83 protein-coding genes, 1 tRNA gene and 3 pseudogenes (1 of these 87 only partly in view) are annotated in these 84,535 nt (G+C 64.0%); 40 read left to right on the forward strand and 47 right to left on the reverse strand.

From position 1 onward, the window contains the following. A protein-coding gene (gene greB / locus MRBLMA1_RS16255) for a transcription elongation factor GreB (RefSeq protein ID WP_363738077.1) crosses the window boundary here: on the reverse strand, positions 1-67 show its beginning. It extends 419 nt beyond the left edge of the window; only the first 67 of its 486 coding nucleotides appear in the window; it begins with the start codon at positions 65-67; its stop codon lies off the left edge, out of view. Positions 68-129: 62 nt separating this feature from the next. Continuing rightward, a complete protein-coding gene (locus tag MRBLMA1_RS16260; protein ID WP_363738241.1) occupies positions 130-2,166 on the reverse strand; it encodes a lytic transglycosylase domain-containing protein in 2,037 nt (678 codons plus the stop codon). A gap of 169 nt (positions 2,167-2,335) precedes the next feature. Here MRBLMA1_RS16260 and dapA point away from each other — a divergent pair, with 169 nt between their 5' ends. The 9 genes from dapA to MRBLMA1_RS16305 all read left to right on the forward strand — a co-directional run bounded on the left by dapA (position 2,336) and on the right by MRBLMA1_RS16305 (position 10,454). Continuing rightward, on the forward strand, positions 2,336-3,214 hold the full coding sequence (gene dapA, locus MRBLMA1_RS16265; protein WP_363738079.1) for a 4-hydroxy-tetrahydrodipicolinate synthase: 879 nt from the start codon (positions 2,336-2,338) through the stop codon (positions 3,212-3,214). A 43-nt stretch (positions 3,215-3,257) separates the two neighbouring features. Further along, positions 3,258-3,740 (forward strand): SsrA-binding protein SmpB, encoded by a 483-nt coding sequence (smpB, locus tag MRBLMA1_RS16270; protein ID WP_007683053.1) that lies wholly within the window; start codon positions 3,258-3,260, stop codon positions 3,738-3,740. Further along, positions 3,740-4,333, forward strand: a complete 594-nt coding sequence (locus MRBLMA1_RS16275; protein WP_133653931.1) for a DUF2062 domain-containing protein — start codon at positions 3,740-3,742, stop codon at positions 4,331-4,333. The genes smpB and MRBLMA1_RS16275 overlap by 1 nt, the downstream gene beginning before the upstream one ends. Positions 4,334-4,381: 48 nt before the next feature. Next, complete coding sequence (locus tag MRBLMA1_RS16280; RefSeq protein ID WP_363738081.1) at positions 4,382-6,808, forward strand: hybrid sensor histidine kinase/response regulator; 2,427 nt, start codon at positions 4,382-4,384, stop codon at positions 6,806-6,808. A 91-nt stretch (positions 6,809-6,899) separates the two neighbouring features. Continuing rightward, the gene (locus MRBLMA1_RS16285; protein ID WP_363738083.1) at positions 6,900-7,259 is read left to right on the forward strand and encodes a response regulator; all 360 of its coding nucleotides are present in this window, start codon (positions 6,900-6,902) and stop codon (positions 7,257-7,259) included. Positions 7,260-7,358: 99 nt separating this feature from the next. Next, positions 7,359-8,432 carry a recombinase RecA gene (gene recA, locus MRBLMA1_RS16290; RefSeq protein WP_363738085.1) on the forward strand — a complete coding sequence of 358 codons (1,074 nt, stop codon included), beginning with the start codon at positions 7,359-7,361 and terminating at the stop codon, positions 8,430-8,432. Positions 8,433-8,863: 431 nt separating this feature from the next. Continuing rightward, positions 8,864-9,286: a DUF350 domain-containing protein gene (locus MRBLMA1_RS16295; RefSeq protein ID WP_133653927.1), complete on the forward strand. Its 423-nt coding sequence runs from the start codon at positions 8,864-8,866 to the stop codon at positions 9,284-9,286. 3 nt (positions 9,287-9,289) lie between these two features. Then, on the forward strand, positions 9,290-10,147 hold the full coding sequence (locus MRBLMA1_RS16300) for a S1 family peptidase (RefSeq protein WP_363738086.1): 858 nt from the start codon (positions 9,290-9,292) through the stop codon (positions 10,145-10,147). Between the two features lie 31 nt (positions 10,148-10,178). Continuing rightward, on the forward strand, positions 10,179-10,454 hold the full coding sequence (locus MRBLMA1_RS16305) for a DUF3297 family protein (protein WP_133653925.1): 276 nt from the start codon (positions 10,179-10,181) through the stop codon (positions 10,452-10,454). 85 nt (positions 10,455-10,539) lie between these two features. On the opposite strand, the gene MRBLMA1_RS16310 is transcribed toward MRBLMA1_RS16305, so the two are convergent. The 4 genes from MRBLMA1_RS16310 to MRBLMA1_RS16325 all read right to left on the reverse strand — a co-directional run bounded on the left by MRBLMA1_RS16310 (position 10,540) and on the right by MRBLMA1_RS16325 (position 13,630). Then, positions 10,540-11,226: a CHAP domain-containing protein gene (locus MRBLMA1_RS16310; protein WP_363738088.1), complete on the reverse strand. Its 687-nt coding sequence runs from the start codon at positions 11,224-11,226 to the stop codon at positions 10,540-10,542. Positions 11,227-11,300: 74 nt separating this feature from the next. Beyond that, positions 11,301-11,831, reverse strand: coding sequence for a CHAP domain-containing protein (locus MRBLMA1_RS16315; protein ID WP_363738090.1), 531 nt, complete (start codon positions 11,829-11,831; stop codon positions 11,301-11,303). Between the two features lie 105 nt (positions 11,832-11,936). Then, the gene (gene recF, locus MRBLMA1_RS16320; RefSeq protein WP_363738092.1) at positions 11,937-13,004 is read right to left on the reverse strand and encodes a DNA replication/repair protein RecF; all 1,068 of its coding nucleotides are present in this window, start codon (positions 13,002-13,004) and stop codon (positions 11,937-11,939) included. Positions 13,005-13,087: 83 nt separating this feature from the next. Further along, positions 13,088-13,630 (reverse strand): hypothetical protein, encoded by a 543-nt coding sequence (locus MRBLMA1_RS16325; RefSeq protein ID WP_363738094.1) that lies wholly within the window; start codon positions 13,628-13,630, stop codon positions 13,088-13,090. 202 nt (positions 13,631-13,832) lie between these two features. On the opposite strand from MRBLMA1_RS16325, the gene MRBLMA1_RS16330 reads away from it, so the two are divergent. Continuing rightward, complete coding sequence (locus MRBLMA1_RS16330; RefSeq protein ID WP_363738096.1) at positions 13,833-14,369, forward strand: peroxiredoxin; 537 nt, start codon at positions 13,833-13,835, stop codon at positions 14,367-14,369. Positions 14,370-14,391: 22 nt separating this feature from the next. Here the strand turns inward: MRBLMA1_RS16330 and MRBLMA1_RS16335 are convergent, their stop codons facing one another. The 6 genes from MRBLMA1_RS16335 to pyrE all read right to left on the reverse strand — a co-directional run bounded on the left by MRBLMA1_RS16335 (position 14,392) and on the right by pyrE (position 19,270). After that, entirely contained in the window at positions 14,392-15,291 is a 900-nt protein-coding gene (locus MRBLMA1_RS16335) for a dienelactone hydrolase family protein (protein ID WP_363738098.1), read from the reverse strand. A 233-nt stretch (positions 15,292-15,524) separates the two neighbouring features. Beyond that, entirely contained in the window at positions 15,525-16,607 is a 1,083-nt protein-coding gene (locus MRBLMA1_RS16340; RefSeq protein ID WP_208108099.1) for an AI-2E family transporter, read from the reverse strand. 21 nt (positions 16,608-16,628) lie between these two features. Continuing rightward, positions 16,629-17,519 (reverse strand): signal peptidase I, encoded by an 891-nt coding sequence (gene lepB, locus MRBLMA1_RS16345; RefSeq protein ID WP_363738100.1) that lies wholly within the window; start codon positions 17,517-17,519, stop codon positions 16,629-16,631. Between the two features lie 31 nt (positions 17,520-17,550). After that, positions 17,551-17,952, reverse strand: a complete 402-nt coding sequence (gene acpS, locus MRBLMA1_RS16350; protein ID WP_363738102.1) for a holo-ACP synthase — start codon at positions 17,950-17,952, stop codon at positions 17,551-17,553. Further along, positions 17,949-18,686 carry a pyridoxine 5'-phosphate synthase gene (locus MRBLMA1_RS16355; RefSeq protein ID WP_363738104.1) on the reverse strand — a complete coding sequence of 246 codons (738 nt, stop codon included), beginning with the start codon at positions 18,684-18,686 and terminating at the stop codon, positions 17,949-17,951. Before MRBLMA1_RS16355 ends, acpS begins: the two co-directional genes overlap by 4 nt. Before the next feature lie 2 nt (positions 18,687-18,688). Beyond that, the gene (pyrE, locus tag MRBLMA1_RS16360; RefSeq protein ID WP_363738243.1) at positions 18,689-19,270 is read right to left on the reverse strand and encodes an orotate phosphoribosyltransferase; all 582 of its coding nucleotides are present in this window, start codon (positions 19,268-19,270) and stop codon (positions 18,689-18,691) included. 288 nt (positions 19,271-19,558) lie between these two features. Here pyrE and coxB point away from each other — a divergent pair, with 288 nt between their 5' ends. From coxB to MRBLMA1_RS16410, 10 genes are all read left to right on the forward strand, one after another. Next, positions 19,559-20,572: a cytochrome c oxidase subunit II gene (gene coxB / locus MRBLMA1_RS16365; RefSeq protein WP_363738106.1), complete on the forward strand. Its 1,014-nt coding sequence runs from the start codon at positions 19,559-19,561 to the stop codon at positions 20,570-20,572. 18 nt (positions 20,573-20,590) lie between these two features. Further along, the gene (gene ctaD, locus MRBLMA1_RS16370) at positions 20,591-22,258 is read left to right on the forward strand and encodes a cytochrome c oxidase subunit I (protein WP_363738108.1); all 1,668 of its coding nucleotides are present in this window, start codon (positions 20,591-20,593) and stop codon (positions 22,256-22,258) included. A 117-nt stretch (positions 22,259-22,375) separates the two neighbouring features. After that, complete coding sequence (locus MRBLMA1_RS16375; protein WP_363738110.1) at positions 22,376-23,296, forward strand: heme o synthase; 921 nt, start codon at positions 22,376-22,378, stop codon at positions 23,294-23,296. Continuing rightward, positions 23,293-23,424 (forward strand): hypothetical protein, encoded by a 132-nt coding sequence (locus MRBLMA1_RS16380; RefSeq protein ID WP_363738112.1) that lies wholly within the window; start codon positions 23,293-23,295, stop codon positions 23,422-23,424. The genes MRBLMA1_RS16375 and MRBLMA1_RS16380 overlap by 4 nt, the downstream gene beginning before the upstream one ends. Further along, positions 23,424-23,999, forward strand: a complete 576-nt coding sequence (locus MRBLMA1_RS16385; protein WP_363738113.1) for a cytochrome c oxidase assembly protein — start codon at positions 23,424-23,426, stop codon at positions 23,997-23,999. The genes MRBLMA1_RS16380 and MRBLMA1_RS16385 overlap by 1 nt, the downstream gene beginning before the upstream one ends. 36 nt (positions 24,000-24,035) lie before the next feature. Then, positions 24,036-24,866 carry a cytochrome c oxidase subunit 3 gene (locus tag MRBLMA1_RS16390; protein ID WP_363738115.1) on the forward strand — a complete coding sequence of 277 codons (831 nt, stop codon included), beginning with the start codon at positions 24,036-24,038 and terminating at the stop codon, positions 24,864-24,866. A gap of 84 nt (positions 24,867-24,950) precedes the next feature. Beyond that, a complete protein-coding gene (locus tag MRBLMA1_RS16395) occupies positions 24,951-25,349 on the forward strand; it encodes a DUF983 domain-containing protein (RefSeq protein ID WP_363738117.1) in 399 nt (132 codons plus the stop codon). Next, positions 25,346-25,972, forward strand: coding sequence for an SURF1 family protein (locus tag MRBLMA1_RS16400; protein WP_133653910.1), 627 nt, complete (start codon positions 25,346-25,348; stop codon positions 25,970-25,972). The genes MRBLMA1_RS16395 and MRBLMA1_RS16400 overlap by 4 nt, the downstream gene beginning before the upstream one ends. A 44-nt stretch (positions 25,973-26,016) precedes the next feature. After that, positions 26,017-27,417, forward strand: a complete 1,401-nt coding sequence (thrC, locus tag MRBLMA1_RS16405; RefSeq protein ID WP_133653909.1) for a threonine synthase — start codon at positions 26,017-26,019, stop codon at positions 27,415-27,417. Between the two features lies 1 nt (position 27,418). Continuing rightward, complete coding sequence (locus MRBLMA1_RS16410) at positions 27,419-28,300, forward strand: class I SAM-dependent methyltransferase (protein ID WP_363738118.1); 882 nt, start codon at positions 27,419-27,421, stop codon at positions 28,298-28,300. Positions 28,301-28,387: 87 nt separating this feature from the next. On the opposite strand, the gene MRBLMA1_RS16415 is transcribed toward MRBLMA1_RS16410, so the two are convergent. From MRBLMA1_RS16415 to MRBLMA1_RS16475, 13 genes are all read right to left on the reverse strand, one after another. Next, positions 28,388-29,005: a MarC family protein gene (locus MRBLMA1_RS16415; RefSeq protein ID WP_363738120.1), complete on the reverse strand. Its 618-nt coding sequence runs from the start codon at positions 29,003-29,005 to the stop codon at positions 28,388-28,390. Continuing rightward, on the reverse strand, positions 29,002-29,676 hold the full coding sequence (locus MRBLMA1_RS16420) for a YybH family protein (RefSeq protein WP_363738121.1): 675 nt from the start codon (positions 29,674-29,676) through the stop codon (positions 29,002-29,004). Before MRBLMA1_RS16420 ends, MRBLMA1_RS16415 begins: the two co-directional genes overlap by 4 nt. Further along, positions 29,673-30,566 (reverse strand): bifunctional methylenetetrahydrofolate dehydrogenase/methenyltetrahydrofolate cyclohydrolase FolD, encoded by an 894-nt coding sequence (gene folD, locus MRBLMA1_RS16425; RefSeq protein ID WP_133653905.1) that lies wholly within the window; start codon positions 30,564-30,566, stop codon positions 29,673-29,675. Before folD ends, MRBLMA1_RS16420 begins: the two co-directional genes overlap by 4 nt. 48 nt (positions 30,567-30,614) lie before the next feature. Further along, positions 30,615-30,950 (reverse strand): DUF167 family protein, encoded by a 336-nt coding sequence (locus MRBLMA1_RS16430; RefSeq protein WP_363738123.1) that lies wholly within the window; start codon positions 30,948-30,950, stop codon positions 30,615-30,617. Further along, positions 30,947-31,237 carry a YggT family protein gene (locus tag MRBLMA1_RS16435; RefSeq protein WP_007688568.1) on the reverse strand — a complete coding sequence of 97 codons (291 nt, stop codon included), beginning with the start codon at positions 31,235-31,237 and terminating at the stop codon, positions 30,947-30,949. Before MRBLMA1_RS16435 ends, MRBLMA1_RS16430 begins: the two co-directional genes overlap by 4 nt. Before the next feature lie 241 nt (positions 31,238-31,478). Beyond that, positions 31,479-32,396 carry an acetylglutamate kinase gene (argB, locus tag MRBLMA1_RS16440; protein WP_363738126.1) on the reverse strand — a complete coding sequence of 306 codons (918 nt, stop codon included), beginning with the start codon at positions 32,394-32,396 and terminating at the stop codon, positions 31,479-31,481. A 25-nt stretch (positions 32,397-32,421) separates the two neighbouring features. Then, positions 32,422-33,093, reverse strand: coding sequence for a queuosine precursor transporter (locus MRBLMA1_RS16445; RefSeq protein WP_133653902.1), 672 nt, complete (start codon positions 33,091-33,093; stop codon positions 32,422-32,424). A gap of 92 nt (positions 33,094-33,185) precedes the next feature. Further along, positions 33,186-33,695: a beta-carotene hydroxylase gene (locus MRBLMA1_RS16450; protein WP_363738128.1), complete on the reverse strand. Its 510-nt coding sequence runs from the start codon at positions 33,693-33,695 to the stop codon at positions 33,186-33,188. Positions 33,696-33,794: 99 nt separating this feature from the next. Next, positions 33,795-34,553: a TorF family putative porin gene (locus MRBLMA1_RS16455; RefSeq protein ID WP_363738130.1), complete on the reverse strand. Its 759-nt coding sequence runs from the start codon at positions 34,551-34,553 to the stop codon at positions 33,795-33,797. A 252-nt stretch (positions 34,554-34,805) separates the two neighbouring features. Further along, positions 34,806-36,065, reverse strand: a complete 1,260-nt coding sequence (locus tag MRBLMA1_RS16460) for a mechanosensitive ion channel family protein (protein WP_363738132.1) — start codon at positions 36,063-36,065, stop codon at positions 34,806-34,808. After that, the gene (metC, locus tag MRBLMA1_RS16465) at positions 36,062-37,285 is read right to left on the reverse strand and encodes a cystathionine beta-lyase (RefSeq protein ID WP_363738245.1); all 1,224 of its coding nucleotides are present in this window, start codon (positions 37,283-37,285) and stop codon (positions 36,062-36,064) included. The genes MRBLMA1_RS16460 and metC overlap by 4 nt, the downstream gene beginning before the upstream one ends. Beyond that, positions 37,282-38,130 (reverse strand): 3-mercaptopyruvate sulfurtransferase, encoded by an 849-nt coding sequence (sseA, locus tag MRBLMA1_RS16470; protein ID WP_363738134.1) that lies wholly within the window; start codon positions 38,128-38,130, stop codon positions 37,282-37,284. The genes metC and sseA overlap by 4 nt, the downstream gene beginning before the upstream one ends. Before the next feature lie 143 nt (positions 38,131-38,273). Continuing rightward, complete coding sequence (locus MRBLMA1_RS16475; protein WP_363738135.1) at positions 38,274-39,557, reverse strand: hypothetical protein; 1,284 nt, start codon at positions 39,555-39,557, stop codon at positions 38,274-38,276. Positions 39,558-39,658: 101 nt separating this feature from the next. On the opposite strand from MRBLMA1_RS16475, the gene queF reads away from it, so the two are divergent. Both queF and MRBLMA1_RS16485 read left to right on the forward strand, forming a co-directional pair. After that, positions 39,659-40,117 (forward strand): preQ(1) synthase, encoded by a 459-nt coding sequence (queF, locus tag MRBLMA1_RS16480; RefSeq protein ID WP_363738136.1) that lies wholly within the window; start codon positions 39,659-39,661, stop codon positions 40,115-40,117. A 207-nt stretch (positions 40,118-40,324) separates the two neighbouring features. Beyond that, positions 40,325-43,000 (forward strand): M1 family metallopeptidase, encoded by a 2,676-nt coding sequence (locus MRBLMA1_RS16485; RefSeq protein ID WP_363738138.1) that lies wholly within the window; start codon positions 40,325-40,327, stop codon positions 42,998-43,000. 41 nt (positions 43,001-43,041) lie between these two features. Here the strand turns inward: MRBLMA1_RS16485 and MRBLMA1_RS16490 are convergent, their stop codons facing one another. Next, the gene (locus MRBLMA1_RS16490) at positions 43,042-44,115 is read right to left on the reverse strand and encodes a phytase (protein WP_363738140.1); all 1,074 of its coding nucleotides are present in this window, start codon (positions 44,113-44,115) and stop codon (positions 43,042-43,044) included. A gap of 179 nt (positions 44,116-44,294) precedes the next feature. Here MRBLMA1_RS16490 and MRBLMA1_RS16495 point away from each other — a divergent pair, with 179 nt between their 5' ends. Further along, the gene (locus MRBLMA1_RS16495) at positions 44,295-47,060 is read left to right on the forward strand and encodes a TonB-dependent receptor (RefSeq protein WP_363738142.1); all 2,766 of its coding nucleotides are present in this window, start codon (positions 44,295-44,297) and stop codon (positions 47,058-47,060) included. A gap of 87 nt (positions 47,061-47,147) precedes the next feature. On the opposite strand, the gene MRBLMA1_RS16500 is transcribed toward MRBLMA1_RS16495, so the two are convergent. The 3 genes from MRBLMA1_RS16500 to hspQ all read right to left on the reverse strand — a co-directional run bounded on the left by MRBLMA1_RS16500 (position 47,148) and on the right by hspQ (position 50,312). Then, positions 47,148-49,091, reverse strand: coding sequence for an OPT family oligopeptide transporter (locus MRBLMA1_RS16500; RefSeq protein WP_414714772.1), 1,944 nt, complete (start codon positions 49,089-49,091; stop codon positions 47,148-47,150). 119 nt (positions 49,092-49,210) lie between these two features. After that, positions 49,211-49,984 carry a GDSL-type esterase/lipase family protein gene (locus MRBLMA1_RS16505; RefSeq protein ID WP_363738146.1) on the reverse strand — a complete coding sequence of 258 codons (774 nt, stop codon included), beginning with the start codon at positions 49,982-49,984 and terminating at the stop codon, positions 49,211-49,213. Then, positions 49,941-50,312 (reverse strand): heat shock protein HspQ, encoded by a 372-nt coding sequence (gene hspQ, locus MRBLMA1_RS16510; RefSeq protein ID WP_133653889.1) that lies wholly within the window; start codon positions 50,310-50,312, stop codon positions 49,941-49,943. The genes MRBLMA1_RS16505 and hspQ overlap by 44 nt, the downstream gene beginning before the upstream one ends. Positions 50,313-50,434: 122 nt before the next feature. On the opposite strand from hspQ, the gene MRBLMA1_RS16515 reads away from it, so the two are divergent. Beyond that, a tRNA-Ser gene (locus MRBLMA1_RS16515) sits at positions 50,435-50,524 on the forward strand. A gap of 99 nt (positions 50,525-50,623) precedes the next feature. Further along, positions 50,624-51,811 carry a tyrosine-type recombinase/integrase gene (locus MRBLMA1_RS16520; RefSeq protein ID WP_363738148.1) on the forward strand — a complete coding sequence of 396 codons (1,188 nt, stop codon included), beginning with the start codon at positions 50,624-50,626 and terminating at the stop codon, positions 51,809-51,811. Positions 51,812-51,990: 179 nt separating this feature from the next. Here MRBLMA1_RS16520 and MRBLMA1_RS16525 read toward each other — a convergent pair whose 3' ends face one another. The 6 genes from MRBLMA1_RS16525 to MRBLMA1_RS16550 all read right to left on the reverse strand — a co-directional run bounded on the left by MRBLMA1_RS16525 (position 51,991) and on the right by MRBLMA1_RS16550 (position 58,076). Then, entirely contained in the window at positions 51,991-52,950 is a 960-nt protein-coding gene (locus tag MRBLMA1_RS16525) for an XdhC family protein (protein ID WP_363738149.1), read from the reverse strand. 61 nt (positions 52,951-53,011) lie between these two features. Then, the gene (locus MRBLMA1_RS16530) at positions 53,012-53,821 is read right to left on the reverse strand and encodes an SDR family NAD(P)-dependent oxidoreductase (RefSeq protein WP_363738150.1); all 810 of its coding nucleotides are present in this window, start codon (positions 53,819-53,821) and stop codon (positions 53,012-53,014) included. Next, positions 53,790-54,602: an FAD binding domain-containing protein gene (locus tag MRBLMA1_RS16535; protein WP_363738151.1), complete on the reverse strand. Its 813-nt coding sequence runs from the start codon at positions 54,600-54,602 to the stop codon at positions 53,790-53,792. Before MRBLMA1_RS16535 ends, MRBLMA1_RS16530 begins: the two co-directional genes overlap by 32 nt. Then, positions 54,599-55,072, reverse strand: a complete 474-nt coding sequence (locus MRBLMA1_RS16540) for a (2Fe-2S)-binding protein (RefSeq protein ID WP_363738153.1) — start codon at positions 55,070-55,072, stop codon at positions 54,599-54,601. The genes MRBLMA1_RS16535 and MRBLMA1_RS16540 overlap by 4 nt, the downstream gene beginning before the upstream one ends. 2 nt (positions 55,073-55,074) lie before the next feature. Then, positions 55,075-55,734, reverse strand: a complete 660-nt coding sequence (locus MRBLMA1_RS16545; protein ID WP_363738155.1) for an SRPBCC family protein — start codon at positions 55,732-55,734, stop codon at positions 55,075-55,077. Beyond that, positions 55,731-58,076: a xanthine dehydrogenase family protein molybdopterin-binding subunit gene (locus tag MRBLMA1_RS16550; RefSeq protein ID WP_363738157.1), complete on the reverse strand. Its 2,346-nt coding sequence runs from the start codon at positions 58,074-58,076 to the stop codon at positions 55,731-55,733. The genes MRBLMA1_RS16545 and MRBLMA1_RS16550 overlap by 4 nt, the downstream gene beginning before the upstream one ends. A gap of 74 nt (positions 58,077-58,150) precedes the next feature. On the opposite strand from MRBLMA1_RS16550, the gene MRBLMA1_RS16555 reads away from it, so the two are divergent. Continuing rightward, a complete protein-coding gene (locus MRBLMA1_RS16555; RefSeq protein ID WP_363738159.1) occupies positions 58,151-58,915 on the forward strand; it encodes a TetR/AcrR family transcriptional regulator in 765 nt (254 codons plus the stop codon). 150 nt (positions 58,916-59,065) lie between these two features. Here MRBLMA1_RS16555 and MRBLMA1_RS16560 read toward each other — a convergent pair whose 3' ends face one another. From MRBLMA1_RS16560 to MRBLMA1_RS16610, 11 genes are all read right to left on the reverse strand, one after another. Next, positions 59,066-60,049 (reverse strand): helix-turn-helix domain-containing protein, encoded by a 984-nt coding sequence (locus tag MRBLMA1_RS16560; RefSeq protein ID WP_363738161.1) that lies wholly within the window; start codon positions 60,047-60,049, stop codon positions 59,066-59,068. A gap of 63 nt (positions 60,050-60,112) precedes the next feature. Beyond that, positions 60,113-60,772: an aspartate/glutamate racemase family protein gene (locus tag MRBLMA1_RS16565; RefSeq protein ID WP_363738163.1), complete on the reverse strand. Its 660-nt coding sequence runs from the start codon at positions 60,770-60,772 to the stop codon at positions 60,113-60,115. Further along, positions 60,772-61,902 (reverse strand): FAD-dependent oxidoreductase, encoded by a 1,131-nt coding sequence (locus MRBLMA1_RS16570; RefSeq protein WP_363738165.1) that lies wholly within the window; start codon positions 61,900-61,902, stop codon positions 60,772-60,774. The genes MRBLMA1_RS16565 and MRBLMA1_RS16570 overlap by 1 nt, the downstream gene beginning before the upstream one ends. A 4-nt stretch (positions 61,903-61,906) precedes the next feature. Beyond that, the gene (locus tag MRBLMA1_RS16575) at positions 61,907-62,686 is read right to left on the reverse strand and encodes an alpha/beta fold hydrolase (RefSeq protein WP_363738166.1); all 780 of its coding nucleotides are present in this window, start codon (positions 62,684-62,686) and stop codon (positions 61,907-61,909) included. Further along, complete coding sequence (locus tag MRBLMA1_RS16580) at positions 62,683-63,507, reverse strand: 2,3-dihydroxyphenylpropionate 1,2-dioxygenase (RefSeq protein WP_363738168.1); 825 nt, start codon at positions 63,505-63,507, stop codon at positions 62,683-62,685. Before MRBLMA1_RS16580 ends, MRBLMA1_RS16575 begins: the two co-directional genes overlap by 4 nt. Continuing rightward, a complete protein-coding gene (locus MRBLMA1_RS16585; protein ID WP_363738170.1) occupies positions 63,500-63,808 on the reverse strand; it encodes a hypothetical protein in 309 nt (102 codons plus the stop codon). Before MRBLMA1_RS16585 ends, MRBLMA1_RS16580 begins: the two co-directional genes overlap by 8 nt. Beyond that, positions 63,805-64,950: an alpha/beta hydrolase family protein gene (locus tag MRBLMA1_RS16590; RefSeq protein WP_363738171.1), complete on the reverse strand. Its 1,146-nt coding sequence runs from the start codon at positions 64,948-64,950 to the stop codon at positions 63,805-63,807. Before MRBLMA1_RS16590 ends, MRBLMA1_RS16585 begins: the two co-directional genes overlap by 4 nt. Before the next feature lie 22 nt (positions 64,951-64,972). Beyond that, a complete protein-coding gene (locus tag MRBLMA1_RS16595; protein ID WP_363738173.1) occupies positions 64,973-66,388 on the reverse strand; it encodes an MFS transporter in 1,416 nt (471 codons plus the stop codon). 80 nt (positions 66,389-66,468) lie between these two features. Further along, positions 66,469-68,946, reverse strand: a complete 2,478-nt coding sequence (locus tag MRBLMA1_RS16600; RefSeq protein WP_363738175.1) for a TonB-dependent receptor — start codon at positions 68,944-68,946, stop codon at positions 66,469-66,471. A gap of 593 nt (positions 68,947-69,539) precedes the next feature. Then, positions 69,540-70,154: a hypothetical protein gene (locus MRBLMA1_RS16605; RefSeq protein WP_363738177.1), complete on the reverse strand. Its 615-nt coding sequence runs from the start codon at positions 70,152-70,154 to the stop codon at positions 69,540-69,542. Positions 70,155-70,340: 186 nt separating this feature from the next. After that, positions 70,341-70,613 (reverse strand): metal-sensitive transcriptional regulator, encoded by a 273-nt coding sequence (locus MRBLMA1_RS16610; RefSeq protein ID WP_363738179.1) that lies wholly within the window; start codon positions 70,611-70,613, stop codon positions 70,341-70,343. Between the two features lie 74 nt (positions 70,614-70,687). Between MRBLMA1_RS16610 and MRBLMA1_RS16615 the strand changes: the two genes are divergently transcribed. The 5 genes from MRBLMA1_RS16615 (at position 70,688) to MRBLMA1_RS16635 (ending at position 77,281) form a co-directional block, all read left to right on the forward strand. After that, positions 70,688-72,913, forward strand: a complete 2,226-nt coding sequence (locus tag MRBLMA1_RS16615; protein ID WP_363738180.1) for a copper-transporting P-type ATPase — start codon at positions 70,688-70,690, stop codon at positions 72,911-72,913. 334 nt (positions 72,914-73,247) lie between these two features. Next, positions 73,248-73,631, forward strand: a complete 384-nt coding sequence (locus tag MRBLMA1_RS16620) for a TPM domain-containing protein (RefSeq protein ID WP_363738181.1) — start codon at positions 73,248-73,250, stop codon at positions 73,629-73,631. A 582-nt stretch (positions 73,632-74,213) separates the two neighbouring features. Further along, on the forward strand, positions 74,214-75,974 hold the full coding sequence (locus MRBLMA1_RS16625; protein WP_363738183.1) for a ParB/RepB/Spo0J family partition protein: 1,761 nt from the start codon (positions 74,214-74,216) through the stop codon (positions 75,972-75,974). A gap of 59 nt (positions 75,975-76,033) precedes the next feature. Then, positions 76,034-76,279 carry a sigma-70 region 4 domain-containing protein gene (locus MRBLMA1_RS16630; RefSeq protein WP_363738185.1) on the forward strand — a complete coding sequence of 82 codons (246 nt, stop codon included), beginning with the start codon at positions 76,034-76,036 and terminating at the stop codon, positions 76,277-76,279. A 90-nt stretch (positions 76,280-76,369) separates the two neighbouring features. Beyond that, a complete protein-coding gene (locus MRBLMA1_RS16635; protein ID WP_363738187.1) occupies positions 76,370-77,281 on the forward strand; it encodes a HEPN domain-containing protein in 912 nt (303 codons plus the stop codon). Positions 77,282-77,330: 49 nt separating this feature from the next. Here MRBLMA1_RS16635 and MRBLMA1_RS16640 read toward each other — a convergent pair whose 3' ends face one another. Then, positions 77,331-77,693 (reverse strand): hypothetical protein, encoded by a 363-nt coding sequence (locus MRBLMA1_RS16640; protein WP_363738188.1) that lies wholly within the window; start codon positions 77,691-77,693, stop codon positions 77,331-77,333. A 183-nt stretch (positions 77,694-77,876) separates the two neighbouring features. Between MRBLMA1_RS16640 and MRBLMA1_RS16645 the strand changes: the two are divergent. From MRBLMA1_RS16645 to MRBLMA1_RS16685, 9 genes and pseudogenes are all read left to right on the forward strand, one after another. Continuing rightward, positions 77,877-78,951, forward strand: a pseudogene (locus MRBLMA1_RS16645) (IS110 family transposase). A 517-nt stretch (positions 78,952-79,468) separates the two neighbouring features. Beyond that, positions 79,469-81,529: a relaxase/mobilization nuclease RlxS gene (gene rlxS, locus MRBLMA1_RS16650; RefSeq protein ID WP_363738190.1), complete on the forward strand. Its 2,061-nt coding sequence runs from the start codon at positions 79,469-79,471 to the stop codon at positions 81,527-81,529. Positions 81,530-81,679: 150 nt separating this feature from the next. Then, positions 81,680-82,099, forward strand: coding sequence for a hypothetical protein (locus MRBLMA1_RS16655; protein WP_363738192.1), 420 nt, complete (start codon positions 81,680-81,682; stop codon positions 82,097-82,099). After that, positions 82,096-82,323, forward strand: a complete 228-nt coding sequence (locus MRBLMA1_RS16660) for a helix-turn-helix domain-containing protein (protein ID WP_363738194.1) — start codon at positions 82,096-82,098, stop codon at positions 82,321-82,323. The genes MRBLMA1_RS16655 and MRBLMA1_RS16660 overlap by 4 nt, the downstream gene beginning before the upstream one ends. Positions 82,324-82,518: 195 nt before the next feature. Beyond that, positions 82,519-82,995, forward strand: coding sequence for a hypothetical protein (locus MRBLMA1_RS16665; RefSeq protein WP_363738195.1), 477 nt, complete (start codon positions 82,519-82,521; stop codon positions 82,993-82,995). Positions 82,996-83,075: 80 nt separating this feature from the next. Continuing rightward, a complete protein-coding gene (locus MRBLMA1_RS16670) occupies positions 83,076-83,564 on the forward strand; it encodes a hypothetical protein (RefSeq protein WP_363738197.1) in 489 nt (162 codons plus the stop codon). An 83-nt stretch (positions 83,565-83,647) separates the two neighbouring features. Continuing rightward, the gene (locus tag MRBLMA1_RS16675; RefSeq protein ID WP_363738199.1) at positions 83,648-83,926 is read left to right on the forward strand and encodes a hypothetical protein; all 279 of its coding nucleotides are present in this window, start codon (positions 83,648-83,650) and stop codon (positions 83,924-83,926) included. A 92-nt stretch (positions 83,927-84,018) separates the two neighbouring features. Beyond that, positions 84,019-84,261: pseudogene (locus MRBLMA1_RS16680) on the forward strand (YkvA family protein); the annotation flags it as partial. 54 nt (positions 84,262-84,315) lie between these two features. Continuing rightward, a pseudogene (locus tag MRBLMA1_RS16685) lies at positions 84,316-84,535 on the forward strand (IS3 family transposase); the annotation flags it as partial.

Below are 84,535 nucleotides of genomic sequence, written 5' to 3' on the forward strand. Positions count from 1 at the left end.
GGTCATATTCGGCGCGCAGCTTCGCGAAGCCTTCGGGGGTGATGTAATTGGGGTGAGGGGTGCTCATGATGAACCCTGCCTAGCTTTCCGAACCGCCCTTGTCGAAGCCCCGTGGGTTCCCCAGGGGGTTCAGCCCGGCGTCTGCTTGCCCAGATATCTGGACAGCGGCGTCGTGGTGCCCCGGAAACGGGCGCGCTGCGGGTTCATCGCCTCATAGACGACGGCGTTTTCCAGCACGCGCTGGACATAGTTGCGCGTCTCGAACAGCGGGATCTGCTCGATCCAGCGCAGCATGTCGGCGCCGGGCAGGCGCGGGTCGCCATTGGCCGCGATCCAGCGATTCACATTGCCCGGCCCGGCATTATAGGCCGCCACCGCCAAGGGATAGCTGCCGCCATAATAGTTAAGCATCCGCTGGAAATAGGCGGAGCCGAGCATGATGTTGTAGCTGGGGTCGTTGAGCGAGCTGGCATCATAGCTCATCCCCAGCTTTCCCGCCTGTTCGCGGGCGGTGCCGGGCATGAGCTGCATCAGCCCGCGGGCGCCCGCATGGCTGACGATCTGACGGTCGAACTGGCTTTCCTGGCGGGCGATGGCATGGACCATGGTCCAGTTAAATTGCGCCTCGGACGGGACAGGTACGCGTGGGAAGGCGCTTTCGCCATAGCCGGTGAGGCCGCTCGACACGGCGCGGCGGCCGACCATCACGCCCATGTCCGGCCGACCGATGCTCTGCGCGAGTTCCACCGCCAGATAATGATCTGCATCGCTGTCGGCATTATTGGCGATGGCGCGGGCGAATTTGCTCTGGTCTTCCCAATAGCCCATCTGGCCCAGCGCCTTCACCGCACGGACGACCGAGCGGTTGGCGAAGGCCGCGCGTTCCGCGGCGGAGATCTCGACCGGGCGTTCGACGGTGGCGGGGGCCGGGATCGGCCGGCCCAGCCGTTCGAGCGCGAGCTGCCCGTAAAACTGGTCGGGAAAGGAGCCGGCGCGGGCGAAATAGCTGTTGGCGGTCGCCGCGTCCCCGGCCTGGAGCGCGGCGCGGCCCGCCCAGTAGAAGCCCTTGGATTGCGTCTGCGGCGACTTGGCGGCGGTGGCGTAGCGGCGGAACATCTCCATCGCGTCCAGCGGTCTGCCCAGATTGTAGAAGGCCGTCGATCCCGCAAGCCAGGCCAGGCTGGTATAGTCGTCGCGCTCGCCTATGGGCCGGGTGTTGACGTCGGTGCCGGGCAGATAGGCGTCGTCCAGCTTGCTGGCGATGCCATAGGCGAAGCTCCACTGGCTGTCATTGGCGGCGGCGCGCGCCTGCGTCAGCAGCGCTTCATACCATTTTTCCGGATCGCCCGGACGGAAGGCCAAGGCCGGGCGGTTGGCGAGATACTGGCGACCGGCGACCCAGTTGCCCGTGTTGAGCAGCCATGTCGCCTTGTCAGCGACGAAGCCGGCGTCGGTCGCGCCCACGGCCTCCGCCAACTGCATCTTCATCGCGGCGTCGGGCGCCTTCTGGCGGAAGGCGATCCGCGCCTCATAGACCGGGCGGCGCGCCGGCGAGACATAGGCGAGCCTGCGCTGCGCGCCGATGATGTCGCCCTTCCACAGCAGCGCGTCGGCGCGCAGGTCATGCTCGACCGCGGTCCAGCCCGAACCGAAGAGGGAAAGCAGTCGCGCCTCGTCATCGGGCGAGAGCGTGCCGCCGATCCATGCGTTGCGGGCGGCGACCCGCGCCTCGCCCATGCGACCCTGCTGCATCAGCGCCAGCGCGTAGCGGGCATTGCCGGTCGCGGTGCGCGGCGGGAAGCGGGTGAAGAAGGCGATGACCTGCGCGGGATCGTAGCTGTTGGGATTGATGCCGGTTTCCGCCAGCCGCCGCATCCGGTCCTCGCCCGGCCAGCCCGGATTGGCCATGATGAAGCTCATATAGGTGGAGGAGCCCAGGCCGTCGCTCTGCTGGAGCGCGCGCCACTGGCTGATCGTGCCGGAGATCGAAGGATCGCTCGCCACGCCGATTCGGCTCTGCGCGCGCTGCCAGGGGCTGGGTTCGCTGGAGCTGGGGACCGCCTGAACCACGGCGCCGGGCGGATAGGCCGCATCCGGCGCAGGGGCAGTGGTTTCGGTCTGGGCGCTGGCGCCGGCTGTGAAAAGCAAAAGGGCAATCAGAGGCATACGAACCGTGAGGGCTTCCGAAGCAGTTTCAAGGCAGAAGAGCGACACCCTACTGGACATTATCGCAATTGCATCCTTATCAGGCCCTGAATGACGCGCTATAGCGCGCCCTTCGCGTGTTTCACGCTATTATGCCCCGGAATCCCGGTGAGTTGAAGGAGTTTGTTGCATGTTTTCCGGGTCGATTCCGGCGCTGATCACGCCCTTTCGCAACGGGGCAGTGGACGAGGCGGCTTTCCGCGCCTTCGTCGACTGGCAGATCGAGGAAGGCAGCAGCGCGCTCGTTCCCTGCGGCACCACGGGCGAAAGCGCGACCATGACGGTCGAGGAACATAATCGCGTCATCGCCGTCTGCGTCGACCAGGCGGCGGGCCGCGTGCCGGTGATCGCAGGATGCGGTTCCAACGACACGCGAATCGCGCTGGAGCACATGTTCGCCGCGCAGGCGGCGGGCGCCGATGCGGCGCTGGTGGTCGCGCCCTATTACAACAAGCCCAATCAGGAAGGGGTCTACCAGCATTTCGCCTATCTGGCCGAGCGCTGTTCCCTGCCGATCATCCTCTACAACGTGCCCAGCCGCACGATCACCGACATCGGCGTCCCGGTGATCCACCGCCTGTCGGAGGAATTCCAGACGATCGTCGGCATCAAGGACGCCACCGGGAATCTGGGGCGGGTCAGCGCACAGCGCCTCGCCTGCCGCGCCGATTTCTGCCAGCTTTCCGGCAATGACGAAACGGCCTTGGGTTTCAACGCTATGGGCGGCAAGGGCTGCATTTCGGTCACGGCCAATGTCGCGCCGCGCCTGTGCGCCGAATTCCAGCAGGCAATGGCGAGCGGCGACTGGCATGGCGCCCTCGCGCTCCAGGATCGTCTCTACCCGCTGCATGACGCGCTGTTCAGCGATGCTTCACCCGGCCCCGTCAAATATGCCCTTACGCGCGTTCGGCCCGACATGCCCGGCGACGTCCGCCTGCCGATCACCTGGCCGTCGGAATCGAGCCGGACCGCCGTCGACAGGGCGCTGGAGATCGCGGGACTGGTTTGAGCGCCCTGCGGGCCTATATGATGAAGCGAGTTGATAGAGAATAATGGCCCGTCCCCGTCCCGAAGCCTTCGACAAGAAGAAGATCGTCGCCGAGAACCGGCGCGCCCGTTTCGAATATTTCCTGGAGGATGTGTTCGAGGCGGGCATCGCCCTGCAAGGAACCGAGGTGAAGTCCCTGCGCTTTGGCGAGGGCAATATCGCGGAAAGCTATGCCGAGGTGAAGGGCGAGCAGGTGTGGCTGGTCAACAGCAACATCCCCGAATTCAGCCATGGCAACCGCTTCAACCATGAGCCCAAGCGCCCCCGCAAGCTGCTGCTGCACCAGCGGGAGATCGCCCGCATGCACGGCGCGGTCGAGCGCAAGGGCATGACGCTGGTGCCGCTGTCGATCTATTTCAACAGCCGCGGCAAGGCGAAGGTCGAGCTGGCGCTGGCCAAGGGCAAGAAGACCCATGACAAGCGCGACACGATCAAGGAACGCGACTGGAAGCGCGATCAGCAGCGCATCATGAAGGCGCATCGCTGATGGACAACAGGCTCTCCCGCTGGTGGCACGCCAATGCACCCACCCGCGAATCGCTGGAGAACAACCGCTTTTTGGCCCCGGTGGCGCACCGGGTGCTGGAACCCTCGCTGTGGCGCTTCACGCGGCGTTCGGTGCCGCGCGGCGTGGCACTGGGGCTGCTGGTGGGCATCTTCCTGCTGATCCCCGGCGTGCAGATTGCGGGCGCGGCGCTGCTGGCGCTGCCGTTCCGGGCGAACATCCCGCTGGCGGCGGCGATGACCTTCCTTTCCAATCCGGCGACAACGCCGCTGTTCCTGATGGCGTCCGTCTATATGGGCAACTGGCTGCTCGGGCGGTCGGCGGATGCTTCGGGCTTCATGGCGCTGATCGACCGGCATGCCTCGATCCGCGAATGGTGCGCCTGGCTGTTTTCGGAAGCAGCGCCTGCCATGTTGCTGGGGCTGGCGCTGATTTCGCTGGCCTTTGCGGTGGTCGGCTACTTCCTGGCCGACTGGATCTGGCGCCATCGCATGGGCCGGAAATGGCATGCGCGCAAATTGAGGATTGGCAAGGCACGCGAAAGCAGCGCATTGGAGGAAATCGCTTCGGCCTGACCGGCGGGAGCGGGCAGTCCATTGTGAATGCAGGGGGATAGCCGGGCCGTGTCCGCGCGTGTGATCAGGGATGGAGACGCCTGGGCGGCAGACCGATCGTCGCCCCTTGCCCTGCCGCTGCTCATCCTGATGGCGCTGATGTCAGCCGGGCTGGTCGTCTATGCCGCGGGCAACTGGGCGCTGGGCGCCGGCTTCGGCGCGGCGGTGCTGGCCGGGGCGGCGCTGCTCGGCTGGTATCGTCGGCTTTATCCGCAGGAAGTGGCCATGGGCGAGGCCGTGCCGGACTGGACCGTGGCGCGGGCCGCGGCCGACGCCTCCAACATGGCGATCGCGGTCACCGATCGTGCCGGCCGGCTGGTCTGCGCCAGCGATCTGTTCGGGGAATGGTTTCCCGGTTTTCCGACGCCGCCGCAAATCACCGGCGACAGCAGCCTGTCCGACAGTCTGGGCAACGCCGCCCGCACCGCGTGGCGCGACGGCGAAGCACGGGTCGAGGGCATCGTCCAGGGTGCGTTGCGGCTGGATGCCTTCCTCTGCCGCACCGGCCGTTCGGAGGATTATCTGCTGTGGCGCTTTTCCCCGGTGCGCCAGCCAAGCGCCTTGGATGATGTGCATCGCCTGCTGATCGGAGAGGCCGGGCGGCAATTGGGCGAAGCGGGCATCATGGCGGTGATGATCGGCGGGGAAGGACGCATCCGGGCCGCCAATGGCGCCTTCCTGCTGCGCGCGGCGGGCCGGATCGACGCCAATATCACCGGGCGTGATTTCGCCGCGCACATGCGGGTGGACGACAAGGGGCGGCTGTTCCTGGCGCGGGAGGAATCGGGCGGCATTCCGCTGCGGCTGTTGCAGGTACCGCTGAAGCGCGCCGTCCAGCCGACGGGGGCGCAATCGGGCGCGCAGGATGGGCCCATGCTGCTGTTGCTGATCGATGAGCCGGCGGGCAATGCGGGCGGCACGTCGGCGCTTTCCTATATCGAGACGCTGTTGTCGCTGCTGCCCTTCGGCCTGGCGATGGCGGATCGCGATGGACGCGTGCTGTTCATGAACAAGGCCTTTTCGCGGGCCGCTGGCGTCAAGCCAGAGGAGAAGCCAAGCTATCCCGGCGACCTGGTGGTGCGGGAGGACCAGGCGGCGGTGGCCGATGCCGTTCGACGCTTTGCGGTGGGGCCGCAAATGTCGGGCGACGTCGCCGTGCGCATGCGCAACCAGCCCGACGAGCCGATCGCGCTCAGCCTGGCCGGCGTTCGCGGCCTGGGCGAGGCGGCGGTGCTGCTCTCGCTCAAGGACAACAGCGAGGAGAGCAAGCTCAAGCGGCAGGTGGCGCAGGCGACCAAGATGCAGGCGATCGGCCAGCTGGCGGGCGGCGTGGCGCACGACTTCAACAATATACTGACCGCCATCATCGGCCATTGCGACCTGATGCTGATGCGCCATACGCCCGGCGACAGCGACTATGACGACATCCAGCAGATCAAGTCGAACAGCAATCGCGCCGCGGGGCTGACCCGCCAGTTGCTCGCCTTCTCGCGCCAGCAGACGCTGCGGCCGCAGATATTGCAGTTGCCCGACATCGTCGCCGACGTATCCAACCTGTTGAAGCGGCTGCTGGGCGAGAGCGTCAAGCTGGAGGTCAGCCATGGCCGCAATCTGGGGGCGGTGCGGGCCGATCCCGGCCAGTTGGAGCAGGTGATCGTCAACCTGGCCGTCAATGCCCGCGATGCCATGCCGGACGGCGGCACGCTCAACATCCAGACCTATGGCGTGCCCGCCGCCAAGGTAAGGGAGATGCGGTCGGACATATTGCCGCCGGCCGACTATACGGCGGTACGGGTGTCCGACACGGGGCTGGGCATCCCGCCCGACATTCTTTCCAAGATCTTCGAACCCTTCTTCACCACGAAGGAACTGGGCAAGGGAACGGGGCTTGGCCTTTCCACCGTCTACGGCATCGTCAAACAGTCGGGCGGGTTCATCTTCGCCGAGTCCGAACTGGGGCGCGGGGCGAGCTTCGTCATCTACCTGCCGGTCTATCAGGGCGCCGATGTCGATCAGGCGGCCCAGCCCAAGGCCCCGGCCCGTCGCAGTGAAACCTGGGGCACGGGCACCGTGTTGCTGGTGGAGGACGAGGATATGGTGCGCGCCGTCGCGGAAAGGGCCTTGTCGCGCCAGGGCTATAAGGTGCTGACCGCCAATGACGGCGAACAGGGGCTGGAGGTTCTGGGCGGGGACGAGAAGATCGACCTGCTCATTTCCGACGTCGTGATGCCGAACATGGATGGTCCGTCGATGGTGGCGCGAGCGCGGGCGAGCCATCCCGACCTGCCGGTGCTGTTCATGTCGGGTTATGCCGAGGAACAGTTGCGCAAATCGATCGACATCGCCAATGTGGCTTTCCTGCCAAAACCCTTTTCTGTCAGCCAGTTGGCGGAAGCGGCACGGGATGCATTGGCGATGCGGCCGACGGCGGAGTGAATTTGGACAATGAACTTCTGCGCGGTTTGTCGATTATGCCTGTGGGAAAAGGCCTTTGGGGTTGCGATGGGTAAGATTGGGGACCGCAAGCATGTCTGATGGCAAGACCATCCTGGTCGTCGAGGATGAGGCAATGATCGGGATGATGCTGGAGGATTATCTCGATACGCTCGGCTATCGGCTGCACGCCATCGCCGAATCGGTCGATGACGCCTGCGCCAGGGCGCGCGAGGGCGGCTTTGATGCGGCGCTGCTCGATTGCAACCTGCATGGCGAGAAAAGCTGGCCCGTGGCAGATATATTGGCGCAGAGCGGCATACCCTTCATCTTTGCGACTGGCGGCATGGCCGACGACCTGCCGACGGGCCACGCCGACCGGCCGACTTTGGCCAAACCCTTCACCATCGGGGCGGTGGAACGCGCGCTGAACAAGGCGTTGGGCACCGCTTAAGAAAATTTCGTTCACCCCTTGTTCCATAAGAACAAACAGGATACATGATGGCCACGCGCCATCCGGACCGGCGCGTTCCGCTTGACAGGGGATAGGCCGATGACCGCAATGCTCTCACTCATCGATTCCAAGAAGACAGGGACAATGGACAGACAGAAAGCATTGGAAGCGGCCCTTTCCCAGATCGACCGCGCCTTCGGCAAAGGTTCGGCCATGAAGCTGGGCAGCCGCGAGAAGATCGAGATCGAGGCGATCTCGAGCGGATCGCTGGGACTGGACATCGCGCTCGGCATCGGCGGCCTGCCGCGCGGACGCATTGTCGAGATTTATGGACCCGAAAGCTCGGGCAAGACCACGCTGGCGCTGCACGCCATTGCAGAGGCGCAGAAGACCGGCGGCATCGCGGCCTTTGTCGATGCGGAACATGCGCTTGATCCGGTCTATGCCAGGAAGCTGGGCGTCGATATCGACGAACTGATCGTGTCGCAGCCCGACACGGGCGAGCAGGCGCTGGAGATCGTCGATACGCTGGTGCGTTCGAACGCGATCGACGTGCTGGTGATCGACTCGGTCGCCGCGCTGGTGCCGCGCGCCGAAATCGAGGGCGAGATGGGCGACAGCCATGTCGGCCTGCAGGCCCGCCTGATGAGCCAGGCGCTGCGCAAGCTGACCGGCTCCATCTCCCGCTCGCGCTGTCTGGTGATCTTCATCAACCAGGTCCGCATGAAGATCGGCGTCATGTACGGCAATCCCGAAACGACGACCGGCGGCAATGCGCTCAAATTCTACGCCTCGGTCCGCCTCGACATCCGCCGCACCGGCCAGATCAAGGACCGTGAGGACATTGTCGGCAACGCGACCCGCGTGAAGGTGGTCAAGAACAAGGTTGCGCCGCCCTTCAAGCAGGTCGAATTCGACATCATGTATGGCGAAGGCGTGTCCAAGATCGGCGAACTGCTTGATATTGGCGTGAAGGCCGGTCTGGTCGAGAAATCGGGCGCCTGGTTCTCCTATGACTCGGTCCGTATCGGCCAAGGTCGCGAGAATGCGAAAACCTATCTGAAAGAACATCCCGAAATGGCGGACAAGCTGGAAAAGGCGATCCGCGGCAAGACCGAGGAAGTCGCCGAAGGGATGATGGCCGGACCCGAGGCGGAGGATGATGGCGAATAAGCGCTGACAGGCTTTCCGGCCAGATCAACCGGAAGGCTCCAGCGCGGTTCTGCCCGCCTGCTGCTTCACGCACTGAAAAGGCCCGCTGCGCCACTGGCGCGGTGGGCCTTTTACCGTGGGTCAAATTAGCATGAACCGGGCGCTGTCTGTGGGCGACCTCAATCCGATCCCGGCTATTTGTCGTCCGTCAGAACTGGATGTTGATCGGCTCCGGGCGCGCGCTGTGCTCCTGCGGAGGCAAGAGCGCAGCGCGCGCCCGGAGGAACATGACGACGCTTGAAGTCGGCGCTGTGGAGCGGCCTGTCTCATTCGGCGCCTTTCGCTGGGGGTGGTGTGCGAAGGGGCGGGAATCGCGAGCGCCGTCTACTGTCCGGCCGTTCCAGCCGTCGACCGCAATTGCGCAGCTCCATCGCTTGCGGCATCCTGAAGCAATGACCGATCCCATGCCTGTCATCCAGAGCCTGCTCTCCGGATTGCCGATCTTCCTGCTCCACCTGGCCTCTGCCACCCTGGCCTGGCTGGCGGCGCTGGCACTCTATATGTGGATCACGCCGCATGATGAATTTGCGCTGATCCGGGAGGGCAATGCAGCGGCGGCGATCTCGCTGGGCGGGGCAGCGATCGGACTCGCGGTGCCGCTGGGCTTTTGCCTCGCGGGTTCGGTGAATGTCTGGGACATCATGATCTGGGGGAGCGTCACCCTGATCCTGCAACTCATCGCCTTTCGCATGGTCGATTTCCTGCTGGGCTCGCTACCCACCCGAATCGAGGCGGACGAACGGTCCGCCGCCATCTTCCTTGCCATGATGAAGGTCGCCATAGCCTGCCTTACTGCCGGCGCGGTCGCGGGCTGAGCCATGGCGCGCGGGCGCTTCGGCTGTCTGCCAGGCCTGCTTGGCATCATCCTGGCGCTGCTGTGGATCAGCGAGGTGACCAGGCCTACGCCGCTGCGTGTCGAGGCGTTCGACCCCCGCTCCCCCCGCCGCCCGATGCCGCAATGGAGCGATGAGAGCTTCGTCATCGAGGAACGGGCAGAGGCGCCCGCCGACAGCATGGGCACGACCTTCTCAATCGATCGTTCCGGCGCCTGGCTGACCGCCGAGCATGTCACCCATGGCTGCACCCGCGTCGGCATAGAGCAGGGCGGCTTTGCCCGACCCGTGTCGCGGCTGGTGGAAAGCCGGGAAGCGGACGCCTCGCTGGTGCGCGGCGGCGTTGCGAGCGACCAGGCCCTGCCGCTGTCGGACCGCATGCCGCCGCCTGGATCGGTCGGCTATCATATGGGTTTTCCCGGCGGCCAGCCGACGCTGGTCATATCGGAGCTTATTGGTGCAGCGCGCGCCCGGCGCGGGGTGGGGGAGGAGACGCAGCCGGTGCTCGCCTGGGCCGAACATGCGCGCATCCCCATGGGGGACGGCACCTTGTCCGGCATCAGCGGCGGACCCGTCTTTGCCGAGGACGGGCATGTCGTGGGCGTCAACAGCGCCGCCACGGACCGGCGCGGGCGGATATTGACGACGGCACCCGATGCCATGATGCGGCTGGTCGTCGCCAGCCGGGCGGTGACGGAACGGCCGGTGGCCTACCCCTTCCTGGACGTCGCCGATGCGCACGCCCGCTTCGAATCCTGGTTGGCGCAGGGGGTGATCCGGCGCATCTTCTGCGATGTGGATGATGGGCCGGAGCAGTTGACGGCAGGTAGCCCCAAGGGCTAGGTCGCGCCAAATTCACAGGATCTGGACCATCATGAGCGATACGCCCCCCGACCGCCTTTCCACCAACCCGAAGAGCCCCTTTTTCGACATGGACGTGCTGCAGCGGGGCATCGGCATCCGCTTCAAGGACCGGGTCCGCAATGACGTCGAGGAATATTCCATCTCGGAAGGCTGGATTCGCGTCGCGGCCGGGAAGACGCGCGACCGTCATGGGCAGCCGCTGACGATCAAGCTCTCCGGCCCGGTCGAAGCCTGGTTCGAGAATCCTGCGGAGGACGCCGGGCAAAGCGCGGACAAGGCGGAATAGTCTTTTCGATCGCGGTGGACGAAAGACGCGCTCTCCTGGTTGGGGTGGCGTCTTTCGACGCGAAGGCGCCAGCGATCCCCGCGCCTCAACGCAAGGCCGCGTCCCGTTTCACCTCCGCGATGATGTCGCGCAGCGAGCGGGTCGAGGGCGTCGAATCGGCATAGCGGATGGCGCGCAGGTCAATCGTCAGGCGCGGCTGTCGGGCAACGACCGTCCGCGCCGACGGCGCCTCCGGCTCCGGATCGTCCTTCGCCACGTTCATGCTCGCAAGACGAACGCTGTCGCCCAGTGCGGGGTCGGGCTGGAACTCATGCAATTGCGGCTTGTCGGGATAGATGAAACCGAAGGTCGGGTTGCTGCGCGCGCCCATCTGGTTGGTCGGACTGTGCCAGACGCGCACCGCGCTCCAGTCGCCTGCTTCGGACACGTCGATCGCGAGGACATCTTCTTCGATCGCGCCAGGTACCGACCAGTTGGCGTGCCGGATCAGCACGCGCCGGTCATCCAGGACCCGGCTGACCACTGCGACATGACCCAGCACCATCGGGCCGACGGGACGGAAGGCCAGCACTGCGCCCCTGCGCGGTGAATGGCCGCGTTTATAGTGATTTTCCGCCTGGTCCCACCAGGTCAATGCGTCGCCATGGATCTGAACGCCCGATACGGTGCGCGCATAGGGCACGCATTGCAGCATGGTCGCGCCCGGCGCCGGCGTCGTGATCATCAGGCCGGCCAGCAACAAGGCCGCCCAGCGCGTTTTTCCCAATTTCATGCGACCCCAAAAAAGTCAGAATCGCCCCACCGGCCCTGAAACTAGGCGCTGGCGTTTAGGAAATGGTTAAAATGTCAGAAAGCAGTCTGGGCACCGTCGACGCCGACGGTCGCGCGATCCGCCATGGCGATCTGCACCGGAGCAACGATCGGCTTTTGCGCGTAGATGAAGCCCTTGGCGGCGTTCGGCCGCAGACCCAGATCCCCGATCGGGCCATACCATACGCGCACGTTGGTCCAGTCGTTGTTGGGGGAAACGTCGATAGCGCGGACATTGCGCTCAATGCCGCCGCGATAGGACCAGTTGGCATGGGTCAGCAGCACTTCGCGCTCGTTGATCACCTTGCTGACCATCGCGACATGGCCGACCGGCATCGAACGGCTGGCGGCGAAGGCGAGGACGGCACCGACCCGCGGTTCATGGCCGCGCTCATAGCGGCCCTCGGCCTGGCCCCACCAGCTATTGGCATTGCCGTACAGCGCGATGCCGGAAACCTGGCGGGCGAAAGGAGCGCATTGCAGGACACCCGCGGCGGCCGGGGTCGTGATCAGGGCGCCAAGCACAAGCGTTGCCGCTGCGACAATAGCGCGAAAACCACCGATCATAGAAATGCGACCCCCGACTTCTGGAACGACTGACCCCGTGGAGGCTTTAGGGCAGACGCCGGACTTGTTGGGAAGCGCCCAGCGACGAATCGTTGTTGCGACGCGTCAATCTGCGGAACGAACGACCTGGCCAGCCGTTACGCAAAATCGGCTGGCTTTACCCAACTCATTGAAAAGACTGTCTTCCGTTCCCGTCATCCAGACCTGACCGCCGGGTTCGCGCAGCCGGTCGAACAGCGCAGCCCGTCGCGATGGGTCGAGATGCGCCGCCACTTCGTCGAGCAACAGCACCGGGGGCTGGCCGCGATGCGCCGAGACCAGCGCGGCGTGGGCGAGCAGGATGGAGAGCAGCAGCGCCTTCTGCTCACCGGTCGAACAGAGCGCGGCGGCCTGCGCCTTGGCAGCATGGACAACGGCGAGATCCTGGCGGTGCGGGCCGGACAGGGTGCGGCCGGCGGCGGCATCGCGGCGGCGCTCGCGCGCGAGGCGAAGCCCCAGGGGTTCCTCGCTCGCTTCTTCCTCGATCGCCAGCAGGGGACGGGCGAAGGGCTGGTCGGGCTGGCCCTGCAGCGCAGCCTGAAGGCGGCTGACCAGATCGGCACGGGCAGCGGCCAGGGCGGCGCCATGTTCGTCCATCTGCGTTTCCAGTGCGCTCAGCCAGGAGGGATCGGCGGCGGACAGATCGTTCAGCAGCCGGTTGCGCGCGCGCATCGCCGCCTCATAACGGGCGCTGTGCACGGCATGGGCGGGATGCAGCGCCAGCGTCAGCCGGTCCAGGAAACGCCGCCGCCCGCCGGGGCTGTCCATGAACAGGCGGTCCATGGCGGGCGTCAGCCAGACGATGGAGAGATGATCGGCCAGCGCGTTGGCGGAGGAGGCAACGCCGGCGATCCGCACCTGCCGCCGGTCGGGCGCGGAAGCGAGAACCCCCGTGCCCAGCATCACGCCGTCCACTTCCGCCGCAATGCCGAAGCCTCCAGCCCCGTCCTGCCGGACCATGTCGCGCAGGGCCGCGCCTCGCAAGCCGCGCCCGGGAGCCAGCATCGACACGGCCTCCAATATGTTGGTCTTGCCCGCGCCATTGTCGCCCGTCAGCACGATGAAGCTGTGATCGGGCATGATCAGCGCATCCGCATGGTTGCGGAAATCGCTCAAGGTAAGACGGCCGATCATGGGGTGGCTCTATCCAGTGCGAAGGCTTTGGGAAAGCGCGGAGTAGAGCGCCTCCGGTTCCTGCGACGGCAAGGATCGGGAAATCAGCTACACCGCTTGCGTGTCACAGCCCGGCCCCCGTCGATCACCGTCAATTCGCTGCCGCCCGCTGACGGGCGCAGTTCCAGTTTCCTCTTCCAGCTCTGCCCTTCGCCGGTAAAGGCGGCGTCGATGCGGATGCGCCCGTCCGGGCCGTGCGACACGCCGGTCGCCTTCCCCTCGCTTTCCAGGAAGACGAGGCTGGTGGGCGTGATCGTCAGTTCAAGGTCGGCGGCGCGATCGGCGCAGCTTTCGTCCAGCCCGGTCCAGCGCCCCTGCAGGCTGGCGGGAATGGTCGACCCCACCGTCGCCGGCGACGAGGGAATTTCCGGTGCGGGCTCGGCGGTCTGAATCTCGTTCGCGTCCTGCGGCACCTGCTGGATGTCGTTCATCGCCTCATCGACGATATTGGTGGCCATGCCGGGCTGGTCACCCGGCTTGTTGTTGCACGCCGCAAGGACAAGCAGCGGCAGGAGGATCATTGCGCGCATGGGAAGAAAACCGGCGCTTCGCCAATGGGTTCCGGGCCGCCCGCCTTCCTGCTTCATTCCTGCTGTCCTCCAGTCGAGAGGGGCGTTATGCCACGGCCGGGCCGGGAAGGGAGATGTTTTCTTTCCTCGCGGTGGAAGCGAGCGCACTGGCGGGCTTGCGCGCGTCGAGCGTTGCGGTCATCACCATGGCCGAACGCGATGGTATGTCGGCGTCGCCTGCCCGAGCCTGAGCGAATATGCCTGGAAGAAGAGGAAAGCGATGATGAGAAGCCTGAAGATCGCGCTCGCCCTTGCCGCTGCCGCCGCCGGTTCTCACGGCGCCATGGCCGCGCTGGCCGTCGGGGCCAAGGCGCCCGACTTCACCACCCGCGGCGCGCTCGCGGGCAAGACCTTCACGCTGACGCTGTCGCATCAGTTGAAGCGCGGCCCGGTGGTGCTGTATTTCTTCCCGAAGGCGTTCACGCCCGGCTGTTCCGCCGAAGCGCGGGAATTTGCCGAACATATCGAGGATTTCAGGAAAGCGGGCGCAACCGTCATCGGCATGTCGGGCGATCCGGTGAACGATCTCGTCGCCTTCTCCACGAAGGAATGCGCGGGCAAGTTCGCCGTGGCATCGGCCGGGCCGGCCATCGTGTCGGGCTATGACGTGGCGCTGAAGATGCAGCCGGGCATGACGGACCGTACCTCCTATGTCATTGCGCCGAGTGGCCGCATCGCCTTCGTCCATAGCGAGATGAACTATGCCGGCCATGTGAAGAGCACGCTGGCGGCCGTTCAGGCGATGAAGCAGAAATAGGGCGTTCGCGCCGGCGACGCCCTTATTTTTTCACATATTTGCCGAACCAGTCGAGCGTCGCCTGCCAGGCGGCCTTGGCGGCGGCTTCGTTGTAGCTGGGACGATAGTCGGCCATGAAGCCGTGGTCGGCGCCGGGATAGACGGTGATCGCGTCGGGCGGCGATTTGCCGGCGATCTTCAGCGCGGCCTGCATCTTCTCTACGTCGGCCACCGGAATGCCCTTGTCGAGCGCGCCATATTGGCCGAGCACCGGGGCCTTGAGCTGGCTCACCTGCTCGATGACGCTCAGCGGCTGCAATTCCGTCTTGTCGCTGATCAGCCGGCCATAGAAGGCGACGCCCGCGTCCAGTTCCCTGCTATGGGCGGCGTAGAGCCATACCACGCGCCCGCCCCAGCAGAAGCCCGTCATGCCCCGCCGCCTGCCGTCGCCGCCATGGCTGCCCGCCCAGGCATAGGTGGCGTCGATGTCCTTCAACACCTGCTCGTCGGAAGCCTTGGAAACGATGGTGCCAATCAGTTGCTTGAAGTCCGCGACCTTGGTCGCGTCGCCATGGCGCGCGAACAGGTCGGGCGCGATGGCATAATAGCCCGCCTGGGCGAAGCGGCGGCAAAGATCGCGTATCCACTCGTGCACGCCGAATATCTCATGCACCACGACGATGATCGGTGCGGCCCTGGCGGCGGCAGGCCGCGCGACGAAAGCAGGCATGGCGAAGCCGTCGCTCGCCCTGATCGACACGGCCTCTTCCTTCAATCCTTCGCCGGAAGTCTGGACCGCGCTGCTGGATATGGGACGGCAGGCGGCAGCGAACCCGGCAGCGAATGCCCCGCCCATCAGCAGCTTGCGCCGGTCGAGTCCGGTCGAGCCGATCCAGTTTCTGTCCTCTGGCAAGCGTTGGGGCTGATCCTGTCCGTTGGTCATGCGCATCTCTCCTCAAGCCATTGCGGCAGAGCCTGAGCCTTTTCACATGGAGCGAGAACGCCCTGTCCCCGGATGCCGCATTTTTCCGAGTCGTTGATCCTGGCGCGCCGCGTCAGATCAGGCGCGGCCATGCCCTCCGAATTTTCGTCGTCGCATCGTCAATCGGATGATCGCTGTCCGGTTTTTCGCACGATGCTTGAAGTCCCCTTATAATCCAAGAGCAAAGGGAATGATCATCCCGTGACCGGGACGGCCGCGCTCCTCTCATTCTCCGCTTCCAGCGCCTTCGACCGCTCCTCCAGATAGACCTTGATCATCGCGATGATCGGGTCGGCGAGAAACAGACCCATGATCCCGAACAGCGCGCCGAACAGGATTTGCGCCGCCAGCACGAGCGCGGGAGCCAGATCGGTGGCGCGCTTGGCCACCATCGGTACGATCAGGTAACCGTCGACGATCTGCACGACCAGATAGACGCCGAACGCATATAGCCCGGCATTCACGCCCGCCGAAAAGCCGACCAGCACGATCAGCACGCCGGAGATGATCGACCCGATATTGGGGAGGAAGGCGAACAGTCCGGTCAATATGCCGAGCAGCCCGGCCATCGGCACCCCGCCGGCCCAAAGCAGCAGCCAGGTTCCCACGCCCTCCACCGTCATGCCGATCAGCCGGCCGAACATCAGCCGCCGGAGCGTCCAGCCCATCCGGTCGGCAATGGCGTAGAAGCGACCGCGCCTGTCCATCGGCAGCATCCAGGCGACGCCGCGCTCATAGAGCTTGGGTTCTATCGCGATGAAGATGGCGAGCACCAGCATCATCACCCCGCTGGTGACCGCACCGACCATCGTCCCCACCGCCGCCGTTACCCGTCCGAGCGAACTCATCGCCTGTTGCGCCAGGCTCTTGAAATCCTCCGGCGTGGTGGTGATGCCGAGCTGTTGCAGCCATTGGCCAATGCGGTTGATCTGCGTCTCGACGATGACCCGCATCGCCTGTGCCTGCGCAGCCAGGCTCGATCCCGTCAGGTAGAAGGTATAGATCAGGAAGGCGAGGGCGGCGATCAGCACCAGGGCCAGTCGCCAGCCGCGCCCGATCGGCAGGACCCGGCCCAGCAGCCGGGTACCGCCGTCCATCATCGTGGTCAGGACCAATGCGCCCATGATGAGCATGATCGGCTGCGCGAGCAGCACGAGCAGCGCGATGGCGATGCCGATGGCGAACCAGACCCCCGCGCGCTTGATCTCATGCTGGACCAGCGGGCTGCGCAATTCGCTGGGGCCGGGTTCCTCAATGTGGATTTTCGTCCCGCTCAATCCAGGCCCCCTATGCAAGGCTTATTTCGGTGGAGTAACGCTCGCCGGGCGCAGGCTGTTCCCGGCACGGCCACCGCGCAGGGCATGGAGCCAGCTTAGCGGGTTCCAGGATGAATCGCCGTCGAGCGAGAAGGTGATGAACTCCGCCCGGCCGCCAATGGCTTCCCACGGCACCGGTCCGCCCAGTCCGTTCTCCTCCAGCGGCGCGCGGCTGTCGGCGCTGTTGTCGCGATTGTCGCCCATCAGGAAGACGTGATTCGGGGGGATCCGCACCGGGCCGTACCAGTCGAGCGTGCTTGGGCCCATATCGATGATGACATAGCTCTTGCCGTTGGGCAGCACTTCCTGCCGCACCGGCAGTTCGCACCAGCTTTTGCCGTTCGCATCCGTGACCAGCGCGCCGGGGAATTGCGCGGGCGGGCAGGGGGCGTTGCCGTCAACAGGGATGCGGATGGGCTTCAATACCCTTTGCGGCACCGGCACGCCGTTCAGCACGACCTGTCCGCCCCGCACCTCCAATATGTCGCCAGGCAGGCCGATGACCCGCTTGATATAATCCTCCCGCTTGTCCTGCGGCGAAACGATGACGATATCGCCACGGTCGGGCATGCGGCCGAAGATCCGGCCCTTCAGGAAGGGCAGCGGATGGAAGCTGGGCGAGACGTAGGACCAGCCATAGGGATATTTGCTGACCACCAGCCGGTCGCCCTTCAGCAGCACGGGCATCATCGATTCGCTGGGAATGTAGAAGGGCTTGGCCACGAAACTGTGGAAGGCCAGCACTGCCAGGATCAGCAGGGTGATGCTTTTCGCCTCGTGCCACCAGTTCACGGACGCCTTTTCCGGCTCGGAAACCGGGCCGGGCTGGTCGGATGGGGCAGAATCGTTTTCGGTCATGTCGGCTGCCGTCATGGGAGGATTTCCGGCTGGAGAGATGCGGCGCTTATAATGGCAAGGCTTCGATAATCACAAAGGCTTGTGCCCATGGATGATCGTCGGTGAGCGTCAGGTGAACGACGGGCCGATGCCCGGCCGGCACCAGCGATTCGAGCCGGGCGAGCGCTCCGCCGCTCAGCTGCAGCGTCGGGGCGCCGCTTGGGCTGTTGACGACGCCGATGTCCTTCATGAAGACGCCCCGTTTGAAGCCGGTGCCCACGGCCTTCGAAAACGCTTCCTTTGCCGCGAAGCGCTTGGCGAGCGTGCCCGCCTTGGTGAAGGGACGGCGGTTGGCCTTCGCCCGCTCCACATCGGTGAACACGCGATTCTCGAACCGCTCCCCGAAGCGGTCGAGCGAATTCTGGATCCGCTCGATATTGCAGAGGTCGGAACCGAGGCCGACGATCAACGGGCCAGATCCATCTGGCGGCGCATTTCGCGAATGCTGCTCTCCAGCCCGCTGAAGATCGCCTCCCCGATCAGGAAATGGCCGATATTGAGTTCGGCGACCTGCGGGATCGCGGCGACCGGCCCGACATTGTCGAAGGTCAGGCCATGGCCCGCATGCGGTTCGATGCCGTTCTTCGCCGCCAGCGCCGCCGCATCGGCCAGCCGCCGCAGCTCCTCCGCCCGTGCGGAACCCTCCAGATGCGCGTAGCGGCCCGTATGCAGTTCGACCACGGGAGCGCCCAGTCGAATGGCTGCCTCGATCTGCGCGGCGTCAGGTTCGATGAACAGGCTGACGCGCACCCCGGCATCGCCCAGCGCGCCGACGATGGGGCGGAGAGCGTCGATCTGCCCGGCGGCGTCCAGCCCGCCCTCGGTGGTCCGCTCCTCGCGCTTTTCCGGCACGATGCAGGCGGCATGCGGCCGATGCCGGAGCGCGATGCCCAGCATTTCCTGCGTCGCCGCCATTTCCAGGTTCAGCGGCACCGTCAGCGCCGCCATCAGCGTGGCGATATCCTCATCGCGAATGTGCCGCCGATCCTCGCGCAGATGGGCGGTGATGCCGTCCGCGCCCGCCTTGGCCGCCAGCAGCGCCGCCTTGACCGGGTCGGGATGCGTTCCCCCGCGCGCGTTGCGAATGGTCGCCACATGATCGATGTTGACGCCCAGGCGCAGATGAGCGGGGGTTTGCGACATGGCTACTGCTTCCGGCTGCCGGGCTTGATCGCGGGGATCGCCGCCAGTTCGGGCGGGACCTGGTCCGCGTCATAGACGGGGAAATTGATGCTGACGAGCGGGTAGAAGGGAACGCCCAGCTCCACTTCTCCGGCGGAACGATCGACCAGCGCGGCCTCCGCGATGACGATGCCGCCCTCCGCCTCTACTGCCTCGATCGCCTGGCGGGAGGAGAGGCCGGTGGTGACGACGTCCTCCACCATCAGCACCTTCTGTCCCGGCGTGATGGCGAAGCCGCGGCGCAGTTCGAACGTGCCCTCGGGACGTTCCAGGAAAACGGCGTCCTTGTCGAGCGCGCGGCCGATTTCATGGCCGATGATGAGCCCACCCATCGCAGGGGACACCACCAGATCGATGTCCTGCCGCAATTCGCGGGGCAGCTTCTGCACCACGGCGCGCGCCAGCCGTCCGGCCCGCTCCGCGTTCATCAACACGCGCGCGCACTGAAGATAATTGGCGCTGCGGCGGCCCGAGGAAAGGATGAAATGCCCCTCCAGCAACGCGCCCGCAGCCCTGAATTCCGCTAATACTTCCTCGTCGGTCATTCTTGTCTTGATCCATTCGCCCACGCCGCCCCGCTCGGGCGCGATGCGGCACGCCTTTTCACCATGGGTCGCCCCATGATCTCGCCCCATATATGCGCAATTGCGCGCGGGGTGCGAGATAGGCTCACCAACTAGGCGTTGCAACAGCGAAGAAAATCTGGTTGTGGAAGCTTGAGGCGTAAAAAAAGATGCTTATAAGCCGCGGCAGACCGATACGGGCGGGGGGGACGTGTATGCGTGTGTCTTCGTTGCAGCGGCGCCAAGGGGTTACGGGGTAAGAAGACGCTTATGAACAAGGTGAAATCGCTCGTTCTCGCCGGGTTGTTGGCCTTTGCGCCTACGCTCGCCATGAACGGTCCGGCGCTGGCCCAGGACAATGCCGCGATGGCGGCTCCGGCCGCCGGGAACGAAACGGCAGCGGCTGATTCGGCCGGCAATGCAGCAGCGCCCGCCGCACAGGCCGCGCCAGCGGCGAAGGTCGCTGCGCCGCCCCGGATGAAGCCCACTTTGGGCAAGGGCATGCCGATGCCGGGTGAAATCACTCTTCAGAAGCAGTTCTCGCCAACCGGGCACACCGCGCGCTGGCTGCATGACAAGATGCTGCTGCCGATCATCACCATCATCTCGATCTTCGTTCTGGTCCTGATGCTCTATGTGATGGTCCGCTTCCGCCGCAGCGCCAACCCGACGCCGTCCAAGACCTCGCACAACACGGTGATCGAGGTGGTCTGGACCGTGGTCCCGGTCGTGATCCTGCTCGCCATCGCTATTCCCTCGATCGGCCTGCTGGCAGACCAGTACAAGCCCGCGCCCAAGGATGCGCTGACCGTCAAGGTCACCGGCTACCAATGGTATTGGGGCTATGAATATCCCGACAATGGCATTCCGGAATTCGTTTCGAACCTGCTGCCCCGCGACAAGGCGGAAGCGAATGGCGAGCCCTATCTGCTGGCGCCGGACAACCGCCTGGTCCTGCCGGTCGGTCGCCCGATCAAGCTGATCATCACAGGCGCCGACGTGATCCACAGCTTCGCGGTCCCCTCGCTCTGGGTGAAGATGGACGCCGTGCCGGGCCGCCTCAATGAGAAGAGCTTCACCATCGAGGAGCCAGGCGTCTATTACGGCCAGTGCTCGGAACTGTGCGGCGCGCGCCATGGCTTCATGCCGATCGCGATCGAGGCGCTGGAGCCCGCGCAGTTCGACCAGTGGCTGCTCTCGCAGGGCGGTACGCTGAAGGGCGCCGCCGCCGCGACCACGGCGGAGGCCGCCGCGCCCGCTGCCGCTCCTGCCGCCAAGCTTTGATGTAAGGGCATAGACGCCATGACCACCATTACCGCAGATCATCACGGCGATCATGCTCATGAGCATCATGACGCCGATCACAAGCCGGCCTTCTTCCAGCGTTGGTTCATGTCGACCAACCACAAGGATATCGGCACACTCTATCTGATCTTCGCGATCATTGCCGGTATCATCGGCGGCGCGATCTCGGGCCTGATGCGTGCCGAACTGGCGCAGCCGGGCATCCAGTATCTCCAGACCTGGGCGCAGTTCAGCGATGGCCCCACCGCCACGCTGGACCAGGCCTATCACCTCTGGAACGTGCTGATCACCGCCCACGGCCTCATCATGGTCTTCTTCATGGTGATGCCCGCGATGATCGGCGGCTTTGGCAACTGGTTCGTGCCGATCATGATCGGCGCGCCGGACATGGCCTTCCCGCGGATGAACAACATCAGCTTCTGGCTGCTCATCCCCGCCTTCGCCCTGCTGCTCGGCTCGACCTTCGTGCCCGGCGGCACCGGCAATGGCGCGGGCACCGGCTGGACGGTCTATGCCCCGCTGTCCACCAGCGGTTCGGCGGGTCCGGCGGTCGACATGGCGATCCTGTCGCTCCACATCGCGGGCGCGAGCTCGATCCTGGGCGCGGTCAACTTCATCACCACCATCCTGAACATGCGCGCACCGGGCATGACGCTGCACAAGATGCCGCTGTTCGTCTGGTCGGTGCTGGTCACCGCCTTCCTGCTGCTGCTCGCGCTGCCGGTTCTCGCTGCGGCGATCACCATGCTGCTGACCGACCGCAATTTCGGCACGACCTTCTATGACGCGGCTGGTGGCGGCGATCCGGAACTGTACCAGCATCTCTTCTGGTTCTTCGGCCACCCCGAAGTGTACATCATGATTCTGCCGGGCTTCGGCATCATCAGCCAGATCGTCTCGACCTTCAGCCGCAAGCCGGTCTTCGGCTATCTCGGCATGGCCTATGCCATGGTCGCGATCGGCGTGGTCGGCTTCGTCGTCTGGGCGCACCACATGTTCACCACCGGCATGTCGGTGAACGTGAAGATGTACTTCACCGCCGCCACCATGGTGATCGCGGTGCCGACCGGCATCAAGATCTTCTCCTGGATCGCGACGATCTGGGGCGGTTCCATCAGCTACAAGACCCCGATGGTCTGGGCGCTGGGCTTCATCTTCCTGTTCACTGTGGGCGGCGTCACCGGCGTGGTGCTGGCCAATGGCGGCGTCGACGACGTGCTGCACGACACCTATTATGTGGTCGCGCACTTCCACTACGTCCTTTCGCTGGGTGCGGTGTTCGGCCTGTTCGCCGGGTTCTACTACTGGTTCCCGAAAATGTCGGGTCGCATGTACAATGAATTTCTGGGCCATCTCCACTTCTGGGTGTTCTTCGTCGGCGTGAACATGCTGTTCTTCCCGATGCACTTCCTGGGCCTGTCGGGCATGCCGCGTCGCTACCCCGATTATCCGGAAGCGTTCGCCTATTGGAACAAGGTGGCGAGCCACGGCTATGAAGTCATGACCGCGGGCATGCTGATCTTCTTCGTCAACCTTGTCTGGTCGCTGGTCGCCGGCAAGAAGGCGGAGGGTAATCCCTGGGGTGAAGGCGCCACCACGCTGGAATGGACGCTGTCCAGCCCGCCGCCCTTCCACCAGTTCGAAACGCTGCCGGTCATCGACTGATCATCGGCGGGGGCGTCCCGGTTTGCCGGGACGCAAGGATTGGGGTAAAGGCCGCCAATCCTGGAATCAGGGCAGTCCCGGCGTGGCCGTCGCGCCGGGACGCCGCGTGAGGAGATTATGGCAAGTTCGCCGATCATGTCCGAAGGTTCGGCTTTCACGATTCCCGCGCACTGGCGGGACTTCGTCGCGCTGACCAAGCCGCGGGTGATGACGCTGGTCGTCTTCACCGGGCTGTGCGGCCTGCTCGCGGCGCCTGGGCATATCCATCCGGTTCTCGCCTTCACCGCAATCCTGTGCATAGCTTTGGGGGCGGGCGCGGCCGCCGCGCTCAACCAATGGTATGAAGCCGATATCGATGCGAAGATGAAGCGCACGGCCAACCGTCCGTTGCCCGCGGGCCGGATGGATCGCCAGTCCGCGCTGCATTTCGGCGTGGGCCTGTCCTTCTTCTCGGTCCTGCTGATGGGTATCGCGGCTAACTGGCTCGCGGCTGCCGTACTGGCCGTGTCGATCCTCTTCTACGTGTTCGTCTACACCATCTGGCTCAAGCCCCGCACGGCACAGAATATCGTCATCGGTGGTGCGGCGGGCGCCTTTCCGCCAGTCATCGGCTGGGCGGCGGTCACGGGCGACATCAGCGCGCTTCCGATTGCGCTGTTCATGCTGATCTTCTTCTGGACTCCGCCTCATTTCTGGGCACTGGCCCTGTTCGTGAAGACGGATTATGCCGCCGCCGGCATTCCCATGCTGCCGGTGGTTTCGGGTGAAGTGGCGACGCGGCGCCATATCTGGTTCTACACCGCCATCATGGCCGTGGCCGCCATGGCCCCGGTCCTGTTGCGCCTGACGGGCCCGATCTATGGCACGACGGCGCTGCTCGGAACGGCGCTGTTCGCATTGCTGGCCTTCCAGGTGTTGCGCCGGCGCGAGAGTGATCCTGCGCGGATGGCGCCGGAAAAGCGCTTGTTCAAATATTCGATCCTGTACCTGTTTCTCCTTTTCGGTGCGGTGGTCGTCGACCGCTGGGTGGCCGCATGACCCCCGAGGAGGACGGCCAGATTCGCGCGCGGCAGAAGGCGCGCGCCATCGTGACGGGGCTGCTGCTGGGCGCTCTGGTCATTCTCTTCTACGCGATCACCATCGCCAAGATCGGTGGGGGTCATTGATGGCGAGCCTTCCGCCTTCACCCTTCGACCGGGATCGCCGCAACCGGCGCACCATGATCGGCATGGCCGGCGTAGGCCTGGCGATGCTGGGGCTGGGGTTCGCTTCGGTGCCGCTCTACCGGATCTTCTGCCAACGGACGGGCTTTGGCGGCACCACGCAGCGCGCCGCTGCCGGCGTGCAGGTGGCAGAAGCGGTCGGGCATCGCATGTCGATCCGTTTCGATTCCAACGTAGCGCCCGGTATGCCGTGGAAATTCTACCCGGAGCGCAGCACCCAGACGGTGACGGTCGGCGCGCGCACCATGGCGATATTCATCGCGAAGAACATGTCGGACAAGCCGGTCACCGGCTCCGCCAGCTTCAACGTCACGCCGCTCCAGGCAGGGGCCTATTTCACCAAGATCCAGTGCTTCTGTTTCACCCAGCAAACGCTGAAGCCGGGTGAACAGGTGCGCATGCCGGTGATCTATTATGTCGATCCCAAGATATTGACGGATGCCGACAATAAGGACACGCAGGAAATCACGCTCAGCTACACCTTCTATCCTGTTGAGCAGGACAAGAAGCCAAGCTAAGGCACAATCATAACGCGAACGGGGATGAGAAACGTCATGGCAGGCGCCAAGAACCACGATTATCATATTCTTCCGCCCAGCATCTGGCCGTTTTTCGGCTCCATGTCGGCGCTGGTCATGGCTTTCGGCGCGATCATGTGGATGCATCCCGATGCGCTGCCCGCCGGCGGCGGCTGGGTGTTCCTGATCGGCGTCGCTGGCGTCCTGTTCACCATGTACAGCTGGTGGGCCAATGTCATTGCGGAGGCTCATGCGGGCGATCATACGCCGGTGGTGCAGCTTCACCTGCGCTACGGCATGATCCTGTTCATCGCATCGGAAGTCATGTTCTTCGTGGGCTGGTTCTGGTCGTTCTTCGACTTCTCGCTCTTCCCCAGCCAGCTGGCGCCGATCGAGGGCATGTTCCCGTCCAAGGGCATCGAGGTGATGAACGCCTTCGAACTGCCGCTGCTCAACACGCTGATCCTGCTCTGTTCGGGCACGACCGTCACCTGGGCGCACCATGCGCTGATTCATGGTGATCGCGACGGCCTGAAGAAGGGATTGACGCTGACGGTTATCCTGGGCGCCCTCTTCTCGTCGATCCAGGCCTATGAATATGCCCATGCGCCGTTCCCCTTCGGCGGCAGTCCGTACAGCTCGGCCTTCTACATGGCGACCGGGTTCCACGGCTTCCACGTCCTGATCGGCACCATCTTCCTGCTGGTGAACCTGATCCGCGCGCACAAGGGCGACTTCACCCCGCGCCAGCATTTCGGTTTCGAGGCGGCTGCCTGGTACTGGCATTTCGTCGACGTGGTGTGGTTGTTCCTTTTCGTCGCCATCTATGTGTGGGGCGGCTGGGGCGCGCCGGTGCACGGCGGTTGATCCTTTCGCCGATCGATTTACGGAAAACGGCCGGACCTGCTCCGGCCGTTTTCTTTTCCGGCCGGGGGCATTATGCCTGAGCCCATGTCCCCGCCAGACCCACAATCCCCTGAGCCGCAGCCGCTGTTGATCGCTTCGGCCCGGGGCGCCTGTCCGCAATGCGGCGCGCCGACGCTGTTCGCGGGGCCTGTGGGCTTTGCCGCGTCATGCAGGAACTGCGGGCTGGACTATGGCCAGTTCAATGTCGGCGACGGGCCCGCGGCGTTCCTGACGCTGATCATCGGCGCGCTGATGGTGGCGATGGCGTTGATATTGGAATTGAAGGTCCATCCGCCGCTCTGGCTGCATATCCTGCTCTGGACGCCGCTGACCGTGGTCGCGGTGATCGGCAGCCTGCGCGTGGCGAAGGGCGCGCTGCTCATCCTCGAATATCGCAACAAGGCGCGCGAGGGGCGGTTGACCGAAGGGGAACGCCAGCCATGAGCCGGCGCTTCCCCCTTGTCCCAACGCTGATCGTGGCGGCGGCGGTGCTGGTGATGGTCGGCCTCGGCATCTGGCAGCTTCAACGCAGGGCGGAGAAGGAGGCGATGCTGAGCCTCGTCGCGGCGAATCCGGCCCGGCCCGCCGTCACCTTTCCGGCCTATCCGCCTGTGCCCGCAGACCTTCTGTTTCGACGCTCCTCCGCCCATTGCCTGCGTGTCGTCCGCTGGCACAGCGAAGCCGGACGGGCGGCCGATGGGTCGGTCGGCTACCGCTACATCGCCGAATGCGCGACGGGTATCGAGGGGCCGGGGGTGCTGGTCGCTGCGGGCGTCGCCAGGACGCCGGACGCCAAACCCCAGTGGCGGGGGGGGCAGATGCGTGGCTGGATCGGGGAGGAGCCCGACCATCGTTCGCTCCTGTCGCGGATCGGCGGCAAGGCCATGCCCTTGCGGCCCATGCTGATCGCCGGAGAGCCGGTACCGGGCCTCAAGCCGCTGGCCCCGCCCAATGTGGCTGACGTGCCGAACAATCACCTGGCCTATGCGGTGCAGTGGTTCTTCTTCGCGGGGATCGCGGCGATCATCTATGTCCTCGCGCTGCGCAAGCGGAAGCCGCGACCTTAAAAGCTTGCCCGGAGGCGCGTCCGGCGTTACCGCGCTACCCCATCATGCACTATGTAAGCACCAGAGGGAGCGCGCCCGCGCTCGGGTTCGAGGATGTGACGCTGGCGGGGCTGGCGTCCGATGGCGGGCTCTATGTGCCGGAAAGCTGGCCCAGCTTTTCCGCTGAGCAGATACGTGCGCTGGCGGGCCTCTCCTATGTGGAAACGGCAGTGCGGGTCATGGCGCCTTTTGTCGCCGGATCACTCGGCGAAGAGGAATTGCGGGAACTGTGCACCGCCGCCTACGGCCGGTTCAGCCATGATGCGGTGACGCCGCTGGTGCAGCTTGACCATCGCCACTGGCTGCTGGAACTGTTCCACGGGCCGACGTTGGCGTTCAAGGACGTGGCCCTGCAACTGCTCGGCCATTTGTTCGAGCGTTTCCTGTCACGCCGGGACGATCATCTGACCATCGTCGGCGCGACATCCGGCGATACCGGGTCGGCGGCGATCGATGCGGTCGCCGGCCGTGCCAAGATCGATATCTTCATGCTGCACCCGGAAGGCCGTGTGTCGGATGTGCAGCGGCGGCAGATGACGACGGTGCGGGCACCCAATGTCCACAACATCGCCATTGACGGCAGCTTCGACGATGCGCAGGCGCTGGTGAAGGCGATGTTCAACGACGCCGATTTCGCGCGCCGCTTCAACCTTTCGGCGGTGAACAGCATCAACTGGGCGCGGTTGATGGCGCAGGTCGTTTATTATTTCTACGCCGCCGTCCGCCTGGGGGCGCCGGAACGTTCCGTCGCCTTCTCCGTCCCGACAGGCAATTTTGGCGACGTGTTCGCGGGCTATGTCGCGGCGAAGATGGGATTGCCCGTCGCGAAGCTGATGGTGGCGACCAATGTCAACGACATCCTCCACCGCGCCCTGTCCGATGGCGACTACAGCCAGGGGCAGGTGGTGGCGACGGCTACTCCCAGCATGGACATCCAGGTCAGCTCGAACTTCGAGCGACTGCTGTTCGACGCGGGCGGGCGCGATGGCAAGGCGCTGGCCGAACAGATGAGGGGTTTCGAAACGAGCAGGGCGATGCGCCTCACAAATGCGCAGCGGGACGGCGCGGCGGCGCTGTTCACGTCCGCGCGGATCGACGCCGACGCCATGACCATGGCCATGCGCTGGGCCTATGATGCGGCCGGGCAGGTGATCGATCCACACAGCGCGGTCGGCCTGGCGGCGGCGCGGTCGGCCGAGCTCGACCCGGCGGTGCCTGTGGTCACGCTGGCGACGGCGCATGCGGCGAAATTCCCCACGGCGGTCGAGCGCGCCACGGGCATTCGCCCCTCCTTGCCCTCGCGCGTGGGTGACCTGTTCGCACGGGAAGAGGCCTATGCCAAGCTGCCCGGCACCTTCGACGCGGTCACGGCCTATGTCGCGGAGCGCGCGACGCCGAGGGGCTGAGGTGAAACTCCAGACCCTTATCGGTGAGCCCTGGTCCGATTATGGCCTGATCGATTCGGGCCACGGGCGAAAGCTGGAGCGCTATGGCCGTTTCCGCTTCATCCGGCCGGAACCGCAGGCGATGTGGGCTCCGGCGCAGGATGACTGGCAGGCCGACGGCGAATTCGTCCCCGGTTCCGACGAGGAGGGCGGCGGGCGCTGGTTCTATGAACGGCCGGTGCCCGCTGAAGGCTGGCCGTTGGATTGGAACGAAGTCACCTTCCAGTCGAGCTGCACTCCCTTCCGTCATCTCGGCTTCTTTCCCGATATGGCGCCGGTCTGGGAATGGATGCGCGGCCGGATCGCGGACAAGGTCAGCGCAGGGGATCAGGCGCAGGTGATGAACCTGTTCGGCTATACCGGCGTGGGCACGCTGGCGATGGCGGCGGCGGGCGCGCAGATGGTGCATGTCGACGCGTCCAAGAAGTCGGTGGCGCAGGCGCGGGCCAATGCGGCGTTGTCCGGGCTGGAGGATCGGCCGGTTCGCTGGATCGTCGACGATGCCGCAAAGTTCGTGGCGCGCGAGGTACGCCGCGGGCGCCGCTATGACGGCATATTGCTCGATCCCCCCAAATATGGCCGGGGCCCCGATGGGGAAGTGTGGCGGCTGGAGGAGGATCTGCCGGGGCTGATCGCGCATTGCCGGCAATTGCTGGACGCGGACAGCCGTTTCCTGTTCCTGACCGTCTATGCCGTCCGCATGTCGGCGCTGGCGATCGGGGAATTGTTGCGCCAGGCGTTCGCCGATCTGCCGGGCACCGTCGAAGCAGGTGAACTGGTGGTGCGCGAAGAGGCGCGCGGATTGATGCTGCCTACTGCGATCTGGGCCCGCTGGAGCCGCTGAGGCGATTTTGTGCCAGGCGGTGACGCTCCGGCCTCTGGCGTCGCATCGTTTGAAAGGGAAAAGCATGGCCGCTTTTCCCTGCGATGCTCAGAAACTCGCCTTCAGTCCATCGATCACGAATTGCGCGGCCAGCGCAGCCAGCAGGACGCCCAGCAGCCTTGTGATCACCGCCTCGATCTTGGACCCGAGCAAAGCCATGATCGGCCCCGCCGCCAGCAGCGACCCCAGCATCAGCGCCAGCGTCACGACCACCGCGCCGATCACCACCAGCCGCTCGCTCAAGCCCTCCGCCCGCGACATCAGCAGCATGACCGTGGCGATCGAACCCGGCCCGGCGATCATCGGCATCGCCATGGGGAAGACCGACACATCCTCGACCTCGGGCGTTTCGGCGATCTTCTGCGCCCGGTCCTCTCGCCGCTGGGTGCGCTTTTCGAACACCATGTCCATGGCGATGATGAACAGCATGATGCCGCCCGCGATGCGGAAACTGTCCAGTGCGATCCCCAGGGTGCCCAGCAACTGCTTGCCCCACAGCGCGAACAGCAGCAGGATGCCCGCGGCGATGGCCACGGCGCGGATCGCCATGCTGCGGCGCTGGATCTGCGTCGCCCCGGTGGTGAGGCTGGCATAGATCGGCGCGCAGCCCGGCGGATCGATCACGACGAACAGGGTGACGAAGGCGGAGATGAACAGTTCCGTCATTGCGTCGCGGCCACCCTGTCGTCGATCACCATGTCATAGTCGGTCCCGTTCCACATGCGTACGGTCACGCGGCGGCTGCCGTCGGCAGCGACATCGGCGTTCCAGCTCAGGCTTTCATCGCGAGGGGCTGGCGGTGTCTCGCCCTTTGTCGCCTTGCGGTCCGGCGGCGAGGCGGCGGGTCGAGGGCCGTCCCCGGCGCGGCCGCGCTTGCAGGTCGCGACCTTGCCGATGAGGAATTCGGGCGCTTCACGGGCGCTGGCGAGCGTGTCGCCATGGTCCATGATCCATTTCCACTCGCCCTTCTTGTCCCGCTGCCAGATAGTGGTGAAATAGCCGACCGATCCGTCCGGCCGCTTCCAGCCGCCGGTGCTGGCCGCCAGATTGCCGTCGCAGGACACATAGATGGTCGAGGGGGTCCAGCTTACCGGGGCAGGCGGGTCGGCGCGTCCCTTCAGCCATTGCTTCGCCAACGCCCGCTGCGGCACGAACATCACCGCCTCGTCCGCCGCCGTTTCGCGGAAGGCGGTCCATTGCCCCTTCTGCTGCGCGAGCCGGTTGAAGGCGAGTTCGGCCGCGAACACGGAACTGGGGTCAGGCTGATAGCGCATGGGCGGGCGCGCGCCCGCCAGCGCCAGCAATGTCAGGGCCAGGAACGCGGCGCGCGCCTTCACAGCCCCTCCGGCTTTGCGAGCCCCGCTCGCGCATGGGCCGCGACCAGCGTATTGCGCAGCAGGACGGCTATGGTCATCGGGCCGACGCCCCCCGGCACCGGAGTGATGGCGCGGACATGGGCCAGCGCTTCGGCCGTGGCGACGTCGCCGACGATCCGGCTCTTGCCGTCCTCGGTATCGGTGACGCGGTTGATGCCGACGTCGATTACTGTCGCGCCGGGCCTGATCCACTCGCCCTTCACCATTTCCGCCCGGCCCACGGCCGCGACCACGATGTCGGCGCGATGCACGACGGAGGCGATGTCCCGCGTACGGCTGTGCGCGATGGTGACGGTGCAGTTTTCCGCCAGCAGCAATTGCGCCATCGGCTTGCCGACGATGTTGGATCGGCCGACGACGACAGCTTCCAGACCCGAAAGATCGCCCAGTTCATCCTTGAGCAGCATGATGCAGCCCAGCGGCGTGCAGGGCACCAGCGCCTCCTGCCCGGTGGCGAGCAGGCCCGAATTGACGACATGGAAACCGTCGACATCCTTGGCGGGATCGATCGTGCCGATCACCGATGCCTCGTTGATGTGCGATGGCAGCGGCAGTTGGACGAGGATGCCGTCGACCCGGTCGTCGGCATTCAGTTCCTCGACCAGGTCCAGCAATTCCTCCTCGCCTATGGAGGCGGGCAGCTTGAATTCCATGCTTTCCATGCCGGCGGCGACGGTCATCTTGCCCTTGTTGCGGACATAGACGGAACTGGCCGGATCCTCGCCCACCAGCACCACCGCCAGCCCCGGCTTGCGCCCGGTCTTCGCGATGAAAGCGCCGACCCCGTCCGCGACCTTGCCACGAAGCGTCTCCGCAAAGGCCTTGCCGTCAATGATCTTGCCGATGGTCATGATGCTTCAACCTGTTCCTTGATGATGGCGCAAAGCCCGGCGCTGCGGCTACCGCATTTCCTGAGATGTCAGCTGCTCGCATCTCGATTGGAAATGCTTCAGCGTCAACGCCTCACCGCCCCCCTTGATCCGCAGCCGCTTTAGCCGGTTGGTGTCACCCGATTCCAGTGAAATCGCGCTGCGTGGCCACTCCAGCCGCTTCGCCAGCAATGCGACCAGCGCCGCATTGGCCTTTCCCTTTTCCGGCACGGCGCGTACGCGTGCACGCAGCCAGGTTGCGCCCTTGTCGTCCGTCCAGACGCCGCCAATCTCTTCCCGCGTCGCGCCCGGCGTCAACCGGACCGAGAGGATGAGATCGTCGCCGTCCCGGTGCCAGACCGTCACACCAGGCCGAACAGCGGCGGCAATATGGCCTGGCGGATGATCAGAATGCCCAGCAGCACGACCATGGGCGAGAGGTCGAGCGCCCCCAGGTCCGGCAACACCCGGCGGATCGGATTGTATATCGGCGCCGTCATCCGATCCAGCGCGACCATCACCGTGCGCACGAAATCATTGGAAAGATTGACGACATTGAAGGCGATCAGCCAGCTCATGATGGCCTGGATGATGATGATCCACCACAGCACATCGAGCAGGATGACGATGATCTGATAGAGGGCGTAGGCCATGCGATCTCCGAATTGATGGCCAATCGCTCTAAAGCGATTTCAAGTCAGATGGAACATCTGAACGCCCGGAAATTGCGGAAAACCCATAAGATAGCCTGGGTGCGGACTTCATCAGGCCCGTTGCCGCACCGCGCCCCATGGATTTTCGCGACGCCGCGCACGGCGCCCCCGACCGCCGCCTGCCATGCGGCACGCTGGCGGGCCGCCCATGCGCTTTGCTTCAAGCCCGAAGGGGCCCGGTTCACCGGCGGACTAACGTACCCGCACCGCGATCGGTGAAGATTTCCAGCAGCATTGCGTGCGGCACCCGTCCGTCCAGGATGACGGCGGCGTCCACCCCGCCTTCGACCGCCCGGACGCAGGTTTCCAGCTTGGGGATCATGCCGCCGCTGATGGTGCCGTCCTCTTCCAGCCCCCTGATCGCATGCGGGTCCAGGTCGGTCAGCAACTGGCCCTGCTTGTCCAGAACGCCGGCGACGTCGGTGAGGAGGAAGAAGCGGGCTGCCTGCAATTCCGCGGCGATGGCGCCCGCCATGGTGTCGGCATTGACATTGTAGGTGTGCCCATCCGCGCCGATGCCCACGGGCGCGACCACCGGAATGATGCCATTCTGGGTCAGCGTGTCCAGGATGCTGCGGTCGACCCTCACCGGATCGCCGACAAAGCCCAGGTCGACATTGCGCTCTATGCCGGAATTGGGGTCCGCCTCACGCTTGCCCAGCACCTTTTCGCACAGGACCAGCCCGCCATCCTTGCCCGAAATGCCGACGGCCCGGCCGCCCGCGCCGGATATCCAGCCGACGATTTCCTTGTTGATCGATCCGGCCAGCACCATTTCCGCGATCTGCGCGGTTTCCTTGTCGGTGACGCGCAGGCCGCCGACGAACTGCGACTCGACGCCCAGCTTCTTCAGCATCGCGCCGATCTGCGGACCGCCGCCGTGGACGACGACGACATTGATGCCGACCGCCTTCATCAGCACGACGTCCTCGGCGAAATCGCGCGCCGCCTCGGGATCGCCCATGGCATGGCCGCCATATTTGACGACGAAGGTCTTGCCCGCATAGCGCTGCATATAGGGAAGCGCCTCGACGAGCGTTTCGGCCTTGGCGAGGAGCGCCGGATCGGGGGCGTGCTTGCTGTTCATGCGCGGGCGCATAGGGCACTATGCGCGTCGCCGCAAGCTAACGGTCCAGGCGGCGCCCCAGCGCGACCAGCGCATAGAGGACGGGCGGCACCAGCAGCGCCGACAGCGTGACCTTCGCCAGCATCTGCCCCAGCAGCAGCTCTCCGATCGGGAACACCCCGTAAAAGGCGATGGAGACGAAGAGCAGCGTGTCCGCGATCTGCGACAATATGCTCGCCACCGCGGCGCGCAGCCAGAGCAGGCGGCTGCCCTCGCGCCCCTTGAGTGCGGCGAAGAGGGTGACGTTCAAGGTCTGGGAAATGCCATAGGCGATGATCCCGCCGAGCCAGATCCGGGGCGTGCCGCCCATCATCAGCGCAAAGGCATCGCGCCGCGCCGGGTCCATGTCGCTCGCGGCGGGTACGGACAGCACGGCGATGGAAAGCAATATGGATGCGATCAGCGGCAGGAAGCCGATCCGCACCAGCCGGTTGGCGACGGCCGGGCCGTGCAGTTCCGCCACCGCGCTGGAAATCGTCACCAGCAGCAGGAAGGCGAAGATGCCCGCCTCCACCGCCAGCGGGCCGAGGCCGAACCAGGGACCGATGGCCGACAGGGGCCCCAGCGTCACCTGCTTGTTGCCGAGCACGCCGGCAATGCAGACCATGCCGCCGTAGAAGATCGAAAATACGAAGAGCGAACGCGCGATCGGTGCGGGATGCGAAGCCATTGCCGGCACTTACCGGGCTTTGGGCGGAGTGGAAAGCGGTTAGAGGAGGCGCGGCTTCGGCGAAGGGCTGTCCAGCGCCGCACGCATGGGCTTCAGCCCTCCAGAACGCCCTTGGCGGCGCGCAGTCCGGCCTTGCCGTTGCGGGCGAGGGCGCGTTTCAGCGCATCCGGACTGGGCGCCACGAGAAAGCCGAAGCTGACGCAGCCCTGCTTCGTCTCGACCGCATGATGCAGGCGATGGGCCTGGACGATGCGCTTCATATAGGCGGAGCGCGGCACATGGCGATGGCGGACGCGGCGATGGACGATGATGTCGTGGAAACCCAGATAGATGGCGCCATAGGCCGCGATGCCGGCGCCGGTCGCCGTCGCCCAATCGCCCCAATGCCATTGCACGCCCCCCAGCAGCAGCAGGATGGAGGGCATGGCGAAGATCACGAAATAGAGGTCGTTCGCTTCCCAGCGGCCGGGGCGTTCCCGATGGTGGCTGGCGTGCAGGAACCAGCCCGGCCCGTGCATGACCCAACGGTGCATGACATAGGCGAAGCCCTCCATCGCGGCGACGGTCACGAGGAAGAGGAGGATCAGCGAGAAGGCGGTCATGCGCCCTTTATAGGGTGCGGCCCGCGCCCAGGCGAGCCGCAAAGCGCAAAAAAGGCCGCGCCCACGGGGAGCGCGGCCTCTTCATCCCTTTTCAGGCGATCAGAAGGATGCGGTGACCGAACCGACCACTGCGCCCCTGGCCGCATCGCGGAAGTTGCCCGCAGCAGCCTTGGGACGGAAATGGGTGTCCGTGTCGACATAGCTGACGCCGAAGGTCAGATGGCTCCACGTATAGGTCGCGCCGACGCTCCAGTCGGTGTAGCCCTTGCCGACCGGGACCAGATAGCTGGGCCCGAAGCTGTGGGCCAGATGCGCCGTCACGCCCAGCGGGGTGTTCGGGATGCTGGCCGAGAGGTCACCGGCGAGGTACAGATTGTCTTCCTTGTGAATGCCGTCGACGGTGAGCGCCTTCTGCTTGGGCGCATAATTGGCGGTCACCTTGGCGGTCGCCGGGCCGAACGTGCCCTTGATGGAGGCATAGGGCTCGACGAAATCGGTGTTCGCGCCGGCCGAACCGGGATAGTAGTAATAGAGAACGCCGACGTCGAAGGTCGCCGCGCCGACGGTCTTGGAATAGCCGGCGATCAGGTCGAGTTCCTGGTCGCTGCCATTGGCGACATAATCATCGATCGAGCTGCCCCAGGTCGAGACGTAGAAGCCCGAGCTGTGCGTCAGGGTGATGCTGCCCTGCAGCGCGAAACGCTTGTCGGTCTGCGAGATGCCGCGGAAGCGATAGTCGGTCACCACGGCGGCCGTGCCGGTCACGGTGAGATCGGGCGTGGGCTCGTCCTGAGCGAAAGCGGGTGCCGACATGGCGGCAAGGGCAAGGGCCGAGAGGCCGAGTATGGACTTACGCATATGATGTCCCCTTGATGGTATCTGCGATGGTCCCACCTGCGTCATGGTCCCGGATCTCTATTGCCCTGTGCGGGATGGACCGGGTTGCCTCAACGAAGGAGGAGATGCCCGCCGCCGTTGCAGCGCACAAGATTTTATTGCGGAACGATGACGTTTGCGTCTGTAATGTTGCTGGTCTGCAACAAATTTAGGCATGATTGTGGCACGGCGCGGCGTCGCGCGCGCTTTTTGCCGCAATTGGGGATCGTTGCGCTACGGCAGGGGCGGTGCCGCGTCGCGCGGTGCATGAATGACGCGCTGCGGATAGGGGATGGTGATGCCATGGTCGCGGAACAGCCGCCACAGCCGGCCGAGCACATCCGATTTCACACTGCCGATGCCGCTTTCCGGGTCGCTGATCCACACCAATATGTCATGTTCAACGCGGTTTTCGCCAAAGGCGGTGAGCCAGACATTGGGTTTGGGATTGCGAAGCACGCGGGGACTTTCCTGCGCGGCGCGCAGCATCAGTTCCTGCGCGAGCTGGAGGTCGCTGTCATAACCGATGCCGACGGGAATGCGGACGCGGACATTGCGGTCGGAATAGGACCAGTTCTCCACCTCCTGCGTCATCAGATTCTCGTTCGGGATCAGATGTTCCTTGCCGTCGCGGGTGATGACGCTGACGGCGCGCACGCCGATCTTGTTCACCCAGCCGAAGCTGTCGCCGACGACGATGACGTCGCCCGGCTTGATCGACCGGTCCATCAGCAGGATGATGCCGGCGATCAGATTGCCGAAGGTCTTTTGCAGGCCGAAGCCGACGGCGAGGCCCAGCGCGCCGGAGAAGACGGTGAAGGCGGTGAGGTCGACGCCGAGCAGGTCCACGCCGATGAAGAAGGCCGCGACCACCACGACGATGGCGGCCAGCTTCTGCGCCAGCAGCTTCTGCGTGGCGTCCAGGCCATGGGCGTGCGTGATGCTGCGCCCGATGATGCGGTTGGCAAGGCGCACCAGGGCGAACAGCGCGACGCAGATCGCAGCCATGCTGACCAGCCCCAACAAGGTGACGCGCCGCTTGCCAAGGTCCAGGCCGACGCCGTCGAGCATGTCCGCCACGGGAGCGAAGCCACCGCTGCTGCCGGAAAGAACCATGACGAACAGCAGCAAGGCGATCGGCAGCACGGCAAGGCGCGGAATGGCGAGGCTGCGCAGGACATGCACGGCGAGCAGCGAAAGCGACAGGGCGAGCGCGGCGCTCAGCACCAGATGCGCCAGATCCCCGACCGGCCAGAAGGCGACCGCCAGCGCCGTGACGGCTGCGGCGATGCCGTGGCGCAGGATCGGGCGCAAATGCCCCGCCAGCGCCTCCCCCAGGCCGCGGAATCGGCGGCGCAGGCGCGGCGCGGCGATGCGGGCGATCGCGCCGGCAATCAAATGGATGGCGATGGCCAGCGCCAGCGCGACCAAGGGATGGACGATGGCCGGATCGCCCGGCAACAGCGGCAGAAGTTCGGGCAAGCCCGGCGTCATCCGCGCGCGGCCCGGAAGCGGGCAAGGCCCGCGTCGAGATCGGCGATGAGGTCGTCGGCGTCCTCCAGCCCGATCTGGAGGCGGACGACCGGCCCCTCCGCCTGCCAGGCGGTGGCCGTGCGGTAGCGGGCGGGATCGACCGGAAGCGCGAGGCTTTCGAAGCCGCCCCAGCTATAGCCGATGCCAAAATGCGCGAGGCCGTCGATCAGGGCGGCACGGGCCGCTTCATCGCCGCCCTTGAGGACGAAGCTGAACAGGCCGCTTGAACCGGTGAAATCGCGATCCCAAAGCGCATGGCCGGGACAGGAGGGCAGGGCCGGGTGGAGGACGCGGGCGACGTCGGGCTGCTGCGACAGCCATTGCGCGATGCGCAGCGCGCTCGCCTGATGCTGGTTGAGCCGGACGCCCAATGTCCGCAGACCGCGCGCCGCGAGCCAGGCATCGTCGGGGCTGGTCATCTGCCCGAAAAGATAGGCGGTCTGGCGGATCCTGGGAAAGAAGGCGGGAGTGGCCGTGACCGACCCCATCATCACGTCGCTATGGCCGACGATATATTTGGTGCAGGCGAGAATGCTGATGTCGACGCCATGGCCGAGCGCCGGGAAGAAATAGGGGGTGGCCCATGTGTTGTCGATCAGCGTCGTTATGCCCCTGTCCCGCGCAATGGCGGTGATGGCGGGCACGTCCTGCACCTCGAAGGTCAGGCTGCCGGGGCTTTCCATGAAGATGGCGCGGGTGGCGTCGGTGATGAGCGCCGCGATCCCCGCGCCCACGGTCGGATCGTAATAGACCGTCTCCACGCCCAGTGGACGGAGCATCTGCTCGCAGAAATTGCGCGTCGGGTCATAGGCGCTGTCGACCATCAGAAGCTGGTCGCCGGGTTTCAGCACCGCCATCAGCGCGCAGGCGATGGCCGCGACTCCTGACGGATAGAGCATGGTGCCTTCGGCGCCCGGCTCCATTTCGGTGAGGGCGTCGGCCAGGCTCCATGCCGTGGGCGTGCCCTTGCGGCCGTAGAACAGCCGTTCATGCGTGCTGCGCCCTGCCGCGCCGCGCAGATGCGCGACATCGTCGTAAAGAATGGTCGAGGCGCGCCAGACCGGCGGGTTGACGATGCCTCCGGGCTGGCCGGGCATGCCGGTCCATTCGGGCTTGCGGCCCGCCTGGGCGATTTGGGTCAGGGGCTTGCGGTCCCCGCTCTTGCCCGACTTCCGGGTCATGCGGCGGGACCGGTCGCTTTCGGCGTGGCTGGGTCCAGCCCCCATTCGGACCAGCTTCCATCATAGAGGGTGACGTCGGTCTTGCCGAGCAGTTCCAGGCCCGCGAGCAGGATCGCGGCCGTCACGCCGCTGCCGCAGCTGGTGATGATCGGGCGGTCGAAATCCGTCCCGGCGTCGACAAACAGGCGGCGCAGTTCCTCGCCCTGCTTCATGCTGTTGTCGGCATGGTAGAAGGCGGAGGAGGGGATGTTGCGGCTGCCCGGAATATGGCCCGACGCCATGCCGGGGCGGGGTTCCCGTTCCTCGCCCGTGAAGCGCGCGGCGCCCCGTGCATCCAGCACCTGTTCCGACCCGCTTTCGAGATTGGCGAGAATATCCTCCTTGGTGCGGACCTGGCCTGCGTCGCGCCTTGCGATGGCATTGCCGGGCGCCGTTTCGGGCATGCCGCTTTCCGTCGGCCGCCCCTCCGCCAGCCATTTCGAAAGGCCGCCGTCGAGGATCGCCGCGCCCTTGCCCACGCCATAGAGGCGCATCATCCACCAGCCGCGCGCCGCGCTGTGGGTCGGGCTGTTGTCATAGACGATGATGCGGCTGTCCGCGTCGATGCCAAGGCGCCGGCAACGCTCGGTCATGAAATCATCGGTCGGCAGCATGCCGGGGCGCGGATCGTCGGGGTCGGCCAGGCTGGGAAGGTCGAGGAAGACGGCGCCGGGGATATGGGCGGCCTCGAACTCGGCCTGGGGATTGCGGGGCACACCGGGCAGGAACAGGCTGGCGTCGACGATCCGGAGGTCGGGCTTGCCCAATTCCCCCTCAAGCCAGTCGGTCGTCACCAATATGTCCATGCGCGCCCTTGCTCCCTCGCTCGTTCGGCCACCTGCGATGGGTGGCGCAGACCTGTTCTAGAGCATCGCGGGGAGAAGTGGGAACCGGTTTTCCGCTTTTGACGATATGACGGCTTCAGCGGAGGTGGGAAGGGCCGTTCACCTTAACTGGAGAGGCTGAGCGCGGTCGCGCGGCTGCCGGGGGCAGGATATTGGCGCGGGCCAAGATCCAGCCGGAAGGGGGATAGGCGTTCGACCGGCGGCGATCGTTCCTCCCCGATGATGAAGACGCGCCCGGTGCGTCCGGCGCCTTCACTGTCACTCGTACTGGCGCCCGTCCAGCGATAATGCGCGTCGAAGGCGATCAAGGGGATCAGCAGCGCCCGCTCGCCCATGGGGATCGCGGCGATCGCCTGCGCGTCAAGCCGCATTTCCCCGATGAGCGCCTGCGTCTCGCCCGGCGCGATCGACACGACCGAATGAACCGGAAGGCCGGTTTCACCTGCGAAGAAGGGCTGGAAAAGCGCCTGCTGCTGCTGTGGATCGGCATTGGTGATCAGGCTGCGGACCAGAATATCCTCCGCCGCACGGTTGCCGCGATTGTGGAGCATCAGCCGATAGCCGATGGTCGCGCCCAATAATGTCAGGCGGGCGGCCTGCACTTCCATGGCAAGTTCGATCCATGGCCGGTCGCTGGTTGCCGGTGCGGTAGCCTGCGCGGTTGCTGGTTTGGGCGAGGCAGGTACCGCCCTGGGCTGGGGCTGGGGCTGGGGCTGGGGCTGGGGCTGGGGCTGGGGCTGGGGCTGGGGTGGAGCCGGCATGGGCGGCGGTGCCGCTTCGGCTTCGTGGGGCTGGTCCTCCACCGCGTCTTCCTTGCGGCGGCGCAGCCAGAAAAAGGCCCCGGTCAGCAGGATGGCGGCCCCCGCTGCTGCGGTGATCCACGGCCATGCGGGCGCGGGCTGCTCCACGACGGCGGGCTGGGCAGGCTGCGGGCTGGGCGCCGCGTCATTGGCGGCGGGGGGAGGGCCTTGATTTTCGACCGGCGATGATGGGGCCAGCGATGATGGGGGAGGTGCTTCGCTGCGGGCTGGGCCTTCGGCCGGTGCCTCCCTTTGCGGCGCGGGTTGCGGCGTGCGCGCTGCCCCGGCGGGACGCTGGTTGGGCTGGCTTTGCGGCTGCGGTTGTGTCTGTGTCTGGGGTTGAGATGGTGCCGGGACAGCGATGGGCGGAAGCTGGATCGTTGGCGTCACGACCGGCGGCGGCGTCACGGATGTGGGCGCGCCGCGGAACACGTTCAGTTCCGGCCCCTGCGCTTTGGGATTGGCCTGCGGCGGCGGTGCGGTGCGCGGCAGGTTGAAGACCGGATCGCTGCTATTTTCCTGCTGGGCGAAGGCAGGCGCGGCCAGCAGCAGCGGCGCGGCGAGCAGAAGCGAAAAACGGAACCCCATGGGTGGCAGCCAAGGCATTTGCCCAGGTGAACCCGCCATGAACGAAAGGCAAGAGAGGCGTGACGATGACATCTGCCGTGCAATGGCGTAGATGGCCTGCCATGACTGACATGCCGACTCCACTTCATCTGGGCCGAACCAGTGCCCTGCCCGCACGTCCCGAAGAGGCCGTGCTGGATTATGTGCCCAATCCGCGTCCGGGGAAACCCTATCTGGTGCGCTTCGCCGCGCCGGAATTCACGTCCCTCTGTCCGGTGACGGGGCAACCCGATTTCGCGCATCTGGTGATCGACTATGCGCCCGCGGCGACCATCGTCGAATCCAAATCGCTGAAGCTGTTCCTCAGCGCCTTTCGCAACCATGCCGCCTTCCATGAGGATTGCACGGTCGGGATCGGCGAAAGGCTGTTCGCGGAGATGAACCCGATATGGCTGCGCATCGGCGGCTATTGGTATCCGCGCGGGGGCATTCCCATCGACGTGTTCTGGCAATCAGGCGAGCCGCCGGCGGGGCTGTGGCTCCCCCCGCAGGACGTGCCGGGTTATCGCGGGCGGGGTTAACGCGCCCGGAGGGAATGGCGTTCCTGCCGGCGCGGCGGCAGGAAGCTTCACCTCCGCTTTTGTTTGACAAACGAACAACAAGTTTCGATCAACGACATGTGCGGCGGGGCGCCCGGCTTGACCGACGAGGTGAAACGGACGATCCCCCTGACATCCTGGCGCGCGACTTTCGCCGCGCCGTTCCAACCTGTCGGAGTTGCGAACCTCATGTCCTTTTCGAAAATCCTTCCGCTGATGCTGGCGGCCGCGCCGCTGGCCATGGCTGTCCCGGCATGGGCGCAGCCGGTGGCCCCGTCCGGCCCCGCCGCGGGTGTGACCACGCAACTGCCGCGCGGCGCCGCGCCCAGCCATTATGCGATTGAGGTGACTCCCGATGCGGCCAATCTGAAGTTCACGGGCAGGACCACCATCGATGTCACCGTGACTCAGGCGATGCCTGCCCTGGTGCTGAACGCGGCGGACCTGACGATAAGTTCGGTGACGCTGACCCCGGTAAACGACAAGGCGGCAAAGGGTAAGGCCGCAAAGGGGACCGCCCGGATCGACGCCGCCGCGCAAACCGTCACCTTCGATTTCGGCAAGCCGCTCCAGCCGGGCAGCTACAAGCTCGACATCGGCTATGCAGGTGTCATCAACCAGCAGGCGAACGGCCTGTTCGCGCTCGATTATACCGACAATGCCGGCAAGGCGAAGCGCGCCCTCTTCACCCAGTTCGAGGCGCCCGACGCCCGCCGCTTCGTGCCGAGCTTCGATGAGCCGAGCTACAAGGCGACCTTCGACCTGAGCGCCGTCGTCCCCGCCGATCAGCTTGCCGTCAGCAACATGCCGGTCAAGAGCAGCGCCGATGCCGGGTCGGGCAGGAAGCTGGTGACCTTTGGCACCAGCCCGAAAATGTCATCCTACCTCCTCTTCTTCGGCCTGGGCGAACTGGAACGCGCAACGAAAATGGCCGGCGCAACCGAAGTCGGCGTGATCACCGGCAAGGGCAACACCGGCAAGGCGCAACTCGCGCTCGATGCGTCGGCGGCGATCCTGCCTTATTATAACGACTATTTCGGCGTGCCCTTCCCCTTGCCCAAGCTGGACAATGTCGCGGGGCCGGGGCAGAGCCAGTTCTTCTCCGCCATGGAGAATTGGGGCGCGATCTTCACCTTCGAGCGGGCCTTGCTGGTCGATCCGCGCTTCACGTCGGAAAGCACGCGTCGGACCATCTATTCGATCGTCGCGCATGAAATGGCGCACCAGTGGTTCGGCGATCTGGTCACCATGGCGTGGTGGGACGATCTCTGGCTGAACGAAGGTTTCGCAAGCTGGATGGCGACCAAGGTCACCGACAAGCTGAACCCCGAATGGGAAATGCTGCTGTCCCGCGTCAATGGCCGCGAGCGGGCGATGAGCCTGGATTCGCTGGTGACGACCCACCCGATCCTCCAGAAGATCCACACCGTCGATGAGGTGAACCAGGCCTTTGACGACATCACCTATGAAAAGGGCGAGGCCGTCATCACCATGCTCGAGGGCTTTGCGGGGGAGGATGCGTGGCGTTCGGGCATCCGCGCCTATATGAAGCAGCACGCCTATGGGAACACCGTGACCGACGACCTGTGGAAGGCGGTCGAGGGCGCGGGCGCCAAGGGCGTGGTCGGCATCGCACATGATTTCACCAGCCAGCCGGGCATCCCGCTGGTCAAGGTGGACAGCGCGCAATGTCAGGGCGGATCGACCATCCTGTCACTGTCGCAGGGCGAATTCAGCCGTGACCGGAAGGACAAGGCGCCGCTCAAATGGAATGTGCCGGTGATGGCGCAGGCGATCGGCCAAGGGGGCGGCGGGACGCAGCAGCGGCTGATCCTGAACGGATCGGCGCAGGTGACGCTGCCGGGTTGTGGCGCCTATCTGATCAACGCCGGGCAGACGGGCTATTACCGCTCGCTCTATCCGGAAGCGAATCTCAGATCCCTGGTCAGGGACTTCACCAAATTGACGTCCATGGACCAGATCGGCCTGATGGCGGACAATTTCCAGCTGGGCCTCGGCGGCTATCAGCCCATGGGACTGGCCCTCGACCTGATCGATGCCGTGCCCGCGACCGCCAGCCCCGCCGTGCTGGCGGAGGTGCCGGGCTATCTCGACAGTGCCCACACCATGCTGGAGAGCGACAAGGCGAGCCAGGCGCGGGTCGCGGCCTATGCGTCGAAGAAGCTGAGCCCCGTGCTGGCAAGCGTCGGATTCGATGCCAAGCCGGGCGAGAATCCCCAGGTGCCGGTGTTGCGCTCGGCCCTGGTGTCGACGCTGGGCGGCATGGGCGACAAGGCGGTCGTCGCGGAAGCGAACAAACGTTTCGCCGCGCTGGCGACCAATCCGTCCGCGCTTGATGGTCCGCTTCGCAATGTCTGGCTCCGCATCATCGCGGAAAATGCCGATGCCGCGACCTGGGACAAGCTGCGCGCCATGGCCAACGGCGCCAAGTCGGACCTCGAAAAGAGCACCACCTTCGCCCTGCTGGGCGCGGCCAAGGATGAGAAGCTGGCCGCCAGGGCGCTCGACCTGGCGATGACCGACGAGCCGGGCAAGACGACCAGCGCGGCCATCATATCCGCCGTGGGCGGCGAGCATCCGATGCTGGCCGTCGACTATGTGCTGGCGCATCGCGAGCAATATGAGGCGATGATCGACGTGTCGGCGCGCAGCCAGGCGATTGCGCGGCTTGGCGGCAATTCCGCCGATCCGGCGATGGTGACGAAGCTGGACGCCTATGCCACCCAATATCTGACGCCGGAATCGCGCAAGGTGGTGGATCGCTCCATCGCCGCGATCAAGACACGGATCGAGACCCGGGCACGGCTGAAGCCCGCGCTGATCGGATGGTTCGCGAAGAAATAGGCGCCGATGGTCCCTCCCGGAAACGGGAGGGACTTTCCGGATCAACGGGGCAGGTCGAGTGCCCTGGCGATGTCGTCCCAGGCCACCAGCTTGAAATTCTGCGCCGCCGTGGCGTTGTGCCCGTCCTGCGCCACGAACAGCCCGCCGGGATAGCCCGGTCCGAAATCGCCCAGCATCAGGTCGATGCCATCGGTTTCCTCCGACCCGCCAATGCTGCCTTCGACCACGCGAAAGCGGCCGGCATAGCTGTCGTCCGACAGCCGATAGGCGACATAGGCATTATCCCCCTGGCTGGAGACCAGGACATAGCCGTCCTTCTCGCCCATTGGCGCGATGGCGACGCCTTCGGCATCCATGACGAGGTTCCTGCCGTCCGCCGCCGCTATCCTGGTCAGGGTGGTGGGGGCGTCGGCACGGGCATCGAAGCGCCAGAGGCCGACATCCTCCTCCGCCACATAGGCGATGCCGGTGCGGTCGTCGACCGCGCAGCCTTCCGACTGGGTGCCAAGCTTCCGGCTCCGCACGATGCGGCCCATGGGCGTGGCCCCGGAAGTGTCGAGCGCGACCTGATTCACCGTGCCGTCCTTCAGCACGATGAAGGCATAGGTCGCTTCCGTCGCGCGGTAGAGGCAGATGCCATAGGCCTCGCCCTGGCCGGCGTCCACCTTGCCCAGGGCGCTCAACCTGGCTGAGGCGGGATCGAGGCGGAACAGCGCCAGCCTGGCATGGGCAATGTCGTTGCGGTCACTCGCGACGACCAATATCCCGCTCCGGCCATTGATCATCACCCCGTCGCGCAGATCGACATTGTTGACCCGGCCCGCGTCGAGAAAGTCGCGGGTCTTCCCATCCAGCGCGTAGACGTAAAGGCCCGCCTTCTTGTCGGTGCCCACGATCAGGCTCTGCGCCGGATCGGCGGCGTTGCGCCAGATCGCCGGATCATCTGCCGCATCGGCATTGGGCGTGCCGACGGGCGTGGTTTCTCCGCGGGCCGTCACGGTGACGGCCGGCGTGGCGTTGGCGATGCGTTCCATCAGCGGGCGCTCTGGCGCCGCGCTGGCGCAGGCGCCGAGCAGGAAAGCGGCGCAAAGGCCGGCAGTGGATTGTCTGGTCATGGAATGCCCCCGTTTGCGGCACCTCTTGGACGCGCTTTATGACGGGGCTGTGACGGAAGAGGGCGAGTAGCGCCTGGCATGTCACTGTTCTGTCACCATAATTTCACGGGATTGTATTTCCGCCGCTCTACGTGCGCCGCCAGGCCCATTTTTAACGGGCCGTTTCAACAGGGGATCCTATGCAACATGATTTCGTCCGGCCGCGCGCCGGCGCACCGTTCGTTCGTCTTGCGCTGACCTGCGGCGTTGCCGGTTGGGCCTTGGCTTCGTCTCAGGTCATAGCCCAGGCGCCGGCCGTGGATGACGATATGGGAGCGATTGTCGTCACCGGCACCCGCCCGATCGCGGAGTCCGAGGCGGCGGCCCTGGAAATCCAGAAAAACAGCGACTCGCTGGTCACGGTGGCGGCGTCCGACTCGGTCGGTCGCCTGCCTGACCAGAACATCGCGCAGGCCGCCAGCCGCCTGCCCGGCATCAGCGTCGAGCGCGACCAGGGCCAGGCCCGCTACATCAATCTGCGCGGCGCGCCCAAGACCTGGACCACCCTGTCGTTCGACGGCATCAACGTGGTGAGCCCGGAAGGCCGCGACGCCCGTTTCGATTCCATCCCGTCGGCCATTGCCGGCAAGATCATCGTGTCGAAGGCGGTGACGCCCGACATGCCGGGCGAAACGGTCGCCGGCAACGTCAACGTCATCACGCGGTCGGCCTTCGATTATGACGGCTTCCATCTGGCGGGGAAGAGCGGCCTTGGCTTTGCCGAACTGGGCGACAGGAAGGAATATGAAGGCGCGCTGGTCGTTTCCGACCGCTTCCAGACCGGCATCGGTGAGATCGGCGTGCTGCTGTCGGGCAGCTATTATGAGCGCAACATGGTCACGGATAATTTCGAGACCGATTATGAGCGCGTCAGCCGGGATGCCCGCCCTGGCAACGAAACGCGCTTTTGGGCCCACGAAGCCGAAAACAAGCTCTATCGTCTGACCCGCAAGAACTGGTCGGTTTCCGGCCGCCTGGATTGGAAGCCGGACGCGCGGAACACCATCTCGCTCCGGTCGATCTATACCATCTTCACCGATGACGAGGCGCGGGACAATTACCGCTTCGATCTGGACGACAGGGAATCCGACCTGTCGAGCAGCAGCGCTGCCTGCACGATTACGCCCAACGCGACGCCGGCCACTTCGGGCTATGCCGACGTCTGCATCGGCAACACGCCGCAGCAGGGCACGGTCTATGGCATCGACATCCGCCAGCGTTCCACGCTGCGCGCCTTTCGCCAGTCGGTCTTCACCAATACGCTGGCGGGCGATCATGAATTTGCCGACGGCTGGAGGCTGAGCTGGGTCGGCAACTATACCGAATCGAAGGACGACCGATCGGTCGTGGGGGAGGCGACCTGGGACAGCCCGGGCACGCGCAACCTGCGGCCGACCGTCGCCTATGATTTTTCCGACCCGAACCTGTCGCGCCTGACGCTCTACCGCACGCAGCAACTGGCCAGCCCGACCCGCTATGCCGCCGGTGCGCAGGTCGTGGACGTCGACAGCTTCACCAAGCCGCTTTCCGGCTTCACGGTGCTGGACGCGGTGGACACGACCAAGGCCTATACGGGTCGCCTGGTTCTGGCGCGTGAGCTGGAACATGCGACGCTCAAGGGCGGGATCCAATATGACCGCCGCACGAAGATCGCGGACGAACGGCAGATCACGCTGAACGCCGCGCAGGCCGCGACCGTCCTGCCCACGGACTATAACCAGTTCTCGACCGACCAGAAGTTCCTGGGCGAGATCCCGATGGGCTACACCTTCCATTATTTCGACACGGACAAGATGCGCGCCGCGTCGAAGGCGGCGCAAGCGGCCTATGCCTTCGCGCCGAATACCGGCAATAATTACGATGTGCGGGAGGAGATCATCGCCGGTTACCTGATGGGTACCTTCCGCTACGACTGGGGTTCGGTGGTCGGCGGCGTGCGCGTCGAGCATATCAAGAACCGGGGTTCAGCCGTCGGCACCATTGCGGGGGTCAGCGGTCTCGTCACGGCAGAGGCCACGCAGACGCTGGCCTTCCCCAGCATGCACATCAACTATAATATCGACGACACGAAGAAGCTGCGCCTGTCCTTCAACAGCGGCGCGGCGCGCGCCGATTATGACCAGTTGCGGCCCAATGTCGTCGTCAACGACAGCAATGAGACGATCTCGGGCGGCAATCCGGCGATCAAGCCCGAGCGCGCCTATGGCGTCGACGCCTATTTCGAATGGTATCTGCGTCCGCAGGGCTATCTGATGATCGGCACCTTCTACAAGAAGATCGAGGATTTCCTCTACACCTCCTCCCGCACCTTCAATTCGGCCGCGCTCAACAGCAACGGCATCGACCGGTCCGGCTATACGTTCAGCGGCCTCGTCAATGGTGGTTCGGGCCGCATTTATGGTCTGGAAGCGGCTGCGCAGTTGCAGCTTGAGCCATGGACGGACGATCTGGGCCTGCCTGAATTCCTGGGCGGCTTTGGCGTTTCGGCCAACATCACGCTGAACAACAGCAAGGTCGATCTGGGCAACCGCAAGCTGCGGCTGCCCGGCACGTCGGACTTCGTCTACAATATTGGCGGCTATTACGAGAAATATGGCCTGTCGATCCGCCTGCAATATCAGAACCGCAGCAAATGGCTCGACACGGTGGGTAGCCTGGCCGATGCGGGCGACACCTATTGGGATTCGGACGACGAACTGGACTTCTCGGCGCGCTATGCGATCACCCGGAATTTCGAGATCTATTTCGACGCATCGAACCTGCTCAACCATCCGGGCCGCCGTTTCTCCGATCCGGGCAGCCTGCTGCGCGCAAGCGGCGTGCAGGCGCCCAACAGCAGCAACCAGACGATCGAGTGGGAACGTTTCGGTCGCCGTTATACCGGCGGCATCCGGTTCAACTTCTGATCCGCAGAAGCTTCAGGAATAAAGAAATTAGGGGGTCACCTGAGGTGGCCCCCTTCATTTCATCCTTCGGCCCCTGTCGGAGGTTTGTCAGGCTGGTCCCAAAGGTGCGCTGGCCCAGCGACGAAGGCGCGCGTAAAGCGCCCAGATCACGCCGAAGAAGGCGATTACCGACAGCGGCACGGCCCAGGGGTTCTCCGCCACCAGCGCCATGGGGGCGTCGCTGTCCGTCGCCGCGACGATCCCGGCAAAGGCGACGCCGAACAGGCTTTCCCCGACGATGAAGCCGGTCGCCATCAGCACCCCCATGCGCTCGGCAAATTCGGGGCTGGACTGGCGCAACGCCCAACGATTGTAGAGATGCCCGATCACCGCGCCGACCGGGATCAGCAGGGTCAGCGCCATCGGCAGGTAAATGCCCATGCCGACCGCCAAAGGCGGCAGGCGGAGCCTGCCCGCCTTGCCCAGCAGTTCGTCGATGGCGACGACGATCACGCCGATGCCCGCGCCGAAGCCGATCAGGCCCCAGTCGAGATCGCCGCCCAGCACGCCCTTCGCCAGGGCGGAGATCAGCGCGGCCTGCGGCGCGGGGAGGGCGGTCGCCTTGGCGCCGGGCGCGCCCGCGAAGCCGAAGGCGCTGTTCAGCAGGTCCAGCACCGGGGGGATCACCAGCGCGCCGAAGATCACGCCCAGCACCAGCGCGATCTGCTGCTTCCACGGCGTTGCGCCAACCAGCTGGCCGGTCTTCAGATCCTGAAGATTGTCGTTGGAAATGGTTGCGACGCCGAAGACGATGGCGGTGACGAACAGCGCATAGGCGATCAGCGCCTGCGCCTGCTTCGGATCGCCGCCCGACCCGTAGATGGCCGCCAGGATCAGCGAGGCGCCCAGCACCGCGAGAATGCCGACGCCGGAAATCGGACTGTTCGATGCGCCGATCAGCCCCGCCATATAGCCGCAGACCGATGCGATGACGATGCCCGCCACCAGGATATAGGCCAGCGTCAGCACGATGATCGGCACGGGGTTGAGCGCGATCGGCCCGCCCTGCGCGAAGATCCACAGCAGCACCGCGATCGGCAGCAGCGAAGCGAGGATGGTGCCGCCGACGACGCCGATGGGAAGATCGCGTTCGCTAAGGTCGAGCAGGCCGGCATTGCCGGACTTGCGGACCTTCGCCGCCGCCATGGCGGACCGGATGCCGCTGACGATCGGTCCCAATATCTTGAGCAGGGTCCAGATGGCGGCGATGCCGATGGTGCCGGCACCGATGAAGCGCGCCTTCATCCGGAAGGTGGTGCCGACGAGTTCGCTCAGATCGGCGCCCGTCGGAAGAGGGGCAGTAAGGTAGGGCACCAGGCCGACCCAGCTTATCAGCAGGCCGAAGAACATGGCGATGCCCACCGACAGGCCCACCAGATGCCCGACGCCGATCAGCGCCATGGAAAAGCTGGTGGAAACGCTGGACGCGCCCGCGCCGAATTTGAAGTAGGTTGCGGCTTCCTCCGCGATCAGCCTGGTCTTGGCCAGGATCGCGAAGGCGGCTGCGGCGACGGAGCTGGCGACGATGGCGGCCAGGCCGCGCTTGTTCTCCTCCAGCCCCTCGCGCGAACCGGCGCCGACTTTCAGCACTTCGGCGGCGGCCACGCCCTCGGGATAGGGCAGGTCGGAACCTGTCACCAGTGCGCGGCGCAGCGGCACGGAATACATGACGCCCAATATGCCGCCCAGCGCAATGGTGAAGGCGCTCAGCCAATAGGGAAAGCCCTGCCACCAGCCGATGATGACCAGGCCCGGCAAAACGAAGATGATGGCCGACAGCGTGCCGGCCGCCGATGCGATGGTCTGGACGATGTTGTTTTCCAGGATGGTGCCGGTCGCGAACAGCCGCAGCACGGCCATGGAGATGACGGCGGCAGGGATGGAGGTGGCGAAGGTCAGTCCGATCTTGAGGCCCAGATAGACGTTGGCGGCCGTGAACAGCAAAGTGATGAGCGCGCCCAATATGACGCCGCGAAGCGTCAGCTCCGCCATGGGGGCCGCCTTGGCCGAATCACTTGTCACTCGTCTGTCCCCTTGCCTGCGGCTGTTTTACCGATGTCTGGTAATAATGTTGCTTGGCTGTGGATCAATCGGAAAGTGCGCGCGAAGCGTCACGAGGCGGCGCCCCTGGTGTCGCCGGCGACGGCGGCATCCAGATAAGCATCGACCAACCGCGTCCAGAGCGTGTAGCCGCGCGGATTCATGTGCAGCCCGTCAGGCCGGAACAGAGATGCGTCGGGCAGGCCGTCCGGCGCCAGCAATACGCGGCCAACATCCAGATAGTCGAAACGGCTTACCCGCGCCCGCGCCGCCACGGTCATGTTGACCGCCGCCATTTTCGGCCAGAGCGTCCAGCGCATGGGGCTGGGCTTCAAGGACAGATAGGCGATATGCGCCTTGGGATAATCGGTGCGCAGTTGCCTGAGCAGGGCCAGCACATTGTTCGCCACCTCGGCCGGGCTGGCACCGGCGGCCAGATCATTTTCCCCGACATAGACCAGGATGGAACGCGGCTTCGCCCTGGGCAGCAGGCGCTTGTAATAATGCAGGACATCAGGGGTGGTCGCGCCGCCGAAGCCCCGGTTGATGGCGCCGATGTCAGGGAAGCTGCCGCCGATGTCCCACAGGCGAATGCTGGAGCTGCCCAGGAACAGCGTGGCGTCCGTGATTGCGGGACCGGCCTCGTTGGCCTTGGCAAATGCCTCGATCTCGCGCGAGAACGGAAAGGCGGGATCGGCATTGACCTTGAGCGCCGGTGCCTGTTCGGCCGCGTGCAGCAGGCCGCCAGCCCCCAGCAGCAGCGCAAGGCCGATCAGCGCCCGGCCCGCCCGGAGGCGGCCCCTAGTGGCGATGCAGGGGGCGGAGTTGATATTTGCCGTTGGCATAGGTGCCGAACATGCCGGAGATGGCGGGATGATCGACAGGCTCCTCGCTGTCGTCCGCGATCAGGTTTTGCTGGCTGACATAGGCGACATAGCTGCTTTCGCCATTTTCGGCGAGCAGATGGTAGAAGGGCTGATGCTTGTCCGGCCTGACCTCCTCGGGAATGGCCTGATACCATTCTTCCGTATTGGCGAAGACGGGATCGATATCGAACACCACCCCGCGAAAGCCGAAAAGGCGGTGCTGCACGACATCGCCGATGCTGAAGCCGGCGTGGACGATGGGCGGGGCTGTAACATCGGTTCCGAAAATCTGAATCGCGTCGTTCATGTGACACAATTTAGGATGCTTGCGGTGCGAAACAAGAAAAATGCTCGCCGCTGCTTGGCAAGGTGAAAATCATTCGCTAATGGCCGCCGCTCGACCGGGACGGCACGCGCCGAACCTTCTGCGGAGAGGTGGCAGAGTGGTCGAATGCACCGCACTCGAAATGCGGCGTGCCGGCAACGGTACCGAGGGTTCGAATCCCTCCCTCTCCGCCACCATCCTGTCCTTTCACATCCGTTCCGAATCGCTGAAGCCTAGCTTTTCTGCGGCTTTCAGCGTGATTCGTATCCACGTCCATCCCTGCCAGTCCACCAGTGACCGATTGGAAATGTGGGAAAGAATGTGGGAGATTTGGTCGCATGGGAAAGCTCTCCGCCAGCGCTGTGAAGGCAGCAACACGCCCTGGAAGGTTAGGTGATGGCGATGGCCTTTTCCTCGTGGTTCAGCCCGGTGGTGGGAAGAGCTGGGTCTGTCGGGTGCAGAAAAATGGCAACCGGCGTGACTTTGGCCTCGGCAGCGCTTCGAAAGTGTCATTAGCGACTGCGCGCGAACGGGCACGGGAAATCCGCACCTGGGTCGAACTCGGCCTGGATCCGATCTTCGAGCGGCGCAAGGCCCAAGGCATTCCCACATTCTGCCAAGCGGCTGCCCGGGTGATTGCGGCCCACAGCAGGACATGGCGCAACGAGAAGCACGAGAAGCAGTGGCTCCAGACGCTCGAAGCCTATGTGTTCCCGCATATCGGCCATGTGCAGGTTCACGAGATCACCGGCCCGATGATCCGTAACCTGCTGTCGGACATCTGGCTTGCCAAGCCGGAGACGGCGCGGCGGGTTCGGCAGCGGATCGGCACCGTGCTCGACTGGGCCTATGCTTCGGGCTACCGCGAGAGCGAGGCGCCGATGAGGGCGATCACCAAAGGGCTCCCCCGCCAACCCAAGAAGGAGGGGCATTTTGCGGCCATGCCCTATGCAAGGGTCCCGGCCTTCATGGTCAAGCTCGCCGAGCGGGAATCCTTTAGCCGTCTGGCGCTGCGCTTTGCCATCCTGACCGCCGTGCGATCCGGCGAGGTTCGCGGGGCGGCGTGGGAAGAATTCGACCTGGAGGAGAAGCTCTGGACGATCCCGGCCGCGCGGATGAAGGCGGCGCGCGAGCATGTCATTCCGCTGTCGGCACCAGCAATCGCCATCATCGAGCGTTGCCGCGAACTGCGGATCGGATCGCGATCGCTCGTGTTTCTCGGTGCCAGGGGGGACATGCCAATGAGCGACATGACGCTCACGAAGCTGCTTCGCGAGATGAAGGAGGACGCGACCGCCCACGGATTTCGCTCTGCCTTCAAGGACTGGGTCAGCGAGGAGACCAACCATCCCGGCGAAATTGCGGAAGCGGCGTTGGCGCACCGCGTTAGGGACAAAACGGAAGCTGCGTATCGGCGAGGCAACCTTCTCGAGAAGAGGAGGAAGCTGATGGACGAATGGGGAGCTTATTGCGGGAAGTGATGATTGGCTGCGACCCTTCCTGGCCGCTCAGCGGCCAAATTTCGCTCACCGGCAGCGGACATTTCATTGCCGCGTGCGGGCCGGTCATTATATCCGCTTTGTCGACGTTCCAGTTAGTCCGCTTCCGAGCGGCAGCCCGTTGAAGCTGTCGTTTGTTCAGCCTTAGCGCACGTTGGTACTTAGAACGCCGTGAACCGCTCCTGAAAAGCGGCTGCAATTTCCGCGATCACCGATGCGGCGATTAAATGCGGATCGCGCAGCTGGTGAACCAGACCAATCGGCGCCTTGATCCTTGCGATGCCTTCATTGCTGCACCCGGAAGCGACCAGGCCTTCAACGCGGCGGGCATGAGCTCGCCGGCTACCGAGCGCACCTACATAGAAGGCGTCGCTGCCCAACGCCCGGCGCAGCACCATTTGCTCCCATTCATGATCGTGGAACATCAGGGCTATCGCAGTGCCCCCGTCGATGCGCAAATCAACGGGCGACGAAAGCCCCCGCAGTTCCCGCACGGAAATTCCGGCATCGCGTGCCTTGGTCAGCGTGATGTCATCCGGCGAGACCAGCTCGACCTGCACATCGGCTGCCGCAGCCAGACGCGCCAGGACCAGCGCCTCCACGCCGGATCCCACGATCAATAGCCGGATCTTCGGTCGAACCACATAGGCCGCTGTGCCGGGCGAGGCAGGTTCCATTCCGGGGTACCACCGGAGCGAGCCGTCCGTTGCCAGTGCGATCGCCCCGGCCTCCCGTTCCGCCTCAATCATGGCCCGCAGGGCCGGCAGATGATGATCCGCGACGGGATATATCAACAGTTCGATTCGGCCTCCGCACGGCAACACCACGTCGATCCTGCCGCTGCCCCGCCCATATTGTACGGCCGCCGGCCGATTTTCGACGATTGCCTTGCGCGCTTGCGCCACCAGGTCCGCCTCGACGCAGCCGTTCGACACATAGCCTGCTGTGGTGCCCGTAATGCTGGCCGCCATTCGCAGGCCGGGCTCGCGCATGCTGCCCCCATCGACCGCAGTGACGAAAACCAGCGCCACGCCGATCCGGGCCTCGGCGCATTCGACGACAAATCGGGCGACGTCCCGTGGGTGGCTGACCATGTCGATGCAGTGCGGCCCGTTCGTCATCCGCCGACCAGACGAGCCGCCACCGAAAACCGCATCAACGTTGCGAGCGCCTTGGCCTTGTCTACCAACTCGTGTGGCCGCCGTCCGCGGCGATGACCGATCCCGTCATGAACGAAGATTCGTCCGACGCGAGGTGCAGGATGGTTTTCGCGATCTCGGCGGGGTGGGCAAAGCGCTTGAGGTGCTGGCGACCGGTCAACTTGGCCAGCAGATCCGCTCGGTCCTCCGGCGGTAACCCGGCCAGAAGCCCTTGCGCCATGCCGGTGTCGATTCCGCCCGGACAGATGACATTGCATCGGATGTCGGGCGCCAGTTCGGCCGCCAATGCCCGCGTCATGCCGATGATCGCCGCCTTGGAAGCACAATAGACGCTCATGTGGGGCAGCGATACCAGCCCCCCGACCGACGAGACGTTGACGATCGCCCCGCCGCCCGAAGCGCGGATGGCCGGCGCGGCCTTCTGCATGGCGATGAGTTGCGAGAAGCAGTTGACGTGCATCACACGGTCGAACTGGGCCAGCGTGACGTCGGCCAGATCGCCGGGCCCCAGAATGCCGGCGATATTGCACCAGGCGTGCAGGGCGCCAAACCGTTCCATGGCCAGGCTGACCAACGCGGCGTGGGTTTCCGGCTGGGTCGCGTCACCCGGAACCGCAACGACCTCGGTTCCTTCGGCCATCAAATCCATTTTCAGAATATCCAGCGCCTGCTCGTCAATGTCGGTCAGAGCCAGTTTCGCGCCTTCGCGCGCCATCAATCGCGCGGTCGCCAGGCCAAGTCCCCCCGTGGCGCCAGTCATCGCGACGACCTTGGCGGCAAGACGGCCCGACCGGGGAAGCTCAGTCGGCATTTTGTCCTCCAAGCAGAGCATGTACCGCCCGCCGTGTCATCACGCGCACAAGATTGGCCCGGTAGTCCGCGCCCGCGTGAAAATCGCTGATGAGTTCCGGCAGATCGAAGGTCAGTCGATCGATGCCTTCGGGGCTGCCGTCGCGCAACAATTGTTGCTCGACGTCCGGCATCCGGAATGCCCCCGCGCCCGCTCCGGTGACTGCGACCCGCCAGCCACGGGGGCCATGGGCGACGGCCACGGCGGTCATGGCGTAACCCGAAACCGGGTGCCGGAACTTGGCATAGGAAAATGCCTGGTCAGTGGGGATGCGCACCTGCAGGACAAGCTCGCCCGGTTCCAGCGCGGTCTCGAACAATCCTGTCAGGAAGGCGTCGGCAGGCAACTCGCGGCGGTCTGTGACGACCACCGCATCGAGCGCGAGGATCGCCGCCGGGTAATCGGCCGCCGGATCGTTGTTGGCGATCGAGCCGCCGATCGTACCCCGGTTACGGACCTGGACGTCACCGATGCCGTCGGCCAGCAGCGAAAGCCCGGGAAGCCGGGACTGCACGAGCGCGCTGCCTGCGACGGCAGCGTGCGTTGCCATGGCGCCGATCTGCAGTTCGCCTTCGTCTTCCTCGATCTCGCTCAGCAGTGGAACCCCCGCCAGGTCCACCAGCTCCGAAGGACCGGCAAGCCGCTGCTTCATGGTCGGCAGCAAGGTCATGCCTCCGGCCAGCGGCCTGGCATCGGAATCGCCCGCAAGGATATCGAGAATGTCCGAAAGAGTTTCAGGGCGAGAATAGACGAATTCTCTCATTGGCCGGTCTTCCGGCTGGCGGAAATCACGGCCGCGATGATCGGCTGGTACCCGGTGCAGCGGCACAGATTGCCTTCCAGCGCATGGCGGACCGCAGCCTCGTCCGGCGAGGGGTTCGTGTCCAGAAGCGCGGCGGCAGCCATGATCATGCCGGGCGTGCAATAACCGCACTGAAGGCCGTGCTCCTCGCGAAACGCCTGCTGCAGCGGGTGATCGCCCCGTGGACCGAGCCCCTCGATCGTGGTGACCGCCTGCCCTTGCGCCTGGAGCGCCAGCATCGTGCAACTCTTCACGGCCTGCCCGTCGCAATGAACGGTGCAGGCACCGCATTGGGTGGTATCACAGCCGATGTGCGTGCCCGTCAGACCCAGAACATCGCGCAGGAAATCGACCAGCAGCAGCCGCGCGCTGACCATCTCGCTGACTTCCCGGCCGTTCACAGCAAGCGAAAGTGGGTAGAGCTTTTCCATGATCAGGGCTTGAGTGTGTACATGACGGTCATGAAGACCAACAGCGCTGCCAGCACCAGGATCGTGAACGACTGGGCATCGAACCACCGCCGGGCGGATTCCGCGACAGCCGGTGCGGGACGGGGCTGCGCGCCTGCAACAGGCAAGGGCACCCGCCCATCTCCGGCGGGGATCGGTGCAGCCGGCGCTTCGCCCGGAATTGCGGATATATCCGGGGCCGTTCCGGCTTCGACGATCGCTCCGAACTTGTCGAAGAACTCAGCCGCATATTTTTTGGCGAAAGCCTCGATCAGGCGCGAGCCGATCTGGGCCAGCTTGCCGCCGATCTCGCTGCTGACATCATAGGTAAGCCGCGTGCCCTCCGTCTCCTGCGCAAGGCGGACCAGCGCGGCCCCCTTGGCGAAACCGGCCGCGCCGCCTGATCCTTCGCCGACGATGCGGCAGCTTTCCGGCGCCTGGAGATCCTCAAGCCGGATTCGACCATTGAACCTGGCCTTTACCGGCCCGACGCGGGTCACCACCGTCGCCACCCAGTCGACCGGTGTCTCGCGCGTGATTTCCTCGCACCCCGGGATGCATTGGCGCAGGATATCGGGATCGTTGATCGCCTGCCAGACCAGCTCGCGCTCGGCGCGGATCAGCGCTTCACCGACGAGCTTCACGCCGGTTCTGCCTTGCGCGAGGCGGCGGCATCGATCGCGGACCATATGCGCGCCGAAGTCAGCGGCATTTGCAGGTCGGTGACGCCAAGCGGGCGCAGCGCATCAAGCACCGCGTTGACCACCGTGGGCGGCGCGGCGATCGTGCCGGATTCCCCCACGCCCTTGACCCCGACGGGGTTGGTCTTGCATGGAATTTCCTCAAGCCTCGCGGCTATGGTTGGCATCGTGTCTGTCCTCAACATTCCATAGTCTGAAAAGCTGCCGCTCAGCAGTTGGCCGGTGGCCGGGTCGTAGACGACCTCCTCGACCAGAGCCTGCCCGACGCCTTGGGCGATGCCGCCAATGATCTGGCCCTCGCAAATCATCGGGTTGATCGCCTTGCCCACGTCATCGACGACGGTGTAGCGGTCTATCCGGATGGCACCGGTTTCGGGGTCGACCTCGACCTCGCAGACGTGCGCGCCGTTCGGGAAGTTCGGCGCTTCACCGCCGGCCGTGCCTACGGTCGATAAACCCAGGGACTGGCCGCCCGGCACGCCCATCGGCGCGAAGAAGCCCCTGACCACCTGCTGCAACGAGACAGTGCGGTTCGTGGCCTTGGCCCGGAAAAGGCCTTCGCCGAATTCCACGGCATCGAGGTCCACCTCAAGGATACTTGCCGCCATAGGCGAACAGCGCGCGATCGCCTCGTCGGCTGCGGCCCGAAGCGCCGTACTTGCCAGCATGGAGCTACGGGCGGCATAGGTCCCGCGACCGAACGTCACTGCATCCGTATCGCCCTGAACATGTCGGATCTGTTCAGAGGGGATACCGAGCCAGTCGTGTATCAGCTGCGCGAAGGCGGTCGCATGCCCCTGGCCGTGCGAATGAGTGCCGGCGAGGATCGATACTCCACCAGACGGGTCGAAGCGCAGTTCCATGCGCTCGTTGAACACGCCTGCGCTCTCAATATAGCAGGTGACAGCGCGTCCGCGAACGAGCCCTCGGCCTTCCGACGCCTGCCTGCGCGCCGCGAAGCCTTCCCAGTCGGCCAGTTCGAGGCATTTATCCATCATTCCGGCGAAATCGCCACTATCATAGGTGAAGCCGGTGGGGGTCGCATATGGCAAGGCCTGCTCGGCGATCAGGTTCCGGCGCCGGATCTCCACCTGCCCCAATCCCGAAACGCGGCCCGCTTCATCCATCAGCCGCTCAAGCATGAAGCATGCCTCGGGCCGGCCTGCGCCGCGATACGGACCCGTGGGCGAGCAATTGGTGAACATGGCCGACGTCCGCACATCAATGGCGGGGATGTCGTAGACCCCGGGCAACATGCGCATCGAAAAGGTGATCGGTGCAACCGTAGCCGAAGCGACATAGGCGCCCAGCGCGTGATAGGCGCGTACGCGCAGGCCTATGGCCCGGCCATTTTCGTCGAAGGCCATCTGCGCCGAAGCAACCTGGTCGCGACCATGATTATCGCCCGCCAGTGATTCCGAACGACTGGCAATCCACCTTACCGGCCGCCCCAGCTTGCGCGCCGCCCATAGAACCAGCGCATCCTCGGGATAGGGGTCGGCTTTCATTCCGAACCCGCCACCGACATCGGGAGAGATGACGCGCAGGCACGTTTCGGGAATGGCGAGTACCGAATTCGCCAGCATCTTGCGGACGCCGTGCGGGTTTTGCGAGCTGGTGTGCAGGATGTACTGACCATCGCCATCATTCATGACGAACTCGCCCAGCGCACATCGCGGCTCGATCGAGTTGGCCGAGAGGCGGTTGTTGCGCAAGTCAAGCCGCACGACGAAAGCGCTGCGGGCGAACGCCTCGTCCGTGCGTTCGGGGTCGCCAAATGCCAGTGTAAAACTGCGGTTCCCTTCGCAACCAGGCCAGATTTCCGGCGCATCGGACGCCGCAGCGCCGTCCGGCGTCGTGACGCAAGGACGGGGGGAATATTCTATCTCGACGGCCTCGGCCGCGTCGCGGGCCTGGTCGGCGGTCTCCGCTATGACGGCGACCACCCTGTCACCGACACAGCGGACCCGATCGGACACCAGAATGGGGCGGATGGTGCGAAAGCCCGGTGGGCCGCCGGCGTCCTCCGGCATGAAATAGGGCGGCAGGCCGCCAAGACCTTCATTCTCGGCATCCTGCCCGGTGAGGACCAGAAGCACGCCCGGCGACTCCATTGCGGCCTTGACGTCGATGCGGACAATGTCCGCATGCGCCTGGTCCGAATAGATCACGCACATATGCGCCACGCGAGCCCGCTTGACGTCACCGACGTAGCTGCCGGCGCCCGTCAGAAAGCGACGATCCTCGCGACGCCGGACCGCCTGGCCAATGCCAAAACCGGACACTTTTCCTCCCCGCTCGTTACCGCCTTGGTCGATCATTGGCGTGGACATCCCCACGGCTTGACGGCGGTGCGATATTGAATTTAAGCCCGTGTACGAAAGAGGCAAGAGATTTCTGTATGACCGTACGAGAAAATGAAAAGGCAATGCGCAAGGGCGAGCGCACCAGGCAGGCGATCCTGAACGCGGCCGAAGCCCAATTCGCCCTGTCCGGCTACGAAGCCGTCTCGATCCGTCAAGTAGCGGACGCAGCAGCCCAGCACCTCGGGGTCGTTACTTATCACTACCCCAATAAGGAATTGCTGTTCGAAGCAGTTGTCGCGCGCCGCGCAGAAGAACTCACCCAAAGGCGGAAAGAAAGACTGAGCGATCTGGTTGATCCGACGATCGAAGCTTTGCTCGACGCATTCCTCGATCCCTTTCGCGACAAGGTCGAAGGAGGGTCTGACGGTTGGCGCAGATACGCGCAGATATTGGCGCACATCGCTCAGGATGCGCGCTGGGCGCCATTGGTGGACCGCCTGTTTGGCGAAACGGGTCGAAAGTTCATCTCGCTCATGCGCGAGGTGGAACCGCGACTTACCCTTGACACGGCGACACAGGGTTATGTCCACCTGATTTCCGTCATGGTGGGATTGTTCGCGTCGACCAAGCTACTGGACCGCCTGTCCAACGGAAAGATGTCGAGCGATCGTCTCTCGGAAAATTATGATCAGGCCATTGCGTTCCTTGCCGGCGGCATGCGCGCGCTCGCCGCGCAAGCGCCCTCTACATCCGATGCCAAGGCATTTTCAGGAAAGGCGGAGATCGGATTTCCGTCTGAAAATGCCCCATCAAATTGAACCGGGCGATTTCCTCGAGACGATAGCCGTCTGCCGTGATCTTGAAATCCAGAGCGGGTTTCGATCTGATTGAATCCGCTCTCCGCTCTGGATTTCTTGTTTTCCGCGATTTCTTAATCAGCGATCGGTTCCGATCGCTTGGAAATCGCGCTAGTTCACCGACAGGTCACGCCTGAGCGCAGCCAGGCGCGCCTGGCGCGGAGCAACCCCGAACTGACGCCGGAATGCCCGGCTGAAATGCGACGCATCGTTGAAACCCCAACGAAAGGCGATTTCGCCGATCGATATATCCGTCATTTGCGGATGCACGATTTCTCCCTTGCAGCGCTCCAGTCGCTCGCGCCATATGCGCCGCATCAAGGGCTCAGCCTCACCCTCAAACAATTCGTAGAGATAGCGCAGCGACAGTCCGACGTTGCGGGCGATCAGAGAAGGGGAAAGGTCGGCGTCCGCCAGATTCTGCCGGATGAACGTCAAAACCCGTTGGCGATGGGCGGCCTGGCCGCCCGCCGACACCGGAGAAAAATCCTCAGCCATGCCGCAAAGCACGGTCGAGAGGATCAACGGTATCGTGTCAGCCACCTTTTCGGCTGCATCGGCGTTGAGTTGCATGCCGACACGAAAGAGTTCGTCGCTATACGCTCTGAATAACGCGGCCGGACCTGTATTCGTCTGCATCGCAATCGCCGTGCAGCTGTCGACATTGGGAAAATAGCAACGCAGCGCCGCGCAGGGAACGTAGATGGACGTGGTGCAAATTTCGCCGGTTTCTATCATGAACGGTCGAGCAGGATCGACGAGAAACATGTCGCCGGGGCGGATCATGCTTTCTCGCCCTCCCTGGCTGACAAATGCGGTACCCTCGCGGTGAACGCTCACCAGATAGCTGGGAACCGGGCTTGGCTGCGAACTGGCGGGTTCGGTGATATGCGGAGAAAAGCGCAACTTGGCGAAACGCAGGCCGGGCCGCGCAAATCCATCGACCGCGCACTCCAGCGCCTGCGAGCCCACGGGCCGAATATTCAGTCCGATCGAGAACAGCGAGGCCATGTCCTTGCGAAACTTGGATGATCGCCGACCGCTGGGCACACCAGCTGTAGTGAAGGTTTCCGCCCGGAGCGCAGCCTCGGCCATTATTGCCCCTCTCCCCGCAAGCAATTCCATTTTCGCAAGGAGAATTACCGGAAAATAGTACATCTATCCAGAAAAATCTGTGACCTGTCCAAATTTGCGCCGCAAGGCTTTGACCGCACAGTCCGGGGTGGTGAGTACCGTCGCGCCCGTGACCCGCGCAATTTCCGGTGCTGCCCTGGCCAGGCTGAATTGGGCCAGTGCGACTACGCGTTCGGAACTGAAACCCTGTGCCGCGACCGCAGACAGGCGGTCATGCTCGGCAAAATCCCCGGCCTCCGCTGCCTCCAACGCCCCGACGGCAAGACGGGGTTCGACATCAAGCGATCCTGGAAATTCACCAAGCATGGAACCGAGAGTCGGCGCGAACGTGGCGAGGAGGCCGACTGGCCGCCCCAGCGCGACAGCCTCGTCGATCATCGCCTCGTTCGGCTTCAGCACGGGAATGTCCATCATCCCCGCCACCGTCTCGATCGCCTCGCCAAAGGCCGAGCAGGTGAACAGGATAGCGTCGGCGCGCGCGAACCTGATCGCATAGCGCGACAATTCGACAAAGCGCCCGATCATGGACTCCGTCAGGATTCCATCAATCGCACGGTCGACCGACAGGCTGTCATCGAGAATATGGACGCGTTCCGCCTCTGGCCACAATCGCCGGAAGCTCTCCGTGATGGGATCGAGCGACAGCCGCAGGGCTGAGATCAGCGCAATCCTGGGCGGTGCCATCAGATCGGTTCCGCCAGCTTGGCCAGCGACTGCTCGACAAGGATGGTCTGCTCCTCGGGAGGCCGCCCATCCTGCTCGCGCCGGCCGATCTCAATCGAATTTTCGGTGACCAGCCGACAGCGGTCATAGCGACGGGCCATGAATGCCGCGAACATGCGCGCCACGTCTCCCCCGGAACGACGCAATTCGTCGGCCAGCACCAGTCCGTCCTCGATCGCCATGCCGGCCCCCGAAGCCAGCTGCGGGGTTGTCGGATGAGCCGCATCGCCGACCAGGATGATGCGCCCGCTGTACCAGGGCGCAGGCAACAGGAATGCCTCAAGAGGGCGCACATTGATGACCGAATCCACCGTCAAGCCATCGCGGATCCCGGCCAGAATTCCGCCATAGCTTGCCATCAGCTCCTGCAAGCGGACGTGCAGTTCGTCGACGGGGTAGATTGGCGGCCGCGGGCCAACCTGAAGCAGGAACATGTACATGTGGGTCTGGGATACCGGCGACAGCCCGATCTTGTGCGGGCCCCCAAGGAAAAAGTGCCGCCGGTCGATGCCCGCGGGCCGCGTCGTGTACAGGCGCCACACGGTCTGCCCGGTATATTCGGCCTGGTCGGCATCCGGAAAGATCGCCGCGCGTGTCGCGGAGAAGACACCGTCCGCGCCGACCACGAAGTCGTAGGTGCGCGTCTGGCCGTCGCTGAACCGCGCCTCGACGGCATGGTCGCCCTGGTCAAAGCCGTCGACCGTGCAACCCAGGCGAACATCGGTGCCGACATCGCGCACCCGGCTCGACATGATCCGGTGAAGGTCGGGCCGCATCACGCCACCGCTGCCGGGCAGATCCTCCCCCAGCTCAGGGTCCGGCAGGTGCGTGACCGGCTGCCCGTTGACGTTGCAGACCTGTATCCCGTTTCCGGCAAACCCGACTTCAAGAAATTCCTCGAGCAGGTTGAGCGCCTTGATCGCGCGCAGGGTCGGCCGAGTCACGGTGATACCGGCGCCCGTGACCCGCCATTCGGGATCCTTGTCGATCAGATCGACGGCAACACCCAACTGACGCAGGCACAGGGCCGTCGCCATGCCGCCGACCCCGCCACCAACGATCAGAGCCTTCAGATCATTCAGCTTGTTCATGGCATCAACTCTCAATGGTGGAGGACAGGTGCCCACCGACAAGGTCGGTGAATTGCCGTGCTGCCTCCACGTTCATAAGATGGGCCGCGTTCACACGCTCCAGACGGCTGTTCGGGACTGCCCGTGCGATCGTCTCCAGCGCCTCGATCGGCACCGCCACGTCGTGCTCACCGGCAACAACCACCGTCGGGCAGGTGATCCGCGAGAGTATGGCCCGGTTGTCCAGCCCGGCAATCGCCTCGGCCGCAAGCGCATAACCCTCGGCCGGTGTCGCGAGGACCAGCTGGCGGATCGTATCGACACGCGCCTTTGCAGATACGAGGAACGCCGGCGTAAACCATCGCGCCAGTATGTCGTCTACCTGGCCGCCCATTCCATCGCGGCGCGCTCCAGCGGCGCGACTACGCCACATTTCCTGGACAGGCGGCGGCGGATATGCCGTGCCCCCGGCCAGCACCGCCGAGGTCACCCGTTCGCGCGCCATCACCGCCATGGCCTGCGCGATAGAGCTGCCGAACGAGAGGCCAACCACACCGAACCGCTCCACGCCCATGGCATCCAGCGTTGCCAGGACTGCGACAGCATAATCCTCGATGGATCCGGCAAACGGCGGCGCCGCGCTTCTCCCATGGCCGGGCAGGTCAAGGGCTATAACGTGGAAGCGCTCCGCCAAGACCTCGATCTGCGGATCCCACAACGCTGAGGATGTAGCGATCGCATGCAACAGCACGACCGCTGGCCGCGTATTGGCTCCGGCGGTGCGGCCCGAAAGCACCGCACTCATTCACCCCTCCATCGGCCCAGAGCGATGCCCGTGTACCATTCGCTGACCGGCTCGTAGTGGTTCAGTTCGAAGTTGCGGCAACCAGCAATGCCATGCGCGACGAGCCAGTTGCGGATTTCCTCGGCGCCGTTGCCGGCGCTATTGACTTCCGCCTCGGAAAATGAGGTCAGCGCATCTTCGTCGGTTCCGCCGAGCAGTTCGAGGAAGCGCCGGTCGAATTGTTCGTTGACGTAGCCCATGCGCGGCGTGCCGACGTCGTGAGCGATGCCGCCGGTGGCGAGCACCACGACCCGTTCGGCGCCATCGTAGGAACGAATTGCCTCGGCCATTGCCCGGCCAAGCTCGATGCAGCGCATCATCCTCGGCAGGGGTGGCTGGACGCAATTCACCAGGATCGGCACCACCGGAAAGTCGCCGCAAATGCCGGCCAGCGTGAGCGGCGTGACCATGCCGTGATCGAGCACGAGTTCGAGCGAAAACGCCGGGTCGAAGCCGCTGTCCAGGCAATGTTGCAATATGTGCGCGGAAAGGCTGCGCGCGCCCGGAATGGTCTTGCGGTCGACCTTGAGCCAGCCCTCGATCGGGCCGTCATAGGTGTCGGCGATGCCGATGCAGAACGCCGGCATGTTGCCAAGAAAGAAGTTGTGAAGATGATCGTTGGACACGAGCACGATCGCGTCCGGGTCCAGTCGGGCGATTTCTTCGCCCGTCCGGCGAAACTCGTCGAACACCTGACGCGCCACCTCCTCTGCCGGCGCGTGCGGCAGATTGGTCATCACCGGGGTGTGGCTGACGGCGAAGATCCCTGCAATTTCAGCCATTTTCCAGCTCCTTGCCAGCCTTCCTCAGCGCGGCGAGATACTCCTGTTCCGGGATCCGGAGTTGCAGGCAGTAAGCGCGCAGCAGATAGGGGTTGGCACCCAGCAGATAGAGCTGCGTGACGTCGGTGTGCTCGAGTGCCGCGGTTGCCGCCGGGGTCAGTTCCGGATAGCTTGCGATATAGACGTCGGGATTGGCGAAATAGCGTTTCTCCTCGTCCCGGTCATGCTGGATCCGGTAAAGAACCCGGTTGATCTGATAGGCCTCGCCCGTCGGAATGGCCTGTAGCCAATTGTTGATCATTGGGCGCGCTCCTTCACCATGCGGCATGTCCAGTCGATGATCAGCGGAAGGGTTTGTGGAGTGATCCCCATGTGCCCGCCGGGGAACATCCGCACCGACTTGGGTTCTCCGTGGCCGACGAGCAGGTCGATGTCGGCAACCGGACATTGTTTGTCCTCTCGCCCGTTCACCAGCAGCATTGGGGCGCAGGGGCCGTCCAGCATGCCGGCATCGAGCAGCGACAGGCGCTCGAAGAATTCTACATATTCGCCTTCTGTGCGAGCGCCGAGCATCCGCATCCGCGTCTCGACGAGCTCCATCAGGTAGCTGTCGGGATAACGCGAGCTTTCGATCCAATCGCGCTGGAACATGAAGTGGGCGCCACCGCCCCAGTTGACGCCGCAGGCGATCCGATCGGGATAGAGGTGGGCCAGCCGCGTTGCCCAGTAGCCGCCGAACGAACGGCCGAGGCATCCGGGCAACCGGCCCGACAGATCGTCGCGCGCGGCCAGCCAGTCGAAGACCGGCAGAAACTGCTGTTCGGCGCCGGGCCGACCCTTGACTGGCGATTCCCCGGTTCCCGGCCCATCTATCGCGACTGTTGCTACCCCCTGCTTGAGCGCAAGGTCGCTCGCCGCAGTCATCTGCTCCTTCCAGGCGTCGACACCACCCCACATGACGATGACCGGCGGTCGCTCTATGCCCTTCGGGCGCCGCAGCAGGAACACAACCTCATCGCCGTCGCCTTCTTCGCCCTGAAACGGAACGCTGACCCGCTCGATCGGCGGATCGAACAAGGCGCCTGCAGCGAGATAAGCGTCGCGCTCGCGTGCTGCGCTTGCCAGCTTGTCGGGATGATTGGGGCAAGGAAACCGACCCAGGAAGAAGAAGCCGTCCGCCCGCAGGAACTGCGCCTTGGCGTCCTCGAGCTTGCCGGCCTCGCGCGCAGCGACGCCGGCGGCAAAGGCAGCCTCGCCGGCGGCGGTCCAGGCCGCAGCCCAGTTGACCGGATCAAGGCCCTGCAACTGGGCGACGACGCCTTCTGTGTCCTCGTAGCTCAGGTTGTTCATCGGGTGGATGCGCTTTCGGGTGCGATCCAGCATCCAGGCTTTGGCTTCTTCGAGCGTCCTGGGGCGTTCATGAACGGTATCGGCATTCGGCATCGGGGTTTCTCCGCTTTGCGGCTCAAGGTGAAATCAGTTCAAGAGAGCGATTGCGCGTCTCGACGGCGAAGATCAGACAGATTGCCCCTGCCAGCGCGCCGAGACAGGCGAAGATCGCGAAGATCATCCCCAGCCCCGCCGTATCGACGATCAGACCGACGGCCATCGGCGCAACGATGCCGGCCAGGATCGACACCGCATATCCAAGCGACACGCCGATCACGCGCATACGGGTCGGGTAGAGCTCGGGGGCGTACAGGATCATTCCGATCGAGATTGCCGAGACGAAATAGAAGCTGATGCATCCGCCCACGAGCATGTGGTTCGCGCTCTCCAGCCCGTTGACTCCCAGGTTGAAAAACGCGGCCGCGGCCAGCAGAAACGCAGTGCTGAACCAAATCCGTCGCCCGACAAGGTCGATCGCCAGCGCCGTGGTCAGCGTCCCCGAGAAACCCGCCGCTTGCGTGATCATCGCATTGCGCAGGCTGTCGCTGAGAGACAGGTGAAACAGCCCGTGGTAGAGCGTGGGCAGCCAAGTAACCAAGCCGTAGTTCATGAAGAAGCAGCAGAAGTACATCGTCCACAGCATGGCTGTGCGTCGGCCATAGCCCTGAGAAAACAAGCCGCTGAGGATGGCGAAGCTGAACGGAAAGATTGGCTTGTCGTTCGACTTGCCTGGTAAATCCGTGACGCGGGCTTCGGTTGCGTTCCACAAGGTAGAACCCGGTGTCGTGGACCCCGCGCTCGCCGCTTCAATGCGCCGCACTATGGCGTCGGCTTCCGACAGACGGCCCCGGTGCACGAGCCATCGGGGCGATTCCGGCACGAAACGGATCATCATCGGCAGCACCAAAACCGCTGGCAGGGCGCCAATCGCCAGAAACGGCCGCCAGCCGAAATGCAGGATGAACCACCAGCCCAGCAACGCGCCCGCGAGCAGGCCGAGCGGAAAGACCAGTTCGTACAACAGCACGAAACGCCCGCGCCCTTGGGCCTTGGCGATTTCCGAAATGTAGGTGACCGCGATCGGAACTTCCGCGCCGAGGCCAATGCCGGTGAGGAGGCGGGCCGCGACCAGCCAATGATAATTCGGGGCCAGTGAAGCTGCCAAGCTCATCGCGGAATATAGCGCGGTGCAACCGATCAACGCCGCCCGCCTGCCGCGCGTCTCCGCGATCATGCCGAACAGGAGCGCGCCGATGATTTCCCCGACGAACAAGGCCGACAGCAGGAAACCGGACTGAGCTTGTGTCAGATGCCATTGGGCCCTTAATTCAGGCAAGGCATAAGCGATCGCCAGAACTTCGAAGGCATTGAAGAAGGTGGCAGTACCGACGACGAGCCTGAGTTTGATCTGCCAACTGGTGAGAGGCGCGTCCTCCAGCCTGGCAATGATGCTTTCGCCGGTCAGGGCCATATGAGAAGCGAAATCACCCATGTCGGAAACGAGGCCCTGTACATTTCTGTGTGAGAAATGCCGGCCGTCCCTGTATCGCGACGGCCGGCAAGGCAGGCGGGCTAGAAGTTGACCGACGCCCGAACGCCATAGGTCCGCGGTGGCAGGATATTGCCCCACCACGTCCTGTCGCCGCTGTTGAAGCTCTGCTGGGCGTTGTTGAACACCTGGCTGTTGGTGACATTGTTGACGTAGGCGGACAAACTCCAGCGATCCTCGGCCGCCTTGTAGGTCAGCGTCAGGTCGGTGATCTGATAGGCCTTCTGATGCGCGAACGCCGGTGCGCCGATCGTCAGATCCGTGTCGGACTGGATGTTGCTGCGCACCCCCGCCACGATCGTGCTGTCGCCCGGCAGATGGAATGTATGCTGCCAGGACAGCGAGGCGTTCCACATCGGGGCATTCGGTACCGGCTTGCCGGCGCAGTCGACGATCGGGATGTGCAGGATCGGGTTCATGCCGATTGCGGGGCAGGTGACCTGCGAAGTGGGCGTGAACACATAATTGTCGAACCGCGAATGCAGGTAGGACAGATTGGCGGTCAACAGATCGTCCGGCGTGGCAAGGAAGGTCGCTTCCACGTCGGCGCCATATTCCTTCAGATTGCCGACATTGAGGATCGGGAAGCCGACCACCGGCGGATAGAGCACGCTCAGCGCGCCGTTCTGCTTTTTCTTGAAGCTCCAGTAGAACAGCTCGACGTTCAACTGCAGCCGATTGTCGAGGAACCGGTTCTTGGTACCCAGCGCATAGGCGGTGATACTTTCCGGCTCGTAGCTGTTCTTGTAATTGAACGTACCGGCCGGTGCATTCACGCCATCGTTGAAACCGCCGGCATGGAAGCCGGTCGAGACGTTGGCGTAGACCATCGAGCGCGGCCCGATGTCGTAGTCCACCCCGATCTTCCAGTTCGTCGCCTTCCACGAGCGGCTGTCGTTGCTGGGAACGATGCACTCCGACGTCGGCAGATTATAGGTCGTGCCCGCGACACCAACCGGGCAGAACGGTGTCCCCCCGATATCGGTGTAGGCCGGCTGGCCGATGCGGAAGAGACCGGAGATCGACTTCTTCTCGTAGGTATGGCGCAGGCCGCCGGTCAGGCGCAACTCTGGCGTGATCGAATAGGTCACCTGGCCGAACGCTGCATAGCTGGTGTCGGCGAGGTGATAGTCGCGACGGATATAACCCTGGTTGGTGATAAGGCCGCCGGGCACCTGATTGAAGTTCCAGTACCGCTCGAACGGATCCTGGGTCTCGCGGAAATAGTAGAGACCGACAAGCCACTTGAGCGGGCCGTTACCATCGGAGGCGAGGCGCGCCTCGTAGCTCTGCTGGTCAGCGGGCGTGCGGATGATGGTCTGGTAGCCGCCGGCCGGATTGACCCAATTGGCCAGGGTGTGCCGATATGCCGGGAGGAAGGTAAAGGTGAAGCCCGGACCACGCCAGTCGAACTGCCCCGACACCCCCCAGGTGCTGTTGTTCAGGAAGCTTCCCGGTGCCCAGCGGCCCACGGTGTCGGGATTGAGCGCATAGCCGCCGACGCCTGCGCCATAAAGATTGGGATTGTAGGTGACGGTGTTGGGCGGAACGCACTGGTTCGCGCCGGGCAGCAGGGTACATCCTACACCTGGATTCTGAAGTGTTCCATCATAGTTCGCCGGCGCGTAGAAGCCGAGCGGCGGCCCCTGCCACGGATCAGCGGTGATCGCCGTGGCATGGGTTGCCGTGGTGTTCATCACTACCTGGCCGACGCCATTGCCATGGTCGCGCGAATAATCGCCCGCGATGTAGATGCTGAAGTCGCTGCTCGGTTCAAAGCGCAGCGAAACGCGGCTCGCGACGGTGTTCTGGTCATCCATTCCGGTGCGCTCGATGTAGCCGTCATGCTTGATGAAACCGACCGCGGCGCGCATCGCAATTTTGTCGTTGAAGGGAAGGTTGACGACGCCCTTCAGATCAACGGCGTCGTAATTTCCGTACTGCGCATCGAAATGCGCGCTGGTTTCAAAGTCCGGATGATTGGTGATGTAGTTGATTGCGCCGCCCGTCGCGTTGCGGCCGTACAGCGTGCCTTGCGGCCCCTTCAGGACTTCGATCCGCGCAACGTCGAGGAAAGCGCCGGAAAGCGCAGTGCCGCGCGCGACATAGGCGCCGTCGATGCTCTGCGCCACAGCCATGTCACCGAACGCGTTTATGATCTGCGCACCAATGCCGCGGACATAAATGTTGTTCAGCCCGCCGAAGCCGCGACTGACCGACAGCCCCGGCACCAGTTTCACGAGGTCTACGGGCTTGGACACATTGGCTTCCTGAAGGGCGCCACCGTCCACTGCCTGAATGGCGATCGGCGTGCGCTGCAAGCTGCTCGACCGGCGCTCGGCAGTCACCACGATGTCGGCCAACTGACTGGATACTTCCTGCGGCGACGCCGTCGATGACGCCGACTGCTGTGCCGCCTCCTGCGCGAATGCCTGACCAGAAGCGATCAGCGCAAGCGGTGCAGCGGAAACCCAGAAAATGGCCCTGAAGCGCTTTGGCATTTCATTCTCCCCTACTTCGCTGCTTCTGTGGACGGCCGGAGGATGTGCGCGAGCAGCGATTTATCAGTCCGAGCATTAGGCAAATGGCGCGGACTATTCTTGTTTCTCATTGCGGCAAATCTATTCTCGCCGTGCGGCTCAGCGATGGGCTGGACCCGCTTGGATGCCGGGCGACCCCAAAGGGCGGACGAATCTGATTGAACCGATGCGATGGATGCTTCCCTTCGACCGGCATCGTATGATGCTGATCGTTGATCGATTGAATGTGTTGTGGGGCATCGATACCCGGTCCCCCCAGCCTTGACTGGTGCCGCGGCTCATCGTCTTGCTCACTAGCTTGCTAAAGCCTTCATCGGTTTGAACTGCTTCGTCGACCCTGACCTTGGGTTCGAGCGCTTCGACAGCAAGTTGGCTCCGCACTTCTTCGGCTATGCGTTTAAGGAACCAGCTTGTTGCCCGCCAGGCGGAAACCCATGGCGAATTGAACGAGCCAGGGACATTTCGAGACCTGAATGTATGGCAGCTTCAATGATTTGATTGAGGCTTGCGAACGCCCGCTCTGTCGGCGGCTTTCGCCGGCATCCCCAAGTGCCCTACTTCCCAACTGAAAAGCCGTACGGAATATACAGAAATACCTCGGTGTTGCTGACTTGAGACCAGGCGACGGCGCGGTCGAGGCCGCTGACATTCACGGCATAGTCCGCGCCATGGAAGCCGACTGCACGGTTCGCTCCCGCGGCGATGCGACGGTAGATCTCGTCGCGGTACTGGTCGGGATTGACGATGGCGAGCGTCAGGCCGCCGGTCTTGTCGATCGTCGCGCGGCCGGAGCCCGAGATAGCCTTGATGAAATCGGTCAGTTTCTTCTCGGTGGCCGCGGCCGAGCCAGCCAGCTTTACCCTCAGCATGACGTCGATCTTACTGGTGTCGACCCGGCCCGCGTACTGGAACTGCAGTTCCAGGTAATTCGCCTTGGTTACGGGGGACAATTGCGCTGTCCCGGAGACCAGTTCGATGTCGGTACCTGGCGCGCGGTCGAGCGCGGCCAGTAACACAGTATGGATCTCCTTCTTGCGCGTAGTTTCATCGCGCGTGTCCGACGAGATCGAAACCGGCACAACCGCCGCGTCGGCCTGCCGCCGCAGACCGACCACCGGGCGGTCTTGCCGGGCATAACGGGTATTGAATCGATTTCTGGTGACGGTCACCTCGGCTTCACGATTTCGCACGAATTTGCAACGTCCGCTTTTGCTCCCAATAGCCAGGCTGCAGATCCGCATCTGCGGTTGGGGGCGCTCATCTCTTACCAGCCTGAAAAGTGAATGTAGGACTGCTTTCAAGTACGTTGGAGGAGCGCCGCAACGTGGCCTTTGTCGGCGAACGAAGAAGCATGATCAGCGCACTTGTTTCTCGAACAGCGACACAAGTTCGGAAAATTTCTGCTTCTGGTCGTGTTTATCATCCGATGCGATGGCTTCCTCTACGCAATGTGCCGCATGTACCTTGAGCACTTCGGCACGCGTTGACCGCAATGCCGCTTCTACCGCCGCGAACTGCTGAAGGATATCGATGCAGTAGCGGTCCTCCTCCATCATCTTCGCGATGCCGCGCGCCTGCCCCTCTATGCGGCGCATCCGCGCGATCTGCTTGTCGAACTTGTTGCGCATCAGATGTTCACCTTGCAAAAGCATTCGAATATTACTATACCCCTCTATAGTATATTGCAAGAGGCTTTGCGGTCATGAGCGACCATCATTCCGGACATCACCATGCCCATGCGGGCCACGCGCATGGTAGTGTGGCACCGAAGGACGGACGCTATGACAGAGTGTCCGCAGGCTATGCCGGACCAGTCTACACCTGCCCCATGCATCCCGAAGTGCGGCAAACCGGACCCGGTTCCTGCCCGATCTGCGGCATGGCTCTTGAACTAGAATCCGCCGCCATGGCTGATGAAGGCACCAATCCCGAGCTGGTCGATTTTATCCGCCGTTTCTGGATCGGCGCTGTCCTCACCGTGCCGCTGCTGGTACTTGCGATGGGGCCGATGGTCGGCCTTGGCTGGATCAGGGGAGCGCTGGGCGAACACGCCGCGCAAGAGCTCGAACTCGCACTCGGGACGCTGGTCGTTCTGTGGTGCGGCTGGCCGTTCCTGGAACGCGGCTGGAAATCTTTCCTCTCATGGAACCTCAACATGTTCTCGCTGATTGCCATGGGCGTGATCGCCTCCTGGACATTCAGCGTCGTGGCCGTGATCGCGCCGTCGATATTTCCATCAGGCTTCCGGGACATGCACGGAACCGTGCCCGTCTATTTTGAAGCGGCGGCGGTAATTGTCGTGCTTGTGCTGTTGGGGCAAGTGATGGAATTGTGTGCCCGCGAGGGGACCGGCAAGGCGATCCGCGCCTTGCTCGATCTTGCCGCCAAGACCGCGCGCGTCATCCGTGACGATGGCAGCGAAGAGGAAATTCCGCTTGAGCATGTCCATGTCGGCGATCGCCTGCGCGTGCGTCCCGGCGAAAAGGTGCCGGTCGATAGCGAAGTGGTCGATGGCCATAGTTCGATTGACGAAAGTATGATCACGGGCGAGCCGGTTCCGGTTGAAAAGACGGTTGGAGATCCCGTCACCGGCGCGACTATCAACGGGACCGGCAGCCTCGTGATTGAGGCACGCCGGGTAGGCGCGGACACGATGCTCAGCCAGATTGTCGCCATGGTTGCGCAGGCACAGCGATCACGCGCGCCGATCCAGAAATATGCCGACAAGGTGGCGGGCTGGTTCGTCCCCACCGTGATCGGTGTTGCGGTGCTGGCCTTTATCGGCTGGGCGATATGGGGTCCGGCGCCCGCACTTTCCTATGCGCTGATCGCGGCGGTTTCCGTGCTGATCATCGCCTGCCCGTGCGCACTGGGCCTCGCGACGCCGATGTCGATTATGACGGCCACAGGTCGCGGTGCGCAGGCCGGCGTGCTGATCAAAAATGCGGAGGCGCTCGAACGCTTCGAAAAGGTAGATACGCTGATCGTCGACAAGACCGGCACGCTGACCGAGGGTAAGCCCAGGCTTGTCGCCGTAATTCCCGAATCCGGCTTCGACGAGGAGGAGGTGCTCCGGTTTGCGGCAACGCTTGAAAAAGGGTCCGAACATCCATTGGCCGAAGCCATCGTCGAGGGTGCGGAGCAGCACGGCATCGCGCTCGGCTCCGCCAATGACTTCGAGGCAGTCACTGGCAAGGGCGTCAAGGGTATGGTTGACGGAAAGCAGGTTGTGCTGGGCAATCTGAAGCTGATCACCGATCTTGCACTCGACGCGAAAGACTTTGCCGAAAAGGCCGAGGCGCGGCGCAGCAAAGGTGAGACAGTAATGTTCGTCTCCGTCGAGGGCGCCGTCACCGGAATGATCAGCGTCTCCGATCCGGTCAAGGCGACGACGCCCGATGCGCTGAAGGCCCTTCACGCGCTTGGCCTGACAATCATCATGGCGACCGGTGACAATGAGCGAACGGCCAGGGCCGTTGCCGCACGGCTCGGCATCGACAACATCCGCGCCGATGTGCTGCCGGAAGACAAGGCCCGCATCATCCGCGAATTGCAGGAACAGGGTCGTAAGGTCGCGATGGCGGGTGATGGCGTCAACGACGCGCCCGCGCTCGCTCAGGCCGATGTCGGCATTGCCATGGGCACCGGCGCCGATGTCGCGATCGAAAGCGCCGGAATCACGCTGGTAAAGGGCGATCTCGATGGCATTGTCCGCGCGCGGCGCTTGGCACATGCGACCATGCGCAATATCCGGCAAAACCTGTTCTTCGCGCTAGTCTATAATGGGGCGGGCGTACCAATTGCCGCTGGTGCGCTCTATCCGTTTCTCGGCATCCTCATCAGCCCCATGTTCGCCGCTTTCGCGATGAGCGCTTCGTCGATTTCGGTGGTGACCAACTCGCTGAGATTGCGTGGTTTCAAGCTGTAACCCACAGACTCGATGATAAGGCATCGTTTCGGATTCGCCAACGACCGAGATGTCGGCTGCTCCCGTCGGCCCGCCCGGGCCGCGAGCAAAGGGCAGCATTTCAACATTTTTACCGGGAACCAGACTTTCCGGAGCAGCCGACAAAACGGACATTGACGGTCCCACAACTGCACCTCACGATGCCCGCATGAGACGATCGCTTCGAGGAATTGCCTGCGCATCAGTGCTGTTCACGCTTGCGTGCTCGAATGGGCAGGCGACCAGTGCTCCAGCCGCTGGAACTGAAAGCGAAAATTCTGCGACCTCTATGGCAGCCGTGCCACTGGCTGGCCGCGTGACCGATACGGCTCATATCCTATCGCCCCAAGAACAGGCCACCCTGAGTGGCAGGCTAGCGAAGCTAGAGCAGAAAACGCAGCATCAACTGGTCGTTGTAACAGTGCCCTCGCTTGATGGACGCGATGTCGCCAATTACACGAGAGACTTAGCGAACAGCTGGGGAATTGGGCGCAAAGGCTACGATGACGGCGTGGTTCTTCTGGTCGCGCCAAAAGAGCGCAAGGTCCGAATAGCAGTTGGCTATGGCTTGGAGAAGCGACTGCCTGATGGGGTCTGCCAACAAATTATCGATCAGAAAATCCTTCCGAGCTTCCGAAAAGGAGATCTCTCCGGCGGCATTGAAGCGGGCACGGATGCGTTGATTGCGCGCTTGGAATAATGTCCACTCCCCCCAACTTTTCTGCCGATGAAGGCGCTCCAGGCACGGCCTGAAATCTAACTGCCTGAACGGACGACCGGTTTGGAAGAGACGATTTGGTCCGCTGAACGGCCGCTCTGTTGCGCGAACGGACGTCGGCCCGCTCTCGGGCGACGGTCGAATTCGACGCTGTCACGTTCCGAACCCGACTGTCGCAAATGTCCCCTTGCAGGTTTGATGGGCGTTCCGCGCCGCTGGCGCGACCCCGCTCTATTCCGCTTCGCTCCACCGAGCCGCCCTTGGCGTCTCGGCCCATTCGGGTGACGATCAGTAACGCATGAGGGCCGGTGCTGCGCACCGTCCCGGCGGTCGCCGCACTCGTGGTGCGTCGGCGTAGGCCTTGGCGGCGTCGATCTGGCGGGTGGGCGTCGCTGCCCTTTAGGCCCGCCGCGCCGGGCCGCAACTCCGGCTTCACCGGAGTCCTCCACCTCCGTTCCGGTCCTGTGGATGCAGCCCGGCTCTGCCGGCGGGCCTGCCGGTTCGCTCCTGCCGCCCACCCGCCATTCCGGCGCCGGTTGCGGCGGTTTGAAGGAGTGAAGGACCATGGAACTCAAGCATATCGACATCGCAAAGCTCGCCGTCTCTGCCGTCAACATGCGCGGCAAGGGCAAGGCGGACCTGTCCAATATCCTCCCGTCCGTCAGGGCGCGGGGCGTGCTGGTGCCGCTGATCGTGCGGGTGAATGGCAGTCCGGACACCTATGAGATCGTGGCAGGCAAGCGGCGCTATCAGGCGGCGCTTGCCGTGGCGCAAGAAAGCGGTGAAGCCGAGGCGCTGCCCTGCGCGGTGATCGAGGCAGGGGACGATGCGGCGGCGCTGGAAGCCTCGCTGATCGAGAATATCGCCCGGCTCGATCCTGATGAAATGACCCAGTGCGAGACCTTCACGCGATTGATGCGGGAGGGACGGAGCGTCGAGGAACTGTCGCTGACCTTCGGGCTGACCGCGTTGCAGGTGAAACGGACGCTGGCCTTGGGCAATCTGCTGCCCCGCATCCGCAATCTCTATCGATCCGGGAAGATCGACACGGTAACCGTGCGGCACTTGACCCTTGCTTCGAAATCCCAGCAGCGCGACTGGCTGGCCCTGCTCGATGACGAGAGCGCCTATGTGCCGACCGGCTCGGCGTTGAAGGCGTGGCTGTTCGGAGGGGTGACGATCCCCATCAAGGCGGCGCTGTTCGATGTGGAGAGCTATGACGGCGGCATCGTTTCCGACCTGTTCGGGGAGGAGCGCTATTTCGCGGATGTCGCAGCCTTCTGGCAGGCCCAGAATGCGGCAATAGAAACGCGGGTCGAGGAATATCGGGATGCCGGGTGGCACGATGTCATCCTGCTCCCACAGGGCGAACCCTTCCATGGCTGGGAATATGAGCGCTGCCCCAAGCGCAAGGGCGGCAAGGTCTATATCGTCACCAGCCCTCGCGGCGATGTCGCCTTTTATGAGGGGTATCTCACGACCAAGGAAGCCCGCAAGCTGGAGAGGCAGGGGGAGAGCGGTGAAGCCACCAACAAACCCTCGCGCCCCGAAGTGACGAGCGGCCAGCAGGATTATATCGACCTTCACCGCCATGCCGCCGTCCGGGCGCGGATGATTGGCGAACCCGGCCTCTGCCTCCGGTTGGCAGTGGCGCATATGATCGCGGGATCGCCGCTGTGGACAATCCGAACGGAGTCGCAGCGCGCCGCCGATGCGATTGCCGAGAGCGTCGAGAACAGCCCATCCGAGGCGCAGTTAGATGCCGAGCGGCGCAGGCTGTTGGCGGTGCTGGACTTCGATCCCGATAGCCCGACCATCACAGACGGCAGCGATGGACTGACCAGCCTCTATGCCAAGCTCTGCACCTTGGACGATGCCACCGTCATGGCCATTCTCTCAGTGGCGATGGGCGAGACATTGGATGCCAGGTGCGATCTTGTCGATGCGCTGGGCGTCCAACTCGCTATCGACATGGCGCAGGTCTGGCAGGCAGACGATGCCTTGCTCGATAGTCTGCGCGACCGTGAGGTGATCGACGCCATGCTGGCCGAGGTGGCGGGCAAGGATATTGCCGAGGCCAATGCGAAGGAAACCGGCAAGACCAAGAAGCAGATCATCCGTGACTGTCTGACAGGCACCAACGGACGCGCCAAGGTCGAGGGTTGGGTGCCGCGCTGGCTGTATTTTCCTCCCAGCAGCTACACGCAGCGGGGTGGCGTCGGCAGCGTCAGCCGTACGGTCAGCACCGCCGAAGTAATGGCCTCGTCGTCCGAGGCCACAGATGAACCCCATGCCGATCCCGCATCCTTGCAGCAGGCCGCATGACCTGTCCTGACCGGCGGTCTTTCGGGCCGCCGGTCCTTCCTTTGAACGGGAGACCTGTCATGACCGACACCCCTGATCCTGATCGGCTGGAACGTCTGGAGGCGGCGCTGCTGACAATGCCGCGCCTGCGCCGGGAGATATTCCTCGCGGTGCGGCTCGATGCCATGACCTATGAGGAGGTCGCCAGAATAACCGGCCTTTCCGTCCGGGCCGTCGAGCGGCAGATGGGCCGCGCCATCGCCCATATCGGTTACCATCTGCGCCATGGAGAAGCATCGCCACCGCGCCGATGGTGGCGCAAATGATTGCGAGGCGGAGAGATTTCATGCCGTCAACCTCGTCGCTGCTACGCGGCGAGGTTGGCGGATTTGCGATAGCAGGTTAGGACTAGGGCCATGAAGACCAGCCTCGACCATCTGCCCGAAGGCAAGCGGCGCGAACTGGCGCATGTGGTCGAGACCGTGCGCGAGGGCTTTGCCCGTGCCACCGCGCAGCGCACCCAGCCGCGCTATCGTAACGGCAGGCTGCTCAAGATCATCCTGTTCGGCAGCTATGCGCGGGGCGATTGGGTCGAAGACCCGGTGGGCCGCTATTTCTCCGATTATGACCTGCTGATCGTCGTCAATCATGACGATCTGACCGACATTGCGGAGTTTTGGGAGAAGACTGAGGCGCAGCTTCTCGCCGACCTGTCGGCGGGCACAATCCTGCGCACGCCGGTCAGCCTGATCTATCACAGCCTCGACGATGTGAACGAGAAGCTGCGGCTGGGTCGCTATTTCTTCATGGACATATTGCGCGACGGCATCGCCCTGTTCGAGGAGCCGGGCCACCCCTTTGTCGAGCCGCAGCCGCTATCGGCAGAGCAGGCGCTGAAGGAAACACAGGACTATTTCGACGAATGGTTCGAAAGCGCCGAAGGGTTCCTTGATACTGCACTCTATGCGGTGCGGCAGGGCCGTCCAAAAGAGGCCGCCTTCCAGTTCCATCAAGCTACCGAACGCTTCTACCACTGCCTGTTTCTCGTCCGCACTTTGTACAGCCCCAAGAGCCATAATCTGAACCGGTTGCGTGATCTGGCCGAGGAACTGGAGCCGTCGCTCAAAGCCGTTTGGCCCCGTGAAACCCGGTTCGAGAAGCGATGCTATTCCCTGCTGCGCGATGCTTATATTAAGGCCCGCTACTCGCGTGCCTATCGCATCACCGAAGAGGAGCTGGACTGGATCGCGCAGCGCGTCGCGCTGCTGCACAGCCTCGTCCGTGAGGCTTGCGAAAGCCGGATTGAAAGCTTGGCGAAAGCCGCCTGATCATCGCCGCAAGGCGGAAAAGCACCCAATCCATTCATCGGATCGCAGCCTAAGCCGCCTGTTTTGCCTCGATATCCTGCACCAACTGCCGCCCGTCATCCTGCGGTTTTGCATGGATCGGGCACAGCGTCCTGCTGCCGCAGGCGAGTGTCATCCACTCGATTTTCCATTCAATCTGCGCACGGTCATAACGTCCATCACGCACGATCCTGACGATGGCTGCGCCCTCCGCCGCGAGCGTGAAATGGCAGCGCCCGCTGCCAATATCATGATGGCAGCGCAGCAATGTCCCATCGGAAAAGGCGAAGGAAAAGCCGTCCGTTACCGCGCTGGCAGGCAGGTCGAGAACGGTCTCGACATCGCCGCTCAGCCTCAGCCTGCCGCCGTCCATTGCCTCGATCTGCACGCCCATGCCTGGCCCTTCCCTGAGAATCGCTACGGGCTTGAGAATGGAACATATAGGGAACATAAGGAAGGGGTGCCGGGTTAAGAGATGATGGCTCTCGTAATCGGGCGGGAGCGCGTCGCCGCGAGCGACGCAGAGTGTGAGAGCCGGTAGGATCGCCGCAGTTTTTGGCGATCAGGAGGCCTTGCGATGGACCTGCATGTTGGACTGGACGTATCGCTGGAAGAGACCAGCGTGTGCATTGTCGACGCCGATGGAAAGCGCGTGCGCGAAGCGAAAGTGGCGACCGATCCCGAGTCGGTCACGGCGATCCTGGCCGACTATTCCGGCGTCAAACGGATCGGCGTCGAAGCCTCCTCGATCGGCATCTGGCTGGCGCGCGAGCTGAAGGATTGCGAGCTGCCGGTGATCGTCGTCGAGACGCGGCACATGCATAGTTCATTGGCAGCAATGCGCAACAAGACCGACCGCAACGACGCGATGGGGATCGCAGATGATGCGCCTTGGTTGGTTCCGCATGGTCCACGTGAAGGGCATCGCGAACCAGCGGTTGCGCACGCTGCTGTCGAACCGCAAGCTCCTGAAGCGCAAGCTTATCGACCTGCAGAACCACATCCGGGGAGCCCTGCGCGCCTACGGGTTGCGTGTCGGGCCGATCACTTCGAGCAAGTTCGAAGGTCGTGTCCGGGAACTCATGCAGGACGAGGAATATGTGTTCCAGGCGATGATCGACCACATGCTGGCGGCCCGCGTGGCGACGCTCGAAGCTTTCGACAAACTGCACCGCCTGGTGCTCAACTTCGTCGCCAACGACCCGGTGTGCCGGCGGTTGATGACGGTGCCGGGCGTCGGTCCGATCACCGCCCTGTCATTCAAGGCGGCGATCGACGATCCGCACCGGTTCCGCCGCTCGCGCAACGTTGGCGCGCACTTCGGACTGACGCCCAGGCGCCACCAGTCGGGGACGATCGACTGGAACGGACACGTCTCGAAAATGGGCGATGTGAACATGCGCGGAGCCCTGTGCGAGGCCGCTGCCGCGCTGCTGATGCGGGTCAAACGCTACTCCGCGCTCAAGGCCTGGGGCATGCGGATCGCGAAGCGAACGAGCCTGATGTGCGCGATCGTCGCGGTCGCTCGCAAGCTGGCGGTGATCCTTCATCGCGTCTGGATCGACGGCGGTGAGTTCGAATGGAAATCCGGCGCCAAAATCACCGAGAAGCGCCAGTGCGACCCCGAAACCGGCCTGTTGCTGAGCTACTGAAGGAGGATTCCGTCACACGTTAAACCAACCCGTTCCCGCGCGCGGGAAGTGCCCCTCACAGGGCCGCAGAACGGGGTATGTCCGCCATCTTGCCTGCTTCCCCCGCCAGGGTGAGAGCGCTGTATATGCTTGGACTGCCCGGTTCACACGAACGAGAGCATGTGCCGGCCGACGTGTTGAGCACGAAGTAACGCATGAAGCCTGTGAGAGATACGCCCGCGGACGACAGTGAACGCACAGGGACTATATTTACAGTCCCCGGAGACTCGTAGTATGTGAGAAGAACAGGCGTAAAAATCCACCCAGTGCCATGCCCGATTAGTAAAGCAAGATAAAGGCCGGAACGCTTCGTCGCATTTGCCCGGCCAAGCCCCTGTCTGCACATCCTTTTTGCTGGAGACGGCCTGTCTCCTGAGAGATGGAAAACCGACACTGTTTGCTCGCAAAGCCGCAGCGAAGCTGGGCTTTTGCGCGAGATATTTGAGGCCTTGGGGCGTTTCTCGCCATATCCTCCAGGATGGCACAGGATGACGATAGCTTCGAGCCCCGCGTCGGGCGTTCGCGGCGCGACAGCGCCCGCCCACCGCAAGCACCGAAGCTGCGCTCGGAGATCATGAAGCAGGTCGCCCGGCGCGGCGGCAATCCGCGTCGGTTAGGTGATGCTGGTGTTGGTTCTGGTCCTCGTACCGGCCGCTTCAATGCGCGCGGCCGCGGCGCGCGGATCGCGGCCGCCGTGACACGCGGTTCGGGCTGGTCCTTCGACCGGGGCAGCGGCATGCGCGTGCGGCCCCGGCGCGTGACGGTGAAAGCGCGGGTGGTGAAGCTGGCCGGCAAAGCCGGCGCCGTGGGGACGCACCTGCGCTATCTCGAACGCGATGGCGTCAGCCGTGAAGGCGAACCGGGACGCTTTTACTCGACCTTCGCCGACGAGGCCGACTCTCGGGCCTTTGCCGAACGGGGTCTGGATGACCGTCATCAGTTCCGCCTGATCGTCGCGCCGGAGGACGGCCCCGCCTTCGATACGCTGCGCGATTTCACCCGCGATCTGATGGCGAAAATGGAAGAGGATCTGGGCACGACTCTCGACTGGGTGGCGGTCGATCATTTCGATACCGGCCATCCCCATAGCCATATCCTGATCCGGGGCGTGACCGAAGACGGCAAGACGCTCAACATAGCGGGCGACTATATCGCCCATGGCATCCGCTATCGGGCATCGGAGATCATGACCCGGGCCCTGGGCCCACAAAGCGAGATCGAGGTGCGCCAGCAACTCGAACAGGAGGTGCAGGCCGAACGCCTCACCCGGCTCGACCGGATGATGCTGGCCCAAGCAAAAAACCATGTCATCGACCTGCGCCGGATGGAGGGGCTGCAAGGCATCGATGCGGGCCAGCAGCAATTGCTCGTCGCCAGGGCGCGGGTGCTGGAGCGGATGGAACTGGCGGAGCCCACCGGACCGCTTTCCTGGTCGCTGGCCCCGCAGATGGAAAAGACCCTGACCGACATGGGGATGCGTGGCGATATCATCCGCCTCATGCATCGGGAGATGACGCGGGAGAAGGAAGCAGCCCGGATCAATCCCGGCCGCTATGTCGTGCATGGCATCGATCCGGCGCCCGAGCAGGTCACGGGTCCCATCATCGGCAAGGTCATGAAACGGGGCGCCGCCGATGACGATCATGAGCGCCGCTATCTCATTGTCGACGGCATCGACGGGCGGAGCCATTATGTCGATGTCGGGACCAGCGCCGAACCCACGCCGGTCGGCGGCATGGTGAGCCTGACACCCAGACAAGCAGAACCGCGCAGCGTCGATCGCACGGTCGCCCGGATCGCCGAAGCGAACGCCGGACGCTACAGCCTGGGCATTCACCTCAATCATGATCCCGATGCCAGCGAGGCATTTGTCGAAACCCATGTCCGGCGGCTGGAGGCCATCCGCAAGGCAACCGGCAAGCCGGAGCGCGAAGCCGACGGGACATGGAATATCGGGCCTGATCATCTCGACACCGTTCGCGCCCATGAGCAGCGCAAGCTGCGGGCCGAGCCGGTAAAGATCGAAATGTTGTCCTCAGCGCCGATCCTCCAGCAGACTGGCGTTCAGGCCGCTACCTGGCTTGACCGGGAGCTGACGGCAACCGACAAGACCGCCATTGCCAACAGCGGCTATGGGCAGGAGGTGCGCAAGGCGCTGGCGCTGCGCCAGCAATGGCTGGTCGATCAGCAACTGGCCGAACGGCAGGGGGACGAGGTCATCTATCGCCGCAATCTGCTGCGCATCTTGCGCGAGCGTGAGGTGCGGACCGTGGCCGGGCAACTCTCGAAGGAAATGGGCCTGCCCTTTGCCGAGACGGTGCCGGGCGAACGGGTGGAGGGGACACTCAGGCGACGGATCGACATGACATCCGGCCGGTTCGCGCTGATTGAGCGCAGCCATGAGTTCACGCTTGTCCCCTGGCGTGACGAGCTGGACCGCCATGTGGGCAAGCAGCTTTCCGGGCTGATGCGCGAGGACCGGCCGATCAGTTGGACCATCGGCCGGGGTCGCGGCGGTCCCAGTATCGGCGGCATGTAGGGCCGAACCGGGCCGATTTGCCCCTATCTGCCCCATGTCCAGACAGGGGCCGGACGGCCATAATCATCCATGGCAGCGGATCGCTCCTGTGTTCCCCCTTGCGCTGGGCTGGTCCGCTGCCACCGGACATCCCAAACAGGCAAGCGCCCGATGAAGAGCTACAAGACCCGGCACCAACTGTTCCTGCCCGAGGAGATGAGCAGGCGGCTCGAGCATCTGGCGACAAGTTCGGGCCGGGCGCGGTCGGAAATCCTGGTCGAGGCGCTCAATGCCTGGTTCAACCGGCGGCAGGCGCCGAAGTCCGACGAGGCCATTGGCATTCGCCTGACCAAAATCGAGCGCAACACCGACTGGCTCAGGCGGAACCAGGCGCTGGTCTGGGAGGTGCTGGCGCGGATGGTCCGGCATCAGCTCGTCACTGGCGCCATGCACCCGGTCAATGAAGCGGCGCAGGCCGCAGGGGCCAAGCTGCTCGCCCAGCTCATCGACGAGATTGCCGATCGGTTTGCGGGCAGCGCCGCTCCGGCCACCGACGATCCCACCACCCGGAAGCTGAGGAGTCTGCAATGAGCCGTGAGCATCGACCGTTCAAGGATACCGACCTTCCATCGCAGGACAGGATCGAACCGATCACCGTGCGTGTTCCCGATGCCTGCCGGATGCTGGGGATCAGGCGCAGCAAATTCTATGAACTCATTGCTGAGGGGGAGATCCGGACGCTCAAGCTTGGCAGCGCTACGCTGGTCCCGGTCGAAGGGATCAAGGCATTGGTACGCCGTCTAGAGGAGCGCTGATTTGAAAAAGCCGTCCGACAGAAATGCGCCACTTGTCCCCGTCCAACCGGAAATTTTTGTTTCCTGGAAGCGGTCATTCATTCAGGTTCAGGCGTGAGAAAAGCAGACGGTCGGCCGTCGACCACTTTTTGCCATTGAGCGAGGACGCGACGTGCGCCGATAGCGGACGCTTGTGATGCCTGCTAGGATGGTCGAATGAACGAGGATGTCGCGAACTGGCAGATGCGCGGACAGGTTTTTGTCTGGCGCTACTCGGCCTCCCGAAGTTCTCATAAGGGGTGGCACTTTTCAGCCGAACCGGCCGCGTGCGGCGCATTAGTTGAATTGCTCACATACATGCGATCCGCTGCTGAGGCAGTTCATAGGACCATCAAGCTTCGTCGGCCGACACCATCGATTTCCTCCGTGCCGGGCTATGGCGATCCGAAGAACGATGATTTCGAAAAGCTTCGGATCATTTTTGACCCGTCCTTTTCTGACCTTCAGTTGCAGGTGACGAACGACCGCTTAGAGCTGTTTGTGGGAGAGGAACGGTGCGACGACATCCTGACCGCGTTAACCGATGTTCAGAACGGAAAAGGGGATTTTGCGTTCGGTCCCAATCAAAAGGGAGCTTCACCACCGATCTGGTTTTGGTGGATGCCTTGGAGGGGCCAGCCCTATGCCCGATAGCGACCACAAGAAGGCGGTAGCGATATGCACCGATGCGCCTTAAACTTGCCATTCGCACGGGTCATTGCCGGGAGCTAGGAATGGCGAATGAGAAAAAGTGGGCAGGACTGTGCGGCGGCTATCGAACACCCTACGACCCGCGCAACGCGATTGGCAAACTGCGAGAAGGCGATGCTAAGGCCGCTTGGGATGAGCTTTGGCAGGAACTGCATCATCAAGGCGACGTAGGGGAGGCATCATACGCGGCTGTGCCGCTGCTCGCGGAAGTGCATGAAGCGCGGTCCGTTCCCGACTGGAATACCTACGCCATCGCAGCAACGATCGAAGAGGCGCGTCTCAACCCGAATAGTCCGAGTTTGCCTGATTGGCTGCTGGAAGATTACGAAGCGGCTTGGCAGAAACTGCAAAGGCTCGCATTGAAAGAGCTACCGGGAGCAGCAGAAGCCGAATTAATAGACAGCATCATTGCCGTCTTGGCCTTCGGTAAAGGCCGCATGAGCCTCGGCCGGATGGCAATGCTTGCCGACGATGAGCGCAAGGAACTGCTGGAGGATAGTGGCTGGGGCTGACCCCGACCAGAATCAGATGCTCTTTCCTATTGCGCCGTGCCCCAAGAGCCGACACAAGACGACAGGAGTTGATGCGAGGAAGCATGAAGGCTGCATTCTGGCGGTTTGCATATATGCGCTATCAAGGGCGCAAGCCCATGCTTCTCACAGACCTTGCCGCTTTTATGTGGTTTGGATTTTTCGCGCTGGTTTATGGCAGTGCGCTCATTGCGGGATGGCTGCCATCGGTGATCGAAGCTGTCGTGGGTATCTTGCTCATCGGCGTCCCGCTCTTAGTCGGCATACGTCATCGCCGCATTCGGATCGAGGCTGCGAAAGCGCCTGATGCCCTCTATCGAAAGCGGATCGAGACAAGCCGCTGATCCCACAACGGCCCGAGCAAGATCGACCATTTGCAGACATTTGCATGGGCGCTCATGATGGTTCCATGAAAAAGGAACGGATAGCATGGCTGAGGAAATGGGCGCGTGACATTAAGCGTGACGTCATTGCCCTTTGGCTGGCTCCGCGCGATCCACGTGTGCCATGGTATGCCAAAGTGCTCGCGGCGGCCGTAGCTGCATATGCGCTGTCGCCTATCGACCTCATACCAGATTTCATCCCGATACTCGGCTATCTTGACGACCTGCTGATCGTGCCGTTGGGAATTTTGGCTGCGATCAAGCTTATCCCTGATGATGTCATGGCCGACCTCCGTATGAACCGCCCCGGGATTGCCGGAGGCCCTAACTCCTGAGAGGTAGGGTCTAAGATGAGCAAGACAACGAACAAGTTTGCACCGGAGGTGCGCGAGCGGGCAGTCCGCCTGGTGCTGGACCAAGAAGCCGAGCATCCATCCCGCTGGGCGGCTATCACCTCGATTTCTGCCATGATCGGTTGTTCCGGCGACACGCTGCTGGAGTGGGTAAAAAAGGCCGAAGTGAACAGTGGCAAGCGGGCCGGCGTTCCGACCGAGTTGGCGGACCGGTTGA

This window comes from Sphingobium sp. LMA1-1-1.1, from assembly GCF_040676365.1.
In the GTDB taxonomy this organism is placed as follows: Bacteria; Pseudomonadota; Alphaproteobacteria; order Sphingomonadales; family Sphingomonadaceae; genus Sphingobium.

Bases quoted from the DNA above. Each gene is read 5' to 3' on its own strand.
- MRBLMA1_RS16475 (WP_363738135.1), bottom strand. From the start codon at position 39,557: ATGGGGTTCCGTTTTTCGCTTCTGCTCGCCGCGCCGCTGCTGCTGGCC.
- coxB (WP_363738106.1), top strand. From the start codon at position 19,559: ATGAACAAGGTGAAATCGCTCGTTCTCGCCGGGTTGTTGGCCTTTGCG.
- thrC (WP_133653909.1), top strand. From the start codon at position 26,017: ATGCACTATGTAAGCACCAGAGGGAGCGCGCCCGCGCTCGGGTTCGAG.
- MRBLMA1_RS16335 (WP_363738098.1), bottom strand. From the start codon at position 15,291: ATGACCAACGGACAGGATCAGCCCCAACGCTTGCCAGAGGACAGAAAC.
- MRBLMA1_RS16455 (WP_363738130.1), bottom strand. From the start codon at position 34,553: ATGCGTAAGTCCATACTCGGCCTCTCGGCCCTTGCCCTTGCCGCCATG.
- MRBLMA1_RS16675 (WP_363738199.1), top strand. From the start codon at position 83,648: ATGAAGGCTGCATTCTGGCGGTTTGCATATATGCGCTATCAAGGGCGC.
- sseA (WP_363738134.1), bottom strand. From the start codon at position 38,130: ATGGACATATTGGTGACGACCGACTGGCTTGAGGGGGAATTGGGCAAG.
- MRBLMA1_RS16285 (WP_363738083.1), top strand. From the start codon at position 6,900: ATGTCTGATGGCAAGACCATCCTGGTCGTCGAGGATGAGGCAATGATC.
- MRBLMA1_RS16300 (WP_363738086.1), top strand. From the start codon at position 9,290: ATGGCGCGCGGGCGCTTCGGCTGTCTGCCAGGCCTGCTTGGCATCATC.
- MRBLMA1_RS16355 (WP_363738104.1), bottom strand. From the start codon at position 18,686: ATGTCGCAAACCCCCGCTCATCTGCGCCTGGGCGTCAACATCGATCAT.
- MRBLMA1_RS16615 (WP_363738180.1), top strand. From the start codon at position 70,688: ATGAGCGACCATCATTCCGGACATCACCATGCCCATGCGGGCCACGCG.
- MRBLMA1_RS16590 (WP_363738171.1), bottom strand. From the start codon at position 64,950: ATGCCGAATGCCGATACCGTTCATGAACGCCCCAGGACGCTCGAAGAA.
- MRBLMA1_RS16400 (WP_133653910.1), top strand. From the start codon at position 25,346: ATGAGCCGGCGCTTCCCCCTTGTCCCAACGCTGATCGTGGCGGCGGCG.
- MRBLMA1_RS16495 (WP_363738142.1), top strand. From the start codon at position 44,295: ATGCAACATGATTTCGTCCGGCCGCGCGCCGGCGCACCGTTCGTTCGT.
- MRBLMA1_RS16450 (WP_363738128.1), bottom strand. From the start codon at position 33,695: ATGACCGCCTTCTCGCTGATCCTCCTCTTCCTCGTGACCGTCGCCGCG.
- MRBLMA1_RS16610 (WP_363738179.1), bottom strand. From the start codon at position 70,613: ATGCGCAACAAGTTCGACAAGCAGATCGCGCGGATGCGCCGCATAGAG.
- MRBLMA1_RS16385 (WP_363738113.1), top strand. From the start codon at position 23,424: ATGGCGAGCCTTCCGCCTTCACCCTTCGACCGGGATCGCCGCAACCGG.
- smpB (WP_007683053.1), top strand. From the start codon at position 3,258: ATGGCCCGTCCCCGTCCCGAAGCCTTCGACAAGAAGAAGATCGTCGCC.
- MRBLMA1_RS16535 (WP_363738151.1), bottom strand. From the start codon at position 54,602: ATGAGAGAATTCGTCTATTCTCGCCCTGAAACTCTTTCGGACATTCTC.
- MRBLMA1_RS16305 (WP_133653925.1), top strand. From the start codon at position 10,179: ATGAGCGATACGCCCCCCGACCGCCTTTCCACCAACCCGAAGAGCCCC.
- MRBLMA1_RS16580 (WP_363738168.1), bottom strand. From the start codon at position 63,507: ATGGCTGAAATTGCAGGGATCTTCGCCGTCAGCCACACCCCGGTGATG.
- MRBLMA1_RS16275 (WP_133653931.1), top strand. From the start codon at position 3,740: ATGGACAACAGGCTCTCCCGCTGGTGGCACGCCAATGCACCCACCCGC.
- MRBLMA1_RS16260 (WP_363738241.1), bottom strand. From the start codon at position 2,166: ATGCCTCTGATTGCCCTTTTGCTTTTCACAGCCGGCGCCAGCGCCCAG.
- MRBLMA1_RS16595 (WP_363738173.1), bottom strand. From the start codon at position 66,388: ATGGGTGATTTCGCTTCTCATATGGCCCTGACCGGCGAAAGCATCATT.
- folD (WP_133653905.1), bottom strand. From the start codon at position 30,566: ATGACCATCGGCAAGATCATTGACGGCAAGGCCTTTGCGGAGACGCTT.
- MRBLMA1_RS16565 (WP_363738163.1), bottom strand. From the start codon at position 60,772: ATGGCACCGCCCAGGATTGCGCTGATCTCAGCCCTGCGGCTGTCGCTC.
- MRBLMA1_RS16295 (WP_133653927.1), top strand. From the start codon at position 8,864: ATGACCGATCCCATGCCTGTCATCCAGAGCCTGCTCTCCGGATTGCCG.
- MRBLMA1_RS16655 (WP_363738192.1), top strand. From the start codon at position 81,680: ATGAAGAGCTACAAGACCCGGCACCAACTGTTCCTGCCCGAGGAGATG.
- hspQ (WP_133653889.1), bottom strand. From the start codon at position 50,312: ATGAACGACGCGATTCAGATTTTCGGAACCGATGTTACAGCCCCGCCC.
- MRBLMA1_RS16540 (WP_363738153.1), bottom strand. From the start codon at position 55,072: ATGGAAAAGCTCTACCCACTTTCGCTTGCTGTGAACGGCCGGGAAGTC.
- metC (WP_363738245.1), bottom strand. From the start codon at position 37,285: ATGACCCGGAAGTCGGGCAAGAGCGGGGACCGCAAGCCCCTGACCCAA.
- MRBLMA1_RS16640 (WP_363738188.1), bottom strand. From the start codon at position 77,693: ATGGGCGTGCAGATCGAGGCAATGGACGGCGGCAGGCTGAGGCTGAGC.
- MRBLMA1_RS16445 (WP_133653902.1), bottom strand. From the start codon at position 33,093: ATGGCTTCGCATCCCGCACCGATCGCGCGTTCGCTCTTCGTATTTTCG.
- MRBLMA1_RS16375 (WP_363738110.1), top strand. From the start codon at position 22,376: ATGGCAAGTTCGCCGATCATGTCCGAAGGTTCGGCTTTCACGATTCCC.
- MRBLMA1_RS16490 (WP_363738140.1), bottom strand. From the start codon at position 44,115: ATGACCAGACAATCCACTGCCGGCCTTTGCGCCGCTTTCCTGCTCGGC.
- MRBLMA1_RS16570 (WP_363738165.1), bottom strand. From the start codon at position 61,902: ATGAACAAGCTGAATGATCTGAAGGCTCTGATCGTTGGTGGCGGGGTC.
- MRBLMA1_RS16630 (WP_363738185.1), top strand. From the start codon at position 76,034: ATGACCGACACCCCTGATCCTGATCGGCTGGAACGTCTGGAGGCGGCG.
- MRBLMA1_RS16530 (WP_363738150.1), bottom strand. From the start codon at position 53,821: ATGCTCTGCTTGGAGGACAAAATGCCGACTGAGCTTCCCCGGTCGGGC.
- MRBLMA1_RS16670 (WP_363738197.1), top strand. From the start codon at position 83,076: ATGGCGAATGAGAAAAAGTGGGCAGGACTGTGCGGCGGCTATCGAACA.
- MRBLMA1_RS16635 (WP_363738187.1), top strand. From the start codon at position 76,370: ATGAAGACCAGCCTCGACCATCTGCCCGAAGGCAAGCGGCGCGAACTG.
- argB (WP_363738126.1), bottom strand. From the start codon at position 32,396: ATGCGCCCGCGCATGAACAGCAAGCACGCCCCCGATCCGGCGCTCCTC.
- MRBLMA1_RS16460 (WP_363738132.1), bottom strand. From the start codon at position 36,065: ATGACGCCGGGCTTGCCCGAACTTCTGCCGCTGTTGCCGGGCGATCCG.
- recF (WP_363738092.1), bottom strand. From the start codon at position 13,004: ATGATCGGCCGTCTTACCTTGAGCGATTTCCGCAACCATGCGGATGCG.
- MRBLMA1_RS16310 (WP_363738088.1), bottom strand. From the start codon at position 11,226: ATGAAATTGGGAAAAACGCGCTGGGCGGCCTTGTTGCTGGCCGGCCTG.
- lepB (WP_363738100.1), bottom strand. From the start codon at position 17,519: ATGACGGCAGCCGACATGACCGAAAACGATTCTGCCCCATCCGACCAG.
- MRBLMA1_RS16330 (WP_363738096.1), top strand. From the start codon at position 13,833: ATGATGAGAAGCCTGAAGATCGCGCTCGCCCTTGCCGCTGCCGCCGCC.
- MRBLMA1_RS16500 (WP_414714772.1), bottom strand. From the start codon at position 49,091: ATGGCGGAGCTGACGCTTCGCGGCGTCATATTGGGCGCGCTCATCACT.
- MRBLMA1_RS16585 (WP_363738170.1), bottom strand. From the start codon at position 63,808: ATGATCAACAATTGGCTACAGGCCATTCCGACGGGCGAGGCCTATCAG.
- MRBLMA1_RS16380 (WP_363738112.1), top strand. From the start codon at position 23,293: ATGACCCCCGAGGAGGACGGCCAGATTCGCGCGCGGCAGAAGGCGCGC.
- MRBLMA1_RS16315 (WP_363738090.1), bottom strand. From the start codon at position 11,831: ATGATCGGTGGTTTTCGCGCTATTGTCGCAGCGGCAACGCTTGTGCTT.
- pyrE (WP_363738243.1), bottom strand. From the start codon at position 19,270: ATGACCGACGAGGAAGTATTAGCGGAATTCAGGGCTGCGGGCGCGTTG.
- MRBLMA1_RS16485 (WP_363738138.1), top strand. From the start codon at position 40,325: ATGTCCTTTTCGAAAATCCTTCCGCTGATGCTGGCGGCCGCGCCGCTG.
- MRBLMA1_RS16435 (WP_007688568.1), bottom strand. From the start codon at position 31,237: ATGGCCTACGCCCTCTATCAGATCATCGTCATCCTGCTCGATGTGCTG.
- rlxS (WP_363738190.1), top strand. From the start codon at position 79,469: ATGGCACAGGATGACGATAGCTTCGAGCCCCGCGTCGGGCGTTCGCGG.
- MRBLMA1_RS16600 (WP_363738175.1), bottom strand. From the start codon at position 68,946: ATGCCAAAGCGCTTCAGGGCCATTTTCTGGGTTTCCGCTGCACCGCTT.
- MRBLMA1_RS16660 (WP_363738194.1), top strand. From the start codon at position 82,096: ATGAGCCGTGAGCATCGACCGTTCAAGGATACCGACCTTCCATCGCAG.
- recA (WP_363738085.1), top strand. From the start codon at position 7,359: ATGACCGCAATGCTCTCACTCATCGATTCCAAGAAGACAGGGACAATG.
- ctaD (WP_363738108.1), top strand. From the start codon at position 20,591: ATGACCACCATTACCGCAGATCATCACGGCGATCATGCTCATGAGCAT.
- MRBLMA1_RS16325 (WP_363738094.1), bottom strand. From the start codon at position 13,630: ATGAAGCAGGAAGGCGGGCGGCCCGGAACCCATTGGCGAAGCGCCGGT.
- MRBLMA1_RS16665 (WP_363738195.1), top strand. From the start codon at position 82,519: ATGAACGAGGATGTCGCGAACTGGCAGATGCGCGGACAGGTTTTTGTC.
- queF (WP_363738136.1), top strand. From the start codon at position 39,659: ATGACTGACATGCCGACTCCACTTCATCTGGGCCGAACCAGTGCCCTG.
- MRBLMA1_RS16415 (WP_363738120.1), bottom strand. From the start codon at position 29,005: ATGACGGAACTGTTCATCTCCGCCTTCGTCACCCTGTTCGTCGTGATC.
- MRBLMA1_RS16390 (WP_363738115.1), top strand. From the start codon at position 24,036: ATGGCAGGCGCCAAGAACCACGATTATCATATTCTTCCGCCCAGCATC.
- MRBLMA1_RS16575 (WP_363738166.1), bottom strand. From the start codon at position 62,686: ATGAGTGCGGTGCTTTCGGGCCGCACCGCCGGAGCCAATACGCGGCCA.
- MRBLMA1_RS16625 (WP_363738183.1), top strand. From the start codon at position 74,214: ATGGAACTCAAGCATATCGACATCGCAAAGCTCGCCGTCTCTGCCGTC.
- MRBLMA1_RS16525 (WP_363738149.1), bottom strand. From the start codon at position 52,950: ATGACGAACGGGCCGCACTGCATCGACATGGTCAGCCACCCACGGGAC.
- MRBLMA1_RS16505 (WP_363738146.1), bottom strand. From the start codon at position 49,984: ATGCCAACGGCAAATATCAACTCCGCCCCCTGCATCGCCACTAGGGGC.
- MRBLMA1_RS16560 (WP_363738161.1), bottom strand. From the start codon at position 60,049: ATGGCCGAGGCTGCGCTCCGGGCGGAAACCTTCACTACAGCTGGTGTG.
- dapA (WP_363738079.1), top strand. From the start codon at position 2,336: ATGTTTTCCGGGTCGATTCCGGCGCTGATCACGCCCTTTCGCAACGGG.
- MRBLMA1_RS16395 (WP_363738117.1), top strand. From the start codon at position 24,951: ATGTCCCCGCCAGACCCACAATCCCCTGAGCCGCAGCCGCTGTTGATC.